The sequence below is a fragment of the Neorhizobium sp. T6_25 genome (assembly GCF_002968555.1).
Classification (GTDB): domain Bacteria; phylum Pseudomonadota; class Alphaproteobacteria; order Rhizobiales; family Rhizobiaceae; genus Neorhizobium.
Genome location: NZ_PVBL01000027.1, coordinates 1 through 91,785, shown reverse-complemented (window position 1 = coordinate 91,785; position 91,785 = coordinate 1). Strand labels below are relative to the sequence as shown.

The following is a 91,785-nucleotide window of genomic DNA, read 5'->3' as shown; positions in this document are numbered from 1 at the left end:
GTCCCCTTCTGGCCTGCCGGCCATCTCCCCCACAAGGGGGAGGGGCTTCCCCGCTCCATTGTACCCTTGAGATGGATTCGAGGCGTCGCCACGAGTTTTCTCCCCCCTTGTGGGGGAGATGGCCGGCAGGCCAGAAGGGGACTTTTCTCGTTCCTTCTGCTTTTTCTTGTCTTCCTCGCCCCCCTCCCGGCCTTTGCCGTCAACCCCGACGAGGTGCTCTCCAACCCCGTGCTCGAGCAGCGCGCCCGAAATCTTTCGGCGCAGTTGCGCTGCATGGTGTGCCAGAACCAGTCGATCGACGACTCCAATGCGGAGCTTGCCCGCGACCTGCGGGTGCTGGTGCGCGAGCGGCTGGCGAACGGCGACACGGACGATCAGGTGATAGACTACGTCGTGTCCCGCTACGGCGAGTTCGTCCTCCTGAAGCCGCGGCTCAGCGCCAAGACGATGATCCTGTGGGCCACTCCCGTCCTGCTACTGCTGGTCGGTGGCGTGGCGATCCTGGTTTTTGTCCGCACGCGGCCCAGCCAACGCGCGGTTGCGGCGCTCTCCGCCGAGGAACAGGCGCGCATCGAAGAGCTTTTAAAAAAATAGGCGGCCGAAACAGACCACCCCAAACATTACCAATATTTCATTCGTCCGCCACCTGCAGTTAACCTGCGAGCGCCTATATCTCTTGTCATCCACCGCCTGGCTGACCTCCAGCCAAAATGACTGAAGAGAAGAAGGTAGCTTAAAACATGCGCAATATCGGACGTCCCTCTCTGAAGACCGTCTTGAAGACCACCACGGTTGCTGGTCTTGCCGCGGTCATGCTCTCGAGCGGCATCCCGGCTCAGGTCACGCAGTCCCTTGCTGCTCCGGTCAGCGTCACCGCACCGCAGGCCCCGAGCTTTGCCGATGTCGTTTCGGCCGTTTCCCCTGCCGTCGTTTCCGTGCGCGTCCAGTCCGACGCCCAGCCCGTTTCCGATGACACCAGTTCGTTCAGTTTCGGCGGCCGCGGCTTCGACCAGCTTCCCGATGACCATCCGCTGAAGCGGTTCTTCCGTGAATTCGGCGGCCAGGTGCCGGGCGCTCCCGGTGCTCCGGGCGACCGCAACAACCGCAACCAGGATCGCGCCGACCGCAATGGCCCGCGGGGGCCGGATAGCAACCGTCCTCACCGCCTGCGCCCGGCGGCACAGGGCTCCGGGTTCTTCATCTCCGAAGACGGCTATGTCGTTACCAACAATCACGTCGTTTCGGATGGTTCCGCCTACACGGTCGTTTTGAACGACGGCACGGAACTCGAAGCCAAGCTGGTCGGCAAGGACAGCCGTACCGATCTCGCAGTCCTCAAGGTCGACGCCACCAGCCGCAAGTTCACCTATGTCAACTTCGCAGATGACTCGAAGGTCCGCGTCGGCGACTGGGTGGTTGCCGTCGGCAACCCGTTCGGCCTTGGCGGCACGGTCACCGCAGGCATCGTTTCGGCTCGCGGCCGCGACATCGGCTCCGGCCCCTATGACGATTATATCCAGGTTGATGCGGCCGTGAACCGCGGCAATTCCGGCGGCCCGACCTTCAACCTCTCCGGCGAAGTGGTGGGCATCAACACCGCGATCTTCTCGCCGTCGGGCGGCAATGTCGGCATCGCCTTTGCGATCCCGTCTTCCACCGCCAAGGACGTCGTTGCCGACCTGATGAAGGACGGCAAGGTCGATCGCGGCTGGCTCGGCGTGCAGATCCAGCCGGTCACCCAGGATATCGCCGACTCGCTTGGCCTCAAGGAAGCGACCGGCGCCCTCGTCGTCGCTCCGCAGGAAGGCTCGCCGGGCCAGAAGGCCGGCATCAAGGAAGGCGACGTCATCACCGCCGTCAACGGTCAGCCGATCAAGGATGCCCGTGACCTCGCCAAGCGCGTTGCCGCCTTCGGCCCCAACACCAAGGTCGATGTTGACCTGTGGCGCGACGGCAAGGCGCAGAAGATCCCGGTCACGCTCGGCAATCTCCAGAGCGACGAAGCCGCCGCGGCCACGCCGAAGCAGCCCGACGCTCCGGCGCCCTCCAGCGACAAGGCGCTTGCCAGCCTCGGTATCACTGTCGCTCCGGCCGAGGACGGTTCCGGTCTCTCGGTCACCGACGTCGATCCGGATAGCGAAGCCGCTGCCCGCGGCCTGAAGACCGGGGAAAAGATCGTCTCGGTCAACAACCGCAAGGTCACCAGCGCCGCCGATGTCGGCAAGGTTCTCGACCAGGCCCGCAAGGACGGCCGCACCCGCGCGCTGTTCCAGGTGGCCGGTGAAAACAACACCAGCCGCTTCGTCGCCCTGCCGATCAACGAAGGCTGATTTCTCAAACAGGTCGCAAGGTCAGGGCGCCGCCGGCAACGGTCGGCGCCCTTCTTCTTTCCATGGAGCGAGTGATGGAGACGGATACCCGATATTCTGCCGGCACCGCAGATTCCCGTAGTGCAAAGACAGGCGCGGACGCTATTGTCCCGCACATGAAGATTCTGGTGATAGAAGACGACTTGGAGGCGGCAGCCTACATGACCAAGGCCTTTCGCGAGGCCGGGATAGTGGTCGACCATGCAAGCGACGGCGAGAGCGGTCTGTTCATGGGAACCGAGAATTCCTACGACGTGATGGTCATCGACCGCATGCTGCCGCGCCGCGACGGGCTGTCCGTCATCAGCGAACTGAGAAAGCGCGGCATCAATGCGCCTGTGCTGATCCTTTCGGCGCTCGGCCAGGTGGACGACCGCGTGACCGGCCTGCGCGCCGGCGGCGACGACTATCTGCCGAAGCCCTACGCCTTCTCCGAGCTTCTCGCCCGCGTCGAAGTGCTCGGCCGCCGCAAGGGCACGCCGGAACAGGACATGGTCTACCGGGTCGGCGACCTGGAGCTTGATCGGCTGTCGCACGAAGTGAAGCGCGCCGGCAAGGAAGTGCTGCTGCAGCCGCGCGAATTCCGCCTGCTCGAATATCTGATGAAGAATGCCGGCCAGGTGGTGACCCGAACCATGCTGCTCGAAAACGTCTGGGACTATCACTTCGATCCCCAGACCAATGTCATCGACGTGCATGTCTCGCGGCTGAGATCGAAGATCGAGAAGGATTTCGAAAAGCCGCTTCTGAAGACGATCCGCGGCGCCGGTTACATGATCAAGGACGAGGGGTAAGCCGAGTTGCTGGCACGCGTCCGCCTGATGTTCCGCTCGACGGCCGTGCGGCTGTCGGCGCTCTATATCCTGCTCTTCGCCTTGTGTGCGGCCTTCCTGGTCATTTACGTGACGGCGATGTCCGAACGGCTGCTGGCGCAGCAGACGCGCCAGTCGCTGCAGGAGGAAGTGCAGGAGATACAGCGCGCCTATGAACGGGGCGGCGTCAGCCTTCTCCTGCGGATGATGGAGCGGCGAGCCCGCCAGCCGGGCGCCAACCTCTATGTGATCGCGGGGCCAAACGGCGAAATGCTTGCCGGCAACGTCGCCGCGGTGCAGCCCGGCGTGCTCGACGAACAGGGCTGGACGGACATTCCCTTCACCTATGAACCCTATACGGAAGTGGACCGCCGCGGCCGGCATCTGGCGACCGCCAACGTCATCCGCCTCGACAACGGTCTGCGGCTGCTGGTCGGCCGCGATCTCGGCGACCCGAGCCGGTTCCGCGGCATCGTGCGCCGGGCGCTGATGGTGGCATTGGCCATCATGGGCGTCGGAGCGCTGGTGATCTGGTTCGGCATCGGCCGCAACGCGTTGAAACGCATCGACCGCATGTCGGCGGCGAGCCAGAAGATCATGGCCGGCGACCTTTCGCAGCGCCTGCCGGTCGGCAAGTCCGGCGACGAATTCGATCGGCTGTCGGATTCGCTGAACGCCATGCTCGGACGCATCGAGAAGCTGAACGAGGGTCTGCGCCAGGTTTCCGACAACATCGCCCACGACCTGAAGACGCCGCTGACGAGATTGCGCAACAAGGCAGCCGATGCGCTGGGCGAGGATCGTGCGGACGTGCGCCGGACGGCCCTCGAAGGCATCATCGCCGAATCCGACCAGCTTATCCGCACCTTCAACGCGCTGCTGATGATCTCCCGTGTCGAGGCGGGCTCGATCGCCGCGGAAATGTCCGATGTCGATCTGTCGGCGATCTCCGCCGACAGCGCCGAACTCTACGAGCCGGCGGCAGAGGAGGCCGGCCTGTCGCTCACCACCGAACTCGAACCGGGTCTCGTGGTTACCGGCAACCGGGAGCTCATCGGGCAGGCGATCTTCAATCTCCTCGACAATGCGATCAAATATGCTTCCGAGGGAAGCCAGACGCCGAAGATCGGCGTGAAGCTTGCCAGGAGCGACGGCACGCTCAGGCTCTCCGTCTGCGACAACGGCCCCGGCATCCCGGCCAACAAGCGGGGCGAAGTGACCAAGCGGTTCTTTCGCCTGGACGAAAGCCGCTCCAAACCTGGCACCGGCCTCGGCCTCTCGCTGGTCGAGGCGGTAATGGAGCTGCATGGCGGCGCGCTGGAACTCTCCGCCACCGACGAGACGAATGCCACGGCGCCGGGGTTGACGGTCACCATGGTCTTTCCCGTGCCGAAGCCCTAAGTTTCGCCAGGGAAGAATCACGGGAGGTGCCAGTGTCGGAGACCGGAAATCGGCTCGATACGGTGAAGGCGGAGGTGATCCGCCCGCTGAACCAGACGGAAACCAAGGCGGCGATGGCGGCCTTGAAGGATATCGGCAAGTCCGAGCCTTCGGTCGCGCAACTGCTTGGCAAGGACAGCGCGCTTAAGGATTTCATCGTCGCTGCCTTTACCCTCTCGCCTTACCTGCGCGATACCGCGGTCATCACGCCAAGGCTTTTGACGATCGCAATCACCGAGCCGCTGGAGCCGACGCTGGAGCGTCTGGTGGATACGGCCCGCCGGGCCTGGCAGAAGACGGACGGCAAGGCGCCATCCGAAAACGAGGTGATGGGCGCGCTGCGTGCCGGCAAGCGGGCCTTGAGCTTCCTCGTGGCGCTTGCCGATCTCGCCCGTATCTTTTCCGCCAGGGACACGACGCGCTGGCTTAGCCTGTTTGCGGAAGCCTCCGTCGCGGCGGCGATCGACCACCTTCTGGTCGCCGGTCATGAGAGCGGCAAACTGAAGCTCGCCGACCTCGAAGAACCGAGCATGGACTCGGGCCTGATCGTACTCGGCATGGGCAAGCTCGGCGGCCGCGAGCTCAACTATTCCTCCGATATCGATATCGTCGTCTTCTTCGACCCTGAAACGGGCATCCTTGCCGATCCGCTCGACGGGTCGGAAGTCTACGGCCGGATGATGCGGCGGCTGATCCGCATCCTGCAGGAACGCACGGCAGACGGCTACGTGTTCCGCACCGACCTGCGCCTGCGCCCGGATCCCGGCTCGACGCCGCTCGCCGTCTCGCTCGATGCGGCGCTGATCTACTACGAGGGCCGCGGCCAGAATTGGGAGCGGGCGGCCTTCATCAAGGCGCGGCCGATCGCAGGCGACATTGCCGCCGGCGAAAACTTCATGCGGCTGCTGACGCCCTTCGTGTTTCGCAAATATCTCGATTATGCGGCGATCGCCGACATCCATTCGATCAAGCGGCAGATCCACGTGCACAAGGGCCACGGCGCGATCGCCGTGAAGGGCCATGACGTCAAGCTCGGCCGTGGCGGCATCCGCGAGATCGAGTTCTTCGCCCAGACCCAGCAGCTGATCGCCGGCGGCCGCATGCCGCCCCTGCGGGCGCGCGAAACGGAAGCGGCGCTGAAGGCGCTCGCCGAGGCGCGGTGGATCGCGCCTGATATCGCCGCCGAATTGACCGAGGCCTACTGGTTCCTGCGCGATGTCGAACACCGCATCCAGATGGTCCACGACGAACAGACCCATAACCTGCCGCAAACCGAGCCCGAACTGAAGCGTATCGCCTTCATGCTTGGCTTTGCCGATACCGCCAGCTTTTCCGCCAGGCTGGAACATGTGCTGAAGACTGTCGAAAAACGGTATGCCCGGCTGTTCGAACAGGAGGCAAAACTGTCCGGCGGCGACGGCAATCTTGTCTTCACCGGCCAGCAGGACGATCCGGGCACGTTGAAGACGCTCGCCTCGCTCGGCTTCGAACGCCCGGCCGATATTTCCCGCGTCATCCGCACCTGGCATTATGGCCGCTACCGCGCCACCCAATCGGCCGAGGCGCGCGAGCGGCTGACCGAGCTGATGCCGGCGCTGCTGACGGCGTTCGGCGAGAGCAAGCGTGCCGACGAGGCGCTGCTACGGTTCGACAGTTTTCTGAAGGGTCTGCCGGCCGGCATCCAGCTCTTCTCGCTGATCGGTAACAATCCGCCGCTGCTGGCGCTCATCGTCACGATCATGTCCTCGGCGCCGCGGCTTGCCGATATTATCGCCTCCAAGCCGCATGTCTTCGACGGCATGCTGGATCCCGGCCTGATGGCCGAATTGCCGACCCGCGACTATCTCTCCTATCGCCTGGAGGCATTCTTGACCGCCGGCCGGCACTACGAGGAAAAGCTCGACCGGCTGCGCATCTTTGCGGCCGAGCAGCGTTTCCTGATCGGCATCCGGCTGCTAACCGGGGCGATCTCGGGTGCCCAGGCGGCACGTGCCTTCACCCATCTCGCTGACCTCCTGATCGATGCGGCGCTCAAGGCGGTGACGGCGGAGATCCGCAGCGCCCATGGCCTTTATCCGGGCGGCCGCGTCGCCGTCATGGGCATGGGCAAGCTCGGCAGTTTCGAACTGACTGCCGGTTCCGACGTCGATCTCATCCTTCTCTACGATTACGATAGCGAGGCGCCGGAAAGCGAAGGCAACAAGCCGCTCGATTCCAGCCGCTATTTTACCCGCCTGACGCAGCGGCTGGTCGCAGCGCTTTCGGCGCCGATGGCCGAGGGCGTGATCTTCGAGGTCGACCTGCGCTTGAGGCCGTCGGGCAACAAGGGGCCGGTTGCCACCCGCATCAACGCCTTCGGAAAATACCAGCGCCAGGAGGCCTGGACCTGGGAACACATGGCGCTCACCCGCGCCCGGCTGATCTGCGGCGAGGAAAGCCTTGTCGACGAGGCGAAAGGCCTGATCCGCGAAGTGCTGTCGACCAAGCCCGATATCGCCAACGTCGCCAAAGACGTGGCCGAGATGCGCGAGCTGATCGAGAAGGAAAAGCCGCCGCGCGATATCTGGGATTTCAAGCTCATTCCCGGCGGCCTGATCGATATCGAGTTCATCGCCCAGTATCTGCGGCTGATAGCGCCGGCCAGGGGCATGACGCTCGATACCTATGGTTTCAGCACGGAAGAAGCCCTGAAGGCGCTCGGCGAAAAGCTGATGAAGCCGGCCGATCTCGATATCTGCGTCGAGGCGTTACGGCTTTTCACCGAGCTTTCGCAGATCGTCCGGCTCTGCGTCGACGGACCGTTCGATCCGGGCGAGGCGCCCGCAGGGCTCGTCGAGCGCGTCTGCCGGGCAGGGGATTGCCCGGATATCCGCACGCTGGAGGGCGAGGTAAAGCGGCTTTCGAAGGCGGTGCGGGGAATATTCCAGTCGGTCGTCCGGAAGTGAGGGCGCCTCCGCCCCTCATCTGGTTTCGCGGTCGACCTCAGGCCACTCGCTTGCGGCCGACCAGCATCGGCTGGTCAGGGATCAGCAGCGAGACGACGGTGCCTTCGCCGACCCGTGAACGGATCCGCATCTTGCCGCCGTGCAGGCCGATCAGCGAGCGGGAAATGGCAAGTCCCAATCCCGAGCCGCCCTTGCTCTTGGCATACTGGCTCTGCACCTGCTCGAACGGCTGGCCGATCTTGTTGAGCGCTTCCAGCGGAATGCCGATGCCGGTATCAGCGATCGTCAGCAGCACCCCTTTTTCCATCTTGCGGGCACGCAGTTCGATCCTGCCGCCGTGGTTGGTGAACTTGACCGCGTTGGAGAGGATGTTGAGCATCACCTGCTTCAGTGCGCGGCGATCGGCCACCATGTGGAGGCTGTCGCAGAGGCGCTGATGGATGGCGATCTGCTTGTCCTGGGCCGAGATCGAGGTGAGGCGGAGGCTTTCCTCGATCAGCGGCTTCAGGTCGACCGCCTCGCACTGGATGCGCATGTGGCCGGCCTCGATCTTCGACATGTCGAGAATGTCGTTGATGACGTTGAGGAGATGTTTGCCGCTGTCGTGGATGTCCTTGGAATATTCCGAATATTTCGGCGAGCCGAGCGGTCCGAACATGCCGTTCGTCAGGATTTCCGAGAAACCGAGGATGGCGTTGAGCGGGGTCCTGAGTTCATGCGACATATTGGCGAGGAATTCCGACTTGGCCTTGTTGGCGGCCTCCGCACGGTCCTTTTCCGCCTGATAATTGGCGTTGGCGATCGAAAGCTCGGACTTCTGGCGCTCCAGTTTCTTCTGCGAGGAGGAGAGGTCGCCGATCGTTGCCATCAGCCGGCGCTCGCTGTCGCGCAGCCGCTCCTGGTGGCGCTTCAGCAGCGTGATGTCGGTGCCGACCGAGACCAGGCCGCCATCACGGGTGCGGCGCTCGTTGATCTGCAGCCAGCGCTCGTCGGCGAGCTGCACTTCCGTGGTGCGCGAAAGGCCGCTGCCGTCCGGATCGGCGACGCGGCGCTCGATGACCGGGCGCGCGGCGGCGGCGTTGACGGCGTGACGCTCGGTGCCGGGCACCAGCACGCTGTCCGGCAGGCCGTAAGCCTGCTGGAAATGGGTGTTGCACATCACCAGGCGGTCGTTCTTGTCCCAGAGCACGAAGGCTTCGGACGTGCATTCGATCGCGTCCGCAAGACGCTGGTCGGCCTCGGCGTAACGCTGGGCGAGGCGGTGCTGCTCAGTGACGTCCATGGCGATGCCGATGACGTGGGTGCGCCCCTGGCTGGTCTTCACCAGCTGGGCGCGGGCGCGCATCCAGACATAGTGGCCGGCCGCATGGCGCATGCGAAAAACCTGGTCGACCTGCTTGGCATTTCCGCGGCTGATGGCGCGGGCGAGCGCGTAGATATTGCCGTCGGTCGGATGCATCATTCGTGCCGCGTCGGTAAACGAGATCACGTTGCCGGCAGGCGGCAGGCCGAGCATCTCGTACATCGAACCCGACCAGAACAGGCGCCGGTTGCTGACGTCGAAATCCCACAGCCCGCAACGGCCACGCGACAGCGCCGTCTCGATGCGCAGATTGGATTCGACGAAGGTTTCGTCAGCCTCTCGGGCGCGTTTCACCTGCATGTAATAGGCGTAGAGGATGACCAGCAGGATCGCCGAAATGCCGGTGAAGAGCGTGACGTTGAGGGACACGTCGTGGCGCCATGCCAGATTGATGCTCTCCAGCGAATAGGCCGCCACGATCAGCGCGCCTTCGCTGCCGACCATCTCGATGGCCGCATAGTGCGGAACTTCGCCGAAATAGGTCTCGATCACACCGCTCTCGTCGCCGAACCGCCGCAGCGCCGCGGTTTCCGGCAGGACGGAGGTCAGGCGCCTGCCGACATAGCTGGCGGCCTGCTTGGTCCCGCCGAAGATCCGGCCGGTTTCGTCGACGAAGAGGAAGAAGGCCTCGGCCTCCAAGCGTTCCTGCGGCAGAAAGGTACCAAGGCGTTTTTCCGCGGCGGCGCGGTCCCGACCGATGAGTGCCGTTGCGTCGCCTGAGAAGGCAGCACTCGCGGTGGCCGCCATCAGCGCGGTCGCCTGCCGTGCGGCATCTTCCATCCGCGTGTATTCGGAGACGATGCCGAGAATGCGCGATGCGGCAACGACGGTGAGGAAGGCGATGATAAGAAGAGGGATCGAACGCTTGAGAACGAGTTCCACCCGCGGCATCTGCCGCGCGATGGGCTTGACGGAGAGTCGGGCCTCATCCGGGATGACCCGCCGCAAATTTCCAAGGCTTGGAAATTTTAGACGCAGCCGCCCCTCGGCCGCGGTTACCCGCTGCACGTCCGACATGGTTTTCATGGTGTCCCTCATGGTGATTCGGCGCGCCGCTCGCCCGAATCTGCCTTAATGAATCATTAGTGATTCTTCGTGTCCAGAGGCTTGCTAAGATTTTTTTAACGATTTGATTCAATTGCGAATCGGAAGAGTCCCGCGGGGGCGGCAAACCGGCCGTCTCAGGAGACGGCCGGGCTTTCGGAAAGGTTGGTGCGGGTGGCCGCGATCGAAATCACCGCCAGCGTGATGATTGCACCGCCATAGACATACGCGGTATTGGAGAGGCCAAGCGACGGCGCGATCAGTCCGGCGACAATGGCCGGGATCGAAAAGGCGAGGTAGCTCTCGACCAGGAAGGCTGCGAACAGGCCGGCCCGTTCGTGGCTCTCGGCAAGCGGCAGGACGATCTTCAGAATGTTCGAGAAGATCGATCCGAACCCGAGACCGGCCACCGCCGTGCCGAGGAAGAGAAGCCAGACCGCCTGCAGGTGTACGCCGGAGAGGGTGATCAGGACGCCGATCATCAGCGCGGTCGTGCCGGTCGAGAGAACCCGCTGCGGCGTCCATGCGCGGAACAGGAAGACCGAGGCGGTGGCGCTCAGCATCAGCGTCGCGACCACCGTACCGCCGACGAAGGGCGAGGTAATGCCGGTCGCAACCGCAACCAGCGTCGGCATCAGCGACAGATAGAAGCCGCCGAGCGCCCAGCCGGCGACATTGACCGGCGTGACCTTGAGCAGCGTCGCGCGGGCCCGCGGCGGCACGCTGATATGCGGACGCATGGCGGCGAGCGCACCCGGCCGTCCGGTGATGGTCTCCGGCATGAAGGCAAGCGCGATGATGCCGGCCACCGTCACGATGAAAAGAAGCGCATAGATGAGGTGCGTCGGAGCGGGTGCGAAGGCGACGAGCGTGCCGCCGGCAAGCGTGCCGACCATCAGGCCGAGGAAGGCGGTGATGCTGTTGAGTGTCGGCCCTCTGCGCTTGTCGGTATCGAGGATGGTCGCCCCGAAGGTCGGGAAGGCGATGCCGGTCGCGAAACCTTGGACGATACGGCCGACGAGCAGCATCGTGCCCGATTCAGCCAGCATGAAGACGATCAGCGCCGCGGCGTTGATGATCAGTGCCAGCAGGATCAGCGGGCGGCGCCCGAGATAGTCAGAAAGCCCGCCGACGGTCAAAAGCGCCGCGAGCAGCGCGAAAGAGTAGGAACCGAAGATCAGGGTGATCATCGCCGGAGAGAGATGGAAGAGCTCTTGGTAGAGATGGTAGAGCGGCGTCGGCGCGCTGCTGGTCGCGGAGATCAGCACCGCGAATATGAAACTGTAGACCGTCATCCGGAAAGCTGACGGGGAATTGGGCGAGGGGAGGATGCTGCTCATGGCGGTTCACCTTAACGCAAATTTTTAGCGTTAGCCGGATATAGTTGCATTGCTGGATTAATGCAATATCTTTGCATTAAGGAATTTTATATCTCCGGCACGTGCCGGCAAGGAGAACAGATTGGCCAGGGAAATGGTGCGCCAGGGTGGGCGCAGTGCCCGCATACAGTCGGAGGTGCACCGCACGGTTCAGGATCTGCTGAAGACCATGGATCGCGGCGAGATCACCGTGCCGATGATTGCGGAAAAATCCGGCGTGACGCCGTCGACCATCTATCGCCGCTGGGGGGATCTGTCGGAACTCCTGGCGGATGTCGCGGTCGCGCGCATGCGGCCGGTCGCCGACCCGGAAGATACCGGCGCGATGGGCTCCGACCTCGAAACCTTCATTCTTCAATATGCGGAGGAGATGTCGTCGAAGGTCGGACGCTCGATGCTGGCGGATGTGCTTGGCAGCATGGAAGGCGCCGCAGCGGGCCGCTGCTGCCAGTTCACCTATGATCACCTGGAGACCTTGCGCGAGCGCGCCCTGACGCGCGGCGAGAAAGCCTTCGACGTGAGCGAAGCGATCGACGTCGTCGTCGCGCCGATCATTTACCACATCCTGTTCGGTGACCGCGAGCTGACGACCGACTATTGCCGCTCGCTGGTTTCCCGCTTCCTGGAAAAATGCGCCGGCGCTTGAAGCCGGCGCCTCAGGCTCAGCTTTTCAGCATCCGCTCGACGATGTCTCGCACGTCGGTCGAAAGCGTTGCAGCCTGTTCGATCGTGGTCAACGCCGCGCGGGCATGGTCGGCGCGCTGGGGTTCCAGCGACCGCCACGAACGCATCGAGGTCAGGATCCGGGCCGCGAGCTGCGGATTGCGCGGATCGATCGCCAGGATCTGCTCGGCCAGGAACCGGTAACCTTCGCCATCGGCGCGGTTGAAGCCGGTCGGATTGCCGAAGGCGAACGTACCGATCAGCGAGCGCACCCGGTTCGGATTGCTGGCGATGAAGCGCGGGTTTTCCATCAGCGCCCTGACGCGGGCAAGCGCGCCCGCGCCGGGAATGGTCGCTTGGGTCGAGAACCACTTGTCGACGACAAGAGCATTGCCGTCGAAGCGCGCGAGGAACGTGGCGAGCGCGTCTGTCGTTTCCGGCGCGTCCGGGAAACGATGGGCGAGCACCGCGAGAGCCTGGGCGAGATCGGTCATGTTGTCGGCGGATGCGAAGGCTCCGGCCGCGCGGGCTGGCGTTCCTTCCGCGTAGGTGAGGTAGGACAGGGCGGTGTTGCGCAGCGAGCGCTTGCCGGCGCTTGCCGCATCCGGCGTAAAGGCGCCCTTGACTTTCATGTCCTCGAACAGGCGCAGGAAAGTCCTGGTTCCGGCCTTGGCGATCTCCGAAAGAATGGCGTGGCGGCCGGCATGGATCGCATCGGGGTCGTTGTTGCCGCCGAGTTCGCGGGCGATGTCGGCCTCGCTCGGCAACGTCAGCGCCTGGGCGCGGAAGGCGGGTTCCAAAGTCTCGTCGCCTGCGGCTTCCAGAAGGGCCGCGACGAAAGACGGGTCGCAGGTGATTTTCTTGCCGTCACGCGCGTTGCGCGCCGCCTGCATCAGGTTCGGCAGGGCAAGATCGGTCAGCGCCTGCCAGCGGGCGAAGAGGTCGGCGTCGTGGCGGGCGATATGGGCAAGATCGGCCGGCGTCTGGTCGAGATGCAGGTTGATCGGTGCCGAGAACGAACGGTTGAGCGACAGGACAGGACGGGAGGAAATGCCCGAGAAGGCGAAGGTCTGCCGGCGCTCGGTCAAATGCAGGACGTCGCCGGTGACTTCGCCGCCCGCGACCTTGGTCGGCACTGCCGCCGAGCCGTTGTCGAGGATGAGCGCGAAGGAGAGCGGGATGTGCATCGGCTCCTTGGCCGTCTGGCCGGGGGTCGCCGGGATCATCTGCTCGAGCGACAGCTTGAAGGTGCCGCTTGCCTGGTCGTAGTCGCTCGACACCGTGACCAGAGGCGTGCCGGCCTGGTGATACCAGAGCGAGAACTGCGTAAGGTCGCGTCCGCTCGCATCCTCGAACGACTTGACGAAATCCTCGACCGTCGCGGCCTGCCCGTCGTGGCGCTCGAAATAGAGGTCCATGCCCGCCTTGAAGTCGTCACGGCCGAGAAGCGTGGCGATCATGCGGGTGACTTCCGAACCCTTTTCGTAGACCGTGGTCGTGTAGAAGTTGTTGATCTCGCGGTATTTGGTCGGGCGGACCGGATGCGCGAGCGGACCTGCGTCTTCCGGGAACTGCTCTGATTTCAGGTGCCGCACCTCGGCGATGCGCTTCACCGCGCGCGAACGCTGGTCGGCGGAGAATTCGTGGTCGCGATAGACCGTCAGGCCTTCCTTGAGGCAAAGCTGGAACCAGTCGCGGCAGGTGATGCGGTTGCCGGTCCAGTTGTGGAAATACTCGTGGGCGATGATCGCCTCGATATTGGCGTAGTCCTGGTCGGTCGCGGTTTCCGAGTCGGCCAGCACGTATTTGTCGTTGAAGACGTTGAGGCCCTTGTTCTCCATCGCCCCCATGTTGAAGTCGGACACGGCGACGATCATGAAGATGTCGAGGTCGTATTCGCGGCCGAACCGCTCCTCGTCCCACTTCATCGAGCGCTTCAGCGCGTCCATGGCATAAGCCGCGCGTGCCTCCTTGCCATGCTCTACATAAATCTTCAGCGTCACCTCGCGCTCGGACATGGTGACGAACGTGTCCTCGACAACCCCGAGATCGCCGGCGACCAGCGCGAAGAGATAGCTCGGCTTCGGATGCGGGTCGAACCAGGCGGCAAACGCGCGGCCCTCGTCGTAACCGGCGCCGCCCAGGAAGTTGCCGTTCGACAGCATGACCGGGTTGGCGGCCTTGTCGCCGATGATGGTGATCGTATATGGCGCCAGCACGTCCGGCCGGTCCGGGAAATAGGTGATGCGGCGGAAGCCTTCCGCCTCGCATTGGGTGCAGTAGATGCCGTTGGTCCGATAGAGACCCATCAGCTGGGTGTTGGCTTCCGGATTGATGAAGGTGGTGACGGTGATTTCGAAGGGAACGTCGGCCGGCAGGTCGCGGATCGTCAGGCTTTCCGGCGTCGCATCGTATTGCGCCGCGGGCACTTCGTTCTGGTCGAGCAGCAGTCCGGACAACGCCAGTTCGTCGCCATCCAGCACCAGCGGCGCCGAAGGGTCGACACCATCGCGCCGATGGAAGATCAGCCGCGCATCAACCTTGGTGTTGGTTGGGTCGAGCTCGAAGGTCAGATCGACGCGTTCCAGGACGAAGTCGGTGGGGCGGTAATCTGCCAGATGAACGATCTGGCCCGTATCTGTTCGCATGTTGCTTCCTGAACCGGCTCTTCAAATTGGTGTCGGGAGCTTTGCAGCACTCCCGTCGAACTGGCACACACACCCGTCGCCGCGCGGATAATTGCACGCAATGCTAAACGATTGTTGAAACTTTGGCTAAAATAAAGCGTGATTTTGATCCGCTGTATTTCGCGCAATCTTTCACAAGGTCACGGATATTGATCGACCTATCATCAGTTTTGATCCCCCTCACGGCACTTTTCCGTTACTTTGCCGTCAAACTGAATCTTCCCCGATCGCCTCTCCAAAACGCCCTGTCCGTGCGGACTGGATTTCCACCGAAAATCCCCCAAGAATCCCCATGAGTTGTTGATGGCCGCCGATGCCCTGAATCCCCTGCGCGGGATCATGTTCAAAGTCACCTCCGTGGTGATCTTCGTGATGATGCAGACCTGTATCAAATCCGCAGGTCCCGATATCCCGGCCGGGCAGATCACCTTCTATCGTTCCGCCTTCGCGCTCGTGCCGATCATGGTCTATCTCGCCTTCCAGGGCGAGTTGCGCGGCGCCTTCCACACGAACAGCCTGACCGGCCATGTGAAACGCGGCTTTCTCGGCATTCTCTCGATGGTTTTCGGTTTTTACGGCCTGGTGCACCTGCCGATGCCGGATGCGATCGCGATCGGTTATTCCTCGCCGCTCCTGGCGGTCGTCTTTGCCGCGATCTTCCTGAAGGAGACGGTGCGTATCTACCGCTGGAGCGCGGTCATGGTCGGCATGGTCGGGGTGGTGATCATCTCCTGGCCGAAGCTCACCATGTTCGAACAGGGCGGAATGGGCTCGGAGCAGGCGATGGGCGCCGCCTCCGTCATCCTCTCGGCGGTGCTGGCGGGCTTTGCGATGATCCAGACGCGCCAGCTCGTGCGCACCGAGAAGACGGCGACGATCGTGCTCTATTTCTCGCTGTCCGGTGCGCTGTTTTCACTGCTCAGCCTGCCCTTCGGCTGGGCAGAGCTGACGATGCCGGAAAAGCTTTTCCTGATCGGTTCCGGGTTCTGCGGCGGCGTCGGCCAGATTTTGTTGACCGAAAGCTACCGCAATGCGGATGTGTCGACGGTCGCGCCGTTCGAATACACCTCGATCCTTCTCGGGATCTGCATCGCCTATGTTCTGTTCGGGGATGTGCCGACGGCGGCCATGCTGGTCGGGACGGCGATCACGGTATCGGCGGGGATTTTCATCATTTACCGCGAGCATCAATTGGGGCTCGAGCGGAAGGCGGCGCGTAAGGCTTCGCCGCCCGGAGCTTGACCCCCGGACTTGAGCCCCGGGACTTGAGAAAGTCGGATGCTTAAAGCGGGATGGCCGCAGCGACCGGGTTGGCCGCTTCGGTAGACGCACGGACAGCACCGGCGCGGCTATATTCGCGCGAGGCGTTCACGGCAGCGCCGATGTGAGAAAAGTTCTCGCGCAGGGTGCGGATCGGGTGGAAAATGGCCGTCATGGCTGATGCTTCCTTGGGTCGCGCGATCAACGTTCGCGGAAATCGGCGAAGACCGAAGCCGGACGAGTGACGCCGACCGGGCGCGCCATGGCGCAGGAGGTAAGCTGCTCGTTCGTCGCGGAGCCGAAATGGTGATAGCCCTTCGTCGAGCGCGGCGACAGGCCGGCGATGCGAAGAGTTTCGAAACCCGAATGGATCGGGCGGAAGCGGGTCGTCATTGGCCTTGGTTCCTTAAACCTAGAATTCCTCCCAAGACACAGGCCTAATATTGCAATGCAGCATCGATTCTGCAATGCAGCAAAACGCTGCACTGCCATGCGCCGGTTGCATGGCATTTTTCATATTTCCGTAACTTTACCCGAATTAGGGTTCAATCTGCCTGAAATGCGGGCAATCACTGCGCCGACAAACGCATTTTGAACATCAAAAGGTCTTGCCAGGCGAGCGCCTTGTTGGCCGGGGCCGCAAGCAGTTCCTGCGGATGCAGGGTGGCGATCGCCGAAAGCGTCACGCCGCCGAAACCGATGTCCCGCCATTCGCCGCGCATCGAATGGATCGTCCCGTTGCCGCCGAAGAAGAAACGGGCCGGGAAGTTGCCGAGGAGCAGCAGGAGTTTCGGCTCCGCGAGCGCCACCTGACGCTCGAGGAACGGCCGGCAGATATCCATCTCGGCCTGCGACGGCATGCGGTTCCCCGGCGGCCGCCAGGGGATGACATTGGTCAGCAGAACGTTGTCGCGGGAAAGCCCGATCGCGCCGAGCATGCGGTCGAGCAACTGCCCCTGCCGCCCCGAGAAGGGAATGCCGTCGCGGTCGTCGTCCGCATTTGGCATCGGGCCGATCACCATGATGCCGGAAGCGGGGTTGCCGCTCGCAAACACCGTGTTGCGCGCGCCGTTCTTCAGGTTGCAGCCGTTGAAGGCTTCCAGCGCGGTTCTGAGTTCGTCGAGCGAACGGGCGCTTTCGGCCGCAAACCGTGCCGAGGCGACCGCCTGTTCGTCCGGTACCGATACGGGCGCGGAGGCGGGTGGAGGTGCTGACGCGCGCGCCGTCGGAGCTGTGCGTTTCGGCGTTGCCGCGGCTGCCTGGGAGGTCGGCGCCTGCTCATGGTTCGTCGGCTGCTGTTGCCGGGCTGACGCGGGCGCTCTGGCATCGGCCTGCGCCGCCTTCTGGGCCGCAAACTGCGCGAACCGGTCCACCGGCTCATCCTCGACAAGCCACTCCACGCCCGCATCCGCATAGAAATGCAGAAGGGCGGCGAGCTCGGGAGCGTCCATGTCTTTGACGAGGTTCATCTGATTCACACTACAGCATGTCGCGTGCGAGAGGGAACCGGTTTTGGGCTCGAACGGGCGATGGCATGTGGACGGCGGCGGCGCGGCAGTCTCCCGTTAATCTGCCCCGCAAGGGGGGAGATCAGCCAGCTGTACCCTCAAGCCGCCCATTGCGCGACATTGTCGCTCTCGCCGATCAGCGCCAGGCCGTGGGCGATCGACAGCAGTTCGCCGCCAGTCTCGATCTTGCCGGCGTCGAATCGCTGCGTGAAGATCCGCCGCACGGCCGGCACGAAGGAGGTGCCGCCGGTCAGGAACACCTTGTCGATCTCTGAAGGCGCGGTGCCGGTCTTTTGCAGCACCTCGTCGAGCGCACCTTCGATGCGGCCGAGGTCCTCGGCGATCCAGCCTTCGAAATCGGTGCGCTTCACCATTTTCCGGCCGGCACGCCCAAGCGGCGCGAAGTTGAATTCCGCTTCCTCGGCTCCCGACAGCGCCATCTTGGTCGCCGAAATCGCCTGGTAGAGCGGGTAACCTTCGTCATGGTCGACGAGATCGACGAACAGTTCGAGCTTTTCCGGCTCCAGCGCCGAGCGCACCAGCGATTTCAGGTCGGCGAATTCGCGCGTGGCCTTGAATATCGACAGCTGGTTCCAGCGGCCGAAATTGACGTAATAGCCGGCCGGCACGTCCAGCACCTTGTCGAAACTCTTGAACTTGCTGCCCTTGCCGATTTCCGGGGACACCAGGTTGTCGATCATCCGGTAGTCGAAATGGTCGCCCGCAACCCCGACGCCCGAATGCCCGATCGGGGTGGCGGTCAGCTTGCCAGCCTTGGTTTCGAAGCGGATCAGCGAATAGTCGGTCGTGCCGCCGCCGAAGTCGGCGACGAGAACGGTGGCGTCGCTCTTCAGCGTCTGGGCAAAGTAATAGGCGGCCGCGACCGGTTCGTAGACATAGTGGATTTCCGGAAAGCCAAGCCGCGTCAGCGCCTCGTTGTAGCGCTCGGTCGCCAGCTTCGGATCCGGATTGGCACCGGCGAAATGCACCGGCCGTCCGGCGATCACCCGCGACACGTCGGTCGGCCAGTTGTCCTCGGCATAGATCTTCAGGCGCTTCAGGAAGATCTCCATCAGGTCCTCGAAGACGTGCCGGCGGGCAAACACCAGCGTGCCCTGGAACAGCGCGCTTGCCGCAAACGTCTTGATCGACTGCAGGAATCGACAGTCGCCGGGATTGTCGATGAACTGGCGGATCGCCGCCTGTCCGGCCTCGACCTTCAGCGCCTGCGCCCCCATCACCGGATCCTTCATGAAGGAGAGCGCCGTGCGCATCGAATCGCTCTCGCCGGCGGCGCTGGAAAAACGCATCGAATGCGTTGTGCTGCCGCCATCGGCCAGTGCCAGAACCGTATTGGTCGTGCCGAAATCAAGCCCGAGCGCCCGTGCCATCGCCGTGCTCCTTTTACCCATCGAAGATCATTGAACCGGAACCCCCGGCAATGCGCCGGCAGGTTCCGAATGCGAAAAGGGCGCTTCTGGCGCCCCGGAATTTTTGAGAGGGCGGGTGATCGCACAAGGCAGGCGGGATGGCAACCCCGAAGACCCTAGATTTCCAGCTGCCGGCGCGTCTCCGCCGCCTGTTGCGACAGCCAATTCCTGAACATTTCCATGGCCGGCGTCACGGTGCGGGATTTGAGCCGGGTCAGCCAGTAGCTGCCCTTGGAAATATAGATTGGAAATGGCTGCTCAATCATGCCCGCGGCAAGCTGGCGGGAGAACATCAGGGGAGGGGCGAGCGCCACGCCAGCCCCTTGCATCGCCGCCTCGACCATCAGCACGGAACTGTCGAAGACCAGCCCGCGGATCTGTGGCGGGGCGACATGGGCCGCCTCGAACCAGCCCGGCCATTCGTCGGCGCGGTAGGAACGCAGCAGGACCTGGTGCGCCACGTCTTCCGGTGTCTTGAGTTGGCGGGCGATCGCTGGAATGCAGAGGACGGACAGCGGCGCCTCGAACAGCGGATCCGCCTCGATATCGTGCCAGGCGCCGTTGCCGAACTTGATCGTGTAGTCGAGGCCCTCGGCGGCTATGTCGACGCGGTTGTTGTTGGTCGAGAGCCTCAGGTCGATGAATGGGTATTTTTCCCGGAAGTCGGAAAGCCGCGGCAGCAGCCAGCCGACCGCCAGCGTGCCGACCGCACCGAGCTTCAGCACCTCGCGCACATGCCCGTCTTCGAAGCGCTCCAGCATGGCTGCCATGCGGTCGAAACTGTCCTGCAGCGCCGGCAGCAGCGCCAACCCTTCCTCGGTGATCATCAGCCCGCGCGGCAGGCGGCGGAACAGGATCACGCCGAGCCGCTGTTCGAGGAGCTTTACCTGATGGCTGACGGCGGCCTGGGTGACGCAGAGTTCGATCGACGCACGGGTGAAGGAGAGATGCCGGGCGGCCGCCTCGAAGGCCCGCAGCGCGTTCAGCGGCAAATATGGTCGAACCATGGCCATGCCCTAATTTCATTCATGCCTGACCGCAGATATCATCGTTTGATTAGGGCTTACAAGCCGACCTAGAAAAGCCGTGTCACCCCATTTGGAGCACCGCAATGGCTTTCAGAAATTCTTTCCTTCTGGCATTTTCCCTCGGAATTACCGCGACTTTTCTCGATTGCACCTCCGCTGGCGCCGCCGATCCGATCCGCTGCACCGTCATCATCGATGAGGAGAGCGGCGATGCGCTTTACCGCGAGGGCACCTGCGATCAGGGCTTTTATCCCCAGTCGACCTTCAAACTGCCTTTGGCCATGATGGGCTATGATGCTGGCATCCTCACCGACGCCCAGAACCCGCTCTGGAAATACCAGGCGAAGTTCAAGGGACCGGAGCGGGTGAAGAAGGATGTCGATCCGCTGATCTGGGAGAAGGAATCGATCGTCTGGTATTCGCAGGAAATTGCCCGCAAGCTCGGCAAGCCCAAGTTCGCCGACTACATCCAGCGCTTCGGCTACGGCAACCGCGATATCTCCGGCGGCCCAGGCAATACCGACGGCCTGACCGAATCCTGGCTGATGTCGTCCCTGAAGATTTCGGCCGACCAGCAGGTCCAGTTCCTGCGCCGGTTCCTGAATGGTGGCCTGCCGATCTCCGAACATGCGGTCGACATGACGCTGGCGATCGTGCCGCATTTCGAGGCGGGCGACGGCTGGGACATCCAGGGCAAGACCGGTTCCGGCTGGCTGCGCGACAAGGCCGGCAATGTGGATTACGCCCGCCCGCTCGGCTGGTTCGTCGGCTGGGCAATGAAGGACGAACGGCGGGTCATTTTCGCCAGGCTGCTGGTCGATACCAAGCGCTACCCGAACGAGCCGATCAGCTTCGTGGTGCGGGATGGGCTGATCAGGGATTTCCCGAAACTGGCGGAAAGTTTCTGATTTTCCAGCCCCTTGCCTGAAACTGAAAGCGGCCGGGCGACCCCCAAGCCCGACCGCCGCAGCGCGTACGCAGTACTACGCTGCACGACCTATAAGAAGCTTTAGAGGTGGCTAATGCAAACGGAGTCCGTTGTTCAGGTTATCGATTAAGGTTACCTGCATTGACGCCTGCCCGCCAGCCCGTTCAGGCGGCGGGCAGAGGGCGTCACTCCGCCGCAATCGACCTCGGCGCGTCGTCGTTCGCCTCGTGCAGGTCCCTGTCCTTCTTCGTCCAAAGCTTCCCGAGGAAGCGGCCGAACCGATCCATCTCCACGAAGATGACGGGCGTGATGAACAGCGTCAGCGCCTGGGAAACGATCAGCCCGCCGACGACAGCGATGCCCAGCGGCTGGCGCAGTTCCGAGGAGGCACCGGTGCCGAGCGCGATCGGCAGCGCGCCGAGCAGGGCGCAGAAGGTCGTCATCATGATCGGCCGGAAGCGCCGCACGCAAGCCTCGTGGATTGCGACCGCCGCCGTTTCCCCCTTCGAGCGCATCGTCTCCACCGCCACGTCGATCATCATGATTGCGTTCTTCTTGACGATGCCGATCAGCATCAGAAGCCCGATCAGCGCGATGATCGACAGGTCGAAACCGAACAGTTTCAGCGCCAGCAACGCCCCGAAGGCTGCTGCCGGCAGGCCCGACAGGATCGTCAGCGGGTGGATGAAGCTCTCGTAGAGCACGCCGAGCACCACATAGATGGTGAGTACCGCAGCCAGAATCAGCATCGGCGTGTTGCCCTGGCTCTGCTGAAAGATCTGCGCGGTGCCGCCATAGGAGGTGAACACGTCGTTCGGCATCTGCAGGTTTGCTTTGATCTGGTCGACTGCCGCCGTCGCATCGGAGAGCGAGACGCCGGCCGGCAGGTTGAACGACACGGTCGTCGAGACCAGCTGGCCGGTCTGGTTGATGGTGACCGGTGCGGTCTGGCGCACGACCGTCGCGAAATTCGAGAGCGGCACCAGCGCGCCGTTCGAGGACAGCACCCTGACACCTTGCAGCATCTGGTCGTTCCATTGCTGGGTATTGTCGAACTCGGTGATGACGTCGTAGCTGTCGCCGGTCGACTGGATTTCCGCGGCCGTATAACCGCCGAAGGCCATCTGCAGCGTCTTGCGCAACTCGTCGTCGGTAATCCCGAACGAGGCAGCCTTTTCGGGATCAACCTTGATATTGGCCTCGATCGCGTCGTTCTGGGCGTCGGAGGTGACGTCGGTGAAATGTGCCCGGTCGGCGCGCATCGCGGTCTGGATCTTGTCCGACCATTCGCTGGTCTGCGAGGCATTCAGCGCCTGCACGACGAGCTGGTACTGGCTGGCCGTCGCGCGGCCGCCGAAGCGCAGGCTCTGCTGCGGCGTGATGAAGGTCTTCATGCCGGCGAAGCCGGATGTCGCCTGCCGGAGTTCGCGCAGCGTCCGGTCGAGCGGCGGACGCTGGTCCCGATCCTTTAGCTCCACCCAGATCGTGCCGTTGTTGAGCGAGCTGCGGCCGTTGCTGCCGACGATCGAGGTGACGTGGTTGACCGCCGGGTTCTTCTGCACGGCGGCGGCCACCTGCGCCTGCAGGTCGCGCATCGCCGGATAGGAAATGTCCTCGCGGGCCTGCGTCGAGATCGTCAGCCGGCCGATATCCTCCTGCGGAAAGAAGCTCGTCGGCAGCGTCCAGAACAGATAGACCGAGGCGCCGACCGAGGCGAGGAAGACGAGAAGGATGATCGCGCGGTTCCGAAGGCACCAGCCGACCGCCCGGTCATAGCCGTTGAGGGTGCGGCTGAAGCCGGCGTCGAAGACACGCACCATCAGGCCCGGGTGGTGTTCGGCGCCGGATAGACGCGAACCGAGCATCGGCGTCACCGTCAGCGAGACGACCGCCGAGGCGACGATGGCGAGCGCCACCACCATGCCGAATTCGTTGAACAGCCGCCCGACCACCCCGCCCATCAGGAGGATCGGGATGAACACCGCGATCAGCGACACCGACATGGAAATGATCGTCGAGCTGACTTCGCCGGCCCCTTGCAAGGCCGCCTGCATCGGCGCCATGCCGTCCTCGACATGCCGCATGATGTTTTCCAGCATGACGATCGCGTCATCCACCACCAGGCCGACCGCAAGCGTCAGTCCGAGCAGCGAGATGTTGTCGATACTGTAGCCGAGCACATACATGGCGCCGAACGTGGTGATCAGCGACAGCGGCACGGCAAGCCCCGGAACGAGGGTGGCGGTGATCCGGCCGAGGAAGAGATAGATGACCAGCACGACGAGGCCGATCGTCAGCATCAGCGTGAATTGCACGTCCGATATCGAGGCGCGGATCGCCGTCGACGAATCGTTCATGACGTTGATCGACACGGCGGCCGGCAGCTCGGCGGACAGTCCGGGCAGCTTGGCGCGCACCGCATCGACGACATCGACCGTATTGGCATCCGGCTGGCGCTGGATGGCGAGGATGATCGACTGGTTGCCGTCATACCAGCTTCCCGCGTCAAGGTTCGCAACGCTGTCCTGAACTTTGGCGACGTCGCCGAGATGGACGGGGGCGCCGTTCGGGCTGGCGATCACCAGCGAACGGAACTGGTCGGCATTGGTGCGCTGGGTATCGGCATTGATGGTCAGCCGCTGGCTGTTGTTCTCGAGCGAACCGACCGGAGCCTGGCTGTTGGCGGTGGAGATGGCATTGGTGACGTTGTCGACGCCGAGATTGCGCGCCTGCAGCTTGTTGGGATCGACCTCGACGCGCACCGCATAGGTCTGGGCGCCGAAGATCGACACTTCCGCGACGCCGGGAAGCGTGGAGAGCGAGGGGGAGAGCACGTCCTCGGCGATCTCGTCGATCTTGCTGCGCGGCATCGTATCGCTGCGGATCGACAGGAGCAGGACCGGCGCATCGGCCGGGTTGGTCTTGCGGTAGCTCGGCGGCGTCGTCATGTTGTCCGGCAGCTGCCGGGTCGCATGCGAGATCGCCGCCTGCACGTCGGCCGCCGCCGCGTCGATATCGCGGTTGAGATCGAACTGCAGCACGATCGAGGTATTGCCGAGCGAGTTGGTGGCGCTGATCTCGCTGATCCCGGGGATCGTCTCGAACTGCTTGATCAGCGGCGTCGACACCGCCGTCGCCATCGTCTGCGGCGAAGCGCCGGTCAGCTGCGCCGAGACGTTGATGGTCGGGAAATCGACCTGCGGCAGGGCGGCGACCGGCAGCAGCTGATAGCCGGCAAGGCCGGCGAGCACGGCGCCGATGGCAAGCAGCGTGGTGGCGACCGGGCGGCGGATGCAGAACTGCGGGATCATTGCGCTGCCCCCACTTCGACTGGCTGGTCATTGCCCTTGGCGTCAGTCGTCTTCTGGCCGTTGCCGAACTGCTCGACGACAGTGGCGCCGTCGACGAGCTGCACCTGGCCCTCGACCACCACATGCGCGCCTTCGGTCAACCCACTGGCAATCGCCGTGTCGGGACCGTTGGAGCGCGCCACCTTCACCGGCGTCACGTGCACCTTACTGTCGTCGCCAATCGCGTAGACGAACGGGCTGTCGACGCCCGGATTGACCGCCACCGTCGGCACCACGATGTCCGTGTCGTCGCTCTCAAAATGCACGGTGACATTCAGCGATTGCCCCGGCCACAGCATTCCGGACGGATTGTCGAACCGCGCCTTGGCAAGGATCGTGCCCGAAGCCGGATCGACCGAGTTGTCGAAGAAGCTCAAGGTTCCCTTGGCCGAAGTGCCGCCGCGCTGCGGTACGGCATCGACCGCTACCGCCTTCGCCGTTGAACCCTGCTTGAGCTGGCCGAGATAGGCTTCGGGAAGGTGGAATTTCACGTAGATCGGATCGTATTTGGCGATCGTCACCACCGCCGATCCGGCGCTGAGATAGGCGCCGGTGCTGATGCCGATATCGCCGAGCCTGCCGTCGAAAGGCGCGCGGATATCGGTATGATCGAGGTCGATCTGATCGGCCGCGATCGCCGCATTGTCGCTCTGCACCGTGGCGGCGGCGGTATCCTGGGCGGCCTTCGCCTGATCGACGGTCTGCTGGGTGCCGGCATTGCCGTGCAGCAAGTCGTTGGCGCGGGAAAGAGCCGTTTGGGCCTGGGTCAGCGTCGCCTGGTCGCGAACGAGAAACGCCTTGTCCTTGTCGAGCGCGGCCTTGGCCGTGCGGTCGTCGAGCTTGGCGATCAGGTCGCCGCTCTTGACGAAGGCGCCGTCGGTTGCCGCGATGCTGACCACGATACCCGGTTGCTGGGCGGCGATCGTGGTATTCTCGTCCGCATTGGCCGCGCCCGAGGCGGTGACGTCCATCGGCAGGGCGGTGCGGGTGGCGGCGACGGTCCTGACCGCCGGCGGTGGACCGCCTGCGCCGCGCCGGCGCGCGCCCTGCGGCTGGCCTTCGCCGGGTACGGCCGAGGCCTGCTGGCTGAGGGATGAAAGAAAGGGAAGCCGATCGCGGAACTCCCAGCCCGCAACGCCGGCAACGACAAGAATGCCGGCAAAAATCCAGATCTTCTTCATGGGTGACCGCTCGCCTGTGGTTGTGCTCGATGGTATCGGCCCATCGAACCGCCCCTATTGCGGCGCAAAAAAGACAAGTTTTTACCGGCCGGCTCACGAACCGGTGAAAGCGGATTAAAGGTTTGTAATGAAGGGCTTAGATGAACTGGAGTTAATCTTCTTCGCCTTTTGGCTGCGCAGGAGAAGCGCGCCCAACCGGACTAGCGTAGGAACCGCCGGGCGCCCCAGATGACGGCAAGCCCGATGATCGCGACGCCGGCGCCCCTGATGATCCAGGGCGTCTGGTTGATCATGAAACTGCTGGCGGGATAGGGGAAGGCGCCGGTGCCCTGGCCGATCCAGATGAGGCCGATCACCACCATCAGGACGCCGATGACCGAAAGCGCAAGTCGAGTGAATTTCATGGAAGAATCTCCGAGGGCAGGGTCTGGAGATCATAGGCGTGGGCGGGTGCTCCCGCGATACGCGTTTGCGTGATGTCGGGTCGTCCGGAAACGTCTCCGGTCACACGTCTTCGTAATAGGTGGCGATCAGCGAGCGTGGTGCCGGTTCTTCGCCGTCGGCGAGGAAGAAACTGCCGGCGATTCGGCTCGAAGGCGACAGGCTGTCGAGAAGATTGCGGACCACGACATCGTCCACGGCCTCCAGGCTTCGCGCATGCATGTTTCCCGATCGGCCGGAGATCGCCGAGGTCTCGGCTGCGTGCCGGGTTGCTGCTTCCCAGGTGCCCGCATAGGTCGCGACCTGTCCGGCCGCAAGTGTCGCCGAGATCGAGGCTGCCGAGGAGGCAGCGGAAGGCGCCGCGACGTGAGGCGCGGCGGAGGGTACACTGGGCGGGGTAGCCTCGGTCGCCCCCGAAACACTTTCGATCATGCCGGCGATCCTTTAATTTTGGGGGCCGGCTTGCCTCTTAACTCAGGCGAATTGAGATACCGCCAACAGCGGCACCCCAATTCGATTTAATGTTTAACGACCTGGATTTAGCCCTCTTTCGGAAACCTCAGATCGAGCGCGACGCGCCACCGTCGACCCGGAGCATCGTGCCGGTGACATAACTTGCCGGGACCGAGCAGAGGAAGGCGCCGGCGGCTGCGAATTCCTCGACCTTGCCGAGCCGGCCGGCGGGAATGGTCTTCAGCGAGGCGGAGCGGATTTCTTCCACCGACTTGCCGGTACGCTTGGCATTGGCGCCGTCGAGTTCGTCGATGCGGTCGGTATGAATGCGGCCGGGAAGCAGCATGTTGCAGGTAATGCCAAACCCCGCCACTTCGGTCGCGATGGTCTTGTTCCAGCCGACCAGCGCCGAGCGCAGCGTGTTCGACAGCGCCAGATTGGCGATCGGCTCGAAGACGCCGGAGGAGGCGACGGTCAGGATGCGGCCGAAACCCTGTTCCTTCATCTGCGGCAGGAGGGCGTTGGTGAGCGTGATGACGCGCAGCACCATGGACTGGAAGAAGATGTCGAGCTTGTCGGGGGTCATGTCTTCTGTCGTGCCCGGCGTCGGCCCGCCGGTATTGTTGACCAAGATGTCTATGCCGCCGAGCTTCTCCTTGACGGCCGCCTTCATCGCCTCGACGAAATTCTCCTCGGAAAGGTCGCCCCAGACCCAGTCCGCCTTACCCTTGCCTTCGGCATTGATTGCCTTGCAATTGTCCGCCAGCCGCTCGCCGGAGCGGCCGACGAGGAGAACGTGGGCGCCTTCGCTAGCAAGCGCCTTGGCGATACCGAGGCCAAGCCCGCGCGACGAGGCAAGCACGAGAGCGCGTTTGCCGTTGAGACCGAGATCCATGATTTTATTCCTTCCCCAATTCCTGTGATCGGTTGTCGGGCCTTTATAGCAGCGGCAGGCGGGCGCGAAAGGTCGATCTTGCTTTCTGCGGTTCGGTGCCTATAACTGACGTGTACGTAAACGTAATATGAGAAAACCGAAACGCCATTTGCGCGAATGACAAGGCGGAGGACGTTTTCCCGCCTCGACAAGCCGGGGCGGTTTTGTCAAACAGGTTGCCTGAATAAAGCCGGAAGGGGCCGGCGAGCGGAGTTGGATATGAGCGAGCAAGAACTGCCAGAACGCGAGAGCATGGAATTCGACGTGGTGATCGTCGGCGCGGGTCCTGCGGGGCTTTCAGCCGCGATCCGCCTGAAGCAGGTCAATCCGGACCTGACCGTCGTGGTGCTCGAAAAGGGTTCGGAAGTCGGCGCCCATGTCCTGTCCGGCGCGGTCGTCGATCCCTCGGGCATCGATGCGCTGCTGCCCGGCTGGCGCGAGGAGGCAGGCCACCCGTTCAAGCAGCCGGTCACCGCCGACCATTTCCTGTTTTTAGGCCCGGCAGGCTCGATCCGGCTTCCGAACTTCATGATGCCGCCGCTGATGAACAATCACGGCAACTACATCGTGTCGCTCGGAAACGTCTGTCGCTGGCTCGCCGAAAAGGCGGAAGCGCTCGGCGTCGAGATCTATCCGGGCTTTGCCGCCACCGAAGTGCTCTATGACGAGAACGGCGCGGTCAAGGGCGTGGCGACCGGCGACATGGGCGTCGAGCGCAACGGCGAGCCCGGCCCGGCCTTTACCCGCGGCATGGAGCTGCACGGCAAGTACACGCTGATCGGCGAGGGCGTGCGCGGATCGCTCGCCAAGCAGTTGATCCTGCGGTTCGACCTGCAGAAGGATCGCGAGCCCCAGAAATACGGCATCGGCCTCAAGGAACTCTGGCAGGTGAAGCCGGAAAACCATCGTCCGGGCCTGGTGCAGCACTCGTTTGGCTGGCCGCTCGGCTTGTCGACCGGCGGTGGCTCGTTCCTCTATCACCTGGAAGACAATCTCGTCGCCGTCGGCTTCGTGGTACACCTGAACTACAAGAACCCGTATCTCTACCCGTTCGAAGAGTTCCAGCGCTTCAAGACCCACCAGGCGATCCGCGGAACCTTCGAGGGCGCGAAGCGCCTCTCCTACGGCGCCCGCGCCATCACCGAGGGCGGGTACCAGTCGGTGCCGAAACTGACGTTCCCGGGCGGTGCGCTGATCGGCTGTTCCGCCGGCCTCGTCAACGTGCCGCGCATCAAGGGCAGCCACAACGCCGTCCTGTCCGGCCTTCTGGCCGCCGACAACATCGCCAGGGCAATCGCAGCCGGTCGTGCCAATGACGAGGTCGTCGAGATCGAAAACGAATGGCGCTCGACGCCGATCGGCACGGACCTTAAACGGGTGCGCAATGTCAAGCCGCTCTGGTCGAAGCTCGGCACCGGCTTGGGCGTCGCGCTCGGCGGTCTCGACATGTGGACCAACACGCTGTTCGGCTTCTCCTTCTTCGGCACGCTGAGACACGGCAAGACCGACGCGCAGAGCCTCGAACCGGCAGCCCGGTACAAGAAGATCGACTACCCGAAGCCGGACGGCGTGCTTACCTTCGACCGCCTGTCCTCGGTCTTCCTGTCGAACACCAACCACGAGGAAGACCAGCCGGTCCATCTGCAGGTGAGGGACATGGACCTGCAGAAGCGCTCTGAACTGGAAGTCTATGGCGGTCCCTCGACGCGCTACTGTCCAGCCGGCGTCTACGAGTGGGTGGAGAAGGACGGCAGCCAAGTCTACGTGATCAACGCCCAGAACTGCGTCCACTGCAAGACCTGCGACATCAAGGATCCCAACCAGAACATCAACTGGGTCCCCCCGCAGGGCGGCGAAGGGCCGGTCTATCCGAATATGTGAGGCTCGTGCCTGTCGCGGAGTTCGCCAGAGCGAGGCCCCAAGCAGATCACTCCGGATTATCCTCCCAAGTGCCATCCGGGTTCCAGCGTCGGCGTGGCGGATCTTCCAGATCCGGCGCGCTGCCTCCAAGCATGATCAACCTCTGCGCTGCCTCGTGCTGGACGAGAAGCGTGAGGGCTCTTTTGATCACGTCGAAGGTATTTTCGATCCCGCTGAATTCCTTGGCCTCTGCAAGTAATTTTTCGTCGACGGTTATGGTCGTGCGCATATCCTAGCCTCCCGGTCGCCCACATCAGATGATGCATTTCCCATCTCACACATGGCAATGTGGCCTCTCTACATCAGCGCCCTCCTAACGCGTTCGTGATGACTGCGGCAATCGCCCGTTTAGCACTTCATTAACCATAATATTCTTAAGGTCAGCGTCATTCTCTCGACGCACCAAGGACACATTCATGTCGATTTCCCGTCGCGGCTTTCTTGCGGGTCTGCCGCTTCTGCTTGCCGGTTGCGCTTCCACCATCAACGATCAGACGAATTACGCAGCGCTGCCGAACGAACAGTTTCCGCTGAAGACCGTGCCGGTCGAAAACATCAAGCCGGAGCTGCGCCGCACCGAAGTCGCCTATGTCAGCCCGTATGCCGCCGGCACCGTGGTCGTCGATACGCCGGCCCGCCGCGCCTATTATATCCTCGGCAACGGCCGCGCGATCCGGTATGGCGTTGGTGTCGGCCGGGCCGGACTGGCGCTTGCCGGCAATGCCTATGTCGGCCGCAAGGCCGAATGGCCGACCTGGACCCCGACCGCAAACATGCAGCGCCGCGAGGAGCGATACCGGAAACTCGCAGGCGGCATGCCTGGCGGCCCGAACAATCCGCTCGGCGCCCGCGCCATGTATCTCTATCGCGGCGGTAACGACACGCATTTCCGCATCCACGGCACCAACCAGCCGCAATCGATCGGGCTTGCCATGTCGAGCGGCTGCATCCGCATGATGAACCATGACGTCGTCGATCTCTACAGCCGCGTCAATGTCGGCGCCAAGGTCGTCGTCATCCAGGCCTGATCCACCGCCAGGCCGCTAAGAAAGCCCGCCGTTTCAGCCATGGCGGGCTTTCTTTGTTTCTTCTCACAGGGCCTCGTCAGAAGCCCGAAAGCACCAGCTTGCCCTTGGTTCGGTTGCTTTCGACCATCGCATGCGCTTTCTTCAGATTAGCGGCGTTGATCGGTCCCAGCGTTTCGGCAAGCGTCGTTCGGATCTTTTTGGCATCGACCAGTTCGGCGACGTGGTTCAAGAGCTTGTGCTGCTCGATCATGTCCGCGGTCTGGAAGACGGCACGGGCGAACATCATTTCCCAATGCACCGACAGCGCCTTGCTCTTGAAGGCGCGCAGGTCCATCGGTTCCTTCGGATCGTCGATCAGCGCCAGCCGGCCCTGCGGGGCGATCAGCTCCAGGATGTCCTTGAGATGGTTTTCCGTGTGGGTCGTGGAGAAGACGAAGGCGGGCGCGCCGATCGCCATCTGGGCGAGTTGCGACGCCATGGGCTTCGAATGGTCGAGCACATGGTGGGCGCCGAGTTCCTTGATCCAGGCTTGTGTTTCCGGTCGAGAGCCGGTGCCGATCACCGTCACGTCGGAGAGTTCGCGCAGCAGCTGGATGGCGATCGAGCCGACGCCGCCGGCGCCGCCGATGACCAGCACCGCGTTCCAGGCACCCGCCACCTTGTCCTGTACCTTCATGCGGTGGAACAGTGTCTCATAGGCGGTGATCGCCGTCAGCGGCAGGGCGGCTGCTTCCTCGAAGCTCAGGGTCTTCGGCTTGAAGCCGACGATGCGCTCGTCGACCAGATGGAATTCCGCATTGGTGCCTGGCCGGTTGATCACGCCGGCATAATAGACCTCGTCGCCCGGCTTGAAGAGTTTGACGCCCGGGCCGACCGCCTTCACCACGCCGGCAGCGTCATAACCGAGGATCCGGTGCTGGCCGGGTTCGACCGCGGCCGAGCGGCGCACCTTGGTATCGACCGGATTGACCGAGACAGCCTTGATCTCGACGAGCAGGTCGCGGCTCGCCGCTTCCGGCATGGGCAGATCGATGTCGATCAGCGAGGTTTCGGCGGTGATTGGCTGGGGCATATTGAAGCCGACGGCGCGCATGGAACGTCTCCTTGGTTTGTGTCCTGTTGTCCGGAGACTAGATGGCGCCTATGTTCAATGAGCGCAAGAATGCACATTTTTGGTCTATAGTGCCGAAAAGTATACCGTGAAAGGACGCTGACCATGTCGAAACCCCGTGCCAAGCTGACCGACAATTTCCCTGGCTGCCCGGTGGAATCGACCCTGAGTTTCCTCGACGGAAAATGGAAAGGCGTCATCCTCCATCATCTTCTGGAAGACGGCACGCTGCGCTTCAACGAACTGCGCCGCCGCATTCCGGCGGTCACACAGCGCATGCTGACCAAGCAGCTGCGGGAACTGGAGGAGGCGGGTCTGCTGTCGCGCACCGTATTTCCTGTCGTGCCGCCGCGCGTCGATTATGCGCTGACGCCGATCGGCCGCAGCCTGGAACCGGTCATCGCCGCCCTCCGCCTGTGGGGCAAGGAACACGTCATCTGCGAAGGCGGCAAAAAGTACATGGTCATGCCGGAGGCTGAAAAGCCATCCAAGGCCGCCTGATCAGGCAACCGCGATCTTTCGGTCGAGCGCCGCCGAGACCGCGAACACCCCGAAGCCGAACAGCGATAGCACGGCTCCCACATAGCCAGTCGCGGCAAACCCCCAGCCCCAGGCGATCACCAGCCCGCCGAGCCAGGCGCCCAGCGCATTGGCGATGTTGAAGGCCGAATGGTTGGAGGCGGCGGCAAGCGTCTGCGCGTCGGCGGCGACGTCCATCAGCCGCGTCTGCAGCGCAGGGCCAGCAGCGAAGCCGCAGCCGATCAGGAAGACGCAGAGGCAGAGCACGACCGGATATTGCGCCCACAGCCCGAAGGCGCCCATGACGACGATGTTGAACAGCATCACGCCGCCGATCGTGCCCTTGAGCGACAGATCGGCCAGCCGTGAGCCGACAATATTGCCCACATTCATGCCGATGCCGAACAGCGTCAGCACGATCGCCACCATGCTGACCGACATTCCGGCCGTCACCGTCGTGGTCGAGGCGATGTAGCTGAACACCGAGAACATGCCGCCGAAACCGACCGCCGCGATGCCGAGCGTCAGCCATACCTGCGCGCGACCGAAGGCGCTGAGCTCGCGCCAAATGCTGGCGCCCTCATGCACTGCGTCGCGCGGCTGGAAATACCAGAGCAATGCTACCGTCACGACGCCGATGCCCCCGACCAGGAAGAAGGCGGCGCGCCAGTTGAGCATTTGTCCCATGAAGGTGGCGATCGGTGTGCCGACCAGGGTCGCGACGGTGAGGCCGAGCATCACCCGGCCGACGGCGCGGGCGCGTTTGTTGGGCGGCACCATCGAGGCAGCCACGAGAGCCGCGACGCCGAAATAGGCGCCATGCGGCAGGCCGGTGATGAACCGCAGCGCGGTAAAGCTCCAGAAGTCCGGCGCCATGGCGCTCGAGATGTTGCCGAGCGCGAACACCGTCATCAGAATCAGCAGCAGCGACCGCCGCGTCATCCGGGCAGCGGCGACCGCGATGATCGGCGCACCGATGACGACGCCGAGAGCATAGGCGCTGATCACGTAGCCCGCCATCGGAATGCTGACCTGATAGGTGGAAGCGACATCCGGCAACAGGCCCATGATGGCAAATTCGCCGGTGCCGATGCCGAAGCCTCCGACCGCCAATGCGATCTCGATCAGGATGACGGCGAGCCGCGAAAGAGCGGGTGCACCATCAAAATCCTGGGCTTCCGAACGGTCCCGTGCGGATTGAAAATCGGCGGCAGTATCGGTCATAATGTTGAATCTGCTGGAAAAAGACGCGGGTAGGATGTGGGAGGCATCCACCCGCTCTGGAGGTGAGTGGGTCATCGAAGTGACCGGCCTTCAGGCTAACATGGCGTTGTGCGTTGCGGTAGTATCCGCCATTTATTCAGGCCTGTCCTCACGGGATTGTGAGTTTTTTCCTGAAGCGACGGCGCGCTTGTTGATAAAACTCCCGGTCGCAACCATTTCTCTGATGGGCCGTTGTCCCGCGCCAAATCCGCTCCTCTGCAAGCGAGATCAAATGAACCTTTTTGCCGTCTTCAACCGCGATGGCGGTACCTTCCGAACAACCGATATGGACGCCTATTGTGCTCGAGCAGCCGAGACGTTCAAGGCGGCCGGTCACGAGATCGAATGCCATGTGGTGTCCGGCAAGGACGTGGTCTCGACCATGGAAAAGGCGGCCTCGACGACCGGCGTCGAAGGGCTGATCGCCGGTGGCGGGGACGGGACCATCTCCGCGGCCGCCGGCATTGCCTGGAAAAGCGGCCTCACGCTCGGCGTCGTGCCGGCCGGCACCATGAACCTTTTCGCCCGCTCGCTGAGACTGCCGCTCGATATCTGGCAGGTGCTGGATGCGCTGGCCGACGGCACGCCGGAAAACATCGACATCGCCAGCGCCAACGGCAAAAGCTTCGTCCACCAGTTTTCTGCCGGCATGCATGCGCGCATGGTGCGCTACCGCAATTCGATGACCTTCGCCTCGCGGCTGGGCAAGATACGCGCAAGCACGCGGGCAGCGATCGGCGTCATGTTCAATCCGCCGGAATTCGAGGTGGAGTTCAACGCCGGCGGCAAGATCGGGCACCGCAAGGTCTCTGCGATTTCCGTCTCCAACAACGAATTCGGCCGCGATCCACTGATGTTCGCCGACAGCTTGACCGGCGGCCATCTCGGCTTCTATGTCGCCGATCCGCTGACGCCGGCGGGCGTGGCGCGGCTGACTTTCGATATCATGCGCGGCCGGCTGAAGGAGAACGCCGCCGTCACGGCGATGACGGCGACCGAACTGGAACTGCACTTCCCCCGCGAGCGCCACGATATCCGCTGCGTCATCGATGGGGAATTGCTGCCCATGGACCGCGACGTGCTCCTGAAGATCCATGCGGGCGAGCTGACAGTACTGGGCAACCAGCCGCAGGAACGCGTGACACAGGAACGGGACGGCAGCGGCATCTGAGCGGGCTCGCTGCGGTACCGAACCGTTCTACCGACGCTTCAGATGGATGAAACCACCCGATTTCGCCCGAGCGATTTTGCCTCGTACAGGTTTACGTCGGCGGCTCTGAGGCATTCATGAGGATCGAAGCCCGAAGCGCAGTGGATGGCTCCGATGCTGGCCGATACCGGCACACGCGATCGTGAGGCGGAGCGCACATCCAGGCCTTCGATGAGTTCACGGATATCCTCGCACCACCTCAACATCTCGTCGACCGTCAGGCCACTCTGAAAGAGCGCAAATTCTTCGCCCCCGAGGCGGCCCGCTATAGTGAATTGCCCGTCATGTGTGGCGAGTACCTGACCGGTGCGGCGAAGGACCTCGTCACCGGTTGCATGACCGTAGCGATCGTTGATCGATTTGAAATGATCGAGATCCAGAAAAATGAGGGCTCCGGTTACGCCCTCCCGGCTGAAGGCCTGCAGTTCCTCCACGAAGGCGCTGCGGTTCAACAGCCCGGTCAGCCCGTCCCGGCGGGACTGCCAATGAAGCTCCTCGTAGGCGGCGGCCAGTTTCGCGAGTGCGTCGGAGGCCACGGCTTCCGCACGTCGAACGCGTTCTGACTGACTGAAAAGCACGGCCGAGGCAGGAATGGAGATAGCAAGCGGGCAAACGATGGTCATCACCAGGCCCGCACCGGCGACTTCCCCGCCCAGCATCGGAACGAAGGCAAACGATAGCGCCAGAGATGCGAGCAGGGACAAAAGTCCGGTAAAGAGTGACTTGGCGATAACAATACGCATCGAATGTGCCGCAAGACTTCAAATATCGAACTTCTTTAGCCGCCATGAATTTAAGATAGGTTGAAACATTCACTTAAACATCGATCGTGTGCGGCCAATGCGCTTGGTCAAACAACCGCAGGAACGGGACGGCAGCGGGATCTGAGCGAGTTCCAATCCTGCAATACAACCTCTCGCATCCGCTTGTTCAGATCTCGTTAATTAGGGAGCATCAGATTTTCAACCACTGATAGAATCATTGGTTGGTCTGGCCATGAAGTGCCCGACAAATCGCGGCAATGCCCATCAAGGGAGGTGCGCCGCGGACGAGGACCGGCATGACTTCCATCTCCGCTGTTCAACCTGGGGCTCTGCTGATCCTTCAGCAGGCGAACGCCCAGCCTGCCGAAACTGACGAAGACAAGGAAAAGAAAGCCGATCTCGTCAAGGTGGCAAACGGTATTACCGGAGAGCCCGCTGAAGAGACGCTGAAGGCCGCCTTTGCGATCAGCGTCGCATTCATGGAACTGGATGCCAAGGGCGAACTGGCCGCCGAGGCGATGGAGTTTATCGACTCGGATCAATTCAAGGTCACCGACCTGACCGTCAAGCAGACGCTGAAGCAGGTGATCTCCGAAAGGGGATGGGAATTCATGCAGCTGGTGAAACAGCAGCAGGAGGCCCATGACGGTGCTATTTCGCGCGAAAACCTCTTCGCAATCGTGCTTCCTCAGATGATCGTCAAGAACCGCGAGCGTTTCACCGAAGACGAGATCGAGCTTTCGGTGAAGTGACAGGACAAGAGCGGCATCATCGTCTTCATTCCCGACAGCGAGGGGAACAGCACCTATAGCGACCTCATGAACGCGATGAAGGAAGAAGAGATCAACGCTGCCAAGACCGGCGATGAGACGGCCTTGCGTGAACTCGGCATGGAACTCGGTTCATATATCGCCGCCTGGAGCGATGCATTCGACTTCAAACCGGGCGATGTATTTATTTTCGTGGACGTGAAGGATATTCTCTACGCAGCATGGATGAAAGATGAATAGGCCTCGGTCCTAAATCCGCGGCAGATAGGTCTGGTAGTCGAAATCCGAGACCGTGCGCAGATAGGTGATCGCCTCCTTGCGCTTCGTATCGCCGTAAAGCTTCTGGTATCGTGCCCCAAAAACGTCGGCGATGAAAGGCGAGGCAGAAAACTCCTCGACCGCCGTCAGGAAGTCGTGCGTCAGCTTGTTTGTACCGGCCGGCGGCTCCTTTCCGGGTTCGGTCGCAGGGCCCGGATCGAGCGTTTCGTCCAATCCTAAAAGCATGCCGCCGAGAATGGCGGTGAGCAGCAGGTACGGATTGACGTCGGCGCCGGCGACGCGGTGTTCGACGCGGGCGGCTGGCCCTTGGGCGTCCGGAATGCGCACCGCAGTCCCCCGATGACCGTAGCCCCAGTCGATATCGACCGGCGCGAACGAACCCGGCTGGAAGCGGCGGTAGGAATTGGCAAACGGCGCGAAGATCAGCTGTGCATCGCGCATCGTCTTCAACATTCCAGCGCAGACGGATTTGAGCCGCACCGGATCGCCACCCTTGGCATCGAGCACATTGTTGCCGTCTCGGTCGACGATGCTCGCATGCACATGCAGACCGGAGCCCGCATGCTCCGCATAGGGTTTTGCCATGCAGGTGGATTTGAGACCATGCTTCCTGGCCGCCTGTTCGGCGATACGCTTCAGGTAGATGCAGTCGTCGGCGGCCGCCAGCGCATCGGCGCGGTGCAGGAGATTGATCTCGAACTGGCCCGGGCCGAATTCCGCGGTCGTCGCATCCGCCGGCAGGTCTTGGAGTTTCGCCCAGGCCCGCACCGTCTGCAGATAGTCGTCGAGCGCATCGACGGCCCTCATGTCGTAGAGCTGGAAGCCGTTCGGCTCACCGCGATACATGAGGCTGGCCGGCGGGCGCGGCCTGCCGGTCTCGCGCCAGTCGTCCTCGATCACGTAGAATTCGAGTTCGGTCGCCACGACCGGCGTCAGCCCGCGTTCGTCGAAACGCTTGAGAAGGGCCGCGAGGATGGCGCGGGGATCCATGAAGGAAGGCGTGCCGTCGAATTCGTTCATGGTCGAGAGAACCTGCTTCGACCCTTCCGGCGCCCATGGCATCGGCGCAAGGCTACGCTTGTCAGGAACGCACAGGCCATCGGGATCGCCGATCGACATGGAAAGCCCGGTAATCTCGTCATTGTCGTAGCCCCAGATATCCAGCGACTGGGTGGAGGAGGGCAGGCGCACCGTACCGTCCCAGACCTTCTTTTCAGCCTCGATTGGGATCTGCTTGCCGCGCAGGTCGCCGTTCATGCCGACGAGCAGGATTTCGATGCGGGGCGATGCAGGATTGGAAGCCATGAGGAATGTCTTTTGACGGGAGTTGCGGAACTCTGTTCGTAACCGATAAGAATTGACGGCACAATCTGAGGCAGAGAGACAGTCATGACCGATATGCCGCCGCTTTCCAATCTCGCCGCCATCGATGCCGCCCATCACCTGCACCCGTTCTCGGACATGAAGCAGCTGAACGCCAAGGGTGCGCGGGTCATCCAGCGCGCGGAAGGCGTCCATATCTACGACTCGACGGGCAAGAAATATCTCGACGCCTTTGCCGGCCTCTGGTGCGTCAATGTCGGTTACGGCCGCAAATCGATCGCCGACGCTGCTTATGCCCAGATGCAGGAACTGCCCTATTACAACACCTTCTTCGGCACCACGACGGCGCCGGCGGCATTGCTCGCCCAGAAGATCGCCTCCCATACCGGCGAAAGGCTGAAGCGCGTCTTCTTCACCAATTCCGGCTCGGAGGCGACCGACACCTGGTTCCGCATGGCGCGGCTCTACTGGAAGGCCTTGGGCAAGCCGGAGAAGACCTTGGTCATCGCCCGCAAGAACGCCTATCACGGCTCGACGGTCGCCGGCGCCTCGCTCGGCGGCATGAAGCTGATGCACGAACAGGGCAACCTGCCGATCGAAGGCATCCACCACATCAACCAGCCCTATTGGTATGCCGAGGGCGGCGATCTGACACCTGCCGAATTCGGCCTGAAGGTCGCGCGCGAGCTGGAGGCCAAGATCGACGAACTCGGCGAGCACCGGGTCGCTGCCTTCGTCGCCGAGCCGATCCAGGGGGCAGGGGGCGTTATCATTCCGCCGGAGACCTACTGGCCGGAGATCGCCCGCATCTGCAAGGCGCGCAACATCCTGCTCGTTTCCGACGAGGTGATCTGCGGTTTCGGCCGCCTTGGACATTGGTTCGGCCACCAATATTACGGCTTCGAGCCGGATCTGGCGCCGATCGCCAAGGGCCTGTCCTCCGGCTATCTGCCGATCGGCGGCGTGCTGGTCAGCGACCGAGTCGCCGACGTGATGGTCGAGGAGTTAGGCGATTTCTACCACGGCTTCACCTATTCCGGTCACCCCGTTGCGGCTGCCGCTGCGCTGGAAAACATCCGCATCATCGAGGAGGAGGGTCTGGTCGAGCGCGTTCGCGACGATATCGGCCCCTATTTTTCCGCCGCCTGGAAAAGCCTTGAGGATCACGCGGTGGTCGGCCAGGCCGAAAGCACCGGCCTGATCGGCGGCCTGCAGCTTGCAGCCGACAAGGACACCCGCCGCCGTTATGCAAAGCCCGACGATATAGGCACGCTAGTGCGCAACCACTGTGTCGAGAACGGCCTCATCCTACGCGCCACTGGCGACCGCATGCTTGCTTCGCCAGCGCTGACCATCAGCCGTTCGGAAGTGGATGAGGTAATCGAGAAGCTGCGGGCGGCGCTCGATCATTTGCGGGACAGCGTAACCGAGTAGTCCTTGTCCTATTTCGCGGGCTCCACCCATGCATAACCGAACATGACACTGTCCCGTCCACCCGAGAAGAGATAAGGCACGACCTTGATCGCCGGCGCCAAGCCTTCCGCCGCGACCCCGTTCGCCTGCAGATATGGCTTGAGAGCATCGAGCGTTTCCCCGCTCCCCTGCCAGACGATCAGCCCCGGCTGGTTTCTCTCCGCCTCGCCGAGTGGCGGCGTCTGCCCGAAACTTTGCAGCAGCACGCGGGCCTGCGGCAGTTCCAGCCGGGCGCTTCCGGCAAGATAGGGATCGTCGGTCATCACATAGGCCGGCTTGGCGCCGGCATGCTCCGCCACCACCTGTTCGATGAACGGCCCGGACGGCAGGTTTTCCTTGGTATAATCGCCGAACATCGGGCCGATGACATTGCCGAGCGCGATATAGACGACGAAGCCGAGCGCCAGCACCGCCACCGGAAACAGCAGCCGCGGGATGCTGCGGCGCGTATCCGCCTTGGCCGCCTCGAGCTTCAGGCAGAGATAGAGGGGCAGCAGAACCAGGAACGGCGACAGCCATTTCTCGCTGATGCTGGTGGCGCCGAAACCGAGCCCGATCAGTCCGACGGCGATCAGGCAGATGACGAGCGTCCGGCCGATCACCCGCGTCCATTGGTTCGTCGCCTGCCAGGCATCGATGAGCGGCCGCCGGAAGGCGATCAGGAAAAAGGCGAGCACCGGCAGCCCGCCAGTCAATACCGCTGCCAGAAGCGTGGCTATACCGGACAGCCGGTCGAGAATGGGGTTGCCCGACGCGTCCTCGCGCATCGCCTTGATCGTCCCGGCCGTCGCTTCGCCCAGGTTTCCGAGTACCCAAAGCCCGTGCGGCAGGCAGATCACCGCTGTGACGGCAAGTGCCGGGATCATCCGCCAGTCGAGAATGCGCTTGCGAAGCTCCGGTTCCGGCAGGATGGCGAGGATCGCCGCGACGGGCACGATGACGAAATTATACTTGGCGATCAGCCCGAACCCGACCGCGATGCCAGTGAGCAGGTAGGTCCAAGGGGTTGGCCGCGTCAGCGTCTTGAGGAAGCCATAAAAGAACAGTGCGACGGCAAACAGTGTGGCGATCGCATGCGTCAGGTCCCTTTGCGACATGACGCTGACCGCCGGCATGGCGATCACGCCGATCATGGCGATGGCGACAAGCCGCGGGTCCTTCAGCAGCACCCGGGCCGCAAGCCCATAGACCGCACAGGTGAGGAACAGCAGCAGGTTCTTGACCAGCGCGACCGCAAGGACCGACGGACCGATCAGGTGGACAACCCCGTATTGCAGCCAGTTGTAGAACGGCGGCTGACGGCCGTAGCCCATCAGCAGGAACTGCGACTGGTAGAGCTGTTCCGCCTCGTCGCTTTCGAGCGCCTCCGAGCGCAGCACCCTGAGGGTGATTGCCAGCACATAATATGCAGCGATCAGCCAGAGGACGAGGTCGGGACGGCGGGCAAGCGCGTCACTGATGCGCCGCATCGCCCTCATAGACTTCCCTGACGATGTAGCTGAGCGAGTTGTCATCGCGATAATAGGTGCGGGCGATCATTTCCGCGATAATGCCGGTGGTGATCATCTGCACCGCCGACAGGAACAGCATGACGCCGATGAGGAACAGCGGCCGGGTGCCGATGTCGTTGCCCATGATGAACTTGTCGATGAACAGGTAAAAGAGGATGATCGCCGACAGCGCCCCCAGCCCGAGGCCGAGCGAGCCGAAGAAATGTCCCGGCCGCGCCTTGAAGCGCATGAAGAACATCACCGATAGCAGATCGAGGATCACCCGGAATGTGCGGGAAATCCCGTATTTGGAAACGCCGTGCTGGCGCGCATGGTGGGTCACCGGCATTTCGCCGATCCGCGAGCTCGGCACCACGCCGGCAACCCAGGCCGGAATGAAGCGGTGCATCTCGCCCATCAGCTTGACCTGCTTGATCACCGTGCCGCGATAGATCTTCAAGGAACAGCCATAGTCGTGCAGCCGCACGCCGGTGATGCGGCCGATCAACCGGTTGGCGATGAAGGAGGGCACCTTGCGCAGCAGCAGCCCGTCCTGACGGTTCTTGCGCCAGCCGACCAGCAGGTCCAGCTCGCGCCGCTCCAGCTCGGCCACCATGCCGGGAATGTCCTTCGGGTCGTTCTGCAGGTCGCCGTCGAGCGTCGCGATCAACCGGCCGTTCGCCTGGTTGATGCCGGCCTGCATCGCGGCCGTCTGGCCGAAATTGCGCTGCAGCGCGACGATCTTCAGGTCGAGGCCGGGGCGATTGAGCGCTTCGCGGGCATTGGCGATCGTCGCGTCCGTGCTGCCGTCGTCGACGAGGATGAGTTCCCAGCTCGCCGCGTAGCCGGCCATCGCCGCGCAGATCCGTTCGATCAGCGGGCGCACGCTTTCTTCTTCATTGAAGAGGGGCACGACGAGGGACAGTTCGATCGGCTCGGCCGTCTCGATGCGGTCCGTCACCGACTCTGCTGTTGTACGCACCTTGCGTTTCTCCTAAACCACGGGCTGGAAAGGCCTCTGACAATGGCCGAAACCCGAAATTTCACATGGGGCACCCTACTATATGAAGAATTCTCCGGTTGCCAGTCGCCGGGCGTGGATAATTCGCCACGCGATGACGCTCGGGACGGTGGCGATCATCTTGCTGTACGCCACGTTCATCCAGTGGGTCTGGGGCTGGCAGAGCGTCGTGTCCCTGTGGAGCGGCGCCGGCTGGGGCTCTGCGGCGATAGCGCTCGCACTGCTGCTCGGCACTTATGTCCTGCGCACCTGGCGCATCTACGACTATTTCCCGGCCGAGACCGGCGGCCATTTCGGCACGCTGCTGAGGCTCGTCCAGGTCCATAACCTTCTCAACATCATGCTGCCCTTTCGCACCGGTGAAGCAAGCTTTCCGCTGCTGATGAAGCGCGAGTTCGGCCTGGGCGTTGCGCGCAGCACCGCGGCGCTGTTGGTCATGCGGCTCTTCGACCTGCATGCGCTGCTCGCCGCCGCCGGCACGGGTCTGGCGCTGCAGACAGGAAAGCTCTGGGCCTGGACGCTCTGGCTCGCCTTCCTGATCCTGCCGGCAATCGCCTTCGCGCTGCGCGGCCCGGCCTTCCGGCTTGCAGCCAAGGTTCTGCCGGACAAGGCGAAAAAACTGCTCGAGGAGGTCGAAGCCGGCCTGCCGCTCGATGCAAAAGCCTTCGCCCGCGCCTGGGGCGCGACACTGATCAACTGGTTCACCAAGATCGCCGTCCTCGCCTGGGTCCTCGACCTGCTCGGCGGGCTGTCCATCGCCGCAAGCTTCGGCGGCGCGCTCGGCGGCGAACTCTCTTCCGTGCTCCCCATGCATGCACCGGCCGGCGTCGGCACCTATCCCGCCGGCATCACCGCCGGCGCCATCGCCTTCGGCGCCGGCACGGCCGGACTGCCCCTGGCGGAACTCGGCCAGGCGGCGGTCAACACGCATCTGCTGGTGATCGTCTCGTCGCTGGTCGGGACGGCACTGTCATTGCTGGTGGCGAGGCCGGCGCGCGATCGTTAAGCTAATTCGCTCAGCGATATCGCCGCGTCACGAAATCTCTTGTCGGCGCTTTGCCGCAGCTTCCGAACGAGGCTTTCATCTGCAGTGACGAAGCGAAGATTTTCCTTCAGCGCAAGGGCCAGATAGATGCAGTCATAAGCCGGATGATCGAGTTCGATCGCGAGTTCGAGACTGGCGTTCAAGAGCGGTAGCATTTCTCGCAATTGCAGGTCCGAGCCCTCGATGAGCCGGGCGCCGAAAAGTGCCTCTACGGCGGAAAGCTCTTTCCGCCGTACCTTCTTCCAGAGGATGTTGGCGCATTCGACAAGGATCAGATCCGGGGCAATCAGCGCATTGCCGTCGAGAAGGGACAGCGCCTCGGAAGTCCCTGTCTCCTGGATGACCCATTTGATGACGACGCTTGCGTCGACGACGAAGGTCGTCACCGTTCTTGGCGTCCTTCGCGCATCAACATTTGGGAAGGCGTGTGGTCGCGATTGGCGGTTAGGGCTCGAAATTCGGATGCCAGGGTCTCGAAGGTCGGCCGGCTGTGATGAGGGCCATCCCAGCCCATGCCTTCAAGCTCCTTGAAAGCGCGGCGTCGGCGTTCGTTCGTGACCAGATGTTGAAGGATCTCCTCTACGGTTGCCGTGATCGGCAAGCCGGTGATTTCCTTCGCCTCGTTCAAGAGGTCGTCGTCGATATTTAAGGACATGCGCATCGGGAACCCTCCTGAGAGTCCAGAATATAGTCCTAAATTATGGCGCTGTCACTGAAACGCCGTCTCATAAAAGCTTCTCAGCTTGCGCGAATGCAGTGTCTCGGTCGGCATGGCCGCGAGTTTCTGCACGGCGCGGATGCCGATCTGCAGGTGCTGGCTGACCTGGGTGCGGTAGAAGGCGGTCGCCATGCCGGGCAGTTTCAGTTCGCCATGAAGCGGCCGGTCGGAGACGCAGAGCAGTGTCCCGTAGGGCACGCGGAAGCGGAAACCGTTGGCGGCGATCGTCGCCGATTCCATGTCCAGCGCGATTGCCCTTGACTGGGAGAGCCGCTTCACCGGTCCGCGCTGGTCGCGCAGTTCCCAGTTGCGGTTGTCGATCGTCGCAACGGTGCCGGTGCGCATGATCCGCTTCAGCTCGAAGCCCTGGTAGCCGGTGACCTCCTCGACGGCGCTTTCGAGCGCCTGCTGCACTTCGGCAAGTGCCGGGATCGGGATCCATACCGGCAGGTCGTCGTCGAGCACGTGGTCCTCGCGCACATAGGCATGGGCCAGCACATAGTCGCCGAGGCGCTGGCTGTTGCGCAGGCCGGCGCAATGGCCAACCATTAGCCAGGCATGCGGTCGCAGTACGGCGATATGGTCGGTGATCGTCTTGGCGTTCGAAGGCCCGACGCCGATATTGACGAGCGTGATGCCCGCATGGCCCTTCTTCTTCAGATGATAGGCAGGCATCTGCGGCAGGCGGACGACCGCATCGGTTTCCGGCCTGTCGCTGCCTGCAAGCGTAACGATATTGCCGGGCTCCACGAAGGCCGTGTAGCCGTCGCCGCCCTTTGCCATCATCTCACGGGCCCAGGCCGCGAATTCGTCGATGTAGAACTGGTAGTTTGTGAACAGCACGAAGTTCTGGAAGTGATCGGCGCTGGTCGCGGTATAGTGGCTGAGCCGGGCCAGCGAATAGTCGATGCGCTGGGCGGTGAACGGCGCAAGCGGCGCCGGCTCTCCGGGCACCTGCTCGTATTCGCCGTTGGCGATCAGGTCGTCGGTGTTGTTGAGATCCGGCGTGTCGAAGAGGTCGCGCAACGAGATGTCGGCCAGCGAACTGGTCGCCGATGCCTCCACATGCGCGCCTTCGCTGAAGGCGAAATGCAGCGGGATCGGTGTCGTCGATTCCGAGATCGTCACCGGAACGCTGTGGTTGCGCATCAGGAGGCCGAGCTGCTCTTTCAGGTAATGCCGGAACAGCTTCGGGCGGGTGATCGTCGTCGTATAGACGCCGGGCGACGAGACATGGCCGTAGGAGAGGCGCGAGTCGGCGTGGCCGAAGGAGGTCGTTTCGATGCTGACCTGCGGATAGCAGGCACGGTAGCGGCCGGTCACGGCCGCACCATCGGCAAGCGCCCCGAACGCGTCGATCAGGAATTTCGTATTGCGTTCGTAGAGTTCGGTCAGGGCATCGACCGCCTCGACCGGATTGTCGAAGGCGCGCGGCTCTACCGGGCTGGGGCTGATGAAGGAAAGCGGGGTCAAGGAAAAGATTCGTGTGTTCATGCGCTATTATAGAGAGAACTCAATAACAATCAAACGACGTTGAAAGGCTCCCGCCGCTTGAACACCTGAACTTTTTCAAAGTGCCGCGACGCAATTTGGCGTGGCGGGATGATAGCAAGGCACGCCGGTGCCGAGATGCACGCGCAGATCGTTGCGCGCCGGGGCGGCCACGAGTGCGGCAAAGGCGAATGCAAAAATCGTCATGATCAGAGTTACTATTGTCAGGCGGCGTGCAAGGATGGTCATGGTTCTCTCCCCAAAGCCAATGACGGCAGAATAAAGGCGTGCGGCTGAATGCGTCCTGAGAGAGAGTTTCATCCAGGGTTCAGAATGGTTAACGTCGAAGGGATCGGGTGCCCACCGAATCGATGACGCCGCCCGCGGCAACATCCGCGCCCCCTTACCGCGGCATAGGCACCCGCAGAACGCTGCCGGCACGAAAAAGCCGGCCACGAGGGCCGGCTTGAAATTGGTCTGTCGGTGGAGAGGTCATCCCGCGCATTGGCTGCGACCTGCGCGAGATGCGGTATCTTGAAGCAACTGCTTAATTATGCGGACGCAGAGTACCGTCGTAGTAGTCGCCTTCGTCCTGTCCACCATCGAGATCGGCGTTGCCGCTCGTGTTATTGTTGTACATGTAGCCGGTGCTCGGATAGATGCTGCCGGTCGACATGGTGTCCACGCCGCTACTGCGATCCTGGCCGCGATCCTGCTGAATAGTCGGCGGCGAGTGAGGCAGGCCGTTCGGGTCCGAATAAACCGCGTTTTGAGCAGCGGCGGCACCGGCGAAACCGGCCGAAATGATAAGAGCGGCAGTACCGGAAGTCAGATAGGCTTTCATTTTCCTGTCCTTTCCATCTGGTCTTATGGCGCGAAGCGATAGGTTCATCGCTCCGTCCGAGATACAAATCCCTGGAGGCGAGGATCGTTCCAATAGAAATGGAGCGGAGGTGCCAACCAGCGGTTTTTTCTGCTCGGCAAAAAGCCTTTGATATTGCAGAAAACGGGCGGCACAGGGCCAAATGCAGGAAATCTCACGAAGAAGAGCATCAACGTGATTGATTCGTGGAAAAGCTTCACTTAATCTTGAACTCGATGGCGGGTTTCAGAGTCCGGCCATCACGCACCGGAAAGACGATTGCGACCCGTCTTTCCAATCGGTGTCTTGAATGAACTGCGAATACCAGCCGCTCGCGCGGCTGGTATTTCATTTTTCCATATATTTGCTGTCTGTTTGATCCCGCACCGGGCAAGGCTCTGTGCGGCTATCGATGGCGAACGAACTTCGAAATTAGTTCGGGCGGTTGACGCCGTTGTAGTAGTCGCCGCTGTCCAGATCGGAAGCACGGTTATCGCGGCCACCGCCATTGTTGAACGGAAGCTTGCCGTCCTGACGATCGATGCTGCCGGTGTTCAGGCGATCGATGGCTGTGGCAGGCCCGGTCTTCTCGGCGCCCTGGTAATAGTCGCCTTCAGCAAGTACTGCACCGGCGAACGAAACCGAAGCGATCAGGGCTGCGGCGAGGGCGGAAGTCATCTTTGTCATTGTCTTATGCCTTTCAGAGTTGCCCGCGGCAGTGAGTTTGCGACCCGTCCTGCGGACATATGTTCGGTATCTTGAATAGGAGGCGGTTAGTTCGGGCGAACTGCGCCTTCGTAATAGTCGCCACGGTTCAGGGTGACGGTGCCGTCGAACGACTGGTTCGACTGGTCGGAACCCTTGGCGCGAGCGATCGAACCGGTATAGCCGAAGCTGTCGACGCGAGCGCCATGGACGGACCGAGCCTGCTGGGTGGGCTGTGCGCCTTCGTAATAGTCGCCTTCATCGGCGAGAGCGGCGGTGGCGAAAGAGGCCGAAGCGATGAAGGCTGCGGCGATAGCGGAAGTGATCCTGGTCATTGTGGTAGTCCTTTCAGAGTGTTCCGCGGCGTCAAAGTTGCGACCCGGCCTGCGGAAATTGTTTCGGTTATCTTGAATGAGCTGCGATTAGTTCGGGCGGTTGGCGCCGTCGAAATAGTCGCCGCTGTTGACGTCGGCCTTCTGGGTGTCAGCCTTCTGGCCGATGCTGCCGGTCTGAACATGATCGACGGTAGCGGAAGCCTTGGAGGCGCCTTCGTAATAGTCGCCTTCAGCGAGGGCGACGGAAGCGAAGGAAGCCGAAGCGATAAGGGCTGCGGCGACAGCGGAAGTGATCTTGGTCATGGTGGTAGTCCCTTCAGAGTTACCCGCGGCTTCAAAGTTTGCGACCTGGCCTGCGGAGATTGTTTCGGTATCTTGAATGAGCTGCGATTAGTTCGGGCGGTTGGCGCCGTCGAAATAGTCGCCGCTGTTGACGTCGGCATTCTGGGCTTCAGCTTTCTGGCCGATGCTGCCGGTCTGAACATGATCGACGGTAGCGGAAGCCTTGGAGGCGCCTTCGTAATAGTCGCCTTCAGCAAGAGCGACGGAAGCGAAGGAGGCCGAAGCGATAAGGGCTGCGGCGATAGCGGAAGTGATCTTGGTCATGGTGGTAGTCCCTTCAGAGTTACCCGCGGCTCTTAGTTTGCGACCTGGCCTGCGGAGATTGTTTCGGTGTCTTCAATGAACGGCGATTAGTTCGGCCGGTTTGCGCCTTCATAATAGTCGCCACGATCCAGGGTGACCGTGCCATCGAAGGACTGGTTCGAACCCTGAGCGTTGGAGACCGAGCCCGTATAGCCGTAGCTGGCCGAACCCTGGGCCTTCTGATGTGTTGCCGGGTGCTGCTGGCCAGCCGACGGCGGGGTGACGCCTTCGTAATAGTTGCCTTCAGCAAGAGCGGCGGTGGCGAAGGAAGCCGAAGCGATAAGGGCTGCGGCGATAGCGGAAGTGATCCTGGTCATTGTGGTAGTCCCTTCAGAGTGTTCCGAGGCTTCAAAGTTTGCGACCTGGCCTGCGGAAATTGTTTCGGTATCTTGAATGAGCTGCGATTAGTTCGGGCGGTTTGCGCCTTCGTAGTAGTCGCCGCGGCCGATCGGAGCCGGGACCTGGTTCTGTTGATCCTGAGCAATGCTGCCGGTCTGAACATGGTCGACGGTAGCGGAAGCCTTGGAGGCGCCTTCGTAATAGTCGCCTTCAGCGAGGGCGACGGAAGCGAACGAGGCCGAAGCGATAAGGGCTGCGGCGATAGCGGAAGTGATCTTGGTCATTGTCTTTATCCTTGAGTTATGTTCGGTTCGGTCTTGGGCCGAACCAGAGTGAATTTCTGTTTGCGATGCTGATATCGGACCGATCGGTTCGATCCGGAAGCCCCCCATTTCGGCGACTGCTGTCAACGAAACGTTGACAACGAAAAGCGCTCGGGGAAAATGCACGCAAAAAGCGCATAGAGCAGCTATTTCACGGAAAAAGCCACGAATAAATCGATTAAGTTACAATTCGTTAAGATAATTAACCAGCAAAATCAGCATGATATGTGGTTCTGAAAGCATTTACACCGGTTACGTGTAATTTTCCGGCGACCATGTCATTTTCATGGCTTTTATGTGGCGTAAATCGTGTTCAAGGGGTATTCAAGCTTTTCACAAAACTGTGACATCGAAATTTTGCGGATTTTTACGCCCAGAATCGATGCCGTTTGCGTGACCAAATTGCCTTTTCTTGATGCGGCGCAGCAAAATATTAGGGCACCTCTTGACGGTTGGAAACGAAAAACGGCCGTGCCGTTGCCGGCGCGGCCATCGCTGCACTTCTTATAGGGGACGATATTTGGACGATCGGCTTAGAGGCGCGTCCACGTCTGCGACTTGCAAAGGATGGCGAGGACGCAGCCTTTCATCTTGAGCGAATTGCCGCTGACCGATCCGGATCCGCTATAGGTCTTGTCCTCCGCGGGATCGGTGATCTCGCCGCTATATTCGCCGTCCTTGCCGGAGAGCTTGCCGATCTGCTTGCCCGAATGTTTGCCGGTCTTCAGCGTCACGCAATAGGCGGTACCGCATTTGCCGATCACCGCGGTCTCGCCGCTGGCGGTCTTCCAATTGCCTTCGATCGGCTCTGCGGCTCGGGCTCCGGTCGCGGCAAGTGTCAGCACTGCAACAAGCATCAGTCTGCGCATCATGATTGTTCTCCTCCTTCGCTTCCGCCGCTGAGCTCTTCGAGAGCAGACAGACGGCGCGGTTTCCTTCAGTTCGCACCCCTCCGGACGAACTCGTGCCGAAATTTATCTTACGCACACGTAAAGGTAAATATGGGTTTGGCCCGATATGGCGGAATTTCAGCGCTCGGGAAGGCCGGGTTTTCCACAGCCCTGGAGACAGGTTCACCGAACCGAACCGTATTCGTAGTTAGCGATCGGTTTAAATCGCTTCCTAAACTTTTCGTAAAAATCTCCGCGAATTCCTTAAAATGCAAGGCATCCCATGTTTAACAAAAACTCAAATTTACGAAGCGTTTGAACTTTGTTTTCGTTGAATTAATCATGCTTTTTAGGCGTCTTTTGGAAGGTTGGGCGCATAGTGAAGTCATCAAACGAGCGGAAAAAACCGCCGGCCGGAAGGATCAAAACAGCCGCTTCAAGACGGTGATCCGGATGGAGCCCGAAAGGGCAAAAAACAGGGCAGACGACGAACAACAGGCTTTAACAGGGATCAAACCGATGGCACGCTTTGAAATGAACAATTCCGGAATGGCCACCATGGGTGGCGAAACCCGCGCCGACACTTTCTGCGAAATGGGCTTGATGTATGCGACCGGTCGTGGTTGCGACGTCGATCTGATCTCCGCACACAAATGGCTCAACATCGCCGCGATCAAGGGCTCCGATCGCGCCGCCGAATTGCGCGCCGACCTCGCTCAGACGATGAGCAAGATGCAGCTGGCCGCGGCACTCCGCGCCGCTCGCGAATGGATGACCATGCACTGAGCGCCTTCAGGGAGCGCCGTGGTCGACGAATTGACCGGCCCCGCAAGAGGGCCGGCGGGAGAACAATCCAAAAGACAGCACCCAAGAGGGGATCGGGAAACAGGACGGTCGGTCTGGACGGGGACGATCGTCGGAAATTGAGACCGCGACCGGCAGGAACAAGGCCGGCGCGGTCGTTTTTCGTATAGCCTAAAGGCTCTTCAGTACCTTCGGCAGCGCTTCTTCGAACAGCGCCATGTCCGATTCCGGGCCTGTGCTGACGCGGATGCAGCGGTTGAGCTGCGCGACACCCGGCATGCGGATGAAAACCCCGTGCTCCATCAGCCCATCGACGATCGAGCGCGCATAGGCGCCGTCGCGGCCGCAATCGATCGCCACGAAATTGGTGGCGGACGCCAGCGGCTTCAGGCCGTTGGTTTCAGCGATGGCCGCGATCCGGTCCCGCGAGGCCTTGATCTGCCCAATCACCTGAGAGAGGTAGGCCTGGTCTTTCAGCGCCGCGAGTGCCGAGGCGATGCCGATCCGGTTCATGCCGAAGTGATTGCGGATCTTGTCGAAGGCCTCGGCAGTGCCGGGCGTCGAGATCGCATAACCCACTCGCGAGCCGGCCATGCCGTAGGCCTTCGAGAAGGTCCGGGTGCGGATGATATTCGGCCTGTCGATCAGGGCGGCGATATCAGGCGTCGCGCCGGCCGGGCCGGTCTCGCAATAGGCTTCGTCGAGAATCATCAGGCAGGTTTCCGGCAGCGCTTTGGCAAAAGCGACGATGCTGTCGGCATCCCACCAGCTTCCCATCGGATTGTCGGGATTGGCGAAATAGACCAGCGGCGCGCTTTCGCGGCGAACGGCTTCCAACAGCCCATCGAGGTTTTCGCGGTCGTCGACGTAAGGCACCGTCACCAGCCGGCCGCCATGGCCGGCCACATGGAAGTTGAACGTCGGATAGGCGCCGAACGAGGTGACGACCGGCATGCCCGGCTCGATCACCATCCGGACGATCAGCCCGAGCAGGCTGTCTATGCCTTCGCCGACGGCAATGTTGTTGATCTGACAGCGCAGATGCGCGGCGAGCGCCTGCTTCAGTTCGAAATTTTCCGGATCTGCATATTTCCAGGTGCTTGCCGCCGCAGCGCTGATCGCTTCGATGACGGAAGGCGCAGGGCCGAAGCCGTTTTCATTGGCGCCGATGCGTGCCTTCACCATGAGGCCGCGATTGCGCTCGATGGCCTCGGGTCCGACGAAGGGGACGGTGGCGGGAAGGGCGCTGATCAGCGGTGTAAAGCGCGAGAATGCAGGCATGGATTTCAGTTCCGGTTCTTTAAAACCGGCACACAATAGGATCGATTCACCGGCATGCAAGTCTGGTTGGGCTCGATTAGGCTTGATCGCCGCTAAATCTTTTCACCTCCCGTTTGAAAAGCGCGTCGAGCCTTTCGATGACCTGACGCACTTCCGGTCGGTGCCGGTCGTCGTCATTGGCGACGATCCACATTGTATAGGTAAGCTCTGCGATGATGCCGCCCTCGCGCACCAGGCCGGGAACGGAATCACCGATGAAGCACGGCAGCACACCCCGGCCGTTGCCGCTGGCAATCAGCCTCGGAAGGATATCCGGCGAATTGGTCCAGGTGCGAATATCGGCTTCGTGATGCTGGAACACCCATTTATCGGCCGCGGAATGGGAGTTGTCGGTACCGAGCGAAACCCAGGGCATGGTCTCGTCTTCGGCCAGCGCGCTCGCCCTATATATAGAGTGTGCGACAACGACCGATCGGCGGATCGCTACATTGCCCGATTCCGGCCTCCGGGCGACGATCCCGATATCCGCCTCGCGATAGGTGAAATCGACGCCCTTGTGCAAAGACTTGCAGCAGAGCCGGAACCGGTCCTCTCTGCCCCTGATCTCCGGCGTGTGATCGCCGATGTAACCGGAAAGCCAGGCATCGGCGCCGATAGAGACGATCGGCATGGCAAAGGCTTGTCCGTTCCAGTCGGCGATGCTGTCGGCGGTTCTTTGCATGGCGCGGACGTGTTCGAGCAGCGTTTCTCCATCCGGCGCCAGCCGGTAGCCCTGATGGCTGCGCACGAACAGGCTCCGGCCGGTTGCCCGCTCGAGCGCTAGCATCCGCCGGCCGATCGTCGGGGCACTGAGGCCCGTGCGGGCGGCGGCACCGCTCAAGCCCCCTTCGCTCGCCACATGCAGAAACAGTTTGAGATCGTCCCAGCCCGCATCCGTCATATCAGGCACCCTATCGTTTCACCGGTGATCTTCCCATCGTTCATGGATGAAAAGCGGCTTTCGCCGGCGCGTCTACAAGCCGCGCGGCAAATCGCTAGCTCGATGGCACCGCATCATAGATGGAGTGACTGCCATGCTTCTCAACTGGGTGAGACTTTGGGAACAGCTGAACAAGGGAAAGGACAGGTGCTGCCTGAACGGGCCGCGGCATCCGATGGCCGATCCCCTCGAGGGTGCCGAATGGGCCGGGCTGCTGTGGGCCGTGCCGTTGCTGTCGCGGCTGGCGAGCGGCGGCCATGAGCGGCGGGGAGGAAAAGGCCTCCCGGCCGCGAGACTATCTGCCCGTCAATGACTCGTCTCGAAGCTCAGCCGGATCACGTGATGCAGAAACTCGGCGTCGATCAGCATGTTGAAGCCGACGGTGACCTTCTCTTCCTCGCGGCGGATCACCGTGCATCCGATGTCGTCATGGATGCCGAGGATTTCGAGGAAGAAGTTGTTGGGCATCGGCAGGGTCGGGCCGACCTCGATCTCCGCACCGTAGAGCGAGATGCTGCGGATCAGGCAGCGGAAGCTGGTTTTGGTGCTGAGATGATGGCCGACAAGGATGACCTTGCCGGGGCGGTCGATCGTGAACTTTTCGAAGGCCCGGTCGCGCGGGCCGTCTTTTCTGGTGTCCTGGTCCATAGTCAAGGGCATGACACCCTCCCGTTTTCATTCCTACTCTGTGACTATATTCCTCCTGCGCTGACACATTCTGAAACGGAATGATAAAATGCGACGGATCGACGGGGATATTGGAGACAAATCCCGGTTTTAACGCTGTAGAGGCGGTTTTTCCTTTCCGTATGGGACAGCTGCGAACTCATTGCGCGTAATCGGCCATGTCGCGTTGTTGACGGACCAGTGTCGCGGGGATACCCCTTGCGATCGGATTAGTGGTGCTATCAACGAAACCATGATCGGTGTGGGAGCGAGACGTGACGGGCAGGTTGGTGATAATTGGCGCGGGCCAGGCGGGTTTCGCGCTCGCTGCAAAACTCCGGGCCTTGAAGGATGCGCGGCCGATTACGATTATCGGTTCGGAAAACGTGATCCCTTATCAGCGCCCGCCGCTCTCCAAGAAATATCTGCTCGGCGAAATGGAGTTCGAGCGGCTGACCTTCCGGCCCGAAAGCTGGTTTGCCGAAAACGATGTCGAGCTTCTGCTCTCGACCTATGTCGAGGAGATCGACCGCAAGGCAAAGTTCGTCCGTATGCAAGACGGTGCCGTGCTTGAATACGACACTCTGGCGCTCGCCACCGGCTCGACGCCGCGCACGCTGCCGGCAAGTGTCGGCGGCGATCTCGACGGCGTCTTCACCGTGCGCGACAAGCGCGATGCCGACTTGCTCGCCGGCGAGATGAAGCCGGGCCGCCGGCTCCTTATTATAGGCGGCGGTTATATCGGCCTCGAAGCGGCCGCCGTCGCCCGCCATCTCGGCCTCGAAGTGACGTTGATCGAAATGGCCGACCGCATCCTTCAGCGCGTCGCAGCAGAAGAGACCGCCGACGTGATGCGCGCCATTCACGACAGCCACGGCGTAGTCATCCGCGAAAAGACCGGCCTGCACCGCCTGGTAGGTGGAGGCGGCCCGGAAGGGAAACACGTGCGCGCCGCTGAACTCTCCGACGGCAGCACTATCGAGGTCGATTTCGTCATCGTCGGCATCGGCGTCAAGCCGAACGACGAACTGGCGCAGGAATGCGGCCTCGCAGTTGGCAACGGCGTGATCGTCGACGAATTCGCCCGCACCTCCGATCCGTCCATATTCGCCATGGGCGACTGCGCCATGCTGCCCTGGAAGGGCGAGCGCATCCGTCTCGAATCGGTACAGAACGCCGTCGACCAGGCGGAAGCCGCCGCAGCCATTCTTGCCGGTGGCTCGGCGCCCTATGACGCAAAGCCCTGGTTCTGGTCCGACCAGTATGATGTGAAGCTGCAGATCGCCGGCTTCAACATGGGGTATGACGAGACGCTGGTGCGCAAGGGCGCCCGCGAGGGAAGCCTGTCGATCTGGTATTTCCGCGAGGGCCGGTTCATCGCCGTCGACGCAATCAACGATGCCAAGGCCTATGTGAGCGGCAAGAAACTGCTCGATACCGGCATCGAACCGAGCCGCGCCATCCTCGCCGATCCGGCCGCCGACCTGAAACAGCTCCTCTCCTGAAGGGAAACGCCATGCCGTCTCCGAAGAATCACTTCAAGGCGGCGCTGAAGGCCCGCCAGCCGCAGATCGGCCTCTGGCTGAACATGGGCGAGGCGCTGACCGCCGAGATCGCCGGCCATGCCGGTTTCGACTGGCTGGTGATCGACGGCGAGCACGGCCCCAACGACCTGCGCAGCATTCTGGCGCAGTTACAGGCGCTTGCCACCTCGCCCTCCGAAGTGGTCGTGCGGCCGCCGGTCGGCGAGACCTGGCTCATCAAGCAGATGCTCGATATCGGCGCCCGCACGTTGCTCGTGCCGATGGTCGATTCGGCCGAGCAGGCGAGGGAACTCGTCCGGGCCGTGCGTTATCCGCCACGCGGCGTGCGCGGCGTCGGTGCCGCCGTCGCCCGCGCCTCCGGCTTCAACTCCATTCCCGACTATGCCGAGACGGCCGCCGACGAAATCTGCCTGATCGTCCAGGCCGAGACCATGGCCTCGATCCGCGACCTGGAGAACATCGCCGCAGTGGACGGTGTCGACGGCGTCTTCATCGGCCCGGCCGATCTTTCGGCCGACATGGGTTATCTCGGTCGCATGGAGGCCCCTGAGGTCCAGGAGGTGATCGAGAAGGCGATCGGCACGATCCTGAAATCCGGCAAGGCGGCCGGCATCCTGACGTTCAGCGAAACCCTGAACCGCCATTATCTCGATCTCGGCGCGAGCTTCGTGGCCGTCGGCGCCGATGTCACCGAGTTTTCCGGCGCGCTGCGGTCGCTGGCCGGCCGCTACGGCCGTGGCGGCGGCGTCGGCAAGCAGCGTTCGGGCTACTGAGAATCACTGCAGCTACGGGAATGGAATCACTTGTTGCGATTCGCGTGTCGTGACCGGTGGGAATCGCATGACATTTCCATAAAAGACCTTGCCATCGATATCGTTTCCCAATAATCAGGCCCGACCGGAGAGGTGGCCGAGTGGTCGAAGGCGCTCCCCTGCTAAGGGAGTATACCCGAGAGGGTATCGTGGGTTCGAATCCCATCTTCTCCGCCATTCCAGGCTCGAAACGCCGGCCCAATCCTCAAATCCAATCCCATTCTGATCGACCTTTGCGTATTGCTCGCAGGACCGCGCAGTCGCGCCCCGTGACGGTCGAGGTGATTCCCCTCCGGAGCTTTCCCGAGGCGCTAAGTGGCTGCGAGATAAGCTCTTTCTTAACAAAGCGTAAAATACCACCTATGGCCGTCCCCGGCTTTGTGTCCTTTCGGCAACAGACTTCTGGGAAGCGGGTGCCGGAATGGCGTCCGGTTGAAGTTCCAGATTGCATGACCCTCCCCGTCTTGTATTTTCAAATCCGGAAGCGAGGCGGTGGATCGTCCTTCTTCTAGCAATCGACGGGGATGGGGCAGGGAACGCTGTCCTTCAGCCAAAAGAACCCAGACCCATACGAAACTTTGACTGGAGGTCAAAAATGAACATCAAGAGCCTTCTTCTCGGCTCCGCTGCTGCCCTCGCAGCAGTCTCCGGCGCTCAGGCAGCTGACGCCATCGTAGCTGCTGAACCGGAGCCCATGGAATACGTTCGCGTTTGCGACGCTTTCGGCACCGGCTACTTCTACATCCCGGGCACCGAAACCTGCCTCAAGATCGGCGGTTACGTCCGTTTCCAGGCTGATATCGGCCAGGACGTTAACGCCCTGAACGATCAGGACTGGGATACTTTCAGCCGCGTTCAGCTCGACTTCACCGCGAAGTCTGACACCGAACTTGGTACGCTGACCTCGGTTGCTTCGGTTCGTATCGAAGCCAACCAGGACGCTCCGTATGACTCGAACGGCTCCGGCATTACGGGCGCTGGCAACTCGGCTTACATCAACGAAGCCTACATCCAGCTCGGCGGCTTCAAGGTTGGTCGTTACTACAACCCTTGGGATAAGGGTATCAACGGCGAGTCCGATTGGAACTCCGGTACCCGGAACACCCGCATGCAGTCCGTTGGCTATTTCTACACGGGCTCTGCCTTCACCGCTGGCGTCCAGGTTGACGAACTGTCGCGCCTTGCTGGTCTCGGTGGCCAGAACGTTGGTATCGAAGCTATCGTTACTGCCAAGTTCGGCTCTGTAGCGTTCGACCTTCTCGGTGCTTATGACTTCAGCGCTGAAAACGGTGCAGTTCGCGCCCTCATCTCGGCTCCGGTCGGCCCGGGCACCCTGCAGGCTCTCGCCGTATGGTCGAGCGGCGTAGGTGATGCGAACTTCGACAACGCCTACTACAACCGTGGTGAATGGGCTCTCGCTGCTTCGTACGCTTTCAAGGTCTCCGACAAGCTGACGATCACTCCCGGCGGTACCTACGTCTGGAACTCGGAAGTCGATGCTGACGGCGAGTACACGGGCGACGATGCTTGGCGTGCTGGCGTAACGGTCGACTACACGATCGTTCCGGGCTTCACTGCCAAGGTTACTGCGAACTACAACGAAACTTCGGGCGCTGCTGAAGAATTCTGGGATGGCTTCGTCCGTCTCGATCGCACGTTCTAATCATCACGGAACTCCCCCGGTTCGCCGGGGGAGTTTTTCCATAAAAAGAGTGGCCTGAAGGCCGCCGCATGGGGAGATACGACCGGGGGATATGGCTGCTTATGCGGCCTTTCCGTGTTTGCCAGTATTAGGGCGGGCATGAATCAGCATTCAGAGAAATTGATCTGGAGGTCAATAAAGTGAACATTAAGAGCCTTCTTCTCGGTTCTGCAGCGGCTCTCGCGGCAGTTTCCGGTGCTCAGGCTGCCGACGCCATCGTCGCTGCCGAACCGGAGCCTATGGAATACGTTCGTGTCTGCGACGCGTTCGGCACTGGTTACTTCTACATCCCGGGTTCTGAAACCTGCCTCAAGATCGGCGGTTATGTCCGTTTCGAAGTCGGCTTTGGCGATGACGTGAACGCTCTCAACGGCGGCGACTGGGATTCGTATAGCCGCGCTCAGCTCGACTTCACGGCCAAGTCCGACACCGAACTCGGCACGCTGACCTCGGTTGCTTCGGTTCGCTTCGAAGCCAACCAGGGCGCTCCGTACGACACGAACGGCACCGGCGTAACGGGTACGGAGAATTCTACGTACATCAACGAAGCCTATATCCAGCTCGGTGGTTTCCGCGTTGGTCGCTGGTTGAACTGGTGGGATGCCAACGACCTTCCGGGCGAGCTCGACAACCTCGGTTCGAACCGTCTGCAGTCGATCTCCTACACCTATACCGGCTCGGCCTTCACGGCTGGCATCCAGGTTGACGAACTGTCGCGTCTTCGCGGCCTCGGCGGTCAGAACGTCGGTATCGAAGCTGTCATTCAGGCCGCGATCGGCCCGGCCAAGCTCGAACTGCTCGGTTCTTATGACTTCAGCGCCGAAAACGGCGCGATCCGTGCGATCGGCTCCGTGGCCGTTGGTCCGGGCACCTTCTACCTCTCCGGTGTCTGGTCGTCGGGTGACAACGCCTACTACGGAACCGGCAACGATGCCGGTGAAGCAGCTGTCGCTGTTGCTTATGCTTTCAAGGCGACCGACAAGCTCGAAATCATTCCGGAAGCCCAGTACATCTGGAATACCGAGGCTGATGCGGACGGCGACTTCTTTGGCGACGACGCCTGGGGCGCTGGCGTAACCGTCAACTACCAGATCGTTGAAAACTTCGCTGCCAAGGTTGCCGTCAACTATCAGGAAGTTGGCGACGAAGACGGTACGGTACAGGGTATCGTCCGCCTGCAGCGCGACTTCTGATCTGATTTGATCGGATTGAATTTAGAAGCCCGGCCTCGTGCCGGGCTTTTTGCTTTGAGAAAGGTCGAACTGCAGCGGGTGTTATAGCGGGTCAGTCCCGGTGCCGGTGGAAGTCGAGTGGCGCGGCTCAGTCTGATGTTGGGTAGTGGCTCTATGGGATGCGGATAGTTGCCATCGCCAGTGAGCGCGCAGTGCCCCACCGCCGCTCAAGCAGGACGAGGAAAAGACCAGACTCGGCCAAGCCGCAGCCTGCTACCGCCGCCCGAAGCGCAGATCCGCTTCTATATCCGCCTTCTGCCCAAGCCTCGTCTTGTAGACCTGATAGTTCTCCATCACCCGCTGCACGTAATTGCGGGTTTCGGGGAAGGGGATGCGCTCGATCCAGTCGACCACCTCGTCGAGGGACTTGCCGCGCGGGTCGCCGTAGCGGGTGATCCATTCGGGCACCCGCTTCGGGCCGGCGTTGTAGGCGATGAAGGTGAGGATGTAGGAGCCGCCGAACGTGTCGATCTGCTCGCCGAGGTAATGCGCGCCGAGTGTCGCATTGTAGCCCGCATCCGTGGTCAGCCGCGCGGCCGCATAGGTGAGGCCGTGTCGCTTGGCGACGCCCTGCGCCGTGCCGGGCAGGATCTGCAGCAGCCCGCGGGCATTGGCGGGCGAAACCGCACCCGGGTTGAAGGCGCTTTCCTGGCGGGCGATCGCATAGGCGAGCGCCTTGCCAGAACCGGCGATATCGGCGCCGGCCGGGATGACGCCGATCGGGAAAGCGAGTGCGGCCACATCGATGCCGCGGCTGAAAGCCGTTTTGCCGATCTGCAGCGACAGGGCGTGATTGTCTTCCGATTCGGCTCTTGCCGCGAGGATCGCCAGTTCTCCCGGGCTGGTCATTTCTTCCGCCAATGCGCGATAGAGCACCGCGGCGCGTTTGCCATGGCCGGCATCTTCGAGCCTTGCGATCGCCCGGACGGCTTCGCGGCTTTCGAAATTCTGACGGTCGGTCCCGCTCGCGGTCGGATAGGTGACGTCGAGTGACTTGAGGTCGAGCCGTGCGGCGGCAAGCTGGCCGTAGAACGTGCTGGAGAAATGCGCCGCCTTGGCGAAGAACTCCTTGGCGCTGCCCGGACCGCCGTCTTCCGCCGCACGGCCGAGCCAGTAGAGGGCGCGCGACGCCGAAAGCGGCTTGTTCGAGGTATCGAGGATCTTGCGGAAATGTTTCTCGGCGGTTGCCGGCTCATGCAGCGCCCGCAACGCATACCAGCCGGCGTGGAATTCCGCATCGACGATATCGGTGGAGGAGGCGGCGACATAATTGGCCGCAGTCCGGTAGGCGAGCTTGAACTCGCCCTGATCAGCGAGGCCGCGCGCCACGATGCGCCGCTCGTTCCACCATTCCGTCGTGTTGACCAGTTTTGCCGCGTCGCGCGGGGCCTTTTCGAGCAGGTCCGCAGCGTCCCGGTATTTGTCCTGCCGCCGAAGATATTCGACGCGAGCGAAGAGATAACCGGCATCGTCTTTCAGGGAGCCGTCGATGCCGTTCAGCAGCGCCTCGGCATTCTTGGCATTGCTGATGACGGCGGTCCAGGCCTTGTAGAGCGATTGCGCCTTGCCGAGATCGCTAAAACGCTTCGCCTGTGCCGCACGCCCCTTGTACATCAGGAAGTCCATCCGCGCCTTGTGGTCGGCGGTGGTGAGAAGTCCAGAGAATTCGGCAAGGATACGGTCTTCGGCCGGCTTGTCGAGCGGCTCGGACAGCCAGATCTGCCGAAGCGGCCGGGCGGCCTCGACCTGTTTGCCGGAGGCGACGAGCGCGCGGGCGAGGATGAGCGTGCCCTCGGTGGTTTCCGGCCGGGTCGAGCCGAAGGCCGCAAGCACGGTCGGGGCGGGCGGATTTTCTCGATAAAGCGCGCGTTCGGAATTGGCGCGCAGGCCCTTCAGCCCCGGCCAGCCCTTCAGTTCCGTCTGGGCCGCCGCGATCTCGCCCGATGGCACGCCCGGCGCGCCGGACGTGGCGATCGCCCAGGTGAGGATATGCCGGTCGAGCGAACCTTCGGCAAGACCGTTGCGTGTGGCAAGGGCGGTGGCGATGTCGTTGCCGGCAAGCGCATCGAGCCCGGCTTTGAGCGCAGGTGCCACCACCAGCGGGTCGGTTCTCGGGATCGTGCCGGTCACGTCCGGCGCCGGCATCGCGGCGGGCATGGTGATCGCGACCGGGTTTTCGGGCTTCATATAGGGAAGGGGGGCCATGCTTTCGGGCAGCGATGCGGCAAATGCGTGCATGCTCGCAGCGCCGAGCCCCAGTGCTGCGAGGATCAGAACAGGCCTGTACATCCGGTAACTCGCGAAAATAGTCGTCCCCTTATTAGCCGCCAGCCACGTTAACGAAAGCTTACCGCATTTATGAAAATGCGCAGTTTCTTATATGAGATTCCATATGAAATCCCTGGCACTTGCGCTTGTCGCCGCTTTCCCGTCGCTTTATGGTGCGCGACCTGAAAGGCTTTCGGGAAAAAGGTCGGCTGCGTCGCGGCCCGTCCAAAGTTGTCGAGAGCCCTCATAGTCATGGATTGCGGCAGCAGAATGGACGCTGTCGATTGGGAGTTTTGCATGTTCAAGGGATCGATGCCCGCGCTGGTCACCCCGTTCACCGCCGATGATGCGGTGGATGAGCAGGCTTTTGCCGCGCATGTGGATTGGCAGATCGTCGAAGGCAGCAGCGGTCTGGTGCCTGTCGGCACCACCGGTGAATCGCCGACGCTGAGCCATGACGAGCACAAGCGCGTCGTGGAACTCTGTATCGAAGTGGCCAAAAAGCGGGTTCCCGTTATCGCCGGTGCCGGCTCCAACAACACGCGCGAGGCGGTGGAGCTTGCCGTGCACGCGGAAAAGGCCGGCGCCGATGCCGTGCTCGTCGTGACGCCCTATTATAACAAGCCGACCCAGAAGGGCCTGATCGCGCATTTCTCGGCGATCGCGCAAGCGACGAAGCTGCCGATCATCATCTACAACATCCCGCCGCGTTCGGTCATCGACATGTCGCCGGAAACGATGGGCGCGCTGGTGAAGGCGCACCGGAACATCGTCGGCGTCAAGGATGCGACCGGCAAGATCGAGCGCGTCTCGGAACAGCGCATCACCTGCGGCAAGGATTTCGTGCAGCTCTCGGGGGAAGATGCGACGGCTCTCGGCTTCAACGCCCACGGCGGCGTCGGCTGCATCTCGGTGACGGCCAATGTGGCGCCACGGCTGTGCGCGGAATTCCAGGCGGCAACGCTTGCGGGCGATTATGCCAAGGCGCTCGAATACCAGGACCGCCTGATGCCGCTGCACAAGGCGATCTTCCTGGAACCCGGCCTCTGCGGCGCCAAATACGGTCTCAACAGGATCCGCGGCATGAACCGCACGGTCCGCTCGCCGCTGGTCTCGACGCTGGAACCGGCAACCGAGGCGGCGATCGATTCCGCGCTACGCCACGCCGGCCTCCTGAACTGAGGGACGTCAGCGCTCGCCGCTTCACTTTCGGCATCGGCCGCATTACATAGACAAGTAACCCCGCTCATAGCCCATGGGCGGGGATTTGTTTTCAGATAAGGGCGGAACGGAATACACCCATGGCCCCCAAAGGCAGCCAGCGTACGGTCAACAAGATTGTCGCGGAGAACCGCAAGGCCCGCTACAATTATGAAATCATGGATACCTATGAGGCCGGCCTGGTCCTGACCGGGACCGAGGTCAAGTCTTTGCGTGAAGGCAAGGCCAATATTGCCGAATCCTACGCCTCCGACGAGGGCAACGAAATCTGGCTGATCAATTCCCATCTGCCGGAATACCTGCAGGCCAACCGTTTCAATCACGAACCGCGCCGCCGCCGCAAGCTCCTGCTCTCCAAGCGCGAGATCGGCCGCCTGCGCGCCGGCATCAACCGCGAAGGCATGACGCTCGTGCCGTTGAAGATCTATTTCAACGAAAAAGGCCGCGCCAAGCTCGAACTCGCGCTCGCCAAGGGCAAGAAGCTGCACGACAAGCGCGAGACCGAGAAGGAACGCGACTGGAACCGCCAGAAGTCGCGGCTGTTGAAGTCGAACTGAACAACCACGCAGCTCCCGCGCCATTTTCGCCGTATATCGATCGTGAACTTCCGTACCTCCCAGCCGTTAAGGGAGATACCAGGGAGTTTCCGTGCGGAAGACAAGCTATCCGGATATCATCATCGGCGCGATCGAGCGGCGGCGGGTCGTCGAACTCCGCTACAAGGGCGTGAAGCGCAAGGTGCGGCCGCATATCCTTGGTTATGTCGGCGAGGGCGCGCTTGCCCTCAGCGCCTGGCAGATTGCCGGAACGGGTTCCGGGTGGCGCCTGTTTCATGTCGAAGACATCAGCGATCTGTCCGAGACCGAGGCGGGCTTCCACAGCCCCGCGCGCGGATATAACCCCGACGATCCTGCCTTTGCGCGCATCATCGAGCGGCTGTGAAATCTTGGCTTAGGAACAAAATCCGCTTTCGCCCGTTCGTTTTTCATCTCTGAGCGCGAGCGGGCAATGGGCAACGGGGCGATGACGCGAAAGAAAATCCTGACCTATGGCACGTTGGTGATCGGCTTCGGTGCCGCCGCCTATCTGCTTTATCACACCTTTCGCGAATACTCGGTCTCCGACATCGTCGAATCCGTCCGCGCCATCCCCACCTTCAATCTCCTGATGGCGCTCCTTTTCGCCTTCGGTTCCTATCTCTGCCTGTCGGGCTTCGATTGGGCAGGCGTGCGATATGTGAGGAAAGACCTCGCTTACCCGAAGATCGGGCTTGCCTCGTTCATCGCGCTGTCGATCGGCCAGAGCGTCGGTCTTTCCGGTTTGAGCAGCGGCGCGCTGCGTTACCGCTATTATGCCCACTGGGGCCTGAGCACCGAGGACGTGGCGAAGATCGTGTTGCTGTCGGGCGTCACGGTCGGCATCGGCATGGCGATGTTGTCGGGCATCGTCATGGTCCTCAATCCGAAGGATGCCGCTTCGGTGCTGGGCCTGAGCGAGGGCGTGATCATCGCGATCGGTTTTGCCTGCCTTGCTGCAACGGCCGGTTACCTGATGCTCGCAGCCTTCGTCCGCACCCCGCTGAAGATCCGTTCCTGGACCTTCGAGATGCCGACGTTGAAGATCGCCGTCGCCCAGGTGGTGATCGGCACCATCAATTTCGCGCTGGTCTCAGCCTGCCTGCGCGAAGTCATGGCCGCCAGTGCCGACGTGAGTTATCTGAAAGCCGCCACCGCCTTCGTGCTCGCCAACCTGGCGATATTGATCACCCATGCGCCGGGCGGCCTCGGCGTCCTGGAAGCGACTGTCCGCCACGTCATGGGGGACCAGGCCTCCATCGGCTCCCTGGTCGCTTTCCGGGTGATCTATTTCTTCATCCCGTTCTTCATCGGCTTGCCGCTGTCCTTGATCGTCGAGGCGGTGTTTCGGGCGCGAAAGGCGAAGCGGTCTCCGGCGGAAGGGCTTCAGATGCGCGAGCCGGCATCGGTTTGAGCGCTTCGGCTTAGGCCGCTTTTGAGCGCCCAAGGCGCAAGCCAACCGACAAGCAGAAATGGAGCACCCATATATGGCAGCCAGTGCCACGATGTTCGTTCGGTCGTTCTTCCATGGAACGCGGGCCGATTTGAAACCCGGCGATCTGATCCTTGTCGGCCATCGATCAAACTTCGCCGGTGATCCACTTACCTGGGTTTATTTCTCCGGGACTTTGGGCGCCGCGATTTGGGGAGCCGAACTTGCAGCCGGCGGCGAACGGCAACGCATTTATGTCGTGGAGCCAACCGGATCCATCGTAGATGACCCCAATCTAACCGACAAGAAGTTCCCCGGTAATCCGACCTTGTCTTACCGATCACGCGATCCGCTGCGGATCATCGGCGAGGTAACCGAATGGCAAGGGCATTCGCCTGAACAGGTCGAGCAGATGAAAGACGGTCTCGCCCGCTTGACAGCCGAGGGGCTCAACAAGATCATCGACTGACCGTTTTAGTCAGCAGCCGGGTTCCGCTAATTGATGATTGGCGCGGCCGGGCCGCAAACCTAACCACAGTTCCTGGTTGCCATCCGTCGCTCATGCTCCAGCAGCCAGCGCTTGCGCCACAGCCCGCCGCCGTAACCGGTGAGGCTGCCGTCGGCGCCGATCAGGCGGTGGCAGGGAATGACGATGGCGATCTGGTTGGCGCCATTGGCGCCCGCCACCGCGCGGGTGGAGGAGGGGAGGTTGAGCTCGGCCGCGACCGCTCCATAGGTCGTCGCCACCCCGGCCGGGATCGCCCGCAGCGCCTCCCACACCTGCCGCTGGAACGGCGAGCCGTGCCCGGAAATCCGCGTCTTGAAACCCCGGTCCTCTCCGGCGAAATAGGCCTTCAGCTCCTCTTCGATCTGATCGATCGGCGGATGGCGCCCCATGACGATGCCGCTGCCGGTGAATTTTTGGAGTTTCTTGATTTCCGCCGGCAGCGCCTTGCGCTCGGCGAATTCGAGCAGGTGCAGCGAATGCTGGTCGGCGATCGCCATCATCGGCCCGATCGGCGTTTCGATCCAGTCCGCCCTGAGCAGCACCTTGGTCCGCAGGTTGGCGGGCGCTGCCCCGAACAGCTTGGTCACCGCGCTGCGGAAGCCGCTGCCGGATTCATAACCGGCATCGAGCTGCGCATCGAGAACGCTCGCGCCTTGCCTCAGCGTCTCGGCCGCCTTGCCCATCCGCCTGAGCCTCGCGATCTCGAGGAAACTCATGCCGAACTGGCGCTTGAAGGCACGTCGTGCGGTGGAGGGATCGATGCCCAGCGAAACGACATCCTCCTCGCTCCAGCGACGGAAGGGCTCCGTATCGAGCGCGGAAAGCAGCCGCGTCACCATCGGATCCGCCTCACCGAGCTTGAGCATCGGTCGGCAACGGCTGCAGGGCCTGAAGCCGGCCTCCAGGCATTCGGCTATCGTCTCGAAGAAACTGGTGTTTTCCCGCTTCGGCTTGCGGGCCGGACAGGTGAGGCGGCAGAAAATGCCGGTCGTCTTCACCGCCGCCCAGGCAAAACCTTCATAGGAGGCGTCGCGGGCGACCAGCGCGTCGTAAAGAAGATCATCGGAAGGGCGTTCGAAAAGCATGGATCTTTTCTAGCCCAGAACGAAAAAAGGCGCCGCCGAAAAACGGGCGCCTATTCTTCTTTTTAATGGTGCGGATGCCGGATGATCAGGCGTCGGTGGTTTCGGTCGATTCCGCCGGACGGGGCGGGCGTTCGGACGGATCGCGGCCGACTTCCGCCTTGAGCGACACGAGGTCGATGAAATGGTCGGCCTGGCGGCGCAGGTCGTCGGCGATCATCGGAGGCTGGGTCGCCATGGTCGAAACCACGGAAACCTTGCGGCCTTTCCGCTGCAGGGCCTCCACCAGGGTGGTGAAGTCGCCGTCGCCGGAAAACAGCACGAGATGGTCGACGGTTTCCGACTGTTCCATGGCGTCGATCGCGAGCTCGATGTCCATGTTGCCCTTGATCTTGCGGCGGCCCATCGAGTCGGTAAACTCTTTGGCGGGCTTGGTGACGACCTTGTACCCGTTGTAGTCGAGCCAGTCGATCAGCGGCCGGATCGAGGAGTATTCCTGATCTTCTATCAACGCGGTATAGTAATAGGCGCGTAGAAGATAACCGCGCTTCTGAAAAGCCTTGAGCAATTTACGGTAATCGATGTCAAAACCGAGGCTTTTCGAAGCAGCGTAAAGATTTGCGCCGTCTATGAAGAGAGCAATCTTCTCCCTTGGGTCAAACATGTGGTCTCCATCCCCTTTTCTTATCAACCTGCTTGGCAGGTGGAGGCCTGGTCAATATAAGCCGAACCAAATCTCCGGAATAATCCACTACATTACGAACTATTCATATAACTGTCATTTATGGCACGATTCATAATAATCCAAGCAGCTTGGGGTTGAAATTCGCGGGCGCCCCCAGAAGACGCGGGGCGCCTTGTCAAAAGTCAATTCTCAGGAAAAACTTGAATTTGCCGCGCAATGGCTGTATCGGGCGTATCAATTCCGAAAATCACCGATCAAAGGACAGGCAATGGCCCGTGTCACAGTAGAAGATTGCATTGACAAAGTCGACAACAGGTTCGAACTGGTCCTGCTCGCGAGCCATCGTGCCCGCCAGATCTCGCAGGGCGCTTCGATCACCATCGACCGCGACAATGACAAAAATCCTGTCGTCGCTCTTCGCGAAATCGCCGATGAGACGCTTTCCCCGGACGACCTCAAGGAAGACCTCATCCATTCGCTGCAGAAGCATGTCGAAGTGGACGAGCCCGAGCCCGATCCGGCTTCGCTGATCGCTGCCGGAAGCGGATCGACCGCTTCGGATCGCGACGAGGAAGAAGACGCTCCGGAAGCCGTTACCTTCGACCAGATGTCGGAAGAGGAACTGCTTGCCGGCATCGAAGGCCTCGTGCCGCCGGAAAAGAGCGACGATTACTAAGCGAAACGTTCGCTTCGCAAGTTTTCGTTCATTCTCTCGCCCTAATCTGCTTGAATGTTTTATGATGGCTGCGCCAACCTATCCGGTTGGCGCGCCATTTTCTTTTCGTCCGGTGCCCATTCGCAGGCACTGAAGCGGTATCGAGGACATTTTTCAGGATGATGCGGCAATACGAGCTGGTGGAACGGGTTCAGAAATACAAGCCCGAAGCCAACGAAGCTCTGCTCAACAAGGCCTATGTCTACGCCATGCAGAAGCATGGTCAGCAGAAGCGCGCGAGCGGCGACCCCTATATTTCCCATCCGCTCGAAGTGGCAGCCATCCTCACCGACATGCATCTCGACGAGTCGACGATCGCGGTGGCCCTGCTGCACGATACGATTGAAGACACCACCGCCACCCGTGCCGAGATCGACGAACTGTTCGGCGAGGATATCGGTCGGCTGGTCGAAGGCCTCACCAAGCTGAAGCGCCTCGACCTCGTCTCCAAGAAAGCCAAACAGGCGGAAAACCTCCGCAAGCTGCTGCTTGCCATCTCCGACGACGTCCGCGTCCTTCTCGTCAAGCTTGCCGACCGGCTGCACAACATGCGCACGCTCGAGCACATGAAGGCCGAGCAGAAGGCGCGCATTTCCGAAGAGACCATGGATATCTATGCGCCGCTTGCCGGCCGCATGGGCATGCAGGACATGCGCGACGAGCTGGAAGAACTCTCCTTCCGCTACATGAACCCCGAGGCCTACGACACCGTCACCCAGAGGCTTGTCGATCTCGAAGCTCGTAACGAGGGCCTGATCAAGAAGATCGAGGACGAGCTGCGTGAGCTGCTGATCGCCAACGGCCTCAAGGACGCCTTCGTCAAGGGCCGCCAGAAGAAGCCCTATTCGGTGTTCCGCAAGATGCAGTCGAAGTCGCTCTCCTTCGAGCAGCTCTCGGATGTCTATGGGTTCCGCATCGTCGTCGGCGACATCCCGTCCTGTTATCGCGCGCTCGGCATCGTCCATACGCGGTGGCGCGTCGTGCCGGGCCGTTTCAAGGATTATATCTCCAACCCGAAGCAGAACGACTACCGCTCGATCCACACGACGATCGTCGGCCCGTCCCGCCAGCGCATCGAGCTGCAGATCCGCACCCAGCTGATGCAGGAGATCGCCGAATACGGGATCGCCGCGCATGCGCTCTACAAGGACGGCCAAGGGGCGGTGAAGGGCGGCGAGCTGTTGCCGAAGGAATCCAACGCCTATTCCTGGCTGCGCCACACGATCGAGTCATTGGCCGAAGGCGACAATCCGGAAGAATTCCTGGAACACACCAAGCTCGAACTGTTCCAGGACCAGGTCTTCTGCTTCACGCCGAAGGGCAAGCTGATCGCGCTGCCGCGCGGCGCCACCCCGATCGACTTCGCCTACGCGGTCCACACCAATATCGGCAACACCACGGTCGGCGCCAAGATCAACGGCCGGATCATGCCGCTGGTGACGAGGCTCAACAACGGCGACGAGGTGGAGATCATCCGCTCCGGCGTGCAGGTGCCGCCTGCCGCCTGGGAAGAGATCGTCGTGACGGGCAAGGCACGCTCGGCGATCCGCCGCGCCACCCGGATGGCGATCCGCAAGCAATATGCCGGCCTCGGCCACCGCATCCTGGAGCGCACCTTCGAGCGCGCCGGAAAGGTCTTTGCCCGCGATACGCTGAAACCCGCTCTGCCCCGGCTCGCCCACAAGGATGTCGAGGACGCGATTGCCGCAGTCGGGCGCGGCGAGCTCTCCTCGCTCGACGTGCTGCGCGCGGTGTTTCCGGATTACAAGGATGAACGTGTCACGGTGAAGCCGGCCACCGACGACGGCTGGTTCAACATGCGCAGCGCCTCGGGCATGATCTTCAAGCTGCCGAACCAGCGGCGCGTCTCGCCGGAGGAAATCGAGGCCGGGCCGGATCCGCTGCCGATCCGCGGCCTTTCGGGCAATCTGCAGGTGCGGTTCGCGCCGAGCGGCGCAGTACCCGGCGACCGCATCGTCGGGATCATGGAAAAGGACAAGGGCATCACCATCTACCCGATCCAGGCCTCTGCCCTGCAGCGGTTCGACGACCAGCCGGAACGCTGGATCGACGTGCGCTGGGATCTGGACGAAGCCAACAAGTCCCGCTTCCTTGCCCGCATCGAGGTCAACACGCTGAACGAGCCGGGCACACTCGCGACCGTCACCCAGACAATCGCCCATCTCGACATCAACATCCGCACGCTGACCATGGGCAGCAACCGCGCCGCCGATTTCTCCGAGATCACCATGGAAGTCGAGGTCTGGGACCTGCGCCAGCTGAATCAGCTGTTGAGCCAGATGAAGGATCTCGACTGCGTGGCGAACGTCAAGCGGGTGTATGACTGAGAGACCGTTCGGAAACGGGGCGGAAATTTAAAGGTGCCCGCGATTCAAGCCTCTGATGTGGAAACCAGGGAACTGGCCGTCGATGGTTGTCGGTGTTGATGTGTCTTGAACGTCCTTTGTTGGACGGGGCGAGACCCTGTCGGTTGAAACGGCACATTGGAGATCGGAAACATGGCCCTCAAGCGAATGGACAACGTCGGAATCGTCGTCGAAGACCTCGCAGAGACGATTGATTTCTTTCGCGAGCTCGGTCTCGAGCTCGAAGGGCGGGCGGCGATCGAGGGAGAATGGGCCGGACGCGTCACCGGACTGGGTAACCAGCATGTCGAGATTGCCATGATGCGCACACCGGATGGCCACAGCCGGCTTGAACTCTCCCGCTTCCTCACGCCGCCTGTCGTCGAAGATCACCGGAACGCCCCGGTCAATGCGCTCGGCTACCTCCGCGTCATGTTCACCGTGGACGATATCGACCAGAGGCTCGAAAGGCTCCGCGCGCGCGGCGCTGAGCTCGTAGGCGAAGTCGTCGATTATCAAGACGTGTATCGGCTCTGCTATATCCGCGGGCCTGGAGGGCTTCTCATTGGTCTCGCCCAAGAGCTCGGCTGAGATTAGCCCTGCACCGTTTCCGCCTGGCTCCCCACCGTTTCCGCCTCGCTCGCATCCCGCACGAAGGCGCCTTGAGCGCGCAAGGTCGACTGCAGCTCGGCAATATCCACGTCCCGCGGCGCGACGCCGCGATTGGCCGCAATACCCGCCGCAGCGCCCGCCGCCTGTCCGGTCAGCCAGCACTGCGGAATTTCACGCATGAAGCCGTGGCTGTTCGCATCGCAGGAGATGTGACGTCCGGCGGCCAGCAGTCCGTTCAGCCTTGCCGGCACGAGTGCTCCGTAGGGTACTGAGATCACCGGAAACTTCGGCGAGACCGAGGGACTGACGCCGATTTCGTCCGGCAGAACGGCACCGACCGGCCACTGGCTGCGCTCGACCCGGCCGACACCGGCGAGCCGCCGTGTGTGCCGGACGCCGAGCTGCGGCGCGCTGAGCAGCATATAGGCGTCGTTGAATCCCGGCGCATGCTTCCTGAAAAATTCGCAATGCGACTGCATGAACCGATGCGAGCGGATTTCGACTTCGGTCATGTCGTCGACGTTGAGGGCCGAAAGCCCCGATTGCCGCGGCCCGAGGAACAGCGCGATGTCGTTGCGCCAGGAAACGTACGGCGTCTGGAAAAAGCCGAGTTCTCCGCGCCCGAGCGTGTTGAAGTCGGCAAACGCCTGTTCCTGCTCTGATCGGAAGGCGAGCCAGGCGGTCATGTCCACGCCGCCGAGCATGAAGCCGGTATTCATCGAGTGGTGCACGTCGCCCTCCTCGATATCGGCCTCGAAACTCGCTCCTGCGCGCGCAAAAACGTCGCCGTCGCCGGTGCAGTCCACCACGACCTTGGCCATGATCCCCTGGCGGCCTTCCTTGCTTTCGAAGATGACGCCTTTTACGGCGCCGTCCTCGACCACCGGTGTTGCCGCCCAGGAATGGAAGACGATTCGCACGCCCGCCTCGATCAGCATTTCCTGCGAGGTCAGTTTCAGTCTTTCAGGGTCGATCGTGGGCGCCCAGGTGACAATGCCGTGGAAAGCCGATGTACGCAGCCGCCAGTATTTGGCGAGATCCGCGTCCCGCTGCCCCCACAGGCTCCTGTCCGGGCCGGCGACGGCTTCAGGGGGAAGGCGACCGAGAACCTCCTCGGCAAAACCGCGAATGATCTGCCGCCCGTCCCAGTCGGTCATCCGGTCGATCCAGATCACCACGCCTCCGGTGGAAAGCCCGCCGAGATGATTATAGCGCTCCAGCACCACGACCTCTGCGCCGGTTCGCGCGGCGGCGAGCGCTGCGGCGGTTCCGGATGGTCCCCCACCCACGACCAGCACGTCGCAGCGATGATAGACCGGAATGTCACGCGCCTCTTCCCTGAGGACGCCCTCGCCGTTGCGACGGGGGAAGACATACTGCCCTGATTCAAAAATATCGGAGCTCAGGAAGCGGTTCTCGTTCTGGCGTATCTCCTTCACCGACACGTTGCGATCATTCATGGCATCCTCCTCATTTCCGGTGGCCGTCACGCCCGACGAGCCCGAGGGGGATTTAGCCAAGGAAAAGGCTGGTCGGAAAGACACCAATCCGCCGATAGAGCTTTCTCGATTCAGGCGAGAATCGGCCCCATCGACGGAGAAGAAGGCGCGGATGATGGCTTCGAACCTGGAGGCAGGCCGTGGTCAGCCGGCCGATGCCGCTTTGAACACCGCCAACTGGGCGGCGAAAGCACGCTTGTATGCGGGCCGCGCTTCGCCGCGGGCGACATAGGCGGAGAGGTTCGGATAATCGTCCAGCATATCCGACGACGCTTTCAGCCGGAGCAGCACCGACACCATCAGAAGATCGCCGGCGCTGAATTCGCCATCGAGCCAGTCAGCCTCGCCAAGGTGGCGGGAAAGATCGGCCAGCCGTTTCCCGATGGTTTCGTCGAGGGAGCGCAGACGCTTTTCATACCAGGGCTCGTCGCGCTCAAGGATCCTGGCAAGGCTGCGGTCGAAGATAGGCGGCTCCACCGTGTTGAGCGCGGCAAACATCCATGCGATCGCCCGCGCCCCGGCATTCGCATCGTCCGGCAGCAGGCCCCCGTGGCGTTCCGCGATATGAAGCACGATCGCTCCCGACTCGAAGAGTGCGAGATCGCCTTCCTCATAGGTCGGGATCTGCCCAAAGGGCTGAAGTGCCAGATGCGCGGGTTCCTTTATCGTGTTGAACGAAACAAGGCGAACGTCGTAAGGCTGTCCCGCTTCCTCGAGCGCCCAGCGAACGCGCATGTCACGCGCCAGCCCTTTGCCGCGGTCGGGCGATCGTTTGAAGGCGGTAATAGTAATAGTCATCGTCGTCCTCCATGGCTTGTCCGTCTTGAAGACGGCCGGCTAAACGAGATTCCGACACCCGTGCCCGAAATAATGCCTGTGATCATACCAAATAGGCTCAAAAGCGCACGTTCCCTATGCATGATGGAACCGGAGAACTCGGCGCTCGCCTATTTCCTGCGCATCCCCATTAACCCGCCATGCTTCCGACGCAGGGCTGCCCGGCAGTTGCGGCGTTGGTAAAACATGATGCCGCGTCTTATATTGCTGCAGTGCAATATTAGAAAGAAAGAAGACATCATGTTTGACTCAGTACGCAAGTTCGCCCGCGCTTTCCGCGTTCCTACCACCCAGGACCGTGAAGTCGCTTACCTGAACGAAGCAAACGACCGGATCGACCTCGAATACCGCATGCGCCAGATCGACCGCGGCATGTTCCGCAAGTCGTCCTTCTAAGCTTACGTTCCGATCAGCCACCCGTTCGCGCGGAAAATGACGCCGCGCGGCTGCTGCAGGTCTTCCCGCGTCGCCTCGACCGGTGACCGGATCACCTCTGCGAAAGCCGCTCTTGTGCAGGGCGGGCCAATTTTCGCCATCATCTTCGGCTTGGGCTAAAGCCTGTTCGCCCGAAGATTCCCGCAGCTGCCGGATGAATATCCCGCTGCCGAACCAGATGCGCCCCGATGCCGTTTCGCCGCCGTACACCGCTTGGAATTCGTGAAAGACTGCGCCGTGCCGTCCTGCCTCCCAAGGGCTTTCGCCGCGTCCTCGCATATTATCGCCTGAAGGTGATGCGCATCGGCGGTTCGCCGCATGCGGTTGCGGCTGGGCTTGCGATCGGCGTGGTCAGCGCCTGGACGCCGTTTCTCGGCCTCCACATCCTGTTTGCGATCCCGCTCGCCTATCTCTTCGGCGGCAGCATGATCGCCGCGGCACTCGGCACCACCTTTGCCAATCCCATCACCTGTCCGATCATCTGGCCGCTCACCTGGAAGCTCGGCGAGACGATGCTTGGCCACGACGCCGCCGGCCATGACAGTCTCGATCTCGGCAGGTTGTTTCACCATCTCGACGTCTCGCAGCTCTGGCGGCCGATCCTGGAGCCGATGCTGATCGGTTCCCTGCCGCCGGGCATTTTGTGCGGCCTGGTTTTCTATGCCGTCACCTATCTGGGCGTGCGCAGTTTCCGCAACCGGCGGCTGGAACGCTTGACGGCGCGGGCCGGAGCCCTCAAGTCAGTATAGGACTGACGAGAACCGGCCGGGCGCCGCGAGGAAGATTTCATGATCATCGGCATGGGCAGTGACCTCATCGACATAAGACGCGTGGAGAAATCCATCGAACGGTTCGGCGAGCGTTTTACCCATCGCTGTTTCACCGAGATCGAGCGAGCGAAATCCGACCGCCGCCAGAACCGGGCGGCCTCCTATGCCAAGCGTTTCGCCGCCAAGGAGGCGTGCTCCAAGGCACTCGGCACCGGCATCGCCCACGGCGTGTTCTGGAAGGATATGGGAGTCGTCAATCTGCCCGGCGGGCGGCCCACCATGGTGCTCACCAATGGCGCCGCCGAACGTCTCGCGAGCATGATGCCGGCAGGCCACGAAGCGGTTATTCACATCACCATCACCGACGAATACCCTTATGCGCAGGCTTTTGTGGTGATCGAAGCGCGCCTCGCGGCCTAATCGACCATTGCCGCCGCTTTGCGAAGGGTTTAGAGAACGCAAAACCGCTGGCAACAGCCGAGCCGAACAGAAAGACGTCAAACGTGTCCGACAAAGCCGAGACCAAGTCGCAGAACAGCCTCTGGGAAAACATCAAGGTCATCATCCAGGCTCTCCTGCTGGCAATGGTGATCCGCACCGTGCTGTTCCAGCCTTTTACCATCCCGTCCGGCTCGATGATGCCGTCGCTGCTCGTCGGCGACTATATCTTCGTCAACAAGTTCGCCTACGGTTATTCGAAATATTCGCTGCCGTTCTCGCCCAATCTGTTCTCCGGCCGTATCCTGGAATTCAGCGAACCCAAGCGCGGCGACGTCATCGTTTTCCGCCTGCCGAGCCATCCGGACATCGATTATATCAAGCGCCTGATCGGCCTGCCGGGCGATCGCGTCCAGGTTACCAACGGCGTGCTGCTCCTCAACAGCAAGCCGGTTCCCAAGCAGGGCGACGGCACTTTCACCTCCGATTACAGCCTCGATCCGGGCACCGACGTGCCGGTCTTCCGCGAAACGCTGGATAACGGCGTGACCTATGACACGCTCGACCATTCGCCGGTTTCGCGCGGCGACAACACCCAGGAATTCGTTGTCCCGGCCGGCCACTATTTCTTCATGGGCGACAACCGCGACAACTCGCTCGACAGCCGTTTCGACGTCGGTTACGTGCCCGCCGAGAACCTGGTCGGCCGCGCCAGCGTCATCTTCTTCTCGCTCGGCAACGACACCTCGTTCCGTGAAATCTGGAAGTGGCCGACGAACATGCGCTGGGATCGGATTTTCAAGGTCGTCCGGTGATGAAGTCCAAGACGCTTTCGGCGGAGGAACGCGGCCAGCTTGAAAAAGCCATAGGTCATGAATTCGCCGACAAGCAATGGCTCGACCGGGCGCTCACCCACGCGAGCACCGGGTCGGCCAAGAGTGCCAATTACGAACGGCTGGAATTCCTGGGCGACCGCGTGCTCGGCCTCTGTGTCGCCGAACTGCTGTTCAAGACGTTCCGCACCGCCGCCGAGGGCGAGCTTTCCGTGCGTCTGAACCAGCTGGTCAGCGCCGATAGCTGCGCCGTTGTCGCCGACGAACTCGAACTGCATCGGTTCATCCGTACCGGCGCCGACGTCAAGAAGCTGACCGGCAAGCGGATGATGAACGTGCGCGCCGACGTTGTCGAAAGCCTGATTGCCGCCCTCTATCTGGATGGCGGGCTGGAAGCCGCCCGCGGCTTCATCATCAGGTACTGGGAAGGCCGCGCCACCCGCGCAGACGGCGCCCGGCGCGATGCCAAGACCGAGCTGCAGGAGTGGGCGCACGCGAAATTCGGCCTGACGCCCGCCTACCGGGTGGACGAACGGTCCGGCCCGGATCATGATCCCCGTTTCACGGTGACCGTCGAGGTAACCGGCGTGGCGCCGGAAACTGGTGTCGACCGTTCCAAGCGCGCCGCCGAACAGGTGGCCGCCACCAAGATGCTCGAACGCGAAGGCGTGTGGCAGAAACCCGCTGCCGAACAATGAATTGGACACCATGACCGAGAACGACAACAATACCGGTGAAGAGAACGCAGCCGGCCAGACATCCGCCGGTGCTACCCATTCCGGCTTCGTGGCGCTGATCGGCCCGACCAATGCCGGCAAATCGACGCTGCTGAACCGGCTCGTCGGCGCCAAGGTCTCGATCGTCAGCCACAAGGTGCAGACGACGCGCGCCATCGTGCGCGGCATTGCCATCCACAACAACGCCCAGATCGTCTTCATGGATACGCCCGGCATCTTCAAGCCGCGCCGCCGGCTCGACCGCGCCATGGTGACCTCGGCTTGGGGCGGCGCCAAGGATGCCGACCTGATCCTGCTGCTGATCGACAGCGAACGCGGTATCCGCGGCGACGCCGAGGCGATCCTCGAAGGCCTCAAGGACGTCCACCAGCCGAAGATCCTGGTCCTGAACAAGATCGACCGCGTCCGCCACGAAGACCTGCTGAAGCTCACCGCCGCGGCCAACGAAGCCGTGCCGTTCGAGCGCACCTTCATGGTCTCGGCCACCACCGGTTCCGGCTGCGGCGACCTGATGGATTATCTCGCTGAAACCCTGCCGGAAGGCCCCTGGTATTATCCCGAGGACCAGATCTCCGACCTGCCGATGCGCCAGCTGGCGGCCGAGATCACCCGCGAAAAACTCTTCCTGCGCCTCCACCAGGAACTCCCCTACGCCAGTCATGTCGAGACGGAGAAGTGGGAGGAACGCAAGGACGGTTCTGTGCGCATCGAACAGGTTATCTACGTGGAGCGTGACAGCCAGAAGAAGATCGCGCTCGGCAAGAACGGCGACGCCATCAAGGCGATCTCGACCGCATCCCGCAAGGAACTGGCCGAGATCCTCGAACAGCCGGTCCACCTCTTCCTGTTCGTCAAGGTCCGCGAGAACTGGGGCGACGACCCGGAACGTTTCCGCGAAATGGGGCTGGAGTTTCCGAAGTCCTGAGTAACGCCATATCCGCCTACGCCGCCGCATGGCGGCGTCAAGTCCTCCGAGCATCACCTGCGGACGAGGTAGATAGCTAGCGGTTTTTATCCATCATTATAATGACTTGTTAACGTAGAGCCGACGATCCAATTTATCGACAAAGTGGCGCGGAGAGTCATGAATGTCGGACATCGGATCGGAAGAGGAAGAAACGGGCTCGGATGATCCCAATTCTCTCGGCTTCTACAGCTGGGTCGTGCCGGAAAACAAGGTGTATGGCGACCAGGTGATCGCCGACATATTCGGTGTTTCCGAAGAGGAACTGGCCGCCGGCGCCCCTATTGAAAGGGTCATCCGCTACATCAACGAGGGCGACAGGCAACGGGTCGCAAAGGCGATCCACGATGCGATCGTCGGCGGTGGCGCATACCAGGAAAATTACCGCCTCACCCATCCGGACGGGCGCCGGATCGACGTCACCGCCAATGGCCGTTGTCTGCGCGATGCCGAGGGCGTTCCGTATATCTATTCCGGCACCGTCGCCATCCAGTCCGCGGCAGTTGCCGCAACTGATCCTCTGGAGCGCCATTGCCGCGCTGCCCTCGGGCTCGCCACCAAACGCCGCCAGATGCTCGCCGCGCGCTATCTCACCTCGGCGCTCAACGTGCTCGGCAAATAGGCTTGGGCGTCACTTCTGCCGATCCATCAGCGCCTTGACCTCCTGGTAGCGGCGGCGGTTGTCCTGGTCCTGCTCGTTGGGTCCGTAGCAGGTGTCGGAAATGCAGAAGCGCTGCAGGCGGAAAGGCGGCTGCCCCTTGTCGAACTCGCACTCGATCTCGTTGGTGAAATCGGTTGGCTTGGCGTCCTCGCGGGTGGAATAGGTGAGCCGGGCGCCCGGCGGATCCAGTTCCGGGAAGGACTGGACGATGCCCGTCTTGATCGACGGCACCAGCAGGAAATTTTTGGCGACGGTGATGCAGGCCTGCTCGAGCTGCTGCGATTGCGCGGCGGCGGGCGAGGGGAGAAGGGTGGCAGGCGAGGCCGTCAGAAAGGCGGCGGCGAGGAGGGCGTATTTCATGAGGACTCCCAGGGGTCATATTGGCTTAGCGAATTTTCGCATAGGAATCCAAATGGAGGCCGATTTGTTCCAGGCAAGCCCATGGGCATATGCATCTTTGACGCAACTGCGCGACAGCAGAAACCGATTCAGTCCGAAGGACTTATGCTCTATTGTTGAATCGGCTCGAAAGGAGCTTGAACCGATACATGCAGTGGCAGGACGAAGCGATCATCATAGGCGTCAAGCGCCACGGCGAGACGAGCGTCATCGCCGAGCTGATGACCCGTGACCGCGGAAGGCACCTGGGCCTCGTCCGCTCCGGCCGTTCGCGGGCGATGCAGCCGGTGCTGCAGGCTGGAAACCGGGTGGACGTGGTCTGGCGCGCGCGGCTCGACGAACATCTCGGCGAGTTCAAGCTGGAACCGATCCGCCTGCGCGCCGCCAAGCTGATGGAGACGGCGACCGCCGTCTACGGCGTCCAGGCGATGGGCGCGCTGCTGCGCCTGCTGCCCGAGCGCGACCCCCATCCGCATCTCTTCGATGCGCTGGACATCATCCTCGATGCCTTCGACGACCCGGCCGATGCCGGCGAGCTTTTCGTGCGCTTCGAGCTTGCTGTGCTGAACGACCTCGGTTTCGGCCTCGACCTCACCGAATGCGCGGCGACCGGCGGACGGGAAAACCTCGTCTACGTCTCGCCGAAAAGCGGCCGCGCCGTTTCCCGCGAGGCCGGCACGCCCTATGCCGACCGCATGCTGGCCCTGCCGGGGTTCCTCGGAGAAGGCGCTGCTTCGGCCGCCGATCGCGACAGCATGGCGGAGGCCTTCCGGCTCACCGGTTATTTCCTGCACCGCCACGTCTACGAGCCCCGCGGCCTGACGGAAAACGCCGCCCGCGACGGTTTCGTCCAGGCGGCGCTGAAGGCGCTTTCGAAGAATGCGGAACGCCAGGCCAGCTAAGGCTTGCCCCGCCATTACTCCGCCGGCTGCGGCTGCAATACCCCGCGGTCCACCGCCTTTTCCTGTATCGGCCAATGCACGGCGGCGGCAAAAAGGCCGAGTGCCACGCCGAGCCACCAGACCGGATCGTAGGATCCGAAACGGTCGTAGAGATAACCACCCATCCACACACCGAGGAACGAGCCCACCTGGTGCGACAGGAAGACGAGGCCGCCCAAGAGCCCGAGATGGCGTGTGCCGAACATGATGGCGACGAGCCCGTTGGTCGGCGGCACGGTGGAGAGCCACAGGAGGCCCATGACGATCGCGAACACGATCACCGAGGTCGGCGTTTGCGGCAGGAGGAGGAAGGCCGTCACCGCGATCGACCGGGCAATATAGATGTAGGCGAGGAAATAGGGTTTGGAGTACCGCTGGCCGATAAAGCCCGCGCCGAGCGAGCCGATGATGTTGAAGAAGCCGATCAGCGCCATGGCGATCACCGCGTAAGCGGGCGCGATGCCGATATCCCCGAGATAGGCCGGAAAATGCGCGGTGATGAAGGCGACCTGGAAGCCGCAGACGAAGAACCCGGCGGTCAGGAGCAGGTAGCTCTGATGAGCGAAGGCCTCCTTCAGGGCGGCACCTACCGATTGCTGGAACTGGCTGTGCGACTGGCTTCCCGAGTTTGCATTGCCGCGCAACGGAAAGGCGAGCAGCGGCACGATCAGCATCAGCACCGACAGATAGACCAGACTGTCGGACCAGCCGAAATTGCTGATCAGCGCCTGGCTCAAAGGCGCAAACAGGAACATGCCGGCCGAGCCCGCGGCCGTGCCGATGCCGAACGCCATGGAGCGCTGCTCCGGCGTCACGTTGCGGGCAAAGGCCGAGAGGATGACGCTGAACGAGCCGGCGGCGATCGCCAGGCCGATCAGCACGCCCCCGCCGATATGCAGCCAGACCGGCGCGTTGGCATTGGCCATGATGATGAGGCCGGCGGCATAGAGCACGCCGGACATGGTGAGGACGCGGCCTGTGCCGTATTTGTCGGCAAGCGCCCCGAAGAAGGGCTGGCCGAGCCCCCAGGCAAGGTTCTGGATCGCCATGGCGAGCCCGAAGGTGGACCGGTCCCAGCCGGTGTCGGAGAGCATCGGAAGCTGGAAGAAGCCCATGGCGGAACGCGGGCCGAAGGTCAGCATGGCGATCAGGGCGCCGGCGACGATGATCAGCCAGGGCATGGAAGCTGGCTTCGGCCTCGAGGGGAGCACGGATGGCGACGCGGACGTGGGCATGGGAATCTCCTCGAACACAAGGAGCAAAACATACCGCGTGCGCCGCTGTTCTTAAAACAACTTTTGCTCAATCAATCCATCACCAGGATTGATGGTGCGCCGCCTTACGGCGTGCCGGGCGGGTCGATCGCCGGCGGCGCGGCGCGGCCGAGCCGGGCCTCGCGCCAGATGGTGAAGATGCCGGCGCCGATGACGATCGTGACGCCGAGGATCATGTTGGCGGTCATCACCTCGCCGAACACGAAGACGCCGATCAGGCAGACCAGCACCGACTGGATATAGGACATCGGCTGCACGACCACCGCATCGAGCAGGTTGAAGGCGCGGATCAGAAGGTAATGACCGCTTATGCCGGTCATGCAGAGCACCAGCATCCACAGCCAGTCGGCGGGGGTGACCTGCGTCCAGTAGAACGGGCCGACGATGGTGATCGTCACCGCGCCGACGACGCCGGTATAGAAAAACGCCGTGTCGGAGGTATCGGTGCGGCTGGCAAGCCGGGTCATGACGGAATAGAGGCCGAACATCAGCGTCGCGACCATCGGGATGACGATCCGGGCGTCGAAGGTGGCGTTGAGCGGGTTGGCGATCAGAAGGATGCCGATAAAGCCGATGCCGATCGCCGTCCACCGCCGCCAGCCGACCTTTTCGCCGAGGAACGGCACCGAAAGACAGGCGACCACCAGCGGCGTCGCCGCAAACATCGTGTGGCTGGCCGCGAGCCCGACATGCGAGAAGGAGAAGATCGAAATGACGATCTGCACCGCCAAAAGCGCGCCGCGGGCAACCTGCAGCCAGGGCCGGTGGGCGTTCGCCGCAACCTTCACCCCGCCCGCCGAGCGGCTGGCCAGTGCAAACGCAAAGCCCGCGAACGCCCAGTAGCGGATCATGGTGATGAAGATCGGCGGATAGGCGCTGCCCAGATGTTTGGAAATCCCGTCCTGCATCGAAAAGATCGTCACCGCCGCAATGGCGCAGATGAGGCCGGTGGACCGAGGGGTCATGAAGGCAGTCTCTTTCGGGGAAACCGCCCGAAAACCCGGCCGGCGCATGAGCAGCATATGGTGATGACCCCGTTGTGACCGTTCGGCAAGGGGCCGGACAACCTGCTTTTGCGAATAGCTGCCATGCGTGGGGCGGGGGAGTGGGACGGTGCTGGGAGCAATGAATCACGCCTTGAACAGTTCGCCAGCCATGTAATCGACGAAAGCCCGGACCTTGAGGGAGAGATATCGATTGGTCGGCCACAGGACACGGAATGTCCCGGTCTCGGCCATGTACTCTTCCAGCAGCGAAACGAGCTTTCCCTCGGCCAGTTCCGATGCCACGGCGAATGGAGGAAGGCAGGTAATGCCGAAGGATCGTTCCGCCAGGTAGATCAAGGGTTCCAGCGTGCTTGCAACGGTGGTCACGGGAAGTTCGATCTTCACCTCGCGTCCGTCGCGAACCAGCGGCCAAGGCTCAAGGGTTCCGGAATTGGCGAACCGGTGGTGAAGGCACTGATGCCGGAGCAGGTCTTCCGGAACCTTCGGCCAACCGTTTGCGGCGAGATATCCGGGTGCGGCGACGATCTTGTGCCGGAAGGTCCCGAGCTTTCGGCTCATCAACCGGGTGTCTCTGACCTCGCCCGTTCTGATCACGGCATCAAAGCCTTCCTCGATGACGTCGACCAGCCGATCGGTGAAGTCGAGATCGAGATTGATCTCCGGATATGCCTTCATGAAGGCCGAGATCGTCGGCATCAAAAGCATGCCTGCGAGCGGAAGGCTGACGCGAAGTTGTCCGCGCGGGCTCGTCTGCGACCTCGACAACTGCGCCCGGGCCACGTCGAACTCGGATTGGATCCGCCGACAGGTATCGAGGAAGAAACTGCCTTCTTCAGTCAATGCCATGCTGCGGGTCGAGCGATGGAACAGCCGCACGCCCATCTCGTCTTCGAGCCGTGAAATGGCCTTTCCCACGGCGGAGCCGGACAATCCCAGACGGTGGGCTGCCGCGACGAAGCTTCCGCATTCCGCGACCTGGATGAAAACTCCGAGCGTTCCCAGCTTGTCCATGACGATCCAATTACGGAACAAAATTCCGATGTGATGAGAATACGGGCCTGTTTATCCGATATCCGTCGCCGGATATCCAGATGCCGCCGCGGCAGCCAGCCGCATTTTCAAACGGAGACACTCATGGATACGAATTCTTCCGCCGCCTTCTCGCCGCTGCCCGCTCCGACCACGTTCATCGTCAACGTCATTCACGCCCACCCCGGAAAGCAGGAGGAGGCATTCGCCATCATCCAGGATGTCGTCCACTACGTCGCCGAACGAAAGGAAGGTTTCCTCTGGAGCACCTTGGCGAAGAGCACGGACGGACAGACCGTCGTCAATATCGAAGCCATCCAAGCCGCCGGAAATGTCGACGAGTTCTTCTCCGACCCGGTATTCGCCGAAAAGTTTCAAAAGCTTGACGGGGTCTCGAAGAGCGAGTTCCACACCTATACCGTGGGTGATCTTGTGCTGCCCAAGCGTGTAAGGGCGCTCTGATCGGAAGGCGAGAGTCGCGTATGATCTGTGCGCGGTGCGTGGAGCTCCTTCCCTTATGGGGAGGGGCTCAAGGGTGCTTTTCCGAAGGCAGTCTCTCGGGGATCGCCAAAATCCGGGGATCAGGCAGCATAGCGTGATGATTCCGTTGTAATCGTTCGGCAAGGGGCGGACGATCTGCTCTGCGAATAGCTGCAGGCGTGAGGCGGGGGGGGGGGTGTCGTCGCGTCCGCTTCGCGGCAGAAGCGGACATAGCGACATTTTCAGCGACGATTTTCGGTGTTGTCGTAGCGTAGCGTGGCCGCCTCAACCTTGTCGCCGTTGGCCGCTGCCCATGAACACAGTGCTTCAAACGGCTCCCGCAGTGAGTGGCCTAGTGAAGTAATTGCATATTCGACGCCAATCGGCTGCGTTGGGAGTACGGTTCTCGTCACAAGGCCGTTCCGCTCAAGCCTCTTCAAAGCGTCGGCGAGAGCCTTGTGAGTGATCCCATCGAGACGCCGCTTGAGTTCGTTGAAGCGCGCAGGTTTTGGACAAATCACTGTCAGTATCAGGATCGTCCATTTATCAGCAATCTTGTCGAGCACCGGACGAACCTGCGCCATGTCGCAAAGCGCGCGATGAGAGAGGGCTTCAAGGTCGGTATACTCGTCCATATCTAGTCTATTCCAGGTGCGTAATTGATATCAGATATCCAACGTATATCATCGCGAGACCATTTAGTGAAAGGATTTACGATGGCTCGAATGATTAACAAGGTGGCTTTGGTCGTCGGTGGCGCGAAGGGTATCGGCCTGGCTATTGCAGAACGACTTTCTGCCGAAGGCGCCCATGTCTTCATCACCAGTCGTAGAGGTGAAGATGCCGAGAAGGCGGCCAAAGGCATCGGCAATGGCGCGGTCGCTATTACCGCTGACGCGAGCTCTCCGGAAGACATGGTAATTGCTGTCGAAATAGTGCGCAAAGCATACGGTCGTATCGACGCGCTTGTTTTGAATGCAGGTCTTTCCGAGCCTTCGCAGATCGCCGAGATCACGCCGGAGCACTTCGACCGTCACTTCGACGTCAACGTCCGAGGGATGGTGTTCGGCCTCCAGGCAGCTCTTCCCGCAATGACAGAAGGCGGCGCGATCGTCCTCGTCGGGTCCATAGCCGGGAACGCGGGCTACTCGGGTTACGGAACCTACTGCGCCACCAAGGCGGCCGTTCGATCCTATGCCAGAACCTGGACGGCAGAACTCGCACCCAAAGGTATTCGGGTCAATGTCGTTGCACCCGGCCCCACCGATACGGATATGATGGCTGCTGTCGCGGAAGACACTCGCGCGGCAATTGTTGCTCCGATTCCGATGGGTCGTATGGCACGGCCTTCAGAAGTGGCTGCGGCCGCCTTGTTCTTGTTGAGCGATGACGCGAGCTACATCGCCGGTGCCGAACTGTGCGTCGACGGCGGCTTGCGGCAAGTCTAGGGAGCCGCCGAAACGCTGTACCCGATCTCGAATAGGTCGGGTACAGCAGAACGATGACAGAACGACTTTAAATTGAAGCCGTTCAAGAGCACCGAGTACGAGCATACTAGCGCCTGTATTTTCGACGAACCCGGCCGTTATCCACGGCGAAGAAATTCACCTGTCGTGACGCTTCCGCTTAGGGCCGGAAGCGGAAGTAAGTGTCTTTCTCGGCTCAACCAACGTGGCATCTCAACCTCACCTCTCCACCAACAACCCCGAAACCAACGTCAAAAACGCCTCCACCGCCTTCTTCGACACCGCCTCCGGGTTCTCGGCACTGGCGATCCAGAGTGCGGCACTCAAGGTGGCGCCGTTGACGAGGCGGGCGGTGGCTTCGGCGTCGACGGGGCGGATCGTGCCGTCGTCGATCAGTTTCTGGATGCTTGCGGTGGTGGTGCGGATGCAGGCGCTCTGGCTCGGCCATTGCGACGGATCACCGAGCACCGCCGGTCCGTCGAGCAGCATGATCCGCTGGATTTCGGGCTCCAGCGACATCTCGATATAGGCGACGCATTCGTCGACGAAGCCGCGCCAGGTATTGTCGGCCCGGCTCGAGATCTCGCAGAGACGGTTTGATATCTCCGCGTCGATCTGCATGACCACCGCCATCAGCAGGCCCTTCTTGTCGCCGAAATGGTGGTAGAGCGCCCCGCGCGTCAGCCCGGCGCCGGCGGTGAAATCGTCCATCGAGGCTTCCGCATAACCTTGTGTCGCAAAGGCGTGCCTTGCGGCGGCGATCAGCTTGGCCTTCGTTTCGGCGATCATTTCCTTGCGCGGCCTGGCGGCGCTCCGCGGGGGCGTGCCGGGAGCCATCTCGGTGACGATCTTGTCTGCCATCTTCTCTGCCATGCGGACTCCGAATTATTCGCATACGTGCCGTATGTGAATTGACATACGAAACGTATGCGACTATTTACCTCACATACGCGGCGTATGTAAGTCCTCATTCAAAATAACCCAAGGAGCAGGTTATGCCCAATCCCTATCGCGAAATATTCGCAAGGCCGGGTACCAAAGGTTTTTCCGCCGCTGCTTTCGTGGCGCGGCTGCCGCTGCCGATGACGACGATCGGCCTCGTTGCCATGCTGTCCCAGACGCATGGCGAATATTGGCTGGCCGGCGCCGTCTCGGCCACGTTTGCGCTCGCCAACGCCTTCATCTCCCCGCAGGTGTCGCGCTGGGTGGATGCCCGGGGCCAATCGGCGGTGCTGGTGCCGACCACGATCATCACCCTCCTGGCGCTTGTCGGCCTTGCCGCCGCCGCCTGGATGCGCTGGCCGAACTGGACGCTATTCGCCTTCGCCTTCGTCGCCGGGCTGATGCCCAGCATGATGGCGCTGGTGCGCGCCCGCTGGTCGGAAATCTATCGCGACCGGCCGGAGCTGCACACCGCCTTCGCCTTCGAATCGGTGATGGACGAGCTCGTCTATATCTGCGGCCCGGTCTTCGGCATCGGCCTCAGCGTCGCGCTCTTCCCTGAAGCCGGCGTGCTCGCTTCCGCCGCTTTCCTCGCCGTCGGCACGGCGCTGTTCGTGGTCCAGAAGTCGACCGAGCCGAAAGTCGATCCGCAGCGGATGAAGGGCGGCGGTTCGGTCATGCGGCTGCTGCCCATGTGGTTCCTGGTCGTGGTCTTTGCCGGCATGGGTACCATTTTCGGCACGGCGGAAGTCTCGGTCGTCGCCTTCTCGGAAGCGCTGGGCAACAAGGGGGCCGCCAGCTACATCCTGTCGGCCTATGCCGCCGGCTCCTTCGTGGTCGGCCTCGTCTTCGGCGCCATCAAGTTCAAGTCGTCGCTGGCCCGCCGGCTGCTCTTCGCAAGCCTGGTCGCTGCCGTCACCACGCTGCCCATGCCTTTCGTCGGCAGCCTCTGGGCGCTGACGGCCGTCATCTTCCTTGCCGGGGCCGCGATCTCGCCGACCTTCATCAGCGCCATGACGCTGATCGAGCGCATCGTTCCCTCGTCGCAGGTCACGGAAGGCATCACCTATGCGATGACCGGCGTCAGCATCGGTTTTGCCGCCGGCTCCTCGCTCGCCGGCTGGACGATCGATGCCTACGGCGCCTCCAACGGCTTCTGGGTCGCCGTCGCCGGTGGCGCGGTGGCGCTCACCACCATGCTCGCCGGTTACGGATTGCTGAGCCGACCGGATCGGCAGGCGGTGCCGGGGGCGGGGGTATTGAACCCGGCGGAATAGGTGATTGCTCCCACGCTAAGCCGGACGGTTAGCACGCCGGCTGAACAAATCTGGATCGCCTTTGGTGCCTGAGCCCGCCCGTGGTAGATTGCCGCGGGCGGTTTTTTTTGCGAAAGCCGGAGGCCGGGCTTCGAGCGCCAGACGGAGCCGCGGGGCCTTGAAACAGGACCTTAACGACGATGCCTGACCTCGGTACGTTTCTGACCTTTTATGCCGCCGTTCTGGCAATTCAGCTCACCCCTGGGCCGGATATGGTGCTCGTGGTCGGGCGCGGCATCGGTCAGGGCCGCCGCGTTGCACTTTTCAGCGCCGTCGGCATGACGCTGGTTGCCGGCATTGTGCAATTGCTGATGCTGGCATTCGGCATTGCTTCACTGCTGGCCGCTTCGCCATTGGCCTTCGAAATCCTCCGTTGGGCCGGCGCAGCCTATCTCATTTGGCTTGGCGTAAGACTTCTCGTCGGCTCATACAAACGTGGCCCTATAGCCGAGGAGGCTGTGCTCGTCTCCATGTCGGATGCGGCAGCGCTGAGGGAGGGTGCGATCAACAATCTCACCAATCCGAAGGCGCTGGCTTTTCTTTTCGCCTTCCTTCCACAATTCGTGAATCCGGCGAACGATTGGCCGGTGACCGCTCAGCTTCTGCTGCTGGGAGGCATCACCAAGCTTTCGAACTTCGCGATCCTCAGCGCGGTTGCGCTGGGGGCCGGAACATTCGGCGGCTGGCTGGCGCGTCGGCCTGGTCTGATCGTCTGGCAGAACCGTTTCGCCGGCCTTGTCATGATCGGACTGGGTCTGCGCCTTGCAATCGCCGGTGACGCGCGTCCGGCCCGCTGAAGCCTCGACGCAAGGACGTCTCAGGCCCGCCGCTTGATCGCCCAGGCCTCCGCCCGCTCGGCAACCACTGTCGCGATGTCGCCGACCTTGATATGGCCGGTGCCGCGCGGCACGGCGTTCCAGCCGAACAGCGGGCCGGGCACGCGCCGGTCCGCGGACATGCGGATGCGGCCCATGGCGGGGATCGGGTCCGGCACGTCGCGCGAACCGGTCTGCTGGTCCTGGGTGGTCATGATGCAGCGGGCGCAGGGCTTGACGAAATCGAAGCGGATGCCGGCGATCTCGATGCCGGTCCAGCCGTCCTCCGCCCAGGCCTCGGCGTGGTCGAGCACGATGTTCGGCCGGAACCGTTCCATACCGACCGAGCCTTCACCCCTGGCCGCCATGTCCGCATTGAGCGCCGCAAGCGACCCGGTCGTGGTCACCAGCACCTGGTAGCCGTCCGCAAATGTCACCGGCGAATTGTCGCCCGCCCATTCGGGGCTTGCAACGCGCCTTGCTCCATCGTCGAAGAACACCAGCCGGATATCGCGCCCGAGCCAGTCCGACAGCACCGCATTGGCCGCATCGTCGGCAAGCGCCGCGTTGACACTGGATTTCCACACCACGGTTTCCATGCGCCGCTCAGTCGGCGGCCGGGCGACGCTGATCTCACCTTGACCTTCCATGGCGAAGCGCACGGCATCGGTTCCCGGGTAGACCTTAAGCCGGGCGAGAGACTGCAGTTCCCGCTGGGTGATGAACATGCCCGTCGGATCGACGACCATCATCTCCCGGTCGCCGGGAATGCCCGCGGCTGTGATCTCCGCGTGGTCAAGCGCAATGCCGCGGCCGCTTTTCAGGGGATAGAAGTTGAGTTCGCTGATCCGCATGGTTTCTCCTTCAGATCTCGTCGATGAAGAGGTCGAGCACCTGGCGCAGGCGCTCATGCCGTTCAGTGGCAAGCGCGCGGCCCGTCGCCGTCTGGAAGCCGTCGGCGAGCTTGAACAGTTTCACCTCGAAATGGTCGATCGCAAACGCCTTGTCGTCGAGCGGGCGATGTCTGGCGAGCGGATCGGCCGGGTCGTAGAGGCCGGACCCCATCCGCCCGGCGATATAGAAACAGCGCGCCGCCCCCACCATGCCGATCGCATCCAGCCGGTCCGCATCCTGCAATATCCTGGCCTCCAGCGTCTCGGGCAAGATATTGGCCGAAAAGCTGTGCGCCGTCACCGCATGCGCGACGGCCGCGATATCCGTCTTGTCCCAGCCGAGATCGGCAAGGACGGTCGCGGCCTTTTCCGCCGCCAGCCGCGAGGCTTGCGCCCGCAGCGGCGAGTTCTTTTCCACCGAAACGCAATCGTGCAGCAGCACGGCGGCGGCCAGCACCCGTCCGTCGCCGCCTTCCTTGGCATGGATCCGCATAGCGTTACGAAAGACGCGCAGGATATGAGCGATGTCGTGCGAGCCGTCGTCGCCTTCGGTCGCATGCGGGATCAGGGTCTCGGCAAGCGCCTCGAAAGGCGAAAAGGCGGCGGCCAAGGAAGCGACAAGCGAAGCGGTCACGAAGCGGGTTCCTGGGAATCAACGGCGGCGGGTTCACCGCTCTTGTTCACCAGAATGCGCTGGTAGAAAAGCCCGATCCCGATCAGCACCGCACCGAGCCCGATGAAGGACAGCGCCCGGAGTATCCCTTCGAGGTTTGACATGTCGACCAGGAACACCTTTACCACGGCGACCAGCACGAGAGCGGCGGAGGCAAGCCGCAGGCTCTTGGCGTCGAGCTTGGAGCCGATCGCCAGCAGCGCCACGCCGATCAGCAGCCAGACCACGGAATAGGTATAGGTCTCGGCCGCAATGAAGCCCTTCCAGTCGGCGATGTTTTCGCCCTGCCAGAAGCGCCGCACGGAAAGTGTCGCCCAGAGGAAACCGAGCACCGCGCCGGCCAGCGCCAGCATGACCACGTAGGGCGTCGGCCGCCGCCCGCGTGCGTAATAGGCAACGAGCGCATAGGCGAGGCCGGGCAGGAGGTAGCCGAGCAGCAGCAGGTTGAGGAAAGGCCAGGCGCCGGTGTTTTCGCCGCTGAAATAGGGGTTGAGCGCAAACACGTGCAGCGACAGAACGTTGATGGTCGCAAGCACGCCGGCGATCATCGAGCCCCAGCGGAACACCGGGCTCGGCGACTTGAGGTCGAGCGTCATCAATATGCCCGAGAAGCCGACCGTCAGCAGCGTGTAGATCGACTGTTCGCCAAGCGTCGGCACCCGGTCGTCGAGCACGCCGCCGTTCATCGCGTGGCGCACCAGAACGGCAACCGTCATGAGAGCGGCAAGCGAGGCGAGCGCCTGCATGAGGTTGCGGATGCGGAAATCGGAAGAGCCCTTCAGGAGATAGGCCGTCACGATCGCCAGCAGCGTCGGAATGCCGTAGCCCGGCAGAAGCGCGTTGAAGAACGGCGTGGTGCCGAGACTGTTCTGGCCGATCAGCGTCGGCTCCCAGGCGATCCGGCCGAACACCATCAGGATCGCAGCCGCCATCATCCAGGGAAGCGCCGGCCATGGCCGCGCCCGCATGCCCAGTACATAGGCAAAGCCCAGCACGGACAGGAGAATGGTGGTGACGATGCCGTTGGTCAGCGCGTGCAGCGCGAACGTGAAGCCGGCAAACGAGCCGGCGATGAAGAAATTGGCAGCCCAGTCGATGCGTCCATCGCTCGTCTCGTCACGCTCGCGGAACAGCCATTCGGCACCGGCCAGCAGCACGAGGCCGAGGCCGACCCCGTAAAGCCCATGCGTCCAGTCGCGTCCGAGATTGCCGAAATTGAGGAAGCTGATGGTCGCCAGCGCCACCGGCACGCCGGACATCAGCACGCTCCAGACCATCGAGAATTCCGGCTCCGCCCTGCGGAAGCGTTTCAGGAACGCAAAGCCGAGCAGCGTGAACACCGCCCCGAGCAGCAAGCTGATGGCGATTTCCGTCGCATAGGTCACGACCGGCAGCGGTTCGTTGCCGACCGGTTGCGGCACATAGGTATCGAGCAGCATCAGCGCCACGACGGCAATGACCAGCACCGACCCGCAGGCGGCGATCATCGCAGGCCAAACCGTGTAGGCGCGGCTGGCGCCGAGTGCGGCGAGGGCCGCGATCACGGCAGCGGAGGCGAAGTACGGATCGATGCCGGTGACCGTGTCCGCCACCAGCATGGCGAGCGCCGGCAGCACCGACATGATCGCCACCGACAGCGTGATGGCCAGCGGCTGGCGCCCGAGCAGCCCGCTCCAGCCGCTTTTGGCCACACGGTCGGTGCCATAGGCGGCGCCGGGCCAGAAGAAGCCGGTGCCGGCGATCATCACGATCAGCGTCAGGGTCGAGGGCATCGGGTCGAACTCGGCGGCGCCGAACGTGTAGGCGATCGCCCAAAGCCCGATGCCGATATTGGCGAGCATCGGCACGATCGTCCAGCGGCGGAAGCGCGAGGCGGCATTGACGGCCACCCAGGTGAGGCAGAGGAAGGTGAACAGCGCATTGGGGTTCGGTTGTTCGCTGGCGACCAGGGCCGGCGTCAGCAGCGAAGCGAGCAGGCCGAGTCCGGCCAGCGCCTGCCCGTGCAGCAGCGACAGTCCAAGGGTTGCGAAGGATACGAGCGCGAGCAGGACGAAGGCCGGCGTTGCGCCGATGAATCCGTAGACGCCGTGGGCCGCGTAGATCGCGCCCAGCAGCGTCACTGCACCCGCCGCCGTCAGCGCGCCGGGGATCATCGCATTGCTGAACCGGTCGGATATCTGAGGCATCGCCCGGCGCCGCACGATCTCGCCGCCGGCCATCAGGACGAGGCCGAACAGGCAGGCGAGCACGAGGCGTGCGCCCGGTCCGAGCAGCCCGGCCTCGATCGAAGCGCGCACCAGGAAGATGCCGCCGAAGGCAAGCGCCACGCCGCCGACCCAGACCGGCCAGCGGGCACCGAGATAGCTTTCGAGGTTTTCTTTGGTCTTCGGTTTGGCCGGCGTCGGTGCCCTCGCTACAGCCGGGGCAGGAGCCTCCTCGGCAGTGGTGCTCGCCGCGATCCTCTCCTCCGGCAGGGCCGCGGGCGCAGCCGGAACGGCCTCGGGCACCGGCTCTGCCTGAGCAGGCGGTTCCTCGACGGCCATCTCGGTGGTGACAGCCGCTGCTGCGGCTGGAACGGTCGCCGGCGTCGCCATGGGCGTGGCAGCGGAAACCGGTTGCCGAGCCAGGAGATCGGCCTTGACCGCCTCAAGCTCCTTTTCAAGCAACGTCACCCGGGCCGATGTCTTGCGGTGGAGACCCGTCATCAGGATCACCAGCAGCAGAAGGAGGATTTCGATCATCGGCACGCTCGCGAGTGAAGAGTTCGGTCGTGCGTTTATACAATTGCCGGACGAAGGAAGGGAAGAGCCGTTCCACAGCCAATTTCCAAACGGAAGCCTCGGAAACTATTGTCGTTTCGGAGTTCCGTTTGCCGCATCCGGTGGCCAGAAGGTCCTTTGCGACGTGGTCCGGAGGGTCCCAGTTGGCCCGGCGGTTCCTGCCGGAAAGATAGGCAGCGTCCTGCGTTCCAAAGCAGCAAATGCATATAAAGTGTGCGATATAAAAATATGATTGTTTTATGTGCAATTTCGACTTGCGCAGCCCCCGAATAAGCGCTTGGATGCAGCCCATCCGCACAAAAAACTCCAGGGGGACGACCTTTCATGATCTCGCGCAGACTGCTCTCAAAACTCTCGGCCGTCGCGGCGCTGGCGCTTGCCGCCGGCTTTTCCATGCCGGCCGGCCAGGCTCTAGCGCAAACCGCCGTCAAGTTCACGCTGGACTGGAAATTCGAAGGCCCGGCCGCCGGCTTCCTGCTCGCCCAGGACAAGGGTTACTTCAAGGCCGAGGGCCTCGACGTCACCATCGATACCGGCAACGGCTCGGTCGAGGCGATCCCGCGTGTTGCGACTGGCGCCTACCAGATGGGCTTCGGCGACATCAACTCGCTGATCAAGTTCCTGGACGAGGATTCCTCCCAGAAGATCAGGGCCGCGATGATGGTCTACGAGCGCCCGACCTTTGCGGTCGTCGGCCGCAAGTCGCTTGGCATCACCACCGATCCGAAGTCGCTGGAAGGCAAGAAGCTCGGCGCGCCTCCTCCGGATGGTGCCTTCGCTCAATGGAAGGCTTTCAAGCAGGTCGCCAAGATCGACGATTCGAAGATCACGCTGGAATCGATCGGCTTCCCGGTCCGCGAGCCGATGCTCGCCCAGGCCAAGGTCGACGCGGTCTTCGGTTTCGCCTTCTCGGTCATCCTCAACCTGAAAGCTCAGGGCATCAAGGATGACGACATCGCCACCATCCTGATGGCCGAGCACGGCCTCAACCTCTATGGCAACGCGGTGCTGATCAACACCGATTTCGCGGCCAAGAACCCGGCCGCCGTCAAGGGCTTCCTGAAGGCGCTCGCCAAGGGTTTTGCCGATGCCGTCGCCAAGCCGGAAGAGGGCGTTGCCGCCGTCCTCAAGCGCAACGAGACGCTCAACAAGGATATCGAGCTCGAGCGCCTCAAGATGGCGAATGCGATGAACATCAAGACGCCTTACGTGGTCGCCAACGGCTTCGGCGGTATCGACCCGGCCCGCCTGGCCGCCTCGATCGACACGCTGAAGGTCTCCATGGGCCTCAAGCGCAACGTCAAGGCCGAGCAGGTTTTCGACGCCAGCTTCCTGCCTGCCAAGGCGGAGCGTATGCTGCCGTAATTGGCGAC

Annotated in this window: 91 protein-coding genes and 1 tRNA gene; 43 read left to right on the top strand and 49 right to left on the bottom strand. The window is 62.2% G+C overall.

Translation table 11 applies throughout. The features are described from left to right. The first annotated feature begins 156 nt into the window (after positions 1-156). The 5 genes from C5L10_RS27315 to C5L10_RS27295 all read left to right on the top strand — a co-directional run bounded on the left by C5L10_RS27315 (position 157) and on the right by C5L10_RS27295 (position 7,566). The gene (locus tag C5L10_RS27315) at positions 157-594 is read left to right on the top strand and encodes a cytochrome c-type biogenesis protein (RefSeq protein ID WP_105432228.1); all 438 of its coding nucleotides are present in this window, start codon (positions 157-159) and stop codon (positions 592-594) included. 146 nt (positions 595-740) lie between these two features. Further along, positions 741-2,330 (top strand): Do family serine endopeptidase, encoded by a 1,590-nt coding sequence (locus C5L10_RS27310; RefSeq protein WP_105432219.1) that lies wholly within the window; start codon positions 741-743, stop codon positions 2,328-2,330. Between the two features lie 155 nt (positions 2,331-2,485). Continuing rightward, on the top strand, positions 2,486-3,163 hold the full coding sequence (locus C5L10_RS27305; protein ID WP_037081175.1) for a response regulator transcription factor: 678 nt from the start codon (positions 2,486-2,488) through the stop codon (positions 3,161-3,163). A 27-nt stretch (positions 3,164-3,190) separates the two neighbouring features. After that, entirely contained in the window at positions 3,191-4,582 is a 1,392-nt protein-coding gene (locus C5L10_RS27300) for an ATP-binding protein (protein ID WP_172717207.1), read from the top strand. A 32-nt stretch (positions 4,583-4,614) separates the two neighbouring features. Further along, a complete protein-coding gene (locus C5L10_RS27295) occupies positions 4,615-7,566 on the top strand; it encodes a bifunctional [glutamine synthetase] adenylyltransferase/[glutamine synthetase]-adenylyl-L-tyrosine phosphorylase (protein ID WP_105432218.1) in 2,952 nt (983 codons plus the stop codon). Positions 7,567-7,603: 37 nt separating this feature from the next. Here the strand turns inward: C5L10_RS27295 and C5L10_RS27290 are convergent, their stop codons facing one another. Continuing rightward, a complete protein-coding gene (locus C5L10_RS27290; protein WP_105432226.1) occupies positions 7,604-9,946 on the bottom strand; it encodes a PAS domain-containing sensor histidine kinase in 2,343 nt (780 codons plus the stop codon). Between the two features lie 164 nt (positions 9,947-10,110). Further along, on the bottom strand, positions 10,111-11,313 hold the full coding sequence (locus C5L10_RS27285; RefSeq protein ID WP_105432217.1) for an MFS transporter: 1,203 nt from the start codon (positions 11,311-11,313) through the stop codon (positions 10,111-10,113). Between the two features lie 121 nt (positions 11,314-11,434). Here C5L10_RS27285 and C5L10_RS27280 point away from each other — a divergent pair, with 121 nt between their 5' ends. Then, positions 11,435-11,998 carry a TetR/AcrR family transcriptional regulator gene (locus C5L10_RS27280; protein ID WP_105432216.1) on the top strand — a complete coding sequence of 188 codons (564 nt, stop codon included), beginning with the start codon at positions 11,435-11,437 and terminating at the stop codon, positions 11,996-11,998. Positions 11,999-12,014: 16 nt separating this feature from the next. On the opposite strand, the gene pepN is transcribed toward C5L10_RS27280, so the two are convergent. Beyond that, the gene (pepN, locus tag C5L10_RS27275; RefSeq protein WP_105432215.1) at positions 12,015-14,663 is read right to left on the bottom strand and encodes an aminopeptidase N; all 2,649 of its coding nucleotides are present in this window, start codon (positions 14,661-14,663) and stop codon (positions 12,015-12,017) included. Between the two features lie 342 nt (positions 14,664-15,005). Between pepN and C5L10_RS27270 the strand changes: the two genes are divergently transcribed. Further along, on the top strand, positions 15,006-15,944 hold the full coding sequence (locus tag C5L10_RS27270; protein WP_105432214.1) for a DMT family transporter: 939 nt from the start codon (positions 15,006-15,008) through the stop codon (positions 15,942-15,944). 40 nt (positions 15,945-15,984) lie between these two features. Here C5L10_RS27270 and C5L10_RS33870 read toward each other — a convergent pair whose 3' ends face one another. From C5L10_RS33870 to C5L10_RS27250, 5 genes are all read right to left on the bottom strand, one after another. Further along, complete coding sequence (locus C5L10_RS33870) at positions 15,985-16,137, bottom strand: hypothetical protein (protein ID WP_172717206.1); 153 nt, start codon at positions 16,135-16,137, stop codon at positions 15,985-15,987. 26 nt (positions 16,138-16,163) lie between these two features. Beyond that, positions 16,164-16,355, bottom strand: coding sequence for a hypothetical protein (locus C5L10_RS27265; protein ID WP_037080985.1), 192 nt, complete (start codon positions 16,353-16,355; stop codon positions 16,164-16,166). Between the two features lie 176 nt (positions 16,356-16,531). Then, positions 16,532-17,431 carry a uracil-DNA glycosylase family protein gene (locus C5L10_RS27260; RefSeq protein WP_105432213.1) on the bottom strand — a complete coding sequence of 300 codons (900 nt, stop codon included), beginning with the start codon at positions 17,429-17,431 and terminating at the stop codon, positions 16,532-16,534. Positions 17,432-17,568: 137 nt separating this feature from the next. Further along, complete coding sequence (locus C5L10_RS27255) at positions 17,569-18,861, bottom strand: Hsp70 family protein (protein WP_105432212.1); 1,293 nt, start codon at positions 18,859-18,861, stop codon at positions 17,569-17,571. A 155-nt stretch (positions 18,862-19,016) separates the two neighbouring features. After that, a complete protein-coding gene (locus C5L10_RS27250; protein ID WP_105432225.1) occupies positions 19,017-19,907 on the bottom strand; it encodes a LysR family transcriptional regulator in 891 nt (296 codons plus the stop codon). 104 nt (positions 19,908-20,011) lie between these two features. Here C5L10_RS27250 and blaOXA point away from each other — a divergent pair, with 104 nt between their 5' ends. Beyond that, positions 20,012-20,836 (top strand): class D beta-lactamase, encoded by an 825-nt coding sequence (gene blaOXA / locus C5L10_RS27245; RefSeq protein WP_105432211.1) that lies wholly within the window; start codon positions 20,012-20,014, stop codon positions 20,834-20,836. A 205-nt stretch (positions 20,837-21,041) separates the two neighbouring features. On the opposite strand, the gene C5L10_RS27240 is transcribed toward blaOXA, so the two are convergent. The 5 genes from C5L10_RS27240 to C5L10_RS27220 all read right to left on the bottom strand — a co-directional run bounded on the left by C5L10_RS27240 (position 21,042) and on the right by C5L10_RS27220 (position 27,176). Next, positions 21,042-24,167: an efflux RND transporter permease subunit gene (locus C5L10_RS27240; protein ID WP_105432210.1), complete on the bottom strand. Its 3,126-nt coding sequence runs from the start codon at positions 24,165-24,167 to the stop codon at positions 21,042-21,044. Further along, positions 24,164-25,387, bottom strand: a complete 1,224-nt coding sequence (locus C5L10_RS27235) for an efflux RND transporter periplasmic adaptor subunit (RefSeq protein ID WP_105432209.1) — start codon at positions 25,385-25,387, stop codon at positions 24,164-24,166. The genes C5L10_RS27240 and C5L10_RS27235 overlap by 4 nt, the downstream gene beginning before the upstream one ends. Positions 25,388-25,587: 200 nt before the next feature. Then, complete coding sequence (locus tag C5L10_RS27230) at positions 25,588-25,791, bottom strand: hypothetical protein (protein ID WP_046637548.1); 204 nt, start codon at positions 25,789-25,791, stop codon at positions 25,588-25,590. Positions 25,792-25,891: 100 nt separating this feature from the next. Continuing rightward, positions 25,892-26,260, bottom strand: coding sequence for a hypothetical protein (locus C5L10_RS27225; protein WP_105432208.1), 369 nt, complete (start codon positions 26,258-26,260; stop codon positions 25,892-25,894). Positions 26,261-26,387: 127 nt separating this feature from the next. After that, positions 26,388-27,176, bottom strand: coding sequence for an SDR family oxidoreductase (locus tag C5L10_RS27220; RefSeq protein ID WP_105432207.1), 789 nt, complete (start codon positions 27,174-27,176; stop codon positions 26,388-26,390). Positions 27,177-27,434: 258 nt separating this feature from the next. Here C5L10_RS27220 and C5L10_RS27215 point away from each other — a divergent pair, with 258 nt between their 5' ends. Then, on the top strand, positions 27,435-29,096 hold the full coding sequence (locus C5L10_RS27215; protein WP_105432206.1) for an electron transfer flavoprotein-ubiquinone oxidoreductase: 1,662 nt from the start codon (positions 27,435-27,437) through the stop codon (positions 29,094-29,096). A 46-nt stretch (positions 29,097-29,142) separates the two neighbouring features. On the opposite strand, the gene C5L10_RS27210 is transcribed toward C5L10_RS27215, so the two are convergent. After that, positions 29,143-29,364 carry a type II toxin-antitoxin system VapB family antitoxin gene (locus tag C5L10_RS27210; RefSeq protein ID WP_105432205.1) on the bottom strand — a complete coding sequence of 74 codons (222 nt, stop codon included), beginning with the start codon at positions 29,362-29,364 and terminating at the stop codon, positions 29,143-29,145. Positions 29,365-29,551: 187 nt separating this feature from the next. Here C5L10_RS27210 and C5L10_RS27205 point away from each other — a divergent pair, with 187 nt between their 5' ends. Beyond that, entirely contained in the window at positions 29,552-30,163 is a 612-nt protein-coding gene (locus C5L10_RS27205) for a L,D-transpeptidase (RefSeq protein ID WP_105421142.1), read from the top strand. A gap of 76 nt (positions 30,164-30,239) precedes the next feature. On the opposite strand, the gene C5L10_RS27200 is transcribed toward C5L10_RS27205, so the two are convergent. Beyond that, positions 30,240-31,256 (bottom strand): zinc-binding alcohol dehydrogenase family protein, encoded by a 1,017-nt coding sequence (locus C5L10_RS27200; protein WP_105432204.1) that lies wholly within the window; start codon positions 31,254-31,256, stop codon positions 30,240-30,242. Positions 31,257-31,379: 123 nt separating this feature from the next. Between C5L10_RS27200 and C5L10_RS27195 the strand changes: the two genes are divergently transcribed. Further along, positions 31,380-31,775, top strand: coding sequence for a helix-turn-helix domain-containing protein (locus C5L10_RS27195; RefSeq protein ID WP_105432203.1), 396 nt, complete (start codon positions 31,380-31,382; stop codon positions 31,773-31,775). Here the strand turns inward: C5L10_RS27195 and C5L10_RS27190 are convergent, their stop codons facing one another. Further along, positions 31,776-33,017 (bottom strand): MFS transporter, encoded by a 1,242-nt coding sequence (locus C5L10_RS27190; protein ID WP_105432202.1) that lies wholly within the window; start codon positions 33,015-33,017, stop codon positions 31,776-31,778. Between the two features lie 271 nt (positions 33,018-33,288). Between C5L10_RS27190 and C5L10_RS27185 the strand changes: the two genes are divergently transcribed. Beyond that, positions 33,289-34,227 carry a diacylglycerol kinase family protein gene (locus tag C5L10_RS27185; RefSeq protein WP_105432201.1) on the top strand — a complete coding sequence of 313 codons (939 nt, stop codon included), beginning with the start codon at positions 33,289-33,291 and terminating at the stop codon, positions 34,225-34,227. Between the two features lie 38 nt (positions 34,228-34,265). Here the strand turns inward: C5L10_RS27185 and C5L10_RS27180 are convergent, their stop codons facing one another. Then, positions 34,266-34,889: a GGDEF domain-containing protein gene (locus C5L10_RS27180; protein ID WP_245448212.1), complete on the bottom strand. Its 624-nt coding sequence runs from the start codon at positions 34,887-34,889 to the stop codon at positions 34,266-34,268. A 437-nt stretch (positions 34,890-35,326) separates the two neighbouring features. On the opposite strand from C5L10_RS27180, the gene C5L10_RS27175 reads away from it, so the two are divergent. Together C5L10_RS27175 and C5L10_RS27170 are read left to right on the top strand one after the other, a co-directional pair. Beyond that, the gene (locus C5L10_RS27175) at positions 35,327-35,782 is read left to right on the top strand and encodes a hypothetical protein (RefSeq protein ID WP_105432199.1); all 456 of its coding nucleotides are present in this window, start codon (positions 35,327-35,329) and stop codon (positions 35,780-35,782) included. 66 nt (positions 35,783-35,848) lie between these two features. Beyond that, positions 35,849-36,040: a hypothetical protein gene (locus tag C5L10_RS27170; RefSeq protein WP_105432198.1), complete on the top strand. Its 192-nt coding sequence runs from the start codon at positions 35,849-35,851 to the stop codon at positions 36,038-36,040. Between the two features lie 9 nt (positions 36,041-36,049). Here the strand turns inward: C5L10_RS27170 and C5L10_RS27165 are convergent, their stop codons facing one another. Continuing rightward, entirely contained in the window at positions 36,050-37,384 is a 1,335-nt protein-coding gene (locus C5L10_RS27165) for a glutamine synthetase family protein (RefSeq protein WP_105432197.1), read from the bottom strand. 84 nt (positions 37,385-37,468) lie between these two features. Between C5L10_RS27165 and C5L10_RS27160 the strand changes: the two genes are divergently transcribed. Continuing rightward, positions 37,469-38,836 (top strand): aspartate aminotransferase family protein, encoded by a 1,368-nt coding sequence (locus C5L10_RS27160; protein ID WP_105432196.1) that lies wholly within the window; start codon positions 37,469-37,471, stop codon positions 38,834-38,836. A gap of 8 nt (positions 38,837-38,844) precedes the next feature. On the opposite strand, the gene C5L10_RS27155 is transcribed toward C5L10_RS27160, so the two are convergent. Both C5L10_RS27155 and C5L10_RS27150 read right to left on the bottom strand, forming a co-directional pair. Beyond that, positions 38,845-40,344 (bottom strand): glycosyltransferase family 39 protein, encoded by a 1,500-nt coding sequence (locus C5L10_RS27155; protein ID WP_172717205.1) that lies wholly within the window; start codon positions 40,342-40,344, stop codon positions 38,845-38,847. Then, positions 40,328-41,347 carry a glycosyltransferase family 2 protein gene (locus C5L10_RS27150; protein ID WP_105432194.1) on the bottom strand — a complete coding sequence of 340 codons (1,020 nt, stop codon included), beginning with the start codon at positions 41,345-41,347 and terminating at the stop codon, positions 40,328-40,330. The genes C5L10_RS27155 and C5L10_RS27150 overlap by 17 nt, the downstream gene beginning before the upstream one ends. Positions 41,348-41,429: 82 nt before the next feature. Here C5L10_RS27150 and C5L10_RS27145 point away from each other — a divergent pair, with 82 nt between their 5' ends. Next, positions 41,430-42,392, top strand: a complete 963-nt coding sequence (locus C5L10_RS27145; RefSeq protein WP_105432193.1) for a lysylphosphatidylglycerol synthase transmembrane domain-containing protein — start codon at positions 41,430-41,432, stop codon at positions 42,390-42,392. Here C5L10_RS27145 and C5L10_RS27140 read toward each other — a convergent pair. The 12 genes from C5L10_RS27140 to C5L10_RS27090 form a co-directional block, all read right to left on the bottom strand. Then, positions 42,389-42,817 (bottom strand): type II toxin-antitoxin system VapC family toxin, encoded by a 429-nt coding sequence (locus C5L10_RS27140; RefSeq protein WP_105432192.1) that lies wholly within the window; start codon positions 42,815-42,817, stop codon positions 42,389-42,391. The genes C5L10_RS27145 and C5L10_RS27140 overlap by 4 nt on opposite strands. Beyond that, positions 42,814-43,092 carry a type II toxin-antitoxin system VapB family antitoxin gene (locus C5L10_RS27135; RefSeq protein WP_105432191.1) on the bottom strand — a complete coding sequence of 93 codons (279 nt, stop codon included), beginning with the start codon at positions 43,090-43,092 and terminating at the stop codon, positions 42,814-42,816. Before C5L10_RS27135 ends, C5L10_RS27140 begins: the two co-directional genes overlap by 4 nt. Before the next feature lie 48 nt (positions 43,093-43,140). After that, positions 43,141-44,643: an AMP nucleosidase gene (gene amn / locus C5L10_RS27130; RefSeq protein ID WP_105432190.1), complete on the bottom strand. Its 1,503-nt coding sequence runs from the start codon at positions 44,641-44,643 to the stop codon at positions 43,141-43,143. 75 nt (positions 44,644-44,718) lie between these two features. Then, entirely contained in the window at positions 44,719-44,889 is a 171-nt protein-coding gene (locus C5L10_RS33865) for a hypothetical protein (protein WP_172717204.1), read from the bottom strand. Positions 44,890-45,187: 298 nt separating this feature from the next. After that, positions 45,188-45,484, bottom strand: coding sequence for a hypothetical protein (locus tag C5L10_RS27125; RefSeq protein WP_105432189.1), 297 nt, complete (start codon positions 45,482-45,484; stop codon positions 45,188-45,190). A gap of 450 nt (positions 45,485-45,934) precedes the next feature. Further along, on the bottom strand, positions 45,935-46,189 hold the full coding sequence (locus C5L10_RS27120; RefSeq protein WP_105432188.1) for a hypothetical protein: 255 nt from the start codon (positions 46,187-46,189) through the stop codon (positions 45,935-45,937). Between the two features lie 86 nt (positions 46,190-46,275). Further along, the gene (locus tag C5L10_RS27115; protein WP_046668433.1) at positions 46,276-46,542 is read right to left on the bottom strand and encodes a hypothetical protein; all 267 of its coding nucleotides are present in this window, start codon (positions 46,540-46,542) and stop codon (positions 46,276-46,278) included. Positions 46,543-46,629: 87 nt separating this feature from the next. Beyond that, the gene (locus C5L10_RS27110; RefSeq protein ID WP_105432187.1) at positions 46,630-46,845 is read right to left on the bottom strand and encodes a hypothetical protein; all 216 of its coding nucleotides are present in this window, start codon (positions 46,843-46,845) and stop codon (positions 46,630-46,632) included. An 87-nt stretch (positions 46,846-46,932) separates the two neighbouring features. After that, positions 46,933-47,148: a hypothetical protein gene (locus C5L10_RS27105; RefSeq protein WP_046668432.1), complete on the bottom strand. Its 216-nt coding sequence runs from the start codon at positions 47,146-47,148 to the stop codon at positions 46,933-46,935. An 86-nt stretch (positions 47,149-47,234) separates the two neighbouring features. Next, positions 47,235-47,504, bottom strand: a complete 270-nt coding sequence (locus tag C5L10_RS27100) for a hypothetical protein (protein ID WP_105432186.1) — start codon at positions 47,502-47,504, stop codon at positions 47,235-47,237. A gap of 87 nt (positions 47,505-47,591) precedes the next feature. Continuing rightward, positions 47,592-47,810 (bottom strand): hypothetical protein, encoded by a 219-nt coding sequence (locus C5L10_RS27095; RefSeq protein WP_105432185.1) that lies wholly within the window; start codon positions 47,808-47,810, stop codon positions 47,592-47,594. 572 nt (positions 47,811-48,382) lie between these two features. Then, positions 48,383-48,721 carry a DUF2147 domain-containing protein gene (locus tag C5L10_RS27090; protein ID WP_046668429.1) on the bottom strand — a complete coding sequence of 113 codons (339 nt, stop codon included), beginning with the start codon at positions 48,719-48,721 and terminating at the stop codon, positions 48,383-48,385. Positions 48,722-49,258: 537 nt separating this feature from the next. Here C5L10_RS27090 and C5L10_RS27085 point away from each other — a divergent pair. Beyond that, positions 49,259-49,525 carry a sel1 repeat family protein gene (locus C5L10_RS27085; protein WP_046637522.1) on the top strand — a complete coding sequence of 89 codons (267 nt, stop codon included), beginning with the start codon at positions 49,259-49,261 and terminating at the stop codon, positions 49,523-49,525. A 189-nt stretch (positions 49,526-49,714) separates the two neighbouring features. Here C5L10_RS27085 and C5L10_RS27080 read toward each other — a convergent pair whose 3' ends face one another. From C5L10_RS27080 to C5L10_RS27070, 3 genes are all read right to left on the bottom strand, one after another. Further along, positions 49,715-50,824 carry a pyridoxal phosphate-dependent aminotransferase gene (locus C5L10_RS27080; protein WP_105432184.1) on the bottom strand — a complete coding sequence of 370 codons (1,110 nt, stop codon included), beginning with the start codon at positions 50,822-50,824 and terminating at the stop codon, positions 49,715-49,717. 76 nt (positions 50,825-50,900) lie between these two features. Beyond that, a complete protein-coding gene (locus tag C5L10_RS27075) occupies positions 50,901-51,764 on the bottom strand; it encodes a LysR family transcriptional regulator (protein ID WP_105432183.1) in 864 nt (287 codons plus the stop codon). Positions 51,765-52,109: 345 nt separating this feature from the next. Beyond that, positions 52,110-52,463 carry a PilZ domain-containing protein gene (locus C5L10_RS27070; RefSeq protein WP_080951253.1) on the bottom strand — a complete coding sequence of 118 codons (354 nt, stop codon included), beginning with the start codon at positions 52,461-52,463 and terminating at the stop codon, positions 52,110-52,112. 281 nt (positions 52,464-52,744) lie between these two features. Here C5L10_RS27070 and C5L10_RS27065 point away from each other — a divergent pair, with 281 nt between their 5' ends. From C5L10_RS27065 to C5L10_RS27045, 5 genes are all read left to right on the top strand, one after another. Then, positions 52,745-53,974: an NAD(P)/FAD-dependent oxidoreductase gene (locus C5L10_RS27065; protein WP_105432182.1), complete on the top strand. Its 1,230-nt coding sequence runs from the start codon at positions 52,745-52,747 to the stop codon at positions 53,972-53,974. Positions 53,975-53,985: 11 nt separating this feature from the next. Next, positions 53,986-54,786: an aldolase/citrate lyase family protein gene (locus tag C5L10_RS27060; protein ID WP_105432181.1), complete on the top strand. Its 801-nt coding sequence runs from the start codon at positions 53,986-53,988 to the stop codon at positions 54,784-54,786. Positions 54,787-54,912: 126 nt separating this feature from the next. Then, positions 54,913-55,002: transfer RNA gene (locus C5L10_RS27055), tRNA-Ser, on the top strand. A 418-nt stretch (positions 55,003-55,420) separates the two neighbouring features. Then, positions 55,421-56,488, top strand: coding sequence for a porin (locus C5L10_RS27050; protein WP_105432180.1), 1,068 nt, complete (start codon positions 55,421-55,423; stop codon positions 56,486-56,488). Positions 56,489-56,667: 179 nt separating this feature from the next. Further along, positions 56,668-57,720 carry a porin gene (locus C5L10_RS27045; RefSeq protein WP_105432179.1) on the top strand — a complete coding sequence of 351 codons (1,053 nt, stop codon included), beginning with the start codon at positions 56,668-56,670 and terminating at the stop codon, positions 57,718-57,720. Between the two features lie 252 nt (positions 57,721-57,972). Here the strand turns inward: C5L10_RS27045 and C5L10_RS27040 are convergent, their stop codons facing one another. After that, positions 57,973-60,048 carry a lytic transglycosylase domain-containing protein gene (locus C5L10_RS27040; RefSeq protein WP_105432178.1) on the bottom strand — a complete coding sequence of 692 codons (2,076 nt, stop codon included), beginning with the start codon at positions 60,046-60,048 and terminating at the stop codon, positions 57,973-57,975. A 276-nt stretch (positions 60,049-60,324) separates the two neighbouring features. On the opposite strand from C5L10_RS27040, the gene dapA reads away from it, so the two are divergent. The 5 genes from dapA to arr all read left to right on the top strand — a co-directional run bounded on the left by dapA (position 60,325) and on the right by arr (position 63,724). Beyond that, complete coding sequence (gene dapA / locus C5L10_RS27035) at positions 60,325-61,209, top strand: 4-hydroxy-tetrahydrodipicolinate synthase (RefSeq protein ID WP_046605699.1); 885 nt, start codon at positions 60,325-60,327, stop codon at positions 61,207-61,209. Positions 61,210-61,328: 119 nt separating this feature from the next. After that, positions 61,329-61,805 carry an SsrA-binding protein SmpB gene (gene smpB, locus C5L10_RS27030; protein WP_046611986.1) on the top strand — a complete coding sequence of 159 codons (477 nt, stop codon included), beginning with the start codon at positions 61,329-61,331 and terminating at the stop codon, positions 61,803-61,805. Positions 61,806-61,896: 91 nt separating this feature from the next. Beyond that, the gene (locus tag C5L10_RS27025; RefSeq protein WP_105432177.1) at positions 61,897-62,190 is read left to right on the top strand and encodes a hypothetical protein; all 294 of its coding nucleotides are present in this window, start codon (positions 61,897-61,899) and stop codon (positions 62,188-62,190) included. 81 nt (positions 62,191-62,271) lie between these two features. Further along, positions 62,272-63,237 (top strand): YbhN family protein, encoded by a 966-nt coding sequence (locus tag C5L10_RS27020; protein WP_105432224.1) that lies wholly within the window; start codon positions 62,272-62,274, stop codon positions 63,235-63,237. Between the two features lie 73 nt (positions 63,238-63,310). Continuing rightward, positions 63,311-63,724: an NAD(+)--rifampin ADP-ribosyltransferase gene (arr, locus tag C5L10_RS27015; RefSeq protein ID WP_105432176.1), complete on the top strand. Its 414-nt coding sequence runs from the start codon at positions 63,311-63,313 to the stop codon at positions 63,722-63,724. A 59-nt stretch (positions 63,725-63,783) separates the two neighbouring features. Here arr and C5L10_RS27010 read toward each other — a convergent pair whose 3' ends face one another. Continuing rightward, the gene (locus tag C5L10_RS27010; protein WP_105432175.1) at positions 63,784-64,848 is read right to left on the bottom strand and encodes a bifunctional transcriptional activator/DNA repair enzyme AdaA; all 1,065 of its coding nucleotides are present in this window, start codon (positions 64,846-64,848) and stop codon (positions 63,784-63,786) included. 85 nt (positions 64,849-64,933) lie between these two features. After that, positions 64,934-65,509, bottom strand: coding sequence for an NYN domain-containing protein (locus tag C5L10_RS27005; protein ID WP_046637509.1), 576 nt, complete (start codon positions 65,507-65,509; stop codon positions 64,934-64,936). 289 nt (positions 65,510-65,798) lie between these two features. On the opposite strand from C5L10_RS27005, the gene rpoZ reads away from it, so the two are divergent. From rpoZ to C5L10_RS26990, 3 genes are all read left to right on the top strand, one after another. Next, positions 65,799-66,206, top strand: a complete 408-nt coding sequence (gene rpoZ / locus C5L10_RS27000; protein WP_046629916.1) for a DNA-directed RNA polymerase subunit omega — start codon at positions 65,799-65,801, stop codon at positions 66,204-66,206. Between the two features lie 158 nt (positions 66,207-66,364). Next, the gene (locus C5L10_RS26995) at positions 66,365-68,593 is read left to right on the top strand and encodes a bifunctional (p)ppGpp synthetase/guanosine-3',5'-bis(diphosphate) 3'-pyrophosphohydrolase (RefSeq protein ID WP_046637507.1); all 2,229 of its coding nucleotides are present in this window, start codon (positions 66,365-66,367) and stop codon (positions 68,591-68,593) included. 171 nt (positions 68,594-68,764) lie between these two features. Further along, positions 68,765-69,202: a VOC family protein gene (locus C5L10_RS26990; protein WP_105432174.1), complete on the top strand. Its 438-nt coding sequence runs from the start codon at positions 68,765-68,767 to the stop codon at positions 69,200-69,202. A gap of 2 nt (positions 69,203-69,204) precedes the next feature. Here C5L10_RS26990 and C5L10_RS26985 read toward each other — a convergent pair whose 3' ends face one another. Beyond that, complete coding sequence (locus C5L10_RS26985) at positions 69,205-70,683, bottom strand: FAD-dependent oxidoreductase (RefSeq protein WP_205837096.1); 1,479 nt, start codon at positions 70,681-70,683, stop codon at positions 69,205-69,207. 183 nt (positions 70,684-70,866) lie between these two features. After that, complete coding sequence (locus C5L10_RS26980) at positions 70,867-71,520, bottom strand: glutathione S-transferase family protein (RefSeq protein WP_105432173.1); 654 nt, start codon at positions 71,518-71,520, stop codon at positions 70,867-70,869. A gap of 279 nt (positions 71,521-71,799) precedes the next feature. Between C5L10_RS26980 and C5L10_RS26975 the strand changes: the two genes are divergently transcribed. From C5L10_RS26975 to C5L10_RS26945, 7 genes are all read left to right on the top strand, one after another. Further along, positions 71,800-71,955 (top strand): DUF3563 family protein, encoded by a 156-nt coding sequence (locus C5L10_RS26975; protein WP_080951252.1) that lies wholly within the window; start codon positions 71,800-71,802, stop codon positions 71,953-71,955. 227 nt (positions 71,956-72,182) lie between these two features. Next, the gene (locus tag C5L10_RS26970; RefSeq protein WP_105402858.1) at positions 72,183-72,743 is read left to right on the top strand and encodes a DUF2062 domain-containing protein; all 561 of its coding nucleotides are present in this window, start codon (positions 72,183-72,185) and stop codon (positions 72,741-72,743) included. A 39-nt stretch (positions 72,744-72,782) separates the two neighbouring features. Beyond that, positions 72,783-73,184, top strand: coding sequence for a holo-ACP synthase (acpS, locus tag C5L10_RS26965; protein WP_037080909.1), 402 nt, complete (start codon positions 72,783-72,785; stop codon positions 73,182-73,184). An 83-nt stretch (positions 73,185-73,267) separates the two neighbouring features. Continuing rightward, positions 73,268-74,017 carry a signal peptidase I gene (lepB, locus tag C5L10_RS26960; protein WP_105432172.1) on the top strand — a complete coding sequence of 250 codons (750 nt, stop codon included), beginning with the start codon at positions 73,268-73,270 and terminating at the stop codon, positions 74,015-74,017. Beyond that, the gene (gene rnc / locus C5L10_RS26955) at positions 74,014-74,733 is read left to right on the top strand and encodes a ribonuclease III (protein ID WP_046637609.1); all 720 of its coding nucleotides are present in this window, start codon (positions 74,014-74,016) and stop codon (positions 74,731-74,733) included. The genes lepB and rnc overlap by 4 nt, the downstream gene beginning before the upstream one ends. 10 nt (positions 74,734-74,743) lie before the next feature. Continuing rightward, positions 74,744-75,697: a GTPase Era gene (era, locus tag C5L10_RS26950; RefSeq protein ID WP_105432222.1), complete on the top strand. Its 954-nt coding sequence runs from the start codon at positions 74,744-74,746 to the stop codon at positions 75,695-75,697. Positions 75,698-75,860: 163 nt separating this feature from the next. Then, positions 75,861-76,358 (top strand): PAS domain-containing protein, encoded by a 498-nt coding sequence (locus C5L10_RS26945; protein WP_105432171.1) that lies wholly within the window; start codon positions 75,861-75,863, stop codon positions 76,356-76,358. A 9-nt stretch (positions 76,359-76,367) separates the two neighbouring features. Here C5L10_RS26945 and C5L10_RS26940 read toward each other — a convergent pair whose 3' ends face one another. Beyond that, positions 76,368-76,757: a hypothetical protein gene (locus tag C5L10_RS26940; protein ID WP_046668413.1), complete on the bottom strand. Its 390-nt coding sequence runs from the start codon at positions 76,755-76,757 to the stop codon at positions 76,368-76,370. A gap of 188 nt (positions 76,758-76,945) precedes the next feature. Between C5L10_RS26940 and recO the strand changes: the two genes are divergently transcribed. Then, positions 76,946-77,698: a DNA repair protein RecO gene (recO, locus tag C5L10_RS26935; RefSeq protein ID WP_105432170.1), complete on the top strand. Its 753-nt coding sequence runs from the start codon at positions 76,946-76,948 to the stop codon at positions 77,696-77,698. Between the two features lie 14 nt (positions 77,699-77,712). On the opposite strand, the gene C5L10_RS26930 is transcribed toward recO, so the two are convergent. The 3 genes from C5L10_RS26930 to C5L10_RS26920 all read right to left on the bottom strand — a co-directional run bounded on the left by C5L10_RS26930 (position 77,713) and on the right by C5L10_RS26920 (position 81,029). Then, complete coding sequence (locus C5L10_RS26930; protein WP_105432169.1) at positions 77,713-78,972, bottom strand: MFS transporter; 1,260 nt, start codon at positions 78,970-78,972, stop codon at positions 77,713-77,715. Positions 78,973-79,076: 104 nt separating this feature from the next. Next, on the bottom strand, positions 79,077-79,976 hold the full coding sequence (locus C5L10_RS26925) for a DMT family transporter (RefSeq protein WP_105432221.1): 900 nt from the start codon (positions 79,974-79,976) through the stop codon (positions 79,077-79,079). 165 nt (positions 79,977-80,141) lie between these two features. Continuing rightward, positions 80,142-81,029 (bottom strand): LysR family transcriptional regulator, encoded by an 888-nt coding sequence (locus tag C5L10_RS26920; protein ID WP_105432168.1) that lies wholly within the window; start codon positions 81,027-81,029, stop codon positions 80,142-80,144. A 123-nt stretch (positions 81,030-81,152) separates the two neighbouring features. Here C5L10_RS26920 and C5L10_RS26915 point away from each other — a divergent pair, with 123 nt between their 5' ends. Beyond that, the gene (locus tag C5L10_RS26915; protein ID WP_105432167.1) at positions 81,153-81,509 is read left to right on the top strand and encodes an antibiotic biosynthesis monooxygenase; all 357 of its coding nucleotides are present in this window, start codon (positions 81,153-81,155) and stop codon (positions 81,507-81,509) included. Between the two features lie 260 nt (positions 81,510-81,769). Here the strand turns inward: C5L10_RS26915 and C5L10_RS26910 are convergent, their stop codons facing one another. Further along, entirely contained in the window at positions 81,770-82,162 is a 393-nt protein-coding gene (locus tag C5L10_RS26910; protein ID WP_105432166.1) for a helix-turn-helix domain-containing protein, read from the bottom strand. Between the two features lie 81 nt (positions 82,163-82,243). Here C5L10_RS26910 and C5L10_RS26905 point away from each other — a divergent pair, with 81 nt between their 5' ends. Further along, positions 82,244-82,975, top strand: a complete 732-nt coding sequence (locus C5L10_RS26905) for an SDR family NAD(P)-dependent oxidoreductase (RefSeq protein ID WP_105432165.1) — start codon at positions 82,244-82,246, stop codon at positions 82,973-82,975. 237 nt (positions 82,976-83,212) lie between these two features. On the opposite strand, the gene C5L10_RS26900 is transcribed toward C5L10_RS26905, so the two are convergent. Then, entirely contained in the window at positions 83,213-83,830 is a 618-nt protein-coding gene (locus C5L10_RS26900; RefSeq protein WP_245448211.1) for a TetR/AcrR family transcriptional regulator, read from the bottom strand. A 158-nt stretch (positions 83,831-83,988) separates the two neighbouring features. Here C5L10_RS26900 and C5L10_RS26895 point away from each other — a divergent pair, with 158 nt between their 5' ends. Both C5L10_RS26895 and C5L10_RS26890 read left to right on the top strand, forming a co-directional pair. Beyond that, complete coding sequence (locus C5L10_RS26895; protein ID WP_105432163.1) at positions 83,989-85,212, top strand: MFS transporter; 1,224 nt, start codon at positions 83,989-83,991, stop codon at positions 85,210-85,212. Positions 85,213-85,391: 179 nt separating this feature from the next. Beyond that, positions 85,392-86,048 (top strand): LysE family translocator, encoded by a 657-nt coding sequence (locus tag C5L10_RS26890; protein WP_105432162.1) that lies wholly within the window; start codon positions 85,392-85,394, stop codon positions 86,046-86,048. A gap of 20 nt (positions 86,049-86,068) precedes the next feature. Here C5L10_RS26890 and C5L10_RS26885 read toward each other — a convergent pair whose 3' ends face one another. The 3 genes from C5L10_RS26885 to C5L10_RS26875 are packed head-to-tail and all read right to left on the bottom strand — an operon-like array spanning position 86,069 to position 90,373. Next, entirely contained in the window at positions 86,069-86,920 is an 852-nt protein-coding gene (locus C5L10_RS26885; RefSeq protein ID WP_105432161.1) for an MOSC domain-containing protein, read from the bottom strand. A gap of 10 nt (positions 86,921-86,930) precedes the next feature. Beyond that, positions 86,931-87,569 carry an HD domain-containing protein gene (locus C5L10_RS26880; protein WP_105432220.1) on the bottom strand — a complete coding sequence of 213 codons (639 nt, stop codon included), beginning with the start codon at positions 87,567-87,569 and terminating at the stop codon, positions 86,931-86,933. Between the two features lie 20 nt (positions 87,570-87,589). Further along, the gene (locus C5L10_RS26875) at positions 87,590-90,373 is read right to left on the bottom strand and encodes a DUF2339 domain-containing protein (protein ID WP_105432160.1); all 2,784 of its coding nucleotides are present in this window, start codon (positions 90,371-90,373) and stop codon (positions 87,590-87,592) included. 363 nt (positions 90,374-90,736) lie between these two features. Between C5L10_RS26875 and C5L10_RS26870 the strand changes: the two genes are divergently transcribed. Continuing rightward, a complete protein-coding gene (locus tag C5L10_RS26870; RefSeq protein ID WP_105432159.1) occupies positions 90,737-91,777 on the top strand; it encodes an ABC transporter substrate-binding protein in 1,041 nt (346 codons plus the stop codon). Positions 91,778-91,785: the final 8 nt, after the last annotated feature.

Excerpts from the sequence above, each read along its gene's own strand:
- C5L10_RS27070 (WP_080951253.1), bottom strand. The coding sequence starts at position 52,463 with ATGCCCTTGACTATGGACCAGGACACCAGAAAAGACGGCCCGCGCGAC.
- C5L10_RS27010 (WP_105432175.1), bottom strand. The coding sequence starts at position 64,848 with ATGCTTTTCGAACGCCCTTCCGATGATCTTCTTTACGACGCGCTGGTC.
- C5L10_RS27120 (WP_105432188.1), bottom strand. The coding sequence starts at position 46,189 with ATGACAAAGATGACTTCCGCCCTCGCCGCAGCCCTGATCGCTTCGGTT.
- C5L10_RS27080 (WP_105432184.1), bottom strand. The coding sequence starts at position 50,824 with ATGCCTGCATTCTCGCGCTTTACACCGCTGATCAGCGCCCTTCCCGCC.
- C5L10_RS26985 (WP_205837096.1), bottom strand. The coding sequence starts at position 70,683 with ATGAATGATCGCAACGTGTCGGTGAAGGAGATACGCCAGAACGAGAAC.
- C5L10_RS26940 (WP_046668413.1), bottom strand. The coding sequence starts at position 76,757 with ATGAAATACGCCCTCCTCGCCGCCGCCTTTCTGACGGCCTCGCCTGCC.
- C5L10_RS26970 (WP_105402858.1), top strand. The coding sequence starts at position 72,183 with ATGCCGTTTCGCCGCCGTACACCGCTTGGAATTCGTGAAAGACTGCGC.
- C5L10_RS27305 (WP_037081175.1), top strand. The coding sequence starts at position 2,486 with ATGAAGATTCTGGTGATAGAAGACGACTTGGAGGCGGCAGCCTACATG.
- C5L10_RS26915 (WP_105432167.1), top strand. The coding sequence starts at position 81,153 with ATGGATACGAATTCTTCCGCCGCCTTCTCGCCGCTGCCCGCTCCGACC.
- C5L10_RS26875 (WP_105432160.1), bottom strand. The coding sequence starts at position 90,373 with ATGATCGAAATCCTCCTTCTGCTGCTGGTGATCCTGATGACGGGTCTC.
- C5L10_RS27250 (WP_105432225.1), bottom strand. The coding sequence starts at position 19,907 with ATGGTTCGACCATATTTGCCGCTGAACGCGCTGCGGGCCTTCGAGGCG.
- pepN (WP_105432215.1), bottom strand. The coding sequence starts at position 14,663 with ATGCGAACAGATACGGGCCAGATCGTTCATCTGGCAGATTACCGCCCC.
- C5L10_RS27160 (WP_105432196.1), top strand. The coding sequence starts at position 37,469 with ATGACCGATATGCCGCCGCTTTCCAATCTCGCCGCCATCGATGCCGCC.
- C5L10_RS27125 (WP_105432189.1), bottom strand. The coding sequence starts at position 45,484 with ATGAAAGCCTATCTGACTTCCGGTACTGCCGCTCTTATCATTTCGGCC.
- C5L10_RS27285 (WP_105432217.1), bottom strand. The coding sequence starts at position 11,313 with ATGAGCAGCATCCTCCCCTCGCCCAATTCCCCGTCAGCTTTCCGGATG.
- C5L10_RS27135 (WP_105432191.1), bottom strand. The coding sequence starts at position 43,092 with ATGCGCATGTCCTTAAATATCGACGACGACCTCTTGAACGAGGCGAAG.
- C5L10_RS26995 (WP_046637507.1), top strand. The coding sequence starts at position 66,365 with ATGATGCGGCAATACGAGCTGGTGGAACGGGTTCAGAAATACAAGCCC.
- C5L10_RS27145 (WP_105432193.1), top strand. The coding sequence starts at position 41,430 with ATGAAGAATTCTCCGGTTGCCAGTCGCCGGGCGTGGATAATTCGCCAC.
- C5L10_RS27175 (WP_105432199.1), top strand. The coding sequence starts at position 35,327 with ATGACTTCCATCTCCGCTGTTCAACCTGGGGCTCTGCTGATCCTTCAG.
- C5L10_RS26895 (WP_105432163.1), top strand. The coding sequence starts at position 83,989 with ATGCCCAATCCCTATCGCGAAATATTCGCAAGGCCGGGTACCAAAGGT.
- C5L10_RS26980 (WP_105432173.1), bottom strand. The coding sequence starts at position 71,520 with ATGACTATTACTATTACCGCCTTCAAACGATCGCCCGACCGCGGCAAA.
- C5L10_RS27200 (WP_105432204.1), bottom strand. The coding sequence starts at position 31,256 with ATGCGCGCCGTCGGCTTCAATATGCCCCAGCCAATCACCGCCGAAACC.
- C5L10_RS26870 (WP_105432159.1), top strand. The coding sequence starts at position 90,737 with ATGATCTCGCGCAGACTGCTCTCAAAACTCTCGGCCGTCGCGGCGCTG.
- C5L10_RS27075 (WP_105432183.1), bottom strand. The coding sequence starts at position 51,764 with ATGACGGATGCGGGCTGGGACGATCTCAAACTGTTTCTGCATGTGGCG.
- era (WP_105432222.1), top strand. The coding sequence starts at position 74,744 with ATGACCGAGAACGACAACAATACCGGTGAAGAGAACGCAGCCGGCCAG.
- rpoZ (WP_046629916.1), top strand. The coding sequence starts at position 65,799 with ATGGCCCGTGTCACAGTAGAAGATTGCATTGACAAAGTCGACAACAGG.
- C5L10_RS27060 (WP_105432181.1), top strand. The coding sequence starts at position 53,986 with ATGCCGTCTCCGAAGAATCACTTCAAGGCGGCGCTGAAGGCCCGCCAG.
- C5L10_RS27165 (WP_105432197.1), bottom strand. The coding sequence starts at position 37,384 with ATGGCTTCCAATCCTGCATCGCCCCGCATCGAAATCCTGCTCGTCGGC.
- C5L10_RS26920 (WP_105432168.1), bottom strand. The coding sequence starts at position 81,029 with ATGGACAAGCTGGGAACGCTCGGAGTTTTCATCCAGGTCGCGGAATGC.
- C5L10_RS26945 (WP_105432171.1), top strand. The coding sequence starts at position 75,861 with ATGTCGGACATCGGATCGGAAGAGGAAGAAACGGGCTCGGATGATCCC.
- C5L10_RS27155 (WP_172717205.1), bottom strand. The coding sequence starts at position 40,344 with ATGCGGCGCATCAGTGACGCGCTTGCCCGCCGTCCCGACCTCGTCCTC.
- C5L10_RS27235 (WP_105432209.1), bottom strand. The coding sequence starts at position 25,387 with ATGAAGAAGATCTGGATTTTTGCCGGCATTCTTGTCGTTGCCGGCGTT.
- recO (WP_105432170.1), top strand. The coding sequence starts at position 76,946 with ATGCAGTGGCAGGACGAAGCGATCATCATAGGCGTCAAGCGCCACGGC.
- C5L10_RS27220 (WP_105432207.1), bottom strand. The coding sequence starts at position 27,176 with ATGGATCTCGGTCTCAACGGCAAACGCGCTCTCGTGCTTGCCTCGTCG.
- C5L10_RS27240 (WP_105432210.1), bottom strand. The coding sequence starts at position 24,167 with ATGATCCCGCAGTTCTGCATCCGCCGCCCGGTCGCCACCACGCTGCTT.
- C5L10_RS27300 (WP_172717207.1), top strand. The coding sequence starts at position 3,191 with ATGTTCCGCTCGACGGCCGTGCGGCTGTCGGCGCTCTATATCCTGCTC.
- C5L10_RS27005 (WP_046637509.1), bottom strand. The coding sequence starts at position 65,509 with ATGTTTGACCCAAGGGAGAAGATTGCTCTCTTCATAGACGGCGCAAAT.
- C5L10_RS26975 (WP_080951252.1), top strand. The coding sequence starts at position 71,800 with ATGTTTGACTCAGTACGCAAGTTCGCCCGCGCTTTCCGCGTTCCTACC.
- C5L10_RS27170 (WP_105432198.1), top strand. The coding sequence starts at position 35,849 with ATGAACGCGATGAAGGAAGAAGAGATCAACGCTGCCAAGACCGGCGAT.
- C5L10_RS27115 (WP_046668433.1), bottom strand. The coding sequence starts at position 46,542 with ATGACCAGGATCACTTCCGCTATCGCCGCAGCCTTCATCGCTTCGGCC.
- C5L10_RS27190 (WP_105432202.1), bottom strand. The coding sequence starts at position 33,017 with ATGACCGATACTGCCGCCGATTTTCAATCCGCACGGGACCGTTCGGAA.
- C5L10_RS27260 (WP_105432213.1), bottom strand. The coding sequence starts at position 17,431 with ATGAACCTCGTCAAAGACATGGACGCTCCCGAGCTCGCCGCCCTTCTG.
- C5L10_RS27195 (WP_105432203.1), top strand. The coding sequence starts at position 31,380 with ATGTCGAAACCCCGTGCCAAGCTGACCGACAATTTCCCTGGCTGCCCG.
- C5L10_RS26910 (WP_105432166.1), bottom strand. The coding sequence starts at position 82,162 with ATGGACGAGTATACCGACCTTGAAGCCCTCTCTCATCGCGCGCTTTGC.
- C5L10_RS27040 (WP_105432178.1), bottom strand. The coding sequence starts at position 60,048 with ATGTACAGGCCTGTTCTGATCCTCGCAGCACTGGGGCTCGGCGCTGCG.
- C5L10_RS33865 (WP_172717204.1), bottom strand. The coding sequence starts at position 44,889 with ATGACCATCCTTGCACGCCGCCTGACAATAGTAACTCTGATCATGACG.
- C5L10_RS27270 (WP_105432214.1), top strand. The coding sequence starts at position 15,006 with ATGGCCGCCGATGCCCTGAATCCCCTGCGCGGGATCATGTTCAAAGTC.
- C5L10_RS27185 (WP_105432201.1), top strand. The coding sequence starts at position 33,289 with ATGAACCTTTTTGCCGTCTTCAACCGCGATGGCGGTACCTTCCGAACA.
- C5L10_RS27230 (WP_046637548.1), bottom strand. The coding sequence starts at position 25,791 with ATGAAATTCACTCGACTTGCGCTTTCGGTCATCGGCGTCCTGATGGTG.
- C5L10_RS33870 (WP_172717206.1), bottom strand. The coding sequence starts at position 16,137 with ATGACGGCCATTTTCCACCCGATCCGCACCCTGCGCGAGAACTTTTCT.
- acpS (WP_037080909.1), top strand. The coding sequence starts at position 72,783 with ATGATCATCGGCATGGGCAGTGACCTCATCGACATAAGACGCGTGGAG.
- dapA (WP_046605699.1), top strand. The coding sequence starts at position 60,325 with ATGTTCAAGGGATCGATGCCCGCGCTGGTCACCCCGTTCACCGCCGAT.
- C5L10_RS26930 (WP_105432169.1), bottom strand. The coding sequence starts at position 78,972 with ATGCCCACGTCCGCGTCGCCATCCGTGCTCCCCTCGAGGCCGAAGCCA.
- C5L10_RS27255 (WP_105432212.1), bottom strand. The coding sequence starts at position 18,861 with ATGGCACGGGCGCTCGGGCTTGATTTCGGCACGACCAATACGGTTCTG.
- C5L10_RS26900 (WP_245448211.1), bottom strand. The coding sequence starts at position 83,830 with ATGGCTCCCGGCACGCCCCCGCGGAGCGCCGCCAGGCCGCGCAAGGAA.
- smpB (WP_046611986.1), top strand. The coding sequence starts at position 61,329 with ATGGCCCCCAAAGGCAGCCAGCGTACGGTCAACAAGATTGTCGCGGAG.
- C5L10_RS27085 (WP_046637522.1), top strand. The coding sequence starts at position 49,259 with ATGGCACGCTTTGAAATGAACAATTCCGGAATGGCCACCATGGGTGGC.
- C5L10_RS27105 (WP_046668432.1), bottom strand. The coding sequence starts at position 47,148 with ATGACCAAGATCACTTCCGCTATCGCCGCAGCCCTTATCGCTTCGGCC.
- C5L10_RS26885 (WP_105432161.1), bottom strand. The coding sequence starts at position 86,920 with ATGCGGATCAGCGAACTCAACTTCTATCCCCTGAAAAGCGGCCGCGGC.
- C5L10_RS27310 (WP_105432219.1), top strand. The coding sequence starts at position 741 with ATGCGCAATATCGGACGTCCCTCTCTGAAGACCGTCTTGAAGACCACC.
- C5L10_RS27215 (WP_105432206.1), top strand. The coding sequence starts at position 27,435 with ATGAGCGAGCAAGAACTGCCAGAACGCGAGAGCATGGAATTCGACGTG.
- C5L10_RS27020 (WP_105432224.1), top strand. The coding sequence starts at position 62,272 with ATGACGCGAAAGAAAATCCTGACCTATGGCACGTTGGTGATCGGCTTC.
- blaOXA (WP_105432211.1), top strand. The coding sequence starts at position 20,012 with ATGGCTTTCAGAAATTCTTTCCTTCTGGCATTTTCCCTCGGAATTACC.
- arr (WP_105432176.1), top strand. The coding sequence starts at position 63,311 with ATGGCAGCCAGTGCCACGATGTTCGTTCGGTCGTTCTTCCATGGAACG.
- C5L10_RS26990 (WP_105432174.1), top strand. The coding sequence starts at position 68,765 with ATGGCCCTCAAGCGAATGGACAACGTCGGAATCGTCGTCGAAGACCTC.
- C5L10_RS27090 (WP_046668429.1), bottom strand. The coding sequence starts at position 48,721 with ATGATGCGCAGACTGATGCTTGTTGCAGTGCTGACACTTGCCGCGACC.
- C5L10_RS26890 (WP_105432162.1), top strand. The coding sequence starts at position 85,392 with ATGCCTGACCTCGGTACGTTTCTGACCTTTTATGCCGCCGTTCTGGCA.
- C5L10_RS27290 (WP_105432226.1), bottom strand. The coding sequence starts at position 9,946 with ATGTCGGACGTGCAGCGGGTAACCGCGGCCGAGGGGCGGCTGCGTCTA.
- C5L10_RS27110 (WP_105432187.1), bottom strand. The coding sequence starts at position 46,845 with ATGACCAAGATCACTTCCGCTGTCGCCGCAGCCCTTATCGCTTCGGCT.
- C5L10_RS27210 (WP_105432205.1), bottom strand. The coding sequence starts at position 29,364 with ATGCGCACGACCATAACCGTCGACGAAAAATTACTTGCAGAGGCCAAG.
- C5L10_RS27225 (WP_105432208.1), bottom strand. The coding sequence starts at position 26,260 with ATGATCGAAAGTGTTTCGGGGGCGACCGAGGCTACCCCGCCCAGTGTA.
- C5L10_RS26905 (WP_105432165.1), top strand. The coding sequence starts at position 82,244 with ATGGCTCGAATGATTAACAAGGTGGCTTTGGTCGTCGGTGGCGCGAAG.
- C5L10_RS27205 (WP_105421142.1), top strand. The coding sequence starts at position 29,552 with ATGTCGATTTCCCGTCGCGGCTTTCTTGCGGGTCTGCCGCTTCTGCTT.
- C5L10_RS26925 (WP_105432221.1), bottom strand. The coding sequence starts at position 79,976 with ATGACCCCTCGGTCCACCGGCCTCATCTGCGCCATTGCGGCGGTGACG.
- C5L10_RS27100 (WP_105432186.1), bottom strand. The coding sequence starts at position 47,504 with ATGACCAGGATCACTTCCGCTATCGCCGCAGCCCTTATCGCTTCGGCT.
- C5L10_RS27095 (WP_105432185.1), bottom strand. The coding sequence starts at position 47,810 with ATGACCAAGATCACTTCCGCTATCGCCGCAGCCCTTATCGCTTCGGCC.
- C5L10_RS27180 (WP_245448212.1), bottom strand. The coding sequence starts at position 34,889 with ATGACCATCGTTTGCCCGCTTGCTATCTCCATTCCTGCCTCGGCCGTG.
- C5L10_RS27050 (WP_105432180.1), top strand. The coding sequence starts at position 55,421 with ATGAACATCAAGAGCCTTCTTCTCGGCTCCGCTGCTGCCCTCGCAGCA.
- C5L10_RS27265 (WP_037080985.1), bottom strand. The coding sequence starts at position 16,355 with ATGACGACCCGCTTCCGCCCGATCCATTCGGGTTTCGAAACTCTTCGC.
- amn (WP_105432190.1), bottom strand. The coding sequence starts at position 44,643 with ATGAACACACGAATCTTTTCCTTGACCCCGCTTTCCTTCATCAGCCCC.